The following is a 113,475-nucleotide window of genomic DNA, read 5'->3' as shown; positions in this document are numbered from 1 at the left end:
GTTCGCGGCCGCCGCCGGTCGGCCCGCGCCCGCGATCGCGGTGTGGGTGACCGCCGGGGTGGATCCGACCCCGGAGATGCTCGCCACGCTGCGGCGCGGAGTGGTCGGGTATCTGCGGGCGCCGGGATATGCGGCCATGTTCACCGAGGCAGGCTTCGGAGACGTCGTGCGCCTGGCCCAGGGCGGAGCGCATCCGCGCGAAGTGCTGGCGGCGGTGCCGGACGAGCTGCCGGCGGCGATCGGGATGCTCGGGGACGCGGGCGCCGTGCGGGTTCGGCTGGCCGAGTATCGGGCGGCCGGGGCGGACGAAGTGGTGGTCGTCCCGGTGACCTCGGCCGAGGATCCGGCGGGTCGTCACACGCTGCGGACGGTCAGGGGGTTCGACCGTGACTGACGCGGATTGCCGACGGGAGTGGCGGTTGCGACCCAGCTCGTCGACCGGCGACGGAATAACCCGCGCACCACTGACTTCGGCAGCGATCGGCGGGTACGTCCATGGGTGAGGCCTACATCTTCGACGCCGTGCGAACACCGCGCGGCCGGGTGCGCAAGACCGGCGGCACGCTGGCCGGGGTGCCGTCGCACGCGCTGTTCGGGCAGCTGCTCTCGGCGCTGGAAGAGCGCTCCTGTCCCGCGAACGCGGTGCAGGACATCATCGCCGGGGTCAACACGGCGACGGGGGAGCAGGGCGGGAACGTCGCGCGTGCGGCGGCGCTGTGGGCCGGATGGCCGGATCATGTTCCGGGCGGGGTGGTGTCGCGGCTGTGCTGTTCGGGACTCGACGCCGTGCAGAGCGCTGCGGCGCGGATCGCGGCGGGGTACGCCGAGATCGTGATCGCGGGCGGCGTGGAATCCATGTCGCGGACGCCGATGCTCGCGGATCGGCCCGCGATCGCGGCGGACGAGGAGCTGGGGGAGCGGACCGGATTCGTCACCATCGGCGTCTCGGCGGATCTGACCGCCGCGCTGCACGGCATCTCCCGCGCGGAACTGGACGCGTTCGCCGTGCGATCGCATCGGAAAGCCGCTGCCGCACCAGTTTCCGACTCGGTGATCCCCGTACGCGTGGACGGCGTACCCGTACTCGCCGCCGACGAGGGTGCGCGGGCGGACGCAACGCTCGACGCTTTCGCCGCCCTGCCCACGCTGTTCGGTTCGGACGAGTCCTGGGCGCGAGTCGTTCGCCGACTGCCCGGCGCACCCCATCCCGTCGCGGGCCTGCACACCCTGGCCACCGCACCGCAGTTGGCCGACAGCGCGTCCGCGATCCTGCTCGGCGGCTCATCCGCCGCCGCCACCCTCGGCCGCGCCCCCGTGGCGCGAATAGCCGGGACCGCCCAGACCGCCGAACGCTCACCGCTGCTGAGCGCGACCGTGACCGCCGCCCGGCAGGCGCTGGACCGCGCCGGAATCACCGCCGCCGACCTCGACGTGATCGAGGTGAACGAATCCTTCGCCGTCACACCGCTGTTGCTCACCCGCGAACTGGACCTGGACCCCGACCGGGTCAACGTCGACGGCGGCGCGCTCGCCGTGGGCCATCCGCTCGGCGCGACCGGCGGCATCCTGATCGCCCAGGCGCTGGACGCCCTGCGCCGGTGCGAAGGTGAATTCGCGCTGGTGACCATCCCGGCCGCGCTCGGCCTGGGCTCGGCGATCGTGGTGCAGCGCACGGGGTGAACCGCGCCGCTCGACCGGCGCTCATCGATCGGCCCGAGCACGCGGCACCGCACCCGAGCCCGCCCACCGGCATCCGCGGCACGACAGCACCCGACCCGCCCACCTCCGACTCCAACCGCTCGACCCATCAGGGGATCTCATGGCTGAATCAACCGATTCCACACCACCTTCCGTCACCCGTCGCGCGGGCCGCACCCGCCACCCGGTGCACACCTGTCACCCCGAGGACACCGTGCGCGAGTACCTGGATCGCGGCTGGTGGGAGCCCGAGACCATCACCGACGTCTTCCGCCGCCGCGTCACCGCCGCGCCCTCCGCGCCCGCGATCACCGACCCCGCGAACCTGACCGCCCTGACCGGCGCCGCCCCGCGCACCCTCACCTGGGCCGAACTCGACGATCACGTGATCGACCTCGCCGCGGTGCTTTTCGCGCACGGCATCCGCCAGGGCGACACGGTGGCGGTCCTGCTGCCGAACACGATCGCGCTGACCGCCACCTACCTGGCGCTGTGGCGGCTGGGCGCGGTCGCGACACCCATGCCGGCCTCCTACCGCCGCCACGAGATCTCCGGAATCCTCACCGCCACCGCCACCGACGCCGACGCGCTCATCACCGTCGGGACACTCACCGACCGCGAACCGGCACACGAAGCACTGGCGATCGCGGGCCCGGATCGCACGGTCTTCGCTTTCGGGCCGGGAGTGCCGGACACCGCGATCGCACTCGGCGATCGGGTCGCCCCGGACGCGCGTGATCGCGTGCGCGACTACGAATCCGGCCTGAAGCCCACGGTCAACGACCGCATCACCATCTGCTGGACCAGCGGCACCGAGGCCGCCCCCAAGGGCATCCCGCGCTGCCACGGCGATTGGCTGGCGGTAGCGCGAGGGGTGCAGGACGGACTCGGCATCACCCCGGACTCGGTGGTGCTCAACCCCTTTCCCATGGTGAACATGGCGGGATTCGCCGCGGCCTTCCTGCCCTGGCTGCTCGCGGGCGGGCACCTGGTGCAGCATCATCCGCTGGACCTGCCGGTGTTCTTCGGGCAGATCGCCGCGCACCGCGTGACCCACACCAGCATGCCGCCCGCCCTGCTCACCATGCTGCTGCAGAACGAGGCCCTGCGCGCCCGGGCCGACCTGTCCTCGCTGCGGACCGTCGGATCCGGGGGCGCGCCCCTGCCGCCTCCGGTCGTGCGCGGCTGGCAGGAGCAGTTGAACATCAACGTGCTCAACTTCTTCGGCTCCAACGAGGGTGTCAGCCTGCTGGGCGCACCGGCCGACATCCCCGATCCGACGGTGCGCGCCCAGCATCTGCCGCACTACGCCGCGCCCGGCGTGCGCTGGTCCACCCGGCTGGCCGCCAGCACCGCCGTCAAACTCGTCGACGTCACCACCGGTGAACGAGTCACCGAGATCGGCGGGCGCGGCGAACTGCGCATGCGCGGACCGGCCGTTTTCGCCGGGTATCTACCGGGTACCGCGGACTCGGAGCCGTTCGACGACGAGGGCTACCTCCGCAGCGGGGACGTCTTCGAACTCTGCGGCGAGGACGGGCGCTACCTGCGTTTCGTGGATCGGGTGAAGGAGATCATCATTCGCGGCGGCATGAACATCGCGCCGGCCGAAATCGAGGGCCTGCTGGCCGATCACCCGGCCGTCGCCGACATCGCCATCGTCGGCTACCCGGACGCGGTGCTCGGCGAGAAGTGCTGCGCCTTCGTGGTTCCCAGACCGGACACCACCCCGACCCTGGAGAGCTTGGTCGAACACCTGCGCGCGCTCGAAGTCGCCTCGTTCAAATTGCCCGAGCGACTCGAAGTGGTCGAGACCCTGCCGCGCAATCCGGTCGGCAAACTGCTGCGCCGCGATCTGCGCGCGCAACTCTGAACCCGCACAACTTTTTTCGAGGAGCAATCGTGTCCGTGCACATTCTCGGCGGCGCCCAGACCGACTTCGCCGTCAACTGGCAGCGTGCCGGCCTGGGTTTCGACGCGCTCGTCAGCACCGTCATCGAACACACGCTGGACGACGCTCGCATCGGCCCCGCCGATATCGGAGTCATTCACGTGGGCAACGCTTTCGGTCAGCTGTTCACCGGCCAGGGCCAGCTGGGCGGCATGCCGGCCACCGTGTGGCCCGAATTCTGGGGCACGCCCGCCACCCGGCACGAAGCGGCCTGCGCTTCCGGGAGCATGGCCGTGCTGGCCGCCATGTCCGATCTGGAATCGGGTCGCTACGACTGCGCGCTGGTCTTGGGCGCGGAGCTGGAGAAGACCGTCCCCGGCGGGCAGGCCGCCCGATACATGGGCGCGGCGGCCTGGGCCGGGCACGAAGCGCAGGACACGGATCTGGTGTGGCCCAGCATGTTCGCCGCCATCGCCGACGAATACGACCGTCGCTACGGCCTGGATCCCGCCTACCTGCACGCGATCAGCGAGCTGAACATCGCCAACGCCCGATCGAACCCCGCCGCCCAGACTCGCGAGTGGTCGTACACCCCCGAGAGCTTCACCGCCGACGACACCGCCAATCCGCCGGTAGCGGGGATGCTCCGCCGCCAGGACTGCAGCCAGATGACCGACGGCGCGGCCGCGCTGATCCTGGTCTCGGATCGATTCCTGAACGAGCACAGCGATAGTCGAGCAATCGCGCACTCGGTCATCACCGGCTGGGGGCACCGCACCGTGGGCCTGCCCCTGGATCAGAAGCTGGCGGCCTCCGCCACCGAGCCCTACGTGTTCCCGCATGTCCGCCGAACCGTCCTGGACGCCCTCGCGCGGGCCGGTCTTCCCGACATCACCGCCGTCGACGCCTTCGAAGTCCACGACTGCTTCACCATGTCCGAATACGTCGCGATCGATCACCTCGGTATCACCGCTCCGGGCGAAAGCTGGAAGGCGATCGACTCCGCCGCCATCTCCCGCACCGGTGCGACGCCGGTCAACCCCGGCGGCGGTCTCATCGGCATCGGCCATCCCGTGGGAGCCACCGGCATTCGCATGCTGCTCGATGCGCACAAGCAGCTCATCGGGCAGGCCGGCGCCTGCCAGCTTCCCGGACCCGGCGCCATCGCGACCCTCAACATCGGTGGGAGTACCACCACGACGGCGAGTTTCATCGTCGCTACCGCAGCGGGGTAGCCGAGCGGTTTGCTGCTCGTCCGGGACGCCGCGAGCTGCCGCGAATTCAAACAGTCTCCGCTGCTTGGGATTCGAGCTCTCGGGCGAGCGCAAAAGCCTCCTACTAGGGGAAAGATCAACTCGCCCAACGCTTGTGTCATGTGTTGTGTACCGTCGGCTGAGCTAATTCTCTACCGTACGGAAGCATGGTTGCCGCATGATTCGCCAACGCCCCCTGTCTCCCTTCGAGATCAGGCATTTCGACCGTAACGCCAAGTGGGGCGCAGTGCCGAAAGCCGATGTGCCGCTATTCGCCAGCAGCACCGTGCGCGGCGATCTCGACCTCGCCGTCCTGGGCCGTGTACTCACCGAACTGGCATCGGGTCATGCTCTACTGCGTGCGGTCGTCGTCGGTGAGCTCGACGGCAATCCACGCTTCGAATTGCAGGAGAACTACGAACCCGGACTCGAAGTCGTCGCGGGCGGAGACGACGCCTACCGCGCGCTGATCAATTCTCCGCAGGACTGGGACGCGGGACTCTTCAAGGCGCGCGTGCTGCAGGACGGTGACCGCAGTCAAGTCGTGCTCATCACGCACCACGGCGTCTGCGACGGCCGGTCGATGTTCGCGCTGCTCGACGAGATGTGGCAGCGCTACACCGGGCACGTCACGGGTTCGCCACTGCCGCAACCGGAGCCGGATGTCGACCTGCTCGACGCCGTCGACGCGCAGCTCACCGGTGTCATCAGTGACGAGGAAGTCGATGGATTCCTCGCCCAATTGCGCACGATCGCGCAGATGACCGACGCGGGATCCGCACCCCGGCAACTGCCGGGCGACGGCGACGGCACCGGTGACCCGATCGGCCGGCTGGCGCTGCACCGCATCGAATTCGATCTCGAACAGACCGCAAGTCTCGTCGCAGCGGCACGCGCGCAAGGAATTTCGGTCAACAGCCTGCTCACCGGCGCGGCGCTGGCAGCCGTGCGCGCGTACATTCCCGAGGAGGCCGCAGTTCCGATGATCTGCGGGCACGCGGTCGACATGCGCTCGAGTCTGGAGCCGCCCGTCGCCGAAACCGCGGTTCTCAACTGCGTCGGCGGCGTCGCGACACCGGTCTTCGCCGGAATCGACACGCATCCGCTGGAACTGGCGAAAATGGTCGACGTCGGAATCCGCGGCGCGGTCGAAGCCCGCTTCCCGGCACTGTTCATGCGCGCGTCCAATCGCGTACTGGACCCCGAGGTCGCCGAGGTATTCGCGGCACTGCCGACGCTCGGCATGTCCAACATCGGGCGCGTGCCCGCCCGCTCCACGCCCGCGGGCCTCGACGTCGTTCGTGACGAAGTCTTCGCGATGGCACTGGGCATGCCGCCGAAGATGACCATGTTCACCATCGGCGACCGGCTCACGATCCAGGTCGAATACGACACCGCCGGGCACAGCCACGACCGCATGCTGCTGGTGACCGAGGCCATGCGCGAGCAGGTAGCTCGGGTGAGCGAGATCGAAGCGGCCGAGGACGATTCGGACCTGACCTTCTACCCGGGGCGGCGCGACGCGAAGTGTCCGTTCCAGCCCGCGTCATCCATCGCCGAACTCGCTGCGGCGGGGAGTGTTTCGACAGTCCGGACCTGGGAGCGCGGCAAGCACCCGCGACTCGTCACCGGACACGAGGACACGCGCCGGCTGCTGGTGCACCCGCAGGTCAAATCCGACAACCATCTGCCCAGCTATCCGCATATCAGCGAGGGCATGAAGACGGTAGCGGGCATGTCGCCCAAGACCATGTTCAACACCGATGGTCCCGAGCACGCCCGCTTCCGGCGCATGCTCGCCAAGCCGTTCACGCCCAAGCGGCTGGAGAGCCTGCACTCGGCGATCCAGAAGCACATCGACGAGTGCCTCGACGCGATGATCGAGAGCGGTTCGAGCGCGGATCTCGTTGCCGCGCTTGCACTGCCGGTACCGTCGCGAGTCATCTGCGAACTGCTCGGCGTCCCCTATGAAAACCACGCCTTCTTCGAGCGCGCCACCGAAGTGGGCTTCGACAGCCGAACTTCAGCGGCCGAGCAGCAGCAGATCACCATCGACATGCTGGCATTCCTGAACGAACTGCTGGAAACCAAGGCCGCGAATCCGGGTGAGGACATGTTGAGCGACATGGCCGAACTCATCCGGGACGGCAAGCTCGAATCGTGGGAAGCCGCACTCCAGGCCGTCGGCATGCTGGCCGCCGGGCACGAAACCACCGCCAACATGATCAGTCTGTCGGTAGTGGCACTGCTCGAGCGACCCGACCAGCTCGCGATCATACGCGACACCGACGATCCGAAGGTGCTGAACAGCGCCGTCGACGAGCTGATGCGCTTCATGAGCATCGTCGACACCGGGCTGCGCCGCGTCGCGGTCGAGGACATCGAAGTCGGCGACGACATCATCCGCGCGGGCGAGGGCATCGTCTTCGACCTGGCAGCCGCGAACTGGGATCCAGCCGCCTTCGAGAATCCCGAAGTCCTGGACGTGCAGCGTGAGAACCCGAATCCGCACGTCGCCTTCGGATACGGCCACCACCACTGCATCGGAATGCAGCTCGCCCGAACCGAACTCGGAATGGTGCTGCAGTCGGTATTCCGCCGTCTGCCGGAGTTGCGAGTGGTGACCCCGGTCGAGGAGATCGACTTCAAATTCGAGGACATGGTGTACGGGATCCGCTCACTGCCCGTCGAATGGTGACCTAGCCGGAGACCTCCCTCCGCGCATTCTCGGCAACCGTCAAGTATCCACTGTCGCAGTGGAACTGACGGTTGCCGACGTGTTTCCGGCCACTGCCCGAGGGGGCTTCCGCGCGCCGTGAATCGGTGATAACTTGGCGACAGATACGGAAGTTACTGACGGGTAACATAAGCTGTTGCCGGTTGGTTCTGCTCGGAACCGGGGGTTGGCATCGTGAGTTCGGCGACGATCACATTGGGGATCATCGGAGCGATCATCACCGCGCTGAGTTGGGCATCGCTCGCGATCGGGCTCACGCGCATGGTCCGAGTGCTGCGAGCGGGGCAGCCGGATCACTCGCGATGGCGGCCCATCGTGCCGCGACTGCGCACACTCGCCATCGAAGTCGTAGCGCATACGCGGATGAACAAATTCCGTTCGGTGGGGTGGGCGCACTGGCTGGTGATGGTCGGCTTCCTGCTCGGCATGGTTTTCTACTTCGAGTCGTACGGGCAGACTTTCGATCCGCGATTCCATTGGCCGCTGATCGGGGACAGTCGCTGGTATCACCTGCTCGCGGAGATTCTCGCGGTCACGACCATCGCCGGCATCTTCGCGCTGATCGTGATCCGGCAACGGAATCATCCGCGCCGGCCCGCGCGACTCTCGCGCTTCAGCGGCTCGAATTTCCTTGCGGCGTATGCGATCGAATCGATCGTCATCGTGCACGGAGTCAGTGATCTGCTGGTCAAGGGTGGCAAGATCGCAACCTACGGTGGCGGGCATGCCGCGAGTGATCTGTTCACCATGCAGATCGCGCGATTGCTGCCCGCGAGTCCGTTGCTGATATCGACAGCGGCATTCGTGAAAATGCTTGCCGGAGCGGCTTTCCTGTACCTGATCGGCCGCAAGCTCACCTGGGGTGTGGCGTGGCATCGACTGTCGGCATTCGTGAACATCTACTTCAAACGAGAAGCCGACGGCAGTGTCGCACTCGGAGCCGTCAAACCGATGATCTCGGGCGGCACAGTGCTGGAGATGGAGACGGCTGATCCCGATGTCGACGTCTTCGGCGTAGGCAGGGTGGAGGATTTCACCTGGAAGGGCCTGCTGGACTTCACCACCTGCACCGAGTGTGGTCGGTGCCAGAGCCAGTGCCCAGCGTGGAATACCGGAAAGCCGTTGTCGCCCAAGCTGCTGATCATGTCGCTCCGCGATCACACCTATGCGAAAGCGCCGTATCTGCTTGCCGGTGGGGATGCGAGCAAGCTTTCTGACGCGGATCGTGCGGAGGCGGAGCGTCCGCTGGTGGGGCATGAGGATGTGAACGGGATCATCGATCCCGAGGTGTTGTGGTCGTGCACGACGTGTGGTGCGTGTGTGGAGCAGTGCCCGGTCGATATCGAGCATGTCGATCACATCATCGATATGCGCCGGTATCAGGTGTTGATCGAGTCGGAGTTCCCGTCCGAGCTCGCCGGGTTGTTCAAGAACCTGGAGAACAAGGGCAATCCGTGGGGTCAGAACGCCAAGGACCGGTTGAACTGGATCAACGAGGTCGATTTCGAGATCCCGGTCTACGGCAAGGACGCCGACAGCTTCGACGGGTACGAGTACCTGTTCTGGGTGGGTTGCGCCGGTGCGTACGAGGACCGGGCGAAGAAGACCACCAAGGCCGTCGCCGAACTCCTGGCGACCGCGGGTGTGAAGTTCATGGTGCTGGGTCAGGAGGAGACCTGCACCGGTGATTCGGCGCGTCGTGCGGGTAACGAGTTCTTGTTCCAGCAGTTGGCGATGCAGAACATCGAGGTGTTGAACTCGTTGTTCGAGGGTGTGGAGCAGGCGAAGAAGAAGATCGTCGTCACGTGTGCGCATTGCTTCAACGCGTTGAACAACGAGTACCCGCAGGTGGGTGGCACCTACGAGGTGGTGCACCACACGCAGTTGCTGAACCGTCTGGTGCGGGCCAAGAAACTGATCCCGGTGTCCCCGGTGGCGCAGAACGTCACCTACCACGACCCGTGCTACCTGGGCCGGCACAACAAGATCTACGACGCACCCCGTGAACTCATGGAGGCTTCGGGCTCCAAGCTGCTGGAAATGCCGCGCCATGGTGAGCGGTCGATGTGCTGTGGCGCGGGTGGTGCTCGTATGTGGATGGAGGAGCAGCTCGGTAAGCGCATCAACGTCGACCGTGTCGATGAGGCATTGGATGCGTTGAACGGCGGTAACGAGCCGTCGATGATCGCGACCGGTTGCCCGTTCTGCCGCGTCATGCTCACCGACGGTGTCACCGCCCGTAAGGATGGTGGCGAGGTCGGTCAGGGTGTCGAGGTCGTCGACGTCGCGCAGTTGATGCTGCAGTCGATCGACCGGATCGACGCGGCCGCGATGACCGAGAACCTGAAGGTCATCCAGGTCCCCAAGGTCGAAGAGCCCGAACCGGTCGCCGAACCCGAGCCCGAGCCCGAGGTTGTGGTCGAGGCGGCTCCGGCCGAGGCCAAGGCCGCACCCGCCGGTGGCGGGCTGGGGATGAAGGGTGGCTTGAAGGCTCCCGGTGGCAAGGGTCTGGGCATGAAGGGTGGCCTGAAGGCTCCGGGTGCGAAGGCTCCCGCCGCCGAGACCGCGCCCGCGGCAACCGATTCGGCGGAGGCTCCGGCCGCGCCGACTCCGGCCAAGGGTGGCCTGGGCATGAAGGGCGGGCTCAAGGCTCCCGGTGGCAAGGGTCTTGCCATGAAGGGCCCGGCCAAGGCACCCGGTGCGAAGGCCGCGGCCCCCGCCGCCGAAACCGAGTCCGCGGCAACGGCTCCCGAGGCGGCGGCTCCGGCTGCCCCGGTCAAGGGTCTGGCCATGAAGGGTCCGGCGAAGGCCCCCGGTAAGGGTCTCGCGATGAAGGGCGCCGCCAAAGCTCCTGGCGCGAAGTCTGCGGCTTCCGCTGCCGATACCGAGCAGGCGGCAACGGTTCCCACGGCGTCGCCGGTTGCGGCCGCTCCGGCTAAGGGGCTGGCAATGAAGGGGATCGCGAAGAAGCCTGGATTGAAGCCTGCTGCTCCGGCCGACGCCTAGCTTGTGAGTCGAAATGTTGGAGGGGCTGACTGTTCGATGGCGGTCTCGGGGGCCAGGCCGCTTGGCGGAGTTTGGTTCTGGTGGATGTGTGGCCGGCCTGAGGGCTATCGGAGCGTTGGGCTGTCGGCAGTGTTGACGGGCGACTGGACTTCGAGGACCAGTGTCGGGACGTTGGGTGCGGCGGCGGATGCGTACCAGAACTACCGGGCTGATTGGGGGATCCAGCAGTGTGGATGCGTAGCCGACTCTGGGGGTGCCGGAGCGGCGGAGGATCGGTCGAGTCGGCGGACGACTGGATAACGAGACCCAGCGGGGTGCGATCGGTGGGAAGGGCTGCGGTTCCAGCCCTTCCGGGGGCGAGCAGCCTGGATAGCGAGTACCAGCGGGGTGCGGTTGGGGAGGTCGGGCTGCGGTTCCAGCCCTCCCGGGGGAGAACAGCCTGGATAGCGAGTACCAGCGGGGTGCAGTTGGGGAGGTCAGGCTGCGGTTCCAGCCACCCGGGGGAGAACGGCCTGGATAACGAGAACCAGCCAGGACCGGTTGGGAGATCGAGTGCGGTTCCAGCCCTCCCGGGGCAGAGCAGCCTGGATAACGGAGGCCCAGCGGGGTCCGGTTGGGAGCCTCGACGGCGGTACCGGCCCTACCGGGCCGATAAACGTGATCCACCACCGGCGGGGGTACAAGGAACCCTCGAATCGGCTACCGCACAACACGATCACCCTCTGAGGCAGTACCGGCATTCAGCGATGACGGATCTTGTGTCTGTAGGTCTCGAGAAGGTGCCCACGGCCATCCAGCCAGGCTGGAAGGGCGAACAGGCTCCCAGCTGGGGAGCCGAGGTCGGGTACGGCAGGCGAAGTAACCAGCACTGCCTCGTTGTTCTTGCTTGTTCTCCCGAACCCCGCCGGAAGGTTCACGGCGCGTGCGGGTTGGGGCTACGTCGGCCACTGGAGTGAACACCGATGGTCGTTTGTCATTGTTCTTGGCTGTGCGGGTTCGGCTGTAGGGCAGCGCTCTAGCAGCGTCGCCGCGCCGGGATACCCGGGATCCCTGAAGGACTCGGCACGCGCGGGTGATGACGGAAGTTCACCCGGGGTCTACGAGCGGGATCGATGTGCGGTGGTGGTATCCACCCTGTCTTGCCCGGATGCTCCGAATCCTGCGGCATCACTATCGTTTTCCAGCCGTTCGGACCGGTGTTGACCAAAGCGTGGCAGGCGTCGCACGCGAAAGTCAGGTTCTCGATGTCGGTTTCGCCGCCATCGGCCCATTCCTTGATGTGGTGCACGGCCGAGCGGGTGGCTGGGGCGTCGCATCCGGGGCGGGTGCACCCGCGTTCGACGGCGGTGAGCGCCAGGCGCTGTTCGGGGGTGGCGAGGCGTTCTCCGCGTGCGAAGTGCAGTGGTCGGCCGTCGGCGTCGATGATGACCAGGTACGGGGTGGCGTTGGCGGCGAGTTCGACCGCGTCCCGGATGGAGAGCGTGCCGCCGGTGGCGGTGGTCGCTTTGCCGGTGCGCTGTTCGAGGTCGGTCAGGCTCATGGTGATCACGGTGGAGACAGGCAGTCCACGGTGGTTGCCGAGCTTCATGGGTCCCATGTCCGGGCGCAGGAGCGCGATCACCGCGTCGTGGTTCCGTTGGGCGGCGGTGCGGTGATCGCGCGTGGCCGCTGCTTGCAGCTTCGCCCGCGCACCGGCCTTGGTGCTGTCCTGGTCGTCGGTGGCGGTATCGATCGCGAGTTCGGCAGCACTCCACGGGCTCTCGGGATCGTCCGGGTTGCACATGCCCGGGCGGGCGAGCTTCTCCAGGACGGGGGAGACTACCGCTTGGAACTGCGGGGTCACCCACCCCGATACCGGGGCCATTCCGTCCGCGCGCGGATGCCCGATCGTGAACCCGCGCCGCATCTGCTGATCCCGATGCTCGGTCAACGACCCATCCGGATCGATGTGCAACAACACCCGAACACCGAGCGTGGTGATACCCGCCGGATCCCCCTGGCGCGCGTACACGGTCAAGTTCCGCTCGACAAAGTCCTTCGCTTCCGCGCCCGCGCGGGCGGGGATCTGTTTGATCACCTCGTGAATAGCCCGAATGTGGTCGAGGGAGATCTCTCCGGCCCGCTGGGCTTGGGCGACCAACGGCAACACCGGCGGCCGCTCGAACGTGCCCTCGGACACCGTTGAGAGCAGTTCGGTATTCCGCACCCGTGCCGCGGCGTCACCGTGGGAAAGGCGCAGTGTCTCTTGCAGAAACCGGACCGGGCTCTTCACTCCCGCCCGCGCGGGCAGGTTGCGTGTGCCGCATTCGAGCACGAGTCGTTGTTTCGCGGCGTCGAGTTGGCGTGTGATGGTTTCGATGTCCTGCATGAGTTCGATGACTTCGTCATCGCTCATCGAATACAGGGGTGCTTCGAGCAGGGTTTCCGCCGCGGCACCGAGTGCGAGTGCACCCTGCGCGGCTGTGGATTCCCCTCCCGAATTCATACCCCCATTCTACGCCTTGATAGCAATCCGCAATACCCCAATTCGATTGTGATACATAGATATTCAGACAAGCGCGCAATTCAGAATCGAATGAAACTCGGCTGAAATCGAAAGCCATTTCCGGAGTTGTCGCGATGATCCCGCAAGCGCGGTTCCGCGCCGATACACCCGATCGCCGCCCCGCCGGCCGCGGTCATCGCGCCCCCGCCCGATCAGGGCGTGTCGCGGAACCTCGCGTACAGCTCGGGCAGGAACCGGGCCAGATGATTCATCTCCTGGCCGCAGTGCAACATCAGGTCACGGGCCATGACGAGGTCCGGGAGCAGGTCCGCGGGGTCGAGGGCGGCACCGCGTTCGACCGCCCTGGCGGCGGGTAGCGGTGCGGGAGCGTGGGTTCCGTACACCTTCAGGTAGAAGCGGCTGCGCATCTCGGCGCCGCCGGGTACCGGGCGGACCTGGTGGGCGAGCCAGCCCAGGTCGACGGGTAGCACGCCGCTGCCGACGCGGGCGCAGATTACCGTGTGATCGTCGGGCACGGTGAACCCGCGCGTCACCGGATCGTGGAACGCGATGGCCAATTGCTGGAGCTTGGGGCCGATGTACTCGTCCACATAGGAGATGTTGCCGACATACCGGTCCCGGTCCGGTAGTGCGCGGGCTCGAGTGTCGGTGGCCAATTCGGAATACATGTGCGCATCGGGATGCCACAGCTTGTAGCGTGCCGAATCGGTGGAATGCCAGCCGAACCACCAATCCCACATCGCCGCCGTCACTCTGGGCATTTCGGTGCGCACCGCGACCCACACTTCACCGGAAGCGGTGTAGCCGTAGCCGGTTTCGGTCAGCGAGTATCCGGTGGGAGCGAGATCCGCCGTCCAGGCCGCGAAATCGGGGATCTGCTCCGATGCGACAGGTCCGGAGTCGTAGGCGGTCAGCACCGGGGACTGGGCCGGGACCGTGCGCTCGGCCATGAACTCCGCGAAGGGTTTTGCCCAGTCCTCGGCCTGATAGCCGGGGTAGCGGCGTCCACCCGCGGCAGGCTCGGCGCGCGCCGTCCCCGCGGCGACGGTCGCGGTCGCCGCCGTGCCCACCCCGGCCGCGCCCAGCAGCAAAGCCCGGCGCCGACTCGTCCTGGTTGATCTCGACATCCGCTGAGACTAACGACGGTTCGTTCGTGGATCGAGACCCATGATGGCGGACGGGTGGAACAGGTCCGCTGGCTGCGATCGTGCGAGGTCGCCCGATTGCGCTCTGGCACCGCACGATTCGATCGCGAGCAGCGGCGTTGCGAACATGAACTACCCGATGCGGTGCCGTTCCCGCAGCCTCGCCAACAGCGCGCGGATCGCTCCCCGGTTCGGCTGCGCCCTGTCAATCCGGCAGCTTTGTAGCGTCCCGAACCGCTCCCTTGTCCGCCGAGGTCGTGAGCAACGCGTAGGTGCGCAGGGCCAGTGACACCTGGCGTTCGCGGTTGCGCGGCCGGTAACCGGTGCCCGACTCCAATGCCGCACGGCGGTCGGCCAATTCGGCGGGATCCACGTGCACCGTCAGCGAACGCGTCGGGATGTCGACGGTGATCGAGTCGCCGTCGTGAACCAGAGCCAACGGACCGCCCGCGGCGGCCTCGGGAGAGATATGGCCGACCGACAGCCCGGAGGAGCCGCCGGAGAAGCGGCCGTCGGTCACCAGCGCGCAGGTGTGCGCGAGCCCGCGCGCCTTGAGATACGTGGTGGGGTACAGCATTTCCTGCATGCCGGGCCCGCCACGGGGTCCCTCGTAGCGGATGACCAGGACGTCGCCGGGCCGCACTCGCCCTGTCAGGATGACCTCGACGGCCTCCTCCTGCGATTCCACGACCAGTGCCGGACCGGTGAACGTGTGCATGTGGTCCGCGACGCCCGCGGATTTCACGATCGCGCCGTCGGGAGCGAGGTTGCCCCGCAGCACCGCCAGGCCGCCGTCGCGCGAATACGCGTGGGCGCGATCACGAATGCAGCCCCCGGCCGCGTCGGTGTCGAGTTCGTGCCAGCGTTCGGACTGGGAGAACGCGGTGGCCGAACGCTTTCCGCCGGGTGCGGCGTGGAACATCTCGGTCGCCTGGGCGCTGGGACTGCCGCCGCGCACATCCCAGTCCGCCAGCCATGCCGAGAGCGAATCCGCGTGCACCGCATGGACATCGCGGTGCAGCAACCCGCCGCGATCCAGTTCGCCGAGCAGGGCGGGGATGCCGCCCGCCCGGTGGACGTCCTCCATCAGGTACGACCCGTTGGGTGCGACCTTGCACAGGCACGGCACCTGCGGCGACATCTTCTCGATGTCGGTGAGCGTGTAGTCGAGCCCGGCCTCACGCGCGGCGGCCAGCAGATGCAGCACCGTATTGGTTGATCCGCCCATGGCCAGGTCCAGCGTCATCGCGTTGTCGAAAGCCCGGTGCGAGGCGATGTTCCGGGGCAGCACCCGATCGTCGTCCTGCTCGTAGTACCGCCTGGTCAGCTCCACGATGGTGTGCCCCGCCGCCTCGTACAGCGCGCGGCGGGCGGTGTGGGTGGCCAGCACCGTCCCGTTGCCGGGCAGGGCCAGGCCCAGCGCCTCGGTCAGGCAGTTCATGGAGTTCGCGGTGAACATGCCCGCGCAGGAACCGCAGGTGGGACAGGCGTTCTCCTCGATGAGCGCCATGTCGGCGTCGGAGACGTCGGGGGACACCGCGGCGGCCATGGTGTCCACCAGGTCCAGCCGGCTGCGCACGGTGCCGTCGACCAGCACCGCGGTGCCGCCCTCCATCGGCCCGCCGGAGACGAAGACCACGGGGATGTTCAGGCGCAGGGCCGCCATGAGCATGCCGGGAGTGATCTTGTCGCAGTTGGAGATACACACCAGAGCATCCGCGCAGTGCGCGTTCACCATGTACTCGATGGAGTCGGCGATCAGATCGCGCGAGGGCAGCGAGTACAGCATTCCGCTGTGCCCCATGGCGATTCCGTCGTCGACGGCGATGGTGTTGAACTCGCGTGCGATGCCGCCCGCGGCCTGCACGGCCGCGGCGACGATCCGCCCCACCGGCTGCAGGTGCGTATGACCCGGCACGAACTCGGTGAAGCTGTTGGCGACCGCGATGATCGGCTTGCGGCCGATGTCGGCCGACGGCACCCCGCTGGCTCGCATGAGGGCGCGCGCCCCCGCCATGTTCCGACCGTGCGTGACCGTCCGTGAACGCAATTCGGGCACGATGCCACCTCCTCGACTGAAACTGCAACCGTGCGGTTGGAGTTTGCCACACCGGCGGGCCGAATTACAACCGCACGGTTGGAGATGGTTGGATGGGGACATGGCGTGGGACACCGACAGGACCAAGAGGCTGCTGCTGGAAGCGGCGGTGCACGAGTTCGCCGAACGCGGTCCCGACGGAGCCCGGGTCGCTGCGATCGCCACCCGCGCGGGTGTCAACAAAGAACGCATCTACCAGTACTTCGGCGACAAACAGGGCCTGTTCGAGGCGGTGCTCACCGATCAGCTCGCGCAGCTGGCCGCGGCCAGCCCGCTGCATCCGGACGCGGCCGGTGACCTGGCCGAGTACGCCGGGCACGTCTTCGACTTCCATCACACCCACCCGCAGTTCCTGCGCCTGCTGCACTGGGAGGGCCTGCAGTCGCACGCCGGCGCGCTCCCGGCCGAGTCCGCGCGCGCGGCGCACTACGCGGAGAAGGTGCGCGCGCTGGCCGCCGCCCAGCGCGCGGGTGCGCTGCCGGACGATGTGCCCGCGGGCTATCTGCTCTACGCCGTGGCCGCGCTGGCCGCGTGGTGGTTCGCCGCACCGCAGGTTGTTCGCATGATTCTGGGGGCGGACGTGGATCGGCCCGACAGTCAGCGCGCCGCGCTGGTGGCGCTGGTGCGCAGGCTCGAACCGCGCCCCTGAGTTTCCCGGGTCAGCGCGGCCCGTTGGTATTGAGGTACACCACCGGCCCCCGGCCGAAGTGCCCGTGCGCGTTCATGTCGAGCACCGCCGCCATGGCCTTGGCCGTGTACACGGGCTCCAGTGTGAGCTGTTCCAGCTTCGACGAAAGCGTTTGCGCCGTAGCGGCTTCCGGGGTGACGCGGCCGTACCCGGGCCCGAGCCAGTCGGTGACGATCTCCATGTTGCCGGTGGGAGAGAGGTCCTCGGGCAGGTGCGCTCCCCGCTCGCGCAGCAGCCGGGCGGACCGGTCGGCCAATCGGCCCAGCGTGGTCGCGTCCAGCGGCAGCGAGTCGTTGACGACCACGCCGACCACCCGTGTGCGCAGGCCCGCCAGCCGCAGGCCGAGCGCGAGGCCGGCCACCGTGCCGCCCGACCCGACCGCGGTCACGATATGCGTGGGCTCGGGCAGCTCCCCGTCCCGGACCTGGGCGGCGAGTTCGAGCGCGGCTTCCACGTAGCCCAGCGCGCCGACGGGGGAGGAACCCCCGGCGGGCAGGAAGTACGGCGGCCGCCACCCGGAGAAATTGCGGGCGAGCAGAAACGGCGCGCTGGCGATCGTGCGCGCCTTGCTCCTGGTGAAATGCAATTCGGCCCCGGAGGCGCGCAACCGGTCCAGCTGCGCTCGCACGTGCTCGTCGACCGGCTGATCGATCAGTGCCAGAACGGTTTTCAGCCCGTACTCGCGGCCGTACAGCGCGGTCGCCAGACCCCAGTTGGTACCCAGCGCGCCGACCGTCACGATGGTCTCGCGCCCGCGCCTGCGCGCCTCGGGCAGCAGCCATTCCAGTTTGCGGACCTTGTTTCCGCCCCACCCGCCGTCGCCGAACGCCCCGTCGTCCTTCACCCAGAGATCCGCGCCGCAGGAATCGATCGCGGACAACTGCCGCACGGGCGTGGGCCCGGACCCCAGACGGACGTGTGGCAGCGTGTGCGCGAGTTCTGGATAGAGCTGATGCAGGTGCGGCGTCACACCCCCAACGTATCGACTGCCCAGTTCTATTACGAGCGTGGCGGGGCACACACCGGACATCCGGGACTATGAGTCCTGGACCCCGCCCGATCGGCGGCCACCCCCGGGCGGTGACGGTCCATCGGCGGTCCGGGTAGAGCGCTTCGCCATGACCGATGCACCGCGGGCGAGCGGTGGGACCGGACGGTCGAGGGCGATTCGCGGCTGCGAACCCCGCGAAGGAACCGGTACACACCGTAGCGCTGCCGAGTAACGCTGAGGTGCGGGAGAATTGGAGTCGCAGCACCGATACGGCCGCCGCCCGGCCCGGGGCGAACCCCGTGGGCCGGGCATGTTGTCAGGAGCCTCGCCATGAGCGGGAATGATTGGGACGCACTGGTTGTCGGAGCCGGAGCGGGCGGCCTGTGCGCCGCCGCCCGGCTCTCGCACCTGGGCTACAGAACCTTGGTCGCCGAACGCCTGGATCGGGTCGGGGGCCGCGCCTCGACCGACGACATAGATGGATTCAAGGTCAATACCGGCGCCATCGCGGTCGAGCTGGGCGGTGTCACCGAAGAAACCTTCGCCGAGGTTGGCGCGAAATTCGAAGTGCGCCCGGCGGATCCGTCCCTGCTGTATCGCATCGGCGAGCGCACCGTGGACGTCACCACCGGCGGCTGGGCCCTGCTGTTCGCCCAGCTCATCCGGCAGGGCGCCGCCCTGCTGCGCGATACGGCGCCCCCGCCGCCCGCCGGCGAGCTTCCCGGGCGGGAGCTCTCCACCGCGGAATGGGTGCGCAGGCACACCAGAAACGAAGTGGTGCAGGGGATTTTCCGCACCCTGTGCGGATCGGCCTTCGCGGTCGGGGCCGAGGAACTGCCCGCGCGTGTCTTCCTGACCTACTTCGCCACCGAATCGGTGTTCCGGCCCTTCGGTTTCTGCCCCGAGGGCACCCTCGGGCTCTGGAAGGCGCTGGCCGAGGTGGTCGAGCGCAACGGTGGGCAGGTCTGGCTGGACAGCGAGGTGCGGCACGTCGCGGTCACCGACGGCCGGGTCACCGGCGCGACGATCGTGCGCGGCGGGGAGAGCGTGGAGGTGACCTGCGGGGTGGCCATCAGCGATATCGGGCCCGCCGCGACGCTCGATCTGGTTGGCCCCGAACGCTTTCCGGCCAGCTATATCGGCACGGTGCTGCAGGGCGACCTGCCCGCGGCGATGATCACGGTGAACTTCGCGAGCCGCGATGCCCTGGTCGACGCGCCCGGGCTGCTGAGTTTCGCGGGCGCCCGCAGGCTCTGCTACGTCGCCGATCTCACCGTCACCTGCCCCGAGATGGCGCCCGACGGCTGGCACCTGTACGTCGGGACGGGCGTGCCCAAACCGTCCATCGGGGATTTCGACGCCGACGCCGAGACCGCGCTGGTCCTGGGGGACCTGCGCAGGCACCTGCCCGGATTCGACGCGGCCCGCATCCTGTCCATCGCGGTCAGCCGCGACGACTGGCCGCCCCAGCGCACGGTGCCGGGCTACGACCTGCCGCACACCACCCCGATCCCCAATCTCTGGAACGTCGGCGACGCGGTGAAGGAATACGCGCACGGCGGCACCAGCGCCTGCGCGGAGACCGCCAAGATCGTCGTCGAGGAGATCGTGGCCGCCGGTCCTCAGTGCAATTTGTCCATCATGGCGGGCAGCTGATCGACCACCGTCACCACGTAGTCCGCGACGATCTGGATCAGCACCGGCCGCTCGACCTTCAACCCGCCGTCCAGCCACACCAGGATCAGTTCCGCCGCCCCGCCCGTGATGAGCTGGGTGAGCGCGATCAGCGCGGTGTCCTCGCCCTCGGGGATGTCGAGGATGACCCGGGCCTGTCCCATGATCGCGGTCGCCACCCGCCGCATGCCCTCGAAACGCAGCCGGGTCAGCCGCTCGCTGCCGTGGGCCTGCGCGAAGGCGATATTGGCGCGGCGCGGGTCATCGGTGACGGCGATGATGAGCGTGGCCACCCCGGCGCGAATCTTGTCCTCGGGCGAGCCGGGGGTGGCGTGCATGGTGTCAATGGCCCTGTCGAGGGCTTCCTGCTGCACCTCGAACAGCAGGGCGCCGGCCAGGGTGTCCAGGTCCGGGAAGGATTCGTAGAAGAAGCGCGGCCCGACCTTGGCCTGTTCGCACAGCCCGCGCACGGTCAGCGCCGAAAGCCCTTGCGTCCCGACGATTTCCAGCGCGGCATCGAGGAGCCGCCGCCTGCGTTGTTCGCGGCGCTCGTCGGTGCTGGTTCCGCGGTAGGTCCCCTGGAAAGCGCGCGTCACTCCGCAAGCTTCGCACACAAGTCGGGAAACGACCGTTTACGGAAACGATCGTTTCCGATAACGTGCAGCCATGGCGCCTCGAAAAGCCGTGCTGAATCACAGAATTCAGTGTCATGTCGCCGGGGTATTGCAGCGGTACCCGGCCCGCACCCGCGCCCTGGCGGACCCGCCGCCGGGCAGTGGACTCGCACCGATCATGGGTGATTTCGGCCCGCCCGGCGTGGGTCATGTCCTGAGCCAGCTCGCCGATCCGCTCGGCTACGCCCGCAAGACCATGCGCCGCTACGGCCCGGTGCATTGGATGGGCGCGTTCGGCCGCCCGATCGTCGGGCTGCACAGTCCGGCCGGCGTGGAGGAGTTCCTGCTCGATCGCAAGCACGCCTTCTCCGCCCAGCGCGGCTGGGAATTTCTCATCGGCCCGTTCTTCAAGGGCGGGCTGCTGCTGCGCGACTTCGACGACCACCGCTATCACCGGCGGATCCTGCAGCAGGCCTTCACCCGGCCCCGCCTCATCGGCTATCTCGACCTGAGCACGCCGCGCATCACCCGCGGGGTCGAGAGCTGGCGTCCGGCACCGGATTTCCCGCTGTACGACCGGGTCAAGCAATTGCTGCTGGAACAGGCGACCGTGGTCTTCGCCGGGGCGGAGCTCGGCGCCGAGGGCACCCGGCTCATCCGCGCCTTCGAGGACGCGGTGGTCGGCGGGACCGCCGTCATCCGCACCAATGTGCCCGGCGGGGTCTGGCACCGCGGCCTGCGCGGCAGGCGCGTGCTCGAGGAGTACTTCCGCCGCGAGCTGCCGAACAAGCGCGCCGGGGACGGCGAGGACCTGTTCAGCGTGCTGTGCCACGCGGTCACCGAGGACGGCGAATCCTTCACCGACGCGGACATCGTCGACCACATGATCTTCACCATGATGGCCGCGCACGACACCAGCACCATCGCCATCGCCATGCTGGTGTACGAGCTGGCCCGCAATCTCGAATGGCAGGAGCGCCTGCGCGCGGAAGCCCGCGCGCTGGGCAAGCCCGCCCTCGAGTACGCGGACCTGGACCGCCTGCCCGACCTGGAACTGGCCTTCCGCGAGGCGCTGCGGATGTACGCGCCGGTGGGGCAGCAGGTGCGAGAAGCCATCGCCGACACCGAGATCCAGGGGTATTTCATCCCGCGGGGCACCCTGGTCATGATCGGGCCCTACGTCATGATGCGGTCCGAGGAGTACTGGAAGGATCCGGACGTCTTCGATCCCGAGCGCTTCGATCCCGCCCGGGCCGAGGACAAATCCCACCGCTTCGCCTGGCCGCCGTTCGGCGGCGGCGCGCACAAGTGCATCGGCCGGTACTTCGGCGGAATGACGGTCAAAGCGGTGCTGTACCAGATGCTGCTGAACTACCGCTGGAGCGTCCCCGACGACTACCGGGTACCCCTGGTGGCCGGAACCGGTCCCAAACCCGCTGACGGGCTACCCATCCGCCTGCAACGGCTGTGAGAATTCGGCCGGCTCAGCGCACGTCGCGCGGCACCCCCAATTCCACGTCCAGATAACGGAGTTCGGGGTCCCGCCGGCGTCCGTTGCGAAAGGCGCGGAACACCAGGTCCTGCGGATGCCGTACCGAGAACACCTCCTGGAAGGTGGTGACCGTGCGCAACGGCGCGCCCCGCAGGCTCGGGTTGTAACCGGTGCGAGCCGCCGGGCCCTCCCAGATGAGAGCGGCGCCGCCGGGCACGCTGTGCGGGGCGAAGCTCCAGCCCAGATCCCGCATGCGCCGGTCGAATTCGTCCCCGCCCAGTCCCGCCACGTCCCAGCCGCTGGCCTCGTTGAACAGCTGGCGACCGTGCAGGAACTGCACGAAGCACGGATCCGGCCCCGGATGCGGGGTACTGACGTTGATCACCCCGTCCCACGGCAGCGTGGTCAGCGCCCAGGCCAGCCTGGCCTCGAAATCGTCCCAGTCCGTGCACAATACGGGCGCGCCGCGTTCGCTGGGCCGATCGGCGATCAGGCCGTAATCGCCGACGGTGTCGGGCGCGTCCAGGCTCCAGGCGGTGAAACGCAGGCCGCCGGACTCCATGTCGAGGCCGTCGCGCAGCACCGTGACCACCGAATCGGCGATCCTGCGGCGCTGATCCAGGCTCGCCCCGCGCCGCCAGCCCGTGCTCCACTCGCGGGCCAGTCGCGGTTCGCGGCGTACGCGCTGTGCCGCGCGCAGGTGTGGATCCGGCGCTGTCGCATCCGATTCCAGGGCCAGCGGGCACGGATCCCACAGGCCCTCCGGCTGCGCGCGCAGCGTGGTCAGCAGGTGGTCGGCGTCGGCGGCGTCCACCGGCACGGCGATGACCACCTCGATATCGGACCCCTGTTGCGCGAAGTGGACGTGGCGTCCGCCGCTCTCGTCACGGACCTGAATGAAGCGCGGATTCCACTCCAGCCCGCCGCCCTCGGTCTCCTCGTCCTCCTCCTCCAGGAAGAACGGCATCCATTTCAGAAGTACATCCCATCCCTCTGCACCCATCTACGCCTCCCTGCGGGTCCCCGCCAACCTACCGGGCGGCCCCGGGCCATCCGCCGGCTACGGGTATCGGAACAGCGGCCGCCATGATAGAACGTGTTCTAGTTTTACGACGAAGGACCACGAATGAATTGGTACACCGGCAACACCGTTTATGACACCGTCCTCACCATCGCGATCGCTTTCACCGTGTTCGTGCTGGTGGGCGGACTGTTCGCGCAGAGCCCGTACGGCCGCTTCGCCACCGACAGCCTCGGTTTGAACCTGAACCCGAAGCTGGGGTGGTGGTTGATGGAGATTCCAGCCACCGTGGTCTTCGCGGTGGCGTACCTCAGCGGTCCGAACCGTTTCGAGCCGACTTCCCTGGCGCTGGCGGCCATCTGGATTCTGCACTACGGCAATCGCGGGTGGTTCTTCCCCCTCTCGATTCGCCAGGTGCCCGGCAAGACCAGCAGTTTCAACGTCTCGGTGCTCGGCATGGGCATGCTGGTCACCTCGCTGCACGGCTACCTCAACGGCGCGCTGTTCAGCCACGACTACCTGGGGCAGTACGGCAGCGAGTGGCTGACCGACCCGCGCTTCATCATCGGATTGATCATCTATCTCGGCGGATTCGCGCTGCTGGTGAGCTCCGAGCGCATCGTGCGCAACCTGCGCGACAAGAACAACCCCGGCGCGACCGAGTACAAGGTGCCCTACGGTCTGGGCTTCAAGTTCGTCACCAGCCCCACCTACCTCGGCGAGCTGGTGGCGTGGGCGGGCTTCGCCATTCTCACCTGGGCGCTGCCGGGCGTGATCATCTTCCTGATCACCTTCGGCAATCTCGTCCCGCGCGCGTTCGCCACCCACACCTGGTACCGGGAGAAGTTCGCGGACTACCCGGCCGAGCGCAAGGCCCTCGTGCCGTACGTGATCTAGCCCGCTACCGCCCCTGCCGGGTCGCCTTGTCCCGGTACATGGCGGTGTCCACGGCGTGCATGAGTTCGTCGATGGCGGTGGAGTGGGTGTCGACCAGGGCGGTGCCGATGCTCGCGCCCACCGTCACCGACAGCCCCGCCACATCGAACGGATCCCGCAGCGCCGCCAGGATGCTCGCGGACACCTCCGCCAATTCTGCTCGGCCCGTGCACTCTTCGACCAGCACGATGAACTCGTCTCCGCCCAGGCGTGCCGCGACCGCGTTGGCGGGCAGCGCGCCGCGCAGCCGCTCGGCCACGTCGCACAGCACGCGATCCCCGGCGGTGTGCCCGCGCCGGTCGTTGATCTCCTTGAAACCGTCCAGATCCAGGTAGCAGACCCCGACCTGCCCGTCGGCGGCGGTGAGCCGGTCGAAGAACAGCAGCCGATTGGGCAGCCCGGTCAGCGAGTCGTGGTGCGCGTCGTACCAGAGCTGATCGGCGAGCTGCTTGCGCTCGGTGACATCGACGGTGACCCCGACCAGGAAGCGCGGCGCGCCCGCGCTGTCGCGCACCACGGACATCGACAGGTCCACCACGCACACCGCGCCGTCCGCGCGGTTGTGTGTGGTCTCCATCCGGAAGCTGTCGACCTCGCCGGCCAGCAGCCGCTGGAAGCGTTCGAAGGCCGCGCCGATGTTGGCCGGGCCGAGGATGTCCGCGACCGAGCGCCCGGGCATGGATTCTGCGGGCACGCCCAGGGTTTCGGCCATCGCGTTGTTGACGTCCAGCACGCGGCCGGTGTCGATGTCGATGGTGCCGATACCCACCGACGCGCCCGCGAAGATGGCCTGGAAGCGCGCCTCGGACAGCTGCCTGCGCGCCTCGGCCTCCCGGGCGGCGGTGAAGGCCGCGGTGATGGTGGCCTCCTGTTCGGCCAGCGCGGCGGCGCGCAGGCCCGCGCTGAACTCGGCGGCGAAGCCCGCCGCGGCCTCGATGGCCCGCGCGCGCACCGAATCGATGTCCGGGCAGCGCGGATTCGCGCACGCGTGATCGACCAGATCCGCGCACAGCACCAGTACCGAGCGCTGCACCGCGAGCGGGTCCCGGTAGTTCGCCGCCACCAGGGCGGCGGCCGCGCGCTGGGCCGCCTTCGGATCGCCGGTGCCCCGCACGACCTCGATCAGTTCGGCGGCGAAGGGGTCGAGCAGGTCCTCGACCTGCGCCCGGGTGAGCACCGGCGCGACCGCGCCGTCCAGCATGCCGGCCCAGCGCACCGCCAGCTCGTGTGCTCCCACCGGAAACCCCCCTTGCCCGAAGTCGTACTCCCGCTCAGTCTTTCCGGCCAACCCCCGCCAAACCGAGTGAGCGGCCGGGGGTTTCGTGCACGTCGCGCTCGGATTCTGGCCGCCACAGCGGCAGCTCCACCACGCCCGGCTCGACCGGCGTCCACGGGCCGAACAGCCCGGTGATCTCCGCGCGGGACCGGAAGTGAATACCGATCTTGTTCTGCGCGGCGGCGTTGGCGCCCAGTTTGGCGGCGTCCTCCGGGCGGGTGGCCGAGGACAGGTGGGAGAGGGCGAGATAGCTGCCGGACGGCACCGCGGCGTGCAGGGCCGCCACCGCGTCGGCCGGGTGGTCGTCGTCGGCGAGCAGGTGCAGCACCGCGATCAGCAGCACGCCCACCGGCTGGTCGAAATCGAGGAGGCCGGTGGCGCGGGCCGCGGCCAGCACGTCGGCGGGCTTGCGCAGATCGGCCTCGATCGCCACGGCCCGGTCGTTGCCGCCGAGGATGGCCCGCGAATGCGCGACGGCCACCGGATCGATATCGGCGTACAGCACCCGGCAGGCGGGATCGAGCTGCTGGGCGACCTCGTGCACGTTGCCCGCGGTCGGGATGCCGGAGCCGATGTCGAGGAACTGGCGCACGCCCTGGTCCACCAGGAACCGCACGGCGCGGCGCAGGAACGCGCGATTGCTCAGGGCGACCCGGGGCAGATCCGGGACGAGCTGCTTACCCATTTCCGCGGCGCGGCGGTCGATCTCGAAATTGTGCGACCCGCCCAGCAGCGCGTCGTACATGCGAGCCGGGCTCGCCTGCGCCATGTCCACGCCCTCCGGGGCCCACGCCGGTCTGTCCATCCCAACCCTCCTGCGATCACGATCGAACGCCCGGCGATCCGTGTTCATGATCACCCGGACGGTGCATCGCGAATGTTAGCCGTCGTTCTCGAGAATTCTTGCACTCGTACGGTTCCCGATCGCGGGTGGGAGAATGCTCACCGAGCGGTTGACGCCTCGCACGTGCTGTGCGTGAGCGGCGGCACGCACACCCCGCGGGCGTCGGCGAGCAGCAACCGGGCTCCCAGGATCAGCGAACACACCGCGATCGCGCCGAACACCAGGACCCATAGGATGCCGGGTACCCGGGTCAGGCGCGCCAGCTGATCGGCGTCGGAATTGGGTTCGTGCTTGCGATTGCGCTGCAACTCGATCACCGGGCGGACGGCCGCCAGCAACAGGAACCACGCCGCGAGATACGCGAGCGCGGCCTGCGCCAGGTCGGTGCCGAACCAGGAGACGGCGAACAGGATGCCGCCCACCACCAGCACGGTCAGCACGCCGAACACGTTGCGCACCTTGATCAGCAGCACCACCAGCAGTGCGATCGTCAGCCACAGCATCAGGGTGATCCGGTGTGCGCCGAGCAGGCCCGCGTAGGCCAGGCCCAGCAGCGCGGGGGCGGGATAGCCCGCGGCCGAGGTCAGAATCATGCCGAACCCGTACGGCTTCCCGCTCGAGACGGTGAGTCCGGAAGTGTCCGAATGCAATCGGATGCTGTCGAGCCGTCGTCCGGTGAGCAGCGCGGTGAACGCGTGCCCGGCCTCGTGCGCCAGGGTCACCACATTGCGCAGCAGCCGCCAGCTCGGGCGAAAGGCCACCAGTGCCAGAGCGAGTACGCCGGTGCCGATCACGAGTTGCCAGGGCGGCGGGGTCTGCGTGGTGGTCAGCCGATCCATGATCGAGGTGCCGCGCTCGACGAACTCTGCGGTGTTCACCGCCGCAGATTAGCGACTCGGCGCGCTCGCGGCCAGATATCCGGCGGACGTGCGGTGATAGCCTGTCGGGCAGGTCATGGAAACCACCGTGGCGCCGAAAATTGTTTCAAAAGCGGAAAAACGGGCACTGCTCTGTTGCCCATACCGCCCGCCCAGCGAGTCCGGCGGGCATAAACGCAGGAGTTGTCTCAGCGTGAGCGGGAAAACGAAAATTCCTCGTCCGACGAACAATCAAGGCCAGATCCCCAGTGGGCGTGAAGACGTGTGCTGGCCCGAACCGAGTCCGCTGGCATCGTGGTGGGATGAAGTGATGCATCCCGACGGGCCCGATTCACCCGCGGGGCGCGGGATGGATTGACCGGCCGGAGTTTTCGGCCACCGCCTATCCCGAGGGGCTCGCGCGGGCAATGCTCGCGTTCACCGGACGTGACCGGGGCCCGTCGGGATAATCGGTGCTGGACCGATCCGGGTTGATCGGCCGGGAGGAGACCACCGTGCCGGACTCACGCAACTCCACGTCGTTCTCGGTGGGCACCATGGTGGGGGTCAATCCGCCACTGGCCGCCGCTCGCTTCGTCACCCGCATGGCCCGGCTGGGCCGCCTGGATTCCATTCTCGCGCCGGATCATCTGATCGGCGTGTTCCCGCGGGCGATCTGGGACGCCGACTTCACCGCGCAGGCCAAGGGCGCGGCGAGCCCGGACGAGCAATTCGACTTCGCGCCGCTGCTGGCGCATCTGGCCCCGGGCGCGGGCAAGGTACAGCTGGGCGTCGGGGTCACCGACCCGCACCGCAGGCATCCCGTACTGCTCGCCCAGACCTTCCTGACCCTGGCGCACATGACCAAGGCCCCGCCGATCCTCGGTATCGGCTCCGGAGAGCACGAGAACCTCGATCCGTACGGATTCACCTGGAACCGGCCCGTCGATCGCCTGGAGGAGGCGCTGGGGCTGCTGCGCACGGCGCTGAGCGCGACCGAGCCCATCGACTTCGCCGGCAAGTACTACCGGCTCGACAGCGCGCCGATGGATCTGACGGCGCCGCCGGGCAACATGCCGCAGATCTGGATCGGCGCGCACGGCCCCCGCATGCTGGAGTTGACCGGCCGGTTCGCCGACGGCTGGTACCCCTGGGAGACCGCGCCCCCGGACGAGTACGAGCGGCGCTGGAACGCGGTGCGAGCCGCGGCCCGCGCCGCCGGGCGCGATCCCGGCGCGATCGTGCCGTCCCAACTGATCAGCATCGTCACCGCCCGCACGCAGGAGGGAGTGCGTCGCGTGCTGGCCTCGCCCGCCGTGCGCTACCTCGGGTTGTTCGCGCCGCCCGCGGTCTGGGACAGGTACGGCGCGAAACATCCCTTCGGGCAGGACTATCGGGGCCTGATCGATCTGATGCCGCACCGGCTCACCCGCGCCGAGATCCAGGACGCCATCGCCGAGGTTCCGGACGAGGTGCTGCGGGACTGGCTCACGGTCGGCACCCCGGCCGAAGTGCTGGCCCGCATTCGGGAACTGGCCGACGCGGGCCTGCGTCATCCGATCATCTTCCCGTCGTCCGCGCTGGTCTCCAACGCGGACGCGGCCTTCGGCTACGGGGTGCTGCTGTGGCTGGCGGATCGGCTGCGCCGGCAGCCCACCAGCGCCGGCTGAACTACACCGACACCGACACCTTCACCCGGGCGGCCGGGCGCTCGGGCAGCGGCGTGCCGGCCCGGCTGTAGACGTATTCGCCGCTGTGCGTGCGGCGTACCGGGCTGTTGGGCTGCTCGGCCAGGCGCGCGCACGCCGCCTCGATCAGTTCCAGCCGGTCCGGCAATCCGGCGGGCGGCTCCCAGCCGTTGATCTCCAGTGCCGCACCGATCGCCGGGGGATCGATACTCGCACCGCACTCGGACAGCAGTTCGCGCACCAAACTCATGACCGGTCCGACCGGATCGGCCTGCGCGGCCAGTCTCCGGTAGGTGCGGGCGTCGTCGAGCTTCCGGGCGACCGAGAGGAATCGTGCACATTCGTACCGCAATTCCGAGTTCGGTTCCACGTCCGCTTCCAGATCGACCAGGGCTTCGTAGTAGCCGCTCAAATTCGCCAACACCGCTCGCGTCTCGTGTACACGCTCGGCGACAACATCAGCGATATTCATCTTCAACGCTCCCCACGGTGACAACGCACGAACAGGTCGCGGCACATCCGATCACACCGAGCGCCCCATTCCGGGCGCGGCGCGCCGAGTTTCGCCACGCAGAACTCGAGACACATACGCGGAGTGTTGAACAGGACACGCTGGGCTTTCCCGTGCCTGTGCCACACCGGGGTCCCGAGGATGCAGTTGATCTTTTCTGTATCGCCTGCGACACATCGGCTGTGTCGCTGGGTATTTGCCGACCGTAACTCCGGTTCTTCTTGGTCATTCCGGGCAAATCTCAGGCGTGATCGTGCGATATTGGTTCCCGGGAGGGGGGATGTGAAGCGGATTGCCGGGCCGATCCGGTGGTCACCGGCACAACCCATGGAGGCACCGGTTCAATGTCGATCAACACCGTGGCCGCGCAGCCTGAGCTCGTCGCCGCGGCCGATCTCGTTTGTCCGCACCGCAACTCATCGGCGCACCCGATGCTGGCACACCGCTCGGTCTCGATTCCGGACCGCGCGGTCGAATGCGAGGAGTTCTTCGCACAGCCCGAATTGGCGCATCTGCCGCCCGGTCGCGGCGCTACCGTGGTCCGGCGACTGCGGAAAACCGGCACCTATCGCCATACGCTCGAAGAATTGAGCGTCGGCACGAAATTGGCGTGGCGCAATCACGATCGGTGTGTCGGCCGCAAACACTGGCGCGCGCTGGAATTGCGCGATGCCCGCGCCGCCACCACCGCGGCCGAGATCGCCGATGCCTGCTGGGAACACCTGCGCCTGGCGACCAATAGGGGAGCGGTCCGCTCGATCATTACCGTCGCGCCGCCGGCCGATGCGGACGGGCGCGGGTTCCGCATCGTGAATTCCCAGCTCATTCGATATGCCGGATACCGAACGGGCGGAGATATTCTCGGCGATCCGGCCAATGTCGAACTGACGGATCTCGCGCGCGAGCACGGCTGGCGCGGGGCGGGTGGGCGCTTCGACGTGCTGCCGCTGCTGATCCAGGAACCGGACGGCACGGTGCGGTGTTTCGAGGTGCCGCCGGAGTTGGTGCTGGAAGTGCCGCTGCGGCATCCGGACTTCGGCTGGTTCGCCGACCTGGACCTGAAATGGCATGCGGTACCGGCCGTCTCGAACATGGATCTGGAGATCGGCGGACTCAGCTACACCTGTGCGCCGTTCAACGGCTGGTACGTCTCGTCCGAGATCGGGCGCAATCTCGGCGACACCGATCGTTACGACATGCTGCCGACCATCGCCGACCGGATGGGCCTGGACCTGAGCAACGATCGCACGCTGTGGCGGGATCAGGCGCTGATCGAGCTCAGCCGCGCGATTCTGCACAGTTACAAGCGATCTCGGGTGCATCTGGTCGACCACCACACCGTGGCGCGGCAGTTCCTCGACCACGTCAATCGCGAGGAGGCGGCGGGGCGGACCTGCCCGACCGACTGGAGCTGGATCAATCCGCCGCTCTCGGCCAGTCTCACCCCGACCTTTCATCGGTACTACGACGCTCCGGATCCGCATATGCGGCCGGCGTTCGTGCGGCGGGACGCGGAGGTTCCCGAGCCGGTGCACGCGGTGCCGGATCCGGAGCCCGCGCCGCGAAGCTCGTTGTGGCGCAGCATGGGTCGCGCCTTCCGGCGGTCGGGCGCGGAGCGGGGGGAGTAGTGCGGCGGGGCGAATAAGGATCAGCGTGAGTTGATCCCGTTCGCGTTTAACGCAACTGCGTTAAATTGCCGTGCATGGCGGCGAAGGAACAGATCCTGGCCGCGGCGGAGCGGTTGTTCGCCGAGTTCGGCATCGAGTCGGTGTCGTTGCGGCAGATCGCCGTCGCGGCCGGGCAGCGCAACACCTCGGCGGTCGCGTACCACTACGGCAGCAAGCAGGCCCTGGTCGAGGCCGTCTACGAGTGGCGGATGACCACGGTCAACGCGCGGCGGCTGGCCCGGCTGGCCGAGCTCGGGGATTCGGGCTCGGTCGCGGACCTGGTGCGCGCGCTGATCGATCCGCTGGCCGCGACCCTGCACGCGCCCGAACTCGACGGCGAGCCCGGCTGGTATCTGCGCTTCATCGCCGAAACCCTGTGGCGGCCACCGTTCGAAGCCGTCGGCAACACCATGCGTGGCGCCGAGGCCGAGAGCGTCCGGCTGGTCGTGGACGGGCTCGCGCAGCGCCTGGACGGCCTGCCCGCGGCGGTGTTCGGCGAACGCGTTCGCCTGGTCGCCATGCTCGTGGTGACCGCGCTGGCCGACCGCGAACGCCGGCTGCAGGAACCGGAACCGCCCGATCACCTGGCCGGGCTCGGCCTCGAGGTGCTCGCCGACGCCGCCACCGCGATTCTCACCGCCCCGTGGGTCCCGCCGCGAAGCCCCAGTGTCCCAACGAAACAAGGATCGACATGACCGCTGCCTACGCCACCCTGGGCGAGATGCTGATCGGCCGCTCGCTGGCCGCCGGACCCCGCACCCTGCACCGCCTGCCCGGGGGCGCGCCCGGCGCGCCGTACGAGCTGTTCACCCTCACCCCGCAGACCGCGCTGATCGGGGCGGAGATCTCCGGCATCGATCTGCGCGAGCCCGTGGGCCCGGAGCTGTTCGCCGAACTCGATCGCGCGCTGCTGGAGTGGAAGGTGCTGTTCTTCCGCGACCAGAACCTCACCGGCACACAGCATCGCGACTTCGCGCGGCTGTGGGGCGAACTCGAGGTGCATCCGTTCCTGCCGCAGGGCGAGGTGCCCGAGATCGTGCGCTTCGCCAAGGACGCGGAGAACCCGGGCGTGGAGAACGCCTGGCACACCGACGTGACCTGGCGGGAGCGCCCGGCGCTCGGGTCGGTGCTGCGCGCGCTCGAGGTGCCTCCGGCCGGCGGTGACACGCTCTTCGCGGATATGGCCGCCGCCTACGACAATCTGCCCGCCGAACTGCGGCAGCGTATCGACGGCCTCGAGGCCGTACACGATTTCACGCTCCCGTTCGGCCAGTTCCTGTCGCCGGAGGAACTGGCCCGCCGCCAGGCCGAGTTCCCGCCCGTGGCCCACCCGGTGGTCCGCACCCACCCGCGGACCGGGCGCAAGACGCTGTTCGTCAACGCGGTCTTCACCACCCACATCGTTGGCCTGGAGCCCGCCGAGGGGGAGGAACTCCTGCGCCAGCTGTTCCAGCAGGCGCGCGTTCCGGAGTACCAGGTCCGGTTCCATTGGGCCGCGGGCTCGATCGCCTTCTGGGACAACCGCGCCACCCAGCACTACGCGGTGAACGACTACTTCCCGAGCCGCCGCGTCATGGAACGCGCCGCGATCCTGGGCGATCGGCCGATCTGAGGCTGCCCGTCGTCCGGGCGGGGTCGTCCACGCCTCGCCCGAGCGGCCCGCGGCACACCTGCGCGACCGATCGACGGGGTGTGCTCCGCCCCTGGCTCGGTCGCTTCGGTGCGCCGGCGTGAGAGTGAAGTAGCGGCACACCTGCTCGACTGATCCGCGGGTCCGCTGCGCCGAGCGGGGTTGCCGCTCAGCTGATTGTGCGCGGCGCAGGGGAATCGGCTGCGGCCTGGCGGAGTGCGGTTGTGGCTCTGGCGAGTGGGTGTGGATCAGTCGAATGCGGGTGTGGCGCTGCCTGTTCGGTGCGCCGGGGTGAGGTTGAAGCGGCGGCAGCCCGAGCAGCGCTGTTCGGTTGCGCCCGAGCTGTAGACGTGGTGCAGGACGGCCCGGCTCGGGAGCACCTCGAGCGCACCGTCTTCCAGTGCGGCGTGCCCATCGATGATCAGGGCGTGGGTGTCGGGGCGGGGCGGGGGCCAGAGCAGGGTCACCGCCGGATTGGCGGCGATATTGCGGCAGGTCACCGGGCCCGGTGCGGGGATGCGGAACCTGGCTCCGGTCAGCGCGGGTTCCAGCGGGGTGGTGTGCGGTCCGGATTCGCCGATGCTCACCAGGAAGGCGAGGTCGTACCGGGCGATCAGCTCGACCAGTTCGGCGGGCAGCTCGGGCGCGTCCATGCTCCCAGGGTAGGCGAGTTCGCGACGAATGCGCGTCAATTTTGCCGTGGATGAGGTTCGAAGTGCCACGGGGTTCCGCATTTGCGGTTAGCCGAGTTGTCGCTGTGTGGCCTCTTCGGTTCGGCCGTCGATGGCGGGCCGATGTCCGGACGCGGCGGGCGCGCGCCGCGCGGGCTCGTGCCTGGGTACGGTGGGGGACCGCTGTCGGTGGAGGAGAGGCGAGAATCGATGGACCCGATCGATCGGCTGGGCGAGGAGATCGCGCGCCGGGAATTACTGGCCGATCCGCAGTCGGGGGCCGGGATCATCTTCGGCACCGCGCGGGTGCCCGCCCTCGGTGTCGTGGTCACCGTCAACGTCGACCCCGAACTCGACGATCGCGACGACCTGGACGTCGCGACCCTGACCGCGGGTATCGAACGGCTCCTCGGGCTGTCCGCCGAGCAATGGGCCCGCGTCCGCGACGAGATCGCGCTGGAGATCGAGGAAGCCGTCGGCGATCAGCCCGTCCGGGAGGAGACCGACCTGCGCGCGGATTTGACGCTGCGCTCCACGGTCGTCTTCCACGACGCCTTCCTGCTGTCCTTCGCGGCCCCGAATCAGTTCCCCGACAGCTGGATTCGCGTGCAGCTCGATACCGAACTCGAGCTCGACGGCGTCGTGGTCGATCCCAAGGACGACGACCCCGAGGCCGTCGAGTTCGGCAGTCTCGACGATCTTCTCGATCACCTGAGCGCGGCCGGGGACGGCAACGCACAGCGGGCCGCCGGTTCAGGTGAGTAGGCGGCAATCAACTTGCAACTGCGTAGAAAATGACCCGAAATCTCCGCAGATGAGGATTTAGCCCCGGAGCCGGTTTCGTCGTGGAAACGGTCGCTGCGGAAGGGCGGGTGCGGGGGTGCGGAGTCGATCCGTCGAGGCGATGAACGGCGCCGGGGTGGCCGTCGAGGACCTCGACCCGCTGTTGCGCGCCGTGCTCACGCCGGTCCCCGCGCGGACGGCGCCCGTGGTCGACGCACTGGGCGCGACCCTGGCCGAGCCGTTGGTCACCGCCGCGCACCTGCCCGCGGTCGACACCGCCGCCATGGACGGATTCGCGGTCAACGGCGCCGGGCCGCGGTGGTCGCTGCGGCTGGGCAATCAGGTCGCCGGGCGGTCCGCGGGCAGCACCCTGTCCGACGGCGAGGCGATCCGGATTTCCACCGGCGCGCCGGTGCCGGGCGGGACGACCGCCGTGCTCCGCCGGGAATACGTGCACATCGAGCGAGCGGGACGGTGCTGGTCGCTGCGCGCGCTGCCGGATGCCCCGCGCCGCAACGACTTACGAGCTCGCGGCGAATCCTGGTCCGCCGGGGTCGAACTCGCGCCCGCGGGCGCCCGGGTGGACGCCGCGCTGATGTCCGTGGCGCTGAGCGCGGAAGCGCCCGTCGTCGCGGTCCGTGGCCCGCTGCGCGCCGACGTACTGCTGACCGGTGACGAGATTCGCGCCGCCGGCGCGCTGGGGCCCGGGCAGGTGCGGGACGCGCTGGGCGCGGTGCTGCCGCACTATCTGCGCGGCTGTGACATCGAATGCCGCCGGATCTGGCCCATGCCGGACGATCGGGACCTGCTGCGGTCCTGGTTCGCGCTGGACACCGACGCCGACCTCGTCGTCTCGGTCGGTGGCACCGGGCGGGGCTCGGCCGACCGGCTGCGCGCGGTGCTCGGTGAACTAGGCGCGCGCATCCTGATCGACGGGGTGCGCGTGCGACCGGGCGGCTCCCAGATCGTGGCCGAGCTCCCCGACGGCCGCACCCTGCTCGCCCTGCCGGGCAACCCGCTCGCCGCGGTCGTCACGCTGCTGGTGACCGGCCGGGCGCTGGCCGGCGTGCGCACCGGCCGCCGCCCGGATCCGCCGCTGTGGGGCCGGATCGCGGACGCGGCGGCCCCCGCCCACGGGCCGACCCGCATCGTCCCCGCCCGCCAGCTCGACGGCGGGGTGTGGCGCACCCACGGTGCGACCCGCACCCCGCACCTGGCCGACCTGCTCGGGGCCCAGGCGCTGGCCGTGCTCCCGGCCGGGACCGGGCGTGGAGCGCTCGTGGAAATCGTGCCGATTCCGCGATGAGTCCCGGTTTGCGAGCCGCACAAGCGGCAATATCATTCCTCCTGTGACGAATTTGCGGATCAGTGAGGCGGCGGCGCTGCTCGGAGTCAGCGATGACACCGTGCGGCGCTGGATCGACCAGGGCCGGCTGCCCGAGGTGAAGCTGGAGAACGGCCGCAAGGGCGTGCGGGGCTCGGACCTGGCCGAGGTGCTGCGCGCCACCAACGCCGAGGCGACCGCGCTCGGCGCGACCGTGGCCGCCTCGGCGCGAAACCGCATGCGCGGCATCGTGACCCGCATCGTCAAGGACACCGTCATGGCGCAGGTGGAGATGCAGGCCGGGCCCTTCCGGCTGGTGTCGCTGGTGAGCCGGGAATCGGTCGATGAACTAGGTCTCGAGGTCGGCAGCATCGCTGTCGCCTCGATCAAATCGACCCACGTCGTGGTCGAGATACCAGAAAGTTGATGAGGATGAAGACATTCCGTACGTTCGGCGCCGCCCTGGCCCTGCTCGCCGTCACCGCGGCGGCCGGATGCGGTTCGGACACGTCCGAGAACAGCTCGGACAAGGTGTCCGGTACGGTCACGGTCTTCGCGGCCGCGTCGCTGACCGGCACGTTCACCGAACTGGGTAAGCAGTTCGAGGCCGCGCACCCGGGCGTGAAGGTCGTGTACAGCTTCGCCGCCAGTTCCGCGCTCGCCGAACAGATCAAACAGGGCGCCCCGGCCGATGTCTTCGCCTCCGCCGCGCCCGCGAACATGCAGCAGGTGGTCGACGCCGGTGAGGTCACCGGGCAGCCCGCCACGTTCGTGAGCAACCGGCTCGAGATCGCGGTGCCGGACGGCAATCCGGGCAAGATCACCGGTCTGGCCGACTTCGGCAAATCCGAACCGCGCATCGCGCTGTGCGCCGAGCAGGTTCCGTGCGGGGCCGCCGCCAAGAAGGTCTTCGAGATCGCCGGCATCACCCCGCAGCCCGACACCCGCGAACAGGACGTGAAGGCGGTGCTCACCAAGGTCACCCTCGACGAGGTCGACGCCGCGCTGGTCTACCGCACCGACGTCCAGGCCGCCGGCGACAAGGTGGACGGCATCGAGTTCCCGGAGTCGGCCAAGGCGGTCAACACCTACCCGATCGCCGCGCTCGCCAAGGCGCCCAACGCCGCGGCCGCCGCCGCCTTCGTCGACTTCGTCAAGTCCGACCAGGCCAAGAAGGTCTTCGCGACAGCCGGATTCGACACCCCGTGAGTCGAACGCGCCGCGCCACAGCGGGATCGCGGTGAGCGGGGCCGCCGCACGCAGGCTCGGCCCCGCCGCACGCAGGCGGGCGGCACGGGGGCGGCGACCGGCCGTCCTGGTGCTGCCCGCCCTGCTGGCGCTGGCGTTCCTCGCCGTTCCGCTGCTCGGCCTGCTGGTGCGTGCACCGTGGGCCACGCTGCCCGAGCGGCTGTTCAGCCCGGAAGTCGGTCAGGCCCTGCGGCTTTCGCTGATCTGCGCCAGTGCCGCGACGCTGATCTGCCTCGTGCTGGGCATCCCGCTGGCCTGGCTGCTGGCCCGGGCGCAGGTGCCGGGCCGGGGGCTGATCCGCGCGCTGGTCACGGTGCCGCTGGTGCTGCCGCCGGTGGTGGGCGGCGTCGCGCTGCTGCTGGTGTTCGGCCGGCGCGGTCTGCTCGGGCAGTACCTGTACGACTGGTTCGGGGTGTCGCTGCCGTTCACGACACCGGGCGTGATCGTGGCCGAGGCCTTCGTGGCCATGCCGTTCCTGGTCATCTCGGTGGAAGGCGCACTGCGGGCCGCGGATTCGCGATACGAGGAGGCGGCCGCGACCCTGGGGGCCTCACCCTGGTACACCTTCCGGCGCGTCACCCTGCCCGCGGTGCTGCCGGGCGTGATCGCCGGGGCGGTGCTGTGCTGGGCGCGGGCGCTGGGCGAGTTCGGCGCCACCATCACCTTCGCCGGAAACTTTCCCGGCACCACCACGACCATGCCGCTGGCGGTCTACCTCGCGCTGGAAACCGATCCGGACGCCGCGATCGTCCTGAGCCTGGTGCTGCTGTTCGTGTCGGTCGGCGTCCTGGTCTCACTGCGCGAGCGCTGGATTCGAGGACCGGTATGACCCTGCGTGCCCGATTGCGGATCGAGCGTGCCGCTTTCGACCTGGACATCGACCTGACAGCCGAACCCGGGGAGGTGGTGGCGCTGCTGGGGCCCAACGGCGCGGGCAAGACCACCGCGCTGCGCGCCCTGGCCGGATTGCTGCCGCTGACCGCGGGAACGATCACCGTCGCCGACGATGTCTGGGACGCGCCGCCCGCGCTCTTCGTGCCGGCCGAGCACCGCCGCGTGGGCGTGGTCTTCCAGGATTACCTGTTGTTCCAGCACCTTTCGGCCCTGGAGAACGTGGCTTTCGGACTGCGCGCCCGCGGTGTCCGCCGCGCGGAGGCCCGCCGCCGGGCCGCGGACTGGCTGGACCGGGTCGGACTGGGCGAGCACGCCGCCGCCGGTCCCCGCGCGCTGTCCGGCGGTCAGGCCCAGCGCGTTGCCCTGGCCCGCGCCCTGGCCACCGATCCCCGGCTGCTGCTGCTCGACGAGCCGCTCGCGGCCCTGGACGCGGGCACCCGGCTGCAGGTCCGCTCGGACCTGTCCCGGCACCTGCGGGACTACGGCGGCCACACCGTCCTGGTCACCCACGACCCCCTCGACGCCATGGTGCTGGCCGATCGTCTCGTCATCCTCGAGCACGGGCGCGTGGTCCAGCAGGGCGCGCCCGCCGAGATCGCGCGCCGCCCCCGCACCGACTACGTGGCGAACCTGGTGGGCCTCAACCTGTTCCGGGGCGAGGCCGCGGGCACCACCGTCACCCTGCCCGCCGGCGGGCACTTCACCACCACCGACCCCATGTCCGGCCCCGTCTTTCTCGCCTTCGCGCCCACCGCCGTCAGCCTGCACCCCGCCCCGCCTACCGGCAGCCCGCGCAATTGCTGGCCCGTCACCGTCACCGGTCTCGAACAGCACGCCAACATCACCCGGGTCCAGTTGGACGGCGCCCCGCCCGTACTGGCCGACATCACCCCCGCGGCCGTGGCCGAGCTCGGCTTGCATCCCGGGCGTCCGCTCTGGGCGGCGGTCAAGGCCACCGAGATTCACACCTATCCCGCGTGAGGCTGTCCGCCACGGGACATCGCACATTCACGGAGCCGGGGGAGCGGCGTGTGGGGGGAGCTCGATTCGGGCACCGCGCCGGTCGGGTCGGAGGACTGCACGGCCCGGTCCCGGGAATTGTCTCCGGGGGCGCTGCCACGCCACATCCGGAGTCTGGGTGCCGCACTACATTTCGCACAATCGAAGTCGAGCAAATGGTTGGGGTCAGGGCCGGGTTCGGATCGGCCCTGACGCCAGATTATGTGTGTTAGGTCGATTTACAGGGACGGACCGGAAAGGAATGCCGGGCACCAGCCGCCGCCGGGCGGCGCGGCCGGGAGTATCTTCTCGGGGGCGGGGATCGGGCGCTCGGGGCCTATGGCGCCTTTGCCGGGACCGGCGGGGGGCGGAACGTCGCCGGAGGCGAGCGCGTTGGCGGGCGGGAGGAGGAGAACGGCAACCGATACCACCACGCCAAACAGAAGGCCGATTGGTTTCTTTGCTGTCATGGTTTTCGACGATACAACCGGGTGTGAGTCAGGTGGTTTTAACACGCCCGCACAGGATGGATGATTTTGGTGAATTTGAATGTCGGGCTCGCGGTTCGGGTGCCGATGCTGTTTGTGGCCCGTTGTGGGGCGGGGTTGCTCGTTTGTTCCGGGGCGGGCCGGGTATTCGCACCTCGAGCGGGAGGTTCGGTATGTCGGAGTCGGTAGTGGTGGCCGAAGATCATCCAGCGACGCCCGCGGACATGCGCCGGGAATCGTGGCTGTGGGTGTTGCGCCGGACCGCCGGGCAACTGCTGAAGGACAAACTCACCGATTGGGCTGCGACACTTACCTATTACAGTGTGCTCTCGATCTTCCCGGGCATTCTGGTGCTGTCCGCGATGCTCAGCATGCTCGGCCCGAACGCCACCGGATCGCTGATCGACACCGTCCGTGAGATCGGCCCGGGCAGCGGTACCGCGCTGCTGGTGGACGCGCTGCGCGAACTCGACGGGTCGAGCGCCCTGGCCGGGCCGCTGGCCATCGCGGGCCTGGTCACCGCCATGTGGACCGCCTCGGGCTATATCGGGGCGTTCATTCGCGCGGTGAATTCCATCTACGGCACCGAGGAGGGCAGGCCGATCTGGAAGACCGTGCCGCTGCAACTCGGGCTCACCGCGATCATGATGGTGCTGGTCGCCCTGTGCGGGCTCGGCGTGGTGGCGAGCGGAACCATCGCCGACAAACTCGGGCACTGGCTCGGAATGGGTTCGGCGGGTATCACCATCTGGAATATCGCCAAATGGCCGGTGCTCGCACTACTGGTGAGTTTGGCGCTGGCGACGCTGTATTGGATCGCGCCGAACGCGCGCCAGCTCGGATTCCGCTGGCTCACACCGGGAAGCGTTCTCGCGGTGTTTCTCTGGATCGTGGCTTCGGCCGGATTCGCTTTCTACGCCGCCAATTTCGGCACCTACAACAAGGTGTACGGTTCGCTGGCGGGTGCGGTGGTATTCCTGATCTGGTTGTGGCTCACCAATCTCGCGGTATTGCTCGGTGCGCAATTCGACGCCGATCTCGCGCGTGGGCGGCGGCTCGAACAGGGTGGTTCGCCCGAGGACGATCCGGTGTTGCCGCCCCGGGACGCTCCGCCGCCGGCGGAGGACGAAGCGGCCGGACCCGACGAGGGGAAGGTCGAGCCCGGCGCGGCAACGGCTGATACGAGCAGGCCCAAGGCAGAGCCGAGCACACCCGAGACGGACCCGAGCACGCCGAAGATCGAACCCAGCGCGGCCGAGCGGGTGCCCGAGCCCCGGCTGCTGGAGCACGGGGCCGAGCCGGACGCGCCGGCGCGCGACAAGGATTCGCACCTGAGTAGCGCCGGCTGAGCGGTTCGCTAGCGACGCAGATGTTTGGTGAGCGCCGGGAGCGTCTCGAGCGGGTGTGAGGCGTTGACGGGGTGCCCGATCGGCCGCAATCGCCAGCCCGCCGCCGTGCGCTGGACGGCCGCGACCACCATGCCGGTGGTCGCGGTGGACGTCAGGTCCAGGAAGCTGAGCTCGGCGCGCGTGATGCTGTCCATGATCCGGCAGTAGGCGTTCGGGACTGCGTCGAAGGTGTGCCGGTGGTAGGAGGTGACCACGAAGACGATCGCGGTCGCCCGCGGGTGCACCCGCGAGAGATCGGCCGTGATGACCTCGCACTCGCCCGCGCCCGTGCTCAGCAGGCTGCCGCCGTGATGGCGAATCGCGTTGTCGTCCGAGGTCAGCCGATCGAAATAGACGGCGTCGAGCAGCGTGTGCCCGTCGAACACCAGGGCTGCCGCGTCGAGATCGGCTGCGCCGGAGGGAATCGCGCCGTCACCGCCGGCTCGCCCCCAGCCCAGTCCCATCCGTACGTGACGAACGGTGTCGTTGTGCCCGGCGCCGGGTGGTTCGAACCCCGCGAGCGGAGCCGTGACGGGTCCCTGCCCCACGGGATGCGCGATCCGCGAAATCGATTGCCGCCGTGTACTGGATCGACCGATTCGGACTCGATGTCCGGTCCGGGGCCGGTTGGCCGACTCGTTCCGCACCGCGCGCTCGATATCTCGCTGGATCGTTCCCTGCATGGGCAGCTCCTGTTCTCCCATGTGCCGAACCGGATCCCGCCGCACAGAGCAATCCAACCCGGGGAAGGGCCGCCTCGCGGGCGCGATTGCACCCCGCTCGCAGCAGATTTCGCCGATACCTTCGGCGTAGGGTTCACTGCGGCTGGGCTCCGACCGAAAACCACCCGTGACGCATTGTGGTTGCGCCGCAACGGGGTTCGTCTCGCACAATCATCCGCGTGCCCACAGTATACCGCGCGCTATCGGCGATTACGGGGAAGCGAGCGGTCCAGTGTGTCGGCCCGTGCACGCGGTGGCACGGCGCGATTCGCGCCCGGCGGACGGCGATTCGCGCGGGATTCGCGGCAATTCATCGAAGGGCCGTGTGCTGCGGTGCATCCCGGCGTAGCTCCGCGAGGGATCCGCCCCGGCGTATTAGCCTGCTGCCATGGCTGGTCTGCGACGGTGGCTGCTGGTCTTCACGGTGCTGGGGCTGAGCGTGGGCTGCGGATCCGGGGAGCCGGAGCGTGGAGTGCCGCCCACATCCGCGCCGGGGGTGCGGGAAACCACTGCCGTGCCGCCGGTTTCGGTGGTGCCGCCGGTGTCCGAGCAGGCCCGCGCGGCCGGCTTCGTCGACGTCCGCACGGTGGTGCCGGACGCGGTGCTCGACCTGCGCTACGCGACGCCGGACAATTTCGTCGGCCTGGCGCTCTACCCGCCGTCCGCACGGTGCCTGGTGCACGAGTCCATGGCGCCCGGCCTGGTGACCGCGGCGGAGCGGTTGCGGGCCCAGGACGCGGTACTGGTGTTCTGGGACTGCTACCGGCCGCACGAGATTCAGGTGCGGATGTTCGAAGCGGTGCCGGACCCGGCCTGGGTGGCGCGCCCCGGCGCGTTCGCGCGCAGCCACGAGGCGGGGCGGTCGGTCGACGTGACGTTCGCGCGGAACACCGCGCCGTGCCCGTCCGAACGGCGGCTGGGCGATCGGTGCCGAGCGGACATGGGCACCGACTTCGACGAGTTCTCCCCCGCGGCACAGGCGTTCGCGACCACCGGGGTCGAACCGGCGGCCCAGGCCGAACGCGCCCGGCTGCGGGAGGCGATGCTCGCGGGCGGGCTGGCGGTGTACCCGGGGGAGTGGTGGCATTTCGACGGGCCCGGCGCGTATGTCGAACGGCCGATTCTCGATGTGCCGGTGGGGTGACCGTCAGCGGCGCAGTGTCGCGTGAATGGTGAGGTTGCGGTTCTTCGACGCCGCGTAATAGGTGGAGGTGAACTCCAGCGTGCCATCGTCTTTCGGGGTGAGGGTGATCGAGGACTGCACGCAGGTGCCCTGATCGATCGACTCGGTCAGCTTGCGTACCGTGCCGTCGGCGTACCCGGTCTCGGTCCACACGCCCCGGCAGTTCAGCTGCGGATAGTTCACCAGCGCGCGCAGGGGCGGGCCGTCGGAGATGTCCGCGACGACGTCGAACCCCGACTGATCACCCGATACCGTGCCGGACCAGCGGCCGGTCAGCGACGAAGCGGGCGTTGACGGTCGGGTGCCCGCTCCCGGACCGGTCGGGGACGTCGCGGACGGCGTCGCGGCCGCGCCCGGGTCGCCGCTGTCGTCCGGCCGCAGGGCGATCACGCCCGCCACCACGAGCAGCGCGAGCACCGCCGAAACCACCGCGCCCACAACGAGTCCGCGCCGGGAGCGCCCGGGCGCCGGCGAGGGCCGGGTCGGCGTCGGCGGCGCCGGCGCCTGCACCGGAGAGGTCACGGTGACGGCCAGATGCGGGGCGGCCAGTGCGCTCGCCGCGGCCTCGGCCAGCGCGCGGCAGGTCGGATACCGATCCGCGGGGTCCTTGGCCATCGCCGTCGCGATCACCGTATCGATCGCGGGCGGCAGGTGCGGATGCGTCTCGCTCGGCCGCGGCGGCGTCGCGGCCATGTGCGCGTGCATGATCGCCATCGGATTGGAGCGGGGGAACGCGACCGAACCGGTGAGCATGGCGTGCAGGGTGCAGCCGAGCGAATAGATGTCGGCGCGATGGTCGACCTCGACGCCCTCGATCAGTTCCGGCGCCGCGTAGGCCAGCGTCCCGAGGAAGCTCCCGGTCTGGGTGAGCACGGTCGCGCTGTCCAGGGTGCGTGCGATTCCGAAGTCGCTCACCAGAACTCGCTCGGAATCGGCTGAGCCGTCCCACCCCGGCGTCACCATGAGGTTCGCGGGTTTGATGTCGCGATGCAGGATGCCGCGCTGATGCGCCGCGTCCAGCCCGCGGGCGGCCTGGGCCAGGATGTCCAGCGCCTGTGCGGGATCGAGCCCGTTGGCCCGTTCGCTCATCAGCATCGCGGCGTTGGAGCCCTCGACGAACTGCATGGCCAGCCACATGAGCCCGTCCGCGCTCCCGCAGTCGTGCACCGAGACCACGTTGGGGTGATCGAGTTGCGCGGCCAGATGCGCCTCCCGCTCGAACCGCACCCGGAACGAGGGATCGATCCCCAGCGCCGGGGCGAGCACCTTGAGTGCGACGTGCTTGGGCAGTCGCGGATGCTTGGCCAGATACACCGTGCCCATGCCGCCGGTGCCCAGCGCACGCACGATCGTGTAGCCCGCCAGCACCGACCCCGGTGTGAGACTCGCCAACGATCCGCCCACCCTGTATGCCGTCCAACAGTGCTCCGGCTACAAACATATCTCCGGCCCGCCGCCCGCGGCAGCACGACGTGCGTTCGGGCGTTATCGCACGACCAGGAAATCCGAGACCGGCAGGCGCGGGGTCGCGATGCGCGGCCCGTCGCCGGGAGCCGTGCCGGCCCGGATGACCAACTGCGGCACGGTGTGATCGGGCAGCAGGCCCGCGATGAGATTGCGGGCCTGGGCCAGTTCGGTGATGTGGCTGAGGGTGCAGGTGGCCGTTCCGGCGACCGTGCACTCGAGCAGGACGATGGACAGGGCGCCGCCGGTGCGGATCCAGTCGGCGGGGGTGTCCGCGGGGGAGCTCAGGACCAGCAGGGTGGCGGCGTCGGGGGTGCGGTCGACCGGTGCGGCGGCGCCCTCCGGTTGCGGGAAGTCGCGGCCGACCGCCACCAGCGCGGCGGTCGCGGGCGCTATCAGCGCGCGCTCCGGAATGCCCGTCGACTGTTCGGAATGGCCTGCCCACCAGCGCAATTCGGCCTGGTACGGCATGTCGTAGCGTTGCAGCGCGGCGGTGCGCCCGGACACTTTTGTCAATTCCGCGCGCGCGTTCTCGTCCAGGACATCGAGCAGGATCTCGAACCGCGCGGCGAGGTGCGCGAGTTCGTCGGGGGTTTCGGACCAGTCCCGGGGCGCGCGCATGGGACGGCGCTCGGAGTAGCGCTCGGGGATGGCCTCGGCGCGGATCCGCACCGCGTCGGGCAGTTCCGGGCCGGCTCGAAACCGCAGCGCCGCGAGATGATCGGGGCGCTCGCGTTCGGGCAGCAGGGTGATCTCGGTGCCCCAGCCCAGGGTGAGGAAGGCGGTGCGGGCGTGCTGCAGCATCGCGCCGCAGCTGATGACCAGCTGTCGTCCACGCGGATCCGCGAGGGGGAGTTGACGTTTGCGATCGCTGTACAGGTCCAGGACGCCGTTCTGCCACTCCCACCGCCACGGCTGCGAATTGTGGACCGACGGGGCGCGCGAGGCCAGGTGCAGGGCCGCTTCGACCGTCTGGAGATCGGGGGTAGCGGCGCCCCCGGCCGGCGCCGGACTCACGCGCGGTTCCGTGCTTCGTGCACGACCATGACCGGGCAGTGCGAGCGCTGCACGAGGGTGTTGCTGGTCGAGCCGAGCAGCCCGCCCACGATCGCGCCGCGCCCGCGGCTGCCCACGACCAATAGCTGCGCGCGTTCGGACCAGTCCGCGAGCAGCTCGCGGGCATCGCCGAGCGTCACCTCCCGGCGCACGTTCACCTCGGGGAATCGCTCCTGCCAGCCCGCCAGTCGCTCGCCCAGGACCTCTTCCTCCGCGCGCAGGATGTCCTGGGGGTCGGCGGGTGGTTGCAGCAGCCGGGCATAGCTTTCGAAGAGGGGTTCCTGCCAGGCATGCACGGCTACGAGCGGGACACCGCGCAGGGCGGCCTCCTCGAACGCCGCGGCCGTGGCCGCCGCACTGGTGGAGCTGCCGTCGACGCCCACGACCACCGGACCGTCGCTCCAGCGGCGCTCGGCCCCGCGGACCACGACCACCGCGCCCTCGCTCTTGCTCGCCACCGACAGCAGAATCGACCCGAGCCGGCCCGCACCGGTGCGATCGACCGGCCCGCCGATCACGAGAAGATGCGCGGTCGCGGACAGGTCGATGAGCAGCGACGCCGGGTGGGCGCTGCTCACCTCGGTGCGCACGACCACCGCCGGATACAGTTCGCGAGCGAGTTCGCTTGCCGCGGCGACTTTTTCGTCACCGTACTGGTGAATGGACTCGGTCACGTCGGGTTGCAGCTGCGAGTACGAGCCCAGCAGCGCCCGCGTCACGTCGAGGTTGGTGCCGGTGGCGACGAGGAGTTCACGACCGCGCTCGGCCGCGACCCCGGCAGCCCAGCGCACCGCGTCGGCGGCCGCCGGTGACCCGTCGACGCCCACCACGATCGGGGCCGAAGCCAGTTGATGCGGATTGTCGGCGGCGAGATCCATCCGAAGCCTCCCTCGTCGATGAACGGCTGATCCGGGTCGAACGTGCGGGACCCGGGTCGAACGGGCGGGATCCGGGTCGAACGTGTGCTCAGCCTCGACCTTACCTGGCTAACTTTCAGCATCCATTGCGGTGTCGTGAACGGCTCGCTCCCGGGCGGCGTCCGCTTCCGGGCTCGGCCGGTGAGCCCGCATCGGGCGCGGCGCGTCCACCGCCGGACGCGGGCGCGGTGCTCGCCGAATCCGGAGCCGGCGGTGCGGATTCGAGTTCGCGCCGGTGCCGAAGTGCTCGGGCCGGGAACGGAATCGGCACGTTTCGGTCGCTTCGGCGTGTCACTTAAGCGTGTCGTTGCGTTTTCCCTGCACAAACCACTTTTCGGGGCGTATCGAAGTGGGTATTGCTAACGGGTAGTCGGTGGTGTGGCACCGGGAGGAGGTGGGCCGGGTGTCGGAGACTCCGTCCTGGTCGGTTCGGTGGTGGCGGGTGCTGCCCTGGAATCCCAGTCCGCTCATGCGAGGTTCGGACCGATTCGAGGTCCTGCTGCGGTTCCTGGCGGCGATCGCGGTGGTGGTGTCGGTACCGGTGGCGGGGGCCGTGGGGACGGCAAGTTACACGGGGGCAGCCGCGCGCATCGCGGCACAGGACGCGGGCAAGACCCGGGTGGAGGCGCAGGTGACCGAACAGGCCGTGCGGCTCGGGACCTCGGATCGCTATGGGGCGTACCACGATCGCTACGAGGCACGGGTGCGCTGGACCTTCGCGGGCGCGGAGGAGACCGCGAAGGTGGAGGTCGACACCCTGGCCCAGGTGGGGGAGCAGGTGCCGCTGTGGATCGGGCGCGACGGCAAACCCGCCGCCGCGCCGACCCGGCCGGGCGCCGCGGCGGCCGAGGGGATCGGTACCGGGCTGGCGCTGCTGGTTGAGACCTGGTGCGCGGCAGCGGCTTCGGTGTGGATCGCGAGCGCCGTGCTGGAGTCCCGGCGCAATGCGCGGTGGGAGCGGGAATGGCGGGAGCTGAACCGGCCGATCGGCAAGGACACGCTCTGATCGGTTACCCGGTCGCCGCCGCGGGCTCGCGCACCGGCTCGAGCGGGGCGGGCCGCAGATCCAGGCGGCGCAGCAACTGCGCGTTGACCGCGACCACGACCGTGGACGCCGACATGAGCAGTGCGCCGACCTCCATGGGCAGGGTGACGCCCCACGGCGCCAGCACGCCCGCGGCCAGCGGTACGGCGATGATGTTGTAGCCCGCCGCCCAGACCAGATTCTGAATCATCTTGCGGTAGGTCGCCTTCGAGAGCGTGATCACCGAGACCACCGAGCGCGGATCGTCACTGGCCAGCACCACGCCCGCCGAGGCGATGGCCACGTCGGTGCCCGCTCCGATGGCTATGCCGACGTCGGCCCGGGCCAGGGCGGGCGCGTCGTTGACGCCGTCGCCGACCATGGCCACCCGGTGACCCGAGTCCTGCAGTGCCTGCACCTTCGCGCCCTTGTCCTGCGGCAGGACCCCGGCGAACACCTCGTCGATCCCGAGCTGCTCGGCGACCGTGCGGGCCACGGGTTCGGCGTCACCGGTAATCATGGCGACGTGGATGCCCCGCGCGTGCAGGTCGGCGACCGCGCGGGCGGATTCGGGCCGGATCTCGTCCGCCAGGGCGAGTGCGCCGACCACCGCGCCGTCGCGCAGCACGTGCAGCACGGTCGAACCCTGCTCGGCCCAGTGCGCCGCCTCGGGGGCGGGATCGAGCTGGTGCTCGGCGAGCATGCCGGGACCGCCCACGCTCACGGTCGCGCCGCCGATGGTCGCCGTGACCCCGATTCCGTTGCGGGCGGCGAAGTCTCCGGCAGTGGGCACGGTCAGGCCGCGATCGGCCGCGGCCTGCACGATGGCTCGGCCCAGCGGGTGCTCGCTGTCGGATTCCGCGGCCGCGGCCAGGGCGACCACCTCGTCCTCGTTGATCGCCGCCGTGGTCGCCGCGGCCCCGACCACGGCCGGTTCGCCGCGGGTCAGGGTGCCGGTCTTGTCGAACAGCACCGCGTCCACGGTCCGCATGGCTTCCAGCGCCCGGCGATCGGTGATGAGAATGCCCGCCTTGGCCGCGCGCTCGGTGGCGATGGACACGACCAGCGGGATGGCCAGGCCGAGCGCGTGCGGGCAGGCGATGACCAGCACGGTGATGGTGCGCGTCACCGCCGAATCCGGCTCGCCGAGCAGGGTCCACACGATCGCGGTCAGTACCGCCGAACCCGAGGCGAACCAGAACAGCCAGCCCGCCGCCCGGTCGGCGAGCACCTGCGCGCGCGAGGTCGAGTTCTGGGCCTCGGCGACCAGGCGCTGAATCCCGGCCAGCGTGGTGTCGGTGCCGACCGCCGAAATGCGCACGCGCAGTGCGGAATCGGTGGTGACTGTGCCCGCGACCACCGGGTCGCCGGGGCCGCGCTGCACCGGGCGGGATTCACCGGTCACCATGGATTCGTCCACGTCCGCGGCGCCGGATTCCACGACGCCGTCCGCGGGCACGCGCCCGCCCGGCCGCACCACGACCAGCTCGCCGGTCCGCAGCTGGTCCAGCGCGATCGTGGTGACCGTCCCGTCGTCCTCGACCCGCTCGGCCTCGTCGGGCAGCAGCGCGGCCAGCGATTCCAGCGCGCTGGACGCCTGCCCGAGCGAGCGCATCTCGATCCAGTGCCCGAGCAGCATGATCACGATGAGCAGCGCCAGCTCCCACCAGAAGTCCAGCTCGTGCGAGAGCAGCCCGAGCGTCGAGCCACAGGACGCGACGAACGCCACCGTGATCGCCAGCGCGATGAGCAGCATCATCCCCGGCTGCCGCGCCCGGATCTCGGACACCGCCCCGGTCAAGAACGGCCGCCCGCCCCAGATGTACATGAGCGTGCCCAGCACGGGCGAGACCCACTTCAGCGCCCCGGGCACGCTGTACCCGACGAGGTCCGCGAACATCATGTCCGCCGCGACGGTCGGGATAGCGATCACCAGCATGATCCAGAACATCCGCCGGAACATGGCGACGTGGTCCCCGTGCCCGGCGTGACCGCTGTGGCCATCGTGCCCATCGTGGCCGGTGTGCTGTCCGTGCCCGGGGTGCGCGTCCTGACCGTTGTGGGTGCCGTGCCCGGCATGACCGTCGTGAGTGTCCTGCCCGGCGTGCGCGCCCGGACCGTTGTTGGGGTCGTGCCCGGCGTGCGCTTCCTGCCCGGCGTGACTGTCGTGCCCGGCGTGAGTGCCGTGCCCGGCGTCGCCGCCGTGTCCGGGGCGGCTTTCGTCGCCGACGTTGCTGTCGTGTCCGGCGTGCGAATCGGGTCCCGCATGGTGATCATTCGCGGAGTGCCCGGCGTGGGCCGGCCGTGTGCCGTGCCCGGCGTGGTCCGAATGGCTGGTCATGCCGGCCGGGCCGGAACCCGTGGATTCGGTGCCGTTGCCCGAATCGGCCACCGCGGGCGGGTGAGTGGTCGGTGGGGTGTGGCCCGCGTGTCCGTCGTGCTCATGGCCCGAATGGGTCGGGTCCGTGCCGGAACCGGACGAAGCATGATCAGTGGACATGATCTCGACTATATACCCTAGGTGGGTATCTGTCGGGAGGTGCTTTCGGCGTGCGGGCGGGGTTTCGGCTGGTGGCCGGGCGGCTGAGCTGGGGGTTCTCGGGTCAGTATTCGCCGTGCACCAGGTTGCGGGGTTCCTCGCCGGCGACGTAGCGGGCGATCTCCTCGGTGGCGACGGCCCAGCCGCGTTCCATGCTGCCGCGACTGCTGCCGCCCACGTGCGGGGTGAGCAGCAGGCCGGGCGCGTCCCAGAGCGGGTGGCCGGCGGGCAGGGGTTCGGGGTCGGTGACGTCGAGGATCGCGCGCAGGCGGCCGGTGTGGAGTTCGGCGAGCAGATCATCTGTGCGGACCACCGGGCCGCGTGCGGCGTTGACCAGAATCGCGCCGTCGGCCATGCGGGCCAGGAAGGCCGCGTCCACCATGCCGGCGGTCCGGCTCGTCACCGGGACCATGAGCACGACGGCGTCGAAATCGCCGAGCAGCGAGGGCAATTCGTCGATCCCGTGGACGCCGTCGCGAGCGGTGGTGCCGACCAGCGCCACCGTGGTGCCGAACGGGGCGAGCATGCGCCGCAGTTCCTCGGCGAGATTTCCCGCGCCCACGATCAGGATTCGCTTGCCGTGCAGGGTATCGGTCTGATGCTGGGTCCAGCGGTGCTCGCGCTGTGCCACCGCGAACCCGGTGAATTCGCGATACACGCTCAGCAGTCCGGTCATGACCCATTCGGCCGTGCTGGCCCCGTGCGCGGCCCGTGCGATCGAGATGCGCACGCCCTCGGGCACTTTCCCGACCCAGGACTCCGCACCGGCGGTGAGCAACTGCACCAGGCGCAGGCCGGGCAGCGCGTGCACGATGCGCGCGGCCTCGGGACCGACCAGGAATCCGGGGACCAGGATCTCGGCCTTCTCGGCGCCGTCCGGCAACGGCTTGCCGGGGGAGAAGCGCAGCGCGCGAACCCCGTCCACGCGCGAAAGCGCCGCGAGGCCGTAATCATCCGGAACAAGCACCGTCACCGTCATGGGTGCGACGCTAGCGGATGGGCCCCGCGGCGCTCTGTACCTAGCAGTGGGTCAGTAATACCAGCGTCTCCCGCCGACCGGGCGGCCGGCCGAGCCGAGCGCCCACAGGACCACGCCCGCCACCAGCAGAATGATGCCGAGGGTGGTCAGCAGGGAGAAGCCGAGGAGCCAACCGGCGATGAGCAGGACAAGACCTAAAATAACCATGATCGATTCCTATTTCGAGAGCGATTCGGCCGCGCCGGAGCCCACCGGCTTGGAGCTCTGGGTGCGGTTCAGGAACTTGTTGAACGACCAGGTCGGTTCCTGAGCCGGTGCGGCCGCCGCGGGCTTGGCAGCCGCGGGCGCCGAGGGCTTCGGCGCAGTCGGGGCGGGTGCGGGCTTGCTGAGTTCGGTTCGCGCCGCGGCCATTTCGCGCCGTGACTGTCTCAGCTCCCGGCGGGCGATGGCGCCGCGCCGCGATGTGGTCCACAACCCCGCGAGCATCATGATGAGCCCGCAGGTACCCACGGCGCCGATGAGGATGCCATAGGCGAACAACAGCCCCGAGGAGCCGCCGTAGGCGTGGTCGAATACGGTGAAACCATTGGCGAGCACGTGGTCTTCGCCGCTGTTGGCCTGTATGCCGGCGACACCGATGGCCACCGCGCCGAGGAGGGCGATAAGCCCGATGATGGTGAACATGGTGCTGCAATTCCCGCTGCTCGAGGCATCAAACCTGGCGATCGGAGCGTTGTTCGCGGCGCGCCGCTCCCGGTTTTCGCGCCTGCGGGCGTAGGAATTCTGCGGTCGCCGTGCGCGGGTCCCGCGTCGGCCACACGGCCGCGCCTGATCTGATGTCGGACATCATGCCGAATTCACCTGACAGTCCCGAGCTGCCGGTTTCGCCCGCCTCCGGGATCGCCGCGGTCGTCTTCGATTGGCGCGGCACCCTTGTCAGCGAACTCGACGCGCGCGGATGGGTGCGCGAGGCGCTGCGACGACGCCACGCCGCGGCCTCGGGCGCGGTCGTCGACGACGCGGCGATCGACGCGGTACTGAGCAGGATCCACACCCCCGAACTCCGCCGCCGGCTCCAGGCCCCGGACGGCAACATCGGCGAAAAACGCCATCGCGAAACCTATTTCGGGGTGTTCGCCGACGCGGGGCTGGATGACCCTCTCGCCCGGGCACTCTGGGACGTGGATTCGGATCCGTCGTACAACATCTTCGCCGCCGACGCGGCCGAAACCGTTGCCGCCCTGTTCGACAGCGGTCGCGCGGTCGGCGTACTGAGCAACATCCACTTCGACATCAGGCCGTTCTTCCGCGACCCGCCGTTCGATCGAATCCCGGAGCGGGCCTTCGTCCTGTCGTGCGAGGCCGGCGTGCAGAAACCGGACCCGGCGATCTTCGAGGAGATGCTCACGCGGCTCGGAACCCGGGCCGCGGCGACGCTGATGGTCGGGGATCGGGAGAACCGGGACGGCGCGGCGCGGCGGGTCGGCATGCCGGCCCTGATCGTCGAGCCGCTGACCGACCCGGCCAGCCGGCAACTCGGCCGGGTCACGGCCTTCGTCGCCGGTCACGGCGATCCCCGCTGACGCGGGTGCCCGGCCCGGCCCGCCGCCCGGCAGTACCGGTCGGTTCATGCGGCTGTCAGTGGGTATGGGTAGCGTCCCGTGTCGTGGAAATTGGGGAGAACATCCGAGAGCTCGCGACACGCATCGTGGAGCTGCGCGAGGCCTACTATCAGGGCTCGCCGTTGGTCGCGGACGCCGATTACGACGCCGTCGAGGACGAGCTGCGCGCTCTGATCGAGGCCAATCCCGAACTCGCGCCCGACCCGAACCCGTTGGACGAGGTCGGCGCGCCGGGCGTGCTGCACGCCCCGATCCGGCATTCGCGGCCCATGCTCTCGCTGGAGAAGGCGACCAAGCCCGAGCAGGTCGCGGCCTTCCTGGACCGGTTCCCGGGGCAGTCGGTCGTGGTGATGCCCAAGCTCGACGGGCTGTCACTGTCCCTGGTCTACGAGGACGGGCGGCTACAGGTCGCGGCCACCCGCGGCGACGGCACCACCGGTGACGACGTGACCCCGCTGGTGCGCGCGCTGGTCGACGGCGTGCCCGACCGCATCGACACCCCGGGACGGGTGGAGGTGCGCGGCGAGGCGGTCATGCTGCGCTCGACCTTCCTGGCCTACAACACCGCGCATCCGGACAAGCCGCTGATCAATCCGCGCAACGCCGCGGCGGGCACACTGCGCGCCAAGGACCCGGCCACGGTCGCCGAACGGCGGCTGCAGTTCTTCGGCTTCGACCTGGACACCGACGAGGACACCGCGGTCGACCTGGAAGAGGGGCTGCGCACGCTCGGCATCGCCGGTGCGCGGATGCGGCACTGCGCCGATGCCGAGCAGGCGCAGGCCGCGATCGGCGTCATCGAGGCCGATCGCAACGATTTGGACTACGACCTGGACGGCGCGGTGCTGCGCCTGGCCGATCGAGATGCCTACGCGGCGGCCGGAACCCGCTCCAACTCCCCGCGCGGCGCACTGGCGTTCAAATTCGCGGCCGAGGAGAAGACCACCCTGCTGCGCGAGGTCATCTGGGATGTGGGCAAGACCGGCAAGATCGTCCCCGTGGCCTGGCTCGAGCCGGTCTTCGTGGGCGGCACCACGGTCACCAAGGCCACCCTGGCCAACCAGGAGGTGATCCGCGCCCGCGACATCAAGGTCGGCGACACCGTGCTGGTGCGCCGCGCGGGCGACGTGATCCCGTTCGTGGCGGGCGTTCTCGACGCCGCCAAGCGCACCGGCGAGGAGATCGACATCGTCGCGCCGACCGTCTGCCCGTCCTGCGCCCAGCCGGTCACCGAACAGGGCAACAGCCGGGAACTGTTCTGCACCAACGCCTCCTGTCCCGCCCAGTCGGTGCGCAGGCTCATCCACTGGGCCTCGCGCGCGGCCGCGGACATCGACGCCATCGGCCAGGTGTGGATCGAGCGCCTGGCCGAGGCCGGCATCCTGGAGAACCCCTCGGACTTCTACACCCTCACCAAGGATCAGCTCCTCGAATTCGACCGCGTCGGTGAGGTTTCCGCGCAGCGCATGATCGATTCGATCGACGCCAGCCGCCAGGTCGGCCTGCGCCGCGCACTCATCGGCCTGTCGATTCCCATGGCCTCGGAGGGCACCGCGGCGCGGCTGGCCCGCGCGGGCTTCGGTTCCCTGGAGGAGGTCGCCGACGCGGGTGAGGAGCGCCTGGTCGAGGTCGAGGACATCGGCGCCAAGGTGGCCGCGTCGCTGACCTCGCACCTGGCGCGGCTGCGGCCCGAGCTCGAGCGCCTGCGCGAATACGGTGTCTCCCTGGACGTTCGCGCGGAGGATCTGCCCCCGGTGGTGGCCGCGGGCGCGCCGCTGGCGGGCAAGACGGTCGTCATCACCGGCGCGCTGGCGGATCCCCGCTCGGGTGAGAAGGTGGCCCGGCCGACCTTCCAGCGGCTGTGCGAGAAGGCCGGCGCCACCGCCGCGTCCTCGGTCTCGGCCAACACCGACATGCTGATCACCGGCGCGGGCGTGGGCGAAAGCAAGCTCGCCAAGGCCGAGAAGCTCGGCGTGCAGGTGGTGGATCAGGCCGAGATCTGGACCCTGCTCATCGACGCGAAGGTCGTCTAGCCGGTCGAGAACGCGGAATCCGTTCGCGGCCGGGCACGTCGGCCGCGAACGGATCCCCACGCGGTGAGTTTCCCGGGTTACCGTCCTCCGTAGGTCGAGCGCATCGAGCGTCCCATGATGCCGATGGCGGTCCGGCGGGGGAGCAGTCTCGTCAGCAGCGTGCCGCTGATTCTGTTGAGCCGACCCGGAATCACCGACGGCCGGCGGCCGAGCGCGTTCAGGCCCGCGGCCACCACCGGGCCCACCGCCATGACGTCGGGGGTGGAACGGTTTTCGCGGGGGTTGTCCTTGCGATACCCCGGGGTCTCGGTCGCGCCGGGGATGACGGCGGTGATGTCCACGCCCTTGGATCGCCATTCCTCCCACAGGGTTTCGGCCAGGTGCAGGGTGAGCGCCTTGGTGCTCGCGTAGGACGCGTACATCGGGGTGCCGAGCAATCCGGACATGGAGCTGAGCAGGATGACGCCACCGCGCCCGCGCTCGAGCATCGGCCCGGCGTACCGGTGCACGACGCGGTACATGCCGGTGACGTTGACGTCCAGCACCTTCAGATGGCTTTCCAGCGGCGTATCGACCCACTCCCCGCAGATCGACAGTCCCGCGTTGTAGACGACGAGGCCGATCTCGGTGCCCGCCGCGCACAGCTCGATCTGCGCCAGGGTCTCCGGCGCCGTGATGTCGCCCACGACGGTCTGCGCCCGAATCCCGTGCGCTGCTTCGAGTTCCTTGGCCAGCGCGGCGAGTTCGTCGGTCTCGAGCGACACCAGGATCAGATCCAGACCCCGCGCGGCGAGCTGCCGGCTGAACTCGGCCCCCAATCCGATGGCCGCGCCCACCACCAGCGCGCAGGGGCCGTACTTGTCCGCGAAGCTCATTGTTCGTTCCTCACCGGGACGCGCGTCGGCGCATCCATCGTCCTGTTGTCGCCCAATACAATGACAGCCCGCGGCGTCGCTCGCGCCGCGAGCCGATGGGTGAACCCGCCGTCGCGGCGATCGATGTTCGCGACAGCGTGCCCGCCACGTCGCGGTCGCCGCCGCCGGTCTCGGCACGAACCATCAGGTCAGAACCGCTGCCAGGTCGTCGGTGGCCGCCACCAGCCAGTCGGGGTCGCCGTGCGCTCTGCCCCACAGGGATTCGCGCACCGCACCGGCCTGCGTCCAGCGGCGGGCGCGGTCGAAGTCGATGTCCGCCGCGTCGCAGTACACGTGCAGCAGGCGATGGACCCGAGCCCGCAGATCGGGGCCGCGCAGCACTTCCAGGTACCGGGGACTGCGAATCACGTTGAGCGCGTCGGTGGCCGGGTCGCCCGAGTGCCCCTTGGGATCCACGACGAGCCACGGTTCCCGCTCGGCGGCCAGGATGTTGGCGTCGTGCAGATCGCCGTGCACCAGCGTCGCGGGCCGCTCCGGCCCGAGTTCGCGCAGCGTGGCCAGCGCGGCGCCGTACACGGCGGGCGGCAGCGGATGATCGAAAGCAGCCGCGGCCGAGGTCATGTCGCGTTCCCAGCGCGTCACCGCGTCGGCCAGCGCGGGGACCCCGGGCGGCGCGGGCACCGCCAGCCGCCGCGCGAGGTCACCCTGAATCCGCAGCGCCCGTTCATGATCGGTGACCGTGGCCAGGGTGTCCGAACCCGCCCGCTCCAGCAGCATGGCGAAGCGGTCGTCGGCCCGCCGGAACAGCCGTACCGCCCCGCGCCCGTTCCACGCGGCGAAGGCATGGGGTTCGTGGACGTTGCCGGGATGGGGGAACGAGACCTTCAGCACCGCCGGCGGCAGCTCCGCGTGCCGGACCGGGACGATGACCCCGACATGACCGTGCATCGCCGCACCCGCCGGGGTGCAGGACCAGCTGTCCAGCAGCTCGTCGACCAGGCCCGGCAGCGCCGTGATCCAGGTTCGCCCGGCCGCTCCCTCGCGGGCGATCGTGAGCTGCGCGAAGGCGTCCGGAATCGCGATCATGAAACGACTCTAGGCCGGTGCGGTGAGAAGGGCTGTGGCGCAAAGGAGACGGGGCGCGACCGGGTCCGGCAGGTTTGACCCGCGCCGATCCGGCTACTGCGTCCGTGTCAGTGGAACCCCGTAGAAAGGGTGGCCGTCATGGGCTACAGGTTCGAATTGCCGCATTTCTCCAGCGAGGCCAACCTCGCCGAGCAGACCTTGCGCGGCATGGATTCGGTCAGCGCGGTCAGCACCGACGCCGCGTCGGAGACCCTGGACGTCACCTCCTCGCTCAGCTACGGCGAGGTCCTGGACGTACTGCGTCAGCAGGGCATCTCCGCCAAGTAGCGCGGACAGCCGCCCCGCGGCGTAACAACCGGGTCGACCACGGCGAGCCGCCGCGACCCGCGCGCGATCTGGAGGCAAACTCCCGGGCATGTTCCCCATGTCTGATTGCCGGCGCGGGTAGCGGCCGCCGTGGTCTGGCCGCTCGCACACGTTCCCGCCCCCATGCTGGCGACCGCGGGCCGCCCGCCGAACGGCCCCGAGTGGGCAGTCGAGATGAAATGGGACGGCGTCCGCATCATCGCGGTGCGCCGGGACGGAGAGTGTTCGCTCTACAGCCGTGCCGGCAACGCCGTGGGCTCCTCGTACCCCGAGATCGTGGCGGCCCTGAAAGCGGTGCCGGGCAACGGAACCCTCGTGCTCGACGGTGAGATCGTGGCCCCCGAACGCGATGGGGCGCCGTCCTTCGGGCTGCTGCAGCGCCGCATGCACGTGGAGCGCCCGGGCGAGCAACTGCTCGCCGAGGTGCCCGTGCGCTTCTTCGTCTTCGACGTCCTGACCGTCGGCGACCTGGACGTCACGGGCGAGACCTACCTGGACCGCCGGGCCCGGCTCGCCGACCTGGACCTGCCCGCGCCGTTGTCCGCCCCGCCGCACTGGGTCGGCATGGACGCCCGGAAGTTGCTCTACGCCGCGGAGGAGCACCGGCTGGAGGGAATCGTCTCCAAACGCATCGATTCGGTCTACCTTCCGGGCCGCCGTTCACCCGCCTGGATCAAGACCGCGCTGCGGAACAACACCGAAGTGGTGGTTGCCGGTTGGACGCCGGGGACCGGCGCGATGGAATCGACCTTCGGCTCGCTGGTGTTGGGTGCGCACGACGAGAACGGGCGATTGGTCTTCCTGGGGAATGTCGGTACCGGATTCACGCAGGCGGCGCGCCGCGCCATTCGCGACACGCTCGATCAAATCGCCGTCCCGGCAAGTCCTTTCGAACAGACGCCGCCCGAGGCGGCCGCCGCCGGCTGGCGCTGGGTCGAGACCATCCTGGTGGGAGACGTGCAGTACCGCGAATTCCGGGGTGGTCGGCTCCGCATGCCGAGCTGGAAGGGCCTGCGCACGGACAAGGTTCCGGCCCAGGTCGACGTGCCCCCGGTGCGCTGAGAATCTCATCCCGAACCGCGCGTTGCGGCAACACAATTGGCATAAATCGGATGTTTCGGCCACAATCGGAGAGATGGTCGGCGATGGTGTTCGAAAGCTCCGCGAGCTCTCGGCTGCCGATTCACTGAAACGCTTGGCCGGGGCGCAATACGGCCGAATCTGTTTCTCCCGCCGCGGTGTTCCGATCATTCGGCCCGTCAATCACATTGTGGAGCTGGACGCCGTCGTCGTGCGTGCGCATTTGGGCGCAAGTCTGCTGCGGGGTGACGGGCAGGTCGTCGCCTACGAGGCCGACGATTTCGACGAGCAGACCCGCAGCGGCTGGAGCGTCATCGTCACCGGCGTCGCCCGGGTGGTCACCGACCGAGAACAGGTGCGGCGCTACGTGACCCTGCTGGACCCGTGGGTCAACATGCCGAGCGATCACGTCATTCGAATCGAGACCGAGGTGGTCACCGGCCTGGAGCTGGTGGACGAAGATACCGACCGGTAACTCCGGTCTGGACGCGCGGTTCGCCTCCGGTAATCTGACACGCCTCGGACCGAGCTCGGCAACCCGTCGGCAAGCTCGGCGCGGTCCCCGGCGTCCCGCGCGCACGACGGCGAGGCTCGGTGCGGCCGCACGCACGTGTGGAAGGAACGTTTGTGACAGCCTCGGAAAGACAGGCCACCGAGCCGGGCTCGGCCACCACCGACGAGGGGTATGCGCGCGGCCTCTCGCCCCGCACCATCCAGATGATCGCGATCGGCGGCGCCATCGGCACCGGCCTGTTCTACGGCGCGGGCGGCGCGATCGAGCAGGCGGGCCCGGCGCTCATCCTGGCCTATCTGGCGGCCGGTCTGGCCATCTTCGTCATCATGCGTGCGCTGGGCGAACTGCTGACCTATCGGCCCGTCGCGGGCAGCTTCGCCGAGTACGCCAACGAATTCCTGGGCCGTTTCGCGGGCTATGCCACCGGCTGGACCTACTGGGCGGTCTGGGTCGCCACCTGTATGGCCGAGATCACCGTGGCGGGCAAGTACGTGCAGTACTGGTTCGACATCCCGCAGTGGGTGACCGCGCTCGTGGTGCTCGGCATCATGTTCCTGGCGAACATGGTCTCGGTGCGCCTGTTCGGCGAGGGCGAGTTCTGGTTCTCGGCCATCAAGGTCACCGCCATCATCGCCATGATCCTCATCGGCCTTGGTGTGCTCATCTTCCACTTCGGACAGGCCACGAACCCGACGGTCGCCAATCTGTGGAACGACGGCGGCGTATTCCCGAACGGCTTCGGCCAGACCCTGCTGGTCCTGCAGATCGTGCTGTTCGCCTACGTCGGCGTGGAACTGGTCGGCGTCACCGCAGGCGAGGCCCGCGACCCGAAGAACACCCTGCGCAAGGCCATCAACACGCTGCCGTTCCGCATCGGGCTGTTCTACATCGGCGCGCTCGTCATCATCATGTCGGTCTCGAGCTGGCGGACCTTCCACGCCGGGCGCAGTCCCTTCGTGGAGGTTTTCGAGCAGATCGGCATCCCCGGCGCGGCCGCCATCATCAACTTCGTGCTGCTCACCGCGGCGCTCTCGTCCTGCAACTCCGGCATCTACTCCACCGGGCGCATGCTGCGCAGCCTCGCCCAGCGGGAGGAGGCCCCGGCCCGGCTCGGCGCGCTCAGCTCTCGGTCGGTGCCCGCGGCCGGCATCGCGCTGTCGGCGGCGGTCATGGTGATCGGGGTCGGCGTGAACTACTTCTCCCCGGACAAGGCGTTCGCGTACATCACCTCGGTCTCGACGATCGGCATCATCTTCGTCTGGGGCATGATCCTGGTCTGCCACTTCCTGTACCGGGCCCGGGTACGGCGGGGGCTGCTGCCCGCGAGCGACTACCGGCTGCCGGGCGCGCCGGTCACTACGGCGCTGGCGCTGGGCTTCCTGCTGCTGGTGGTGGTGCTGCTGTTCTTCACCGAGGCCGGTCGAACCGCGATCATCGTCGGCGTGGTGTGGGGTGCGCTGGTGTGCGCGGCCTACCCGCTGCTCTCGCGCGGCCGACGCGCCGCCTGACTTTCTCGCGTGCCGGTGGCGGCCGCCCGGCCCGGGCGGCCGCCACCGTCGTATCCGTAGGTCCGGCACCATGTTTCGCCGGATTCTCGGACGACCGCACCGTCGCGGCGCTACCTTGCACTGGTAGGTTCTGCCTCCGGGAGCGCGCATGAACGATCAGCGACGGTACGTGGTGATCGGGGGCGGGCTGGCGGGCCTGGCCTCCGCGGTATGGCTGGCCGAGGCCGGCAGGCAGGTGACGCTGCTGGAACGGCGCGGTCGGCTCGGCGGGCGCACCCACGCGCTGGAAGTGGCTCAGCTGCACGATGTTCCGGACAACGGGCAGCACGTCATCGCCAGCGGCTACGACCACCTGTTCCGCTACCTGACCAGCATCGGCACCCGCGAGCACGTGACGTTCCCGCATTCGGGCGTGCTGCGCTGGCCGGGCGGGCGCGCCACCACGATGGGCACCAAGGGATTTCAGGCGCTCCGATCGCTGCTGGGCGCGCACCCCGACGCCTCGGCGGCCGACCGCGCCCGCGCGGCGCTGGCCACCGTGCGGATGGGCTGGCAGTGCCTGAACCAGCCCGCCGATCTCGCCGACCTCACCACCGACCAATGGTTCCGGCGGCTCGGCATGCCGCCGACCGCGCGCGAGGCGCTCTGGGACTGGCTGGCCCTGGGCATCGCGGCCGAACCGGTGCGCCAGGAATCGGCCAAGGTCTTCGCCGATGTGCTGGCCACCGGAATTCGCCTGGGCGTCAAGCATCGCCGCGCGGTGAGCATCGGCTACCCCACCACCGATCTGGACACCCTCTTCGTCACCGGTGCGCAGCGGCTCTTCGAGCGCACCGGGGTGCAGGTGCGCCACCGGGCGGTGGCTCGGCGGATCCTGGTGCGCGACGGCGCGGTGACGGGTGTGCTGCTCGCGGACGGCGAGACCGTGCCCGCCGACGCGGTGGTGTGCGCGGTGCCCAACTCGACGCTCGGCGGACTGCTCGACGAGCTTCCCGAACACGACGAGATCTACTCCGCCGCCGACAAACTGGGCTTCACCCCGATCGTCAGCACCAACCTGTACCTGGATCGCCCGCTCGGCACCGAGGGTGCGATGGAGGCGCTGATCGGCGGCGCGGGGGTGATCGATCAGGTCTTCGACCGTCAGCGCATGCACGGCCGCGACACCGAGCACGGCTGGCTGTACTGCCTGACCACCAGCGGGGCGTACGCGCAGATCCACAAGCCGAGCCACGAGGTGGTGGACGAGCAGATGGCGCTGCTGCGCCGCTACTATCCGGCCGCCGCGGGCGCGAAAGTCCTGCACGCACAGGTGGTTCCCATGCCGCGGGCCACCTTCTCCCAGGTGGTCGGCACCGACGGTCTGCGCCCCGCGCAGCGCACGTCGGTGCCCACCCTGGTCCTGGCCGGCGACTGGACCCGCACCGACTGGTCCGCGACCATGGAGAGCGCCGCCCAGAGCGCGGCCCGCGCTGTCGAACTGCTGCTGGCGCTGCCCGCGCCGCGAACGGCCGCCGCGCGCTGAGCTGCGCATGCGGTGGCGGCTCGCGGCACGGGCTAGGGGTGCTCGCGTCCGGCTCGCGGCCGGCCGGCCGGATCCTGCGGTTCCTGGAAGAAATTGAGTATCAGGCGGGTGATGTCGGCGAGGAAGCGGTCGCGGGGGATGGGCGGGGCGTCGAGCAGATAGCGAATGGTGAGGTGCTCGACGGTGCGCACCAGCATCCAGGCGGTGGCGTCGAAGTCGACCGAGGCCGGAACCGAGCGGGAGCGCATGCTCAGTGCGAGCCGGGCCAGTTCGCCGATCTGCTGCTCGAACGCGAGCACCGTCGCGCCGGTGGACAGCCGCGGGGTCTGCTCGACCACCGCGCGCAGCAGTTCGCGGTCGTCGCCGAGCGCGTCCAGCAGCTCGGAAATCGTTTCCGGAACCGCGATCTCGGGCCTGCGGGTCAGATTCGCGAGCACGCGGGGCCGCACCCGGTCGGCGACCTCGGCGGTGTATCGCTCGATGACGGCCGCGACCACGGCATCCTTGTTCGGGAAGTACTGGTACAGCGAACCCGGGCTGATGCCCGCCGCGTCGGCGATGCGATTGGTCGAGGCGCCGTCGTAGCCGTGCGTGATCAGGACACGCTGGCCGGCGTCGACGATGCGCGCGACCATGGCGCGCGAGCGCTCCTGTTGCGGTGATCGGCGCTGTCCGGCAGGGGTTTTCGGCAGCTGTCGTTTCGGTGGCATCTCTATCCCGGAGCGGTTCGGAACGCGAATTGAACGCGAGTATTCATTCGTGTCAGCCTGTGGTCATGGTGTCATATGCCGCCGCGGGCAGCGACCGATCCGAACCCGTCGCCCTGGGCCCGGAATCGCTGACGTGGAAGATCTTCGGATCGCTCTACTACGCGCCGACCGGCTTTTTCATGGGCATGGTGCAGAACATGCACCCCGGGCTGGGCGCGGGCGTGGAGTTCCATTCCGAGATAGCGGGCGAGCCGTATCAACGGGTGCTGCGCTCGGCCTACCCGATCGTCGGGGTGGTGTTCGACGGGCCGCGAGCGCGCGAGACCGCGCGGGAGATCGTCGGATACCACCGGACCATCAAAGGCGTTGACGCCCAAGGGCGCAGATACCACGCGCTCGATCCCGCGACCTTCTACTGGGCGCACGCGGTGTTCTTCGTGCAGACCCTGCGCACGGCCGAACTCTTCATGGGCGGGCTGAGTGGCGCACAGCGCGAACAGCTCTGGCGCGAGCACCACCGCTGGTACGAGCACTACGGCATGAGCATGCGGGTGGTGCCGCCGAGCTGGCCCGAGTTCCAGCGCTATTGGCGCGACATGTGCCGGGACACCCTGGAGCCGACCCGGGCCGCGTGGGACGTGTTCAACCTCATCGACACCGCGCCGGTGCCACCGTTCCCGGTGCTGCGACGCCTACCGGAACCGCTGTGGGAAGGCGTGATCCGGCCCTCCGGAGCACGCCTGGTGAAGTTCGTGACCGTCGGCCTGTGCGATCCGGCGATACGGCGGACCATGGGATTCACCTGGACCGCCCGCGATCAATGGGTGTTCGACCGGCTGTGCCGGTCCCTCTCGGCGCTGCACCGGGTGACCCCGGACGCGGTGAACTACTCCTTCCCGCGCATCCGGGCCGCCCGCCGCCGCGCCGCCGGGAAACGGCCGGCCGCGCTCGGGCCGCCGCAGGCGCCGGAGATGTTCTGGCCCGCACCCGAACACCGGGGCGATCCCAAGCACTACTGCCCCGTCCACGCCGGCTCCGGCGGGGACGCGATCACCACCTTCCGTCAGCTGACAGGGTTCTGAACGATGCTGCCGCACACCGAACCCCCGCCCGTGAGCGGTGGTCATCCCTACGACTACTACTACCGGCCCGGCGTGGCCCTGCGTCCCGCGCCGCCGCGGGCCGTGCCCTCCGACCTGTGGTTCGAACCGCGCCGGGCGATGCTGTCGCCGTGGCTCGACGTCCGGCTCGAACCCGCCGAGACCCCGCGCACCCGGCTGATGGCCGATCACCTGTGGCAGGGCGACGAGCCGATGGACGCCCTGGTCGCCGCGTTCCGGCGCAGTGGAACCGCCACCGGGCGAAGACAATTGGATCGGGCACTCGCGTTCGGGATCGACAGCGTCGAAGACCCGTTGCCGGAACTGGTCCGGTTGATCGCGCGGTTGGACACACCGCCCGCGTGGTTCGACCCCGACCGCTGGGAGCGCGGGCGGCGGCGCTGGATCAACGTCTCCACCGCCGGGAAGATGGCCATGGGCGTGCAGGATTTCATGGGCACGTTCGTGGGCGCGGAGGTCGCCTCGGCCGTGGGCGCGACCGGTCGCTTCGTGCACGACCCCTACCGCCGCAATCTCGAATCCGCTGTCTGGTTCGGCAGTGTCACCGCGCCCGGGGCGCTCGAGCGCCGCAATCCGATCCTGCACGACACCGTGCGCGTGCGCCTCATGCACGCCCAGGTCCGCGCCATGCTCCGGCGGCGCTGGGGCGACGCGCATTTCGCCCGGCACGGCAGCCCCATATCCAACGCCACCACCATGGGCGCGGCCGTCACCTTCGGGCTGACCCCGATCTGCTTCGACCACGTGCACGGACGCCGCTGCACGACAGGCGAACTCGACGACGTCATGCACTACTGGGCGTACATCGCCCACGTGTTCGGCGTCGCGGAGGAACTCATCCCGCGTTCGGCGGCCGAGGGCATGGAAATGGTGGACTACATGGTCGCCACCGCCGGCGTCGCACCGGACTGGACCGCGAAGATGGCCGGCGCCGCGACCAGGCTGCTGGCCGGCGACACCCCGGCCGTACGGCTGCGGCGGCTCGGCACCGCGCCGCTGCTCGGGGCCCTCGCCTACTACAGCGGCGAACCGCTGGTGCGAACCCTGCTGGCGGACACGCCCTTACATTCGACGCCGGTCCGCCCCTGGACGGCGCTGACGGGCGCGGCGGCGTCCACAACCGTTCGCCTGCGGAGTCTCGACGATCGTCTGCCGGGCGCTCGCACCCGCGCCCGCCGCCGGACCGGCGGCTACGACCCGTTCTGGCAGCGCAACATCCGGCTCGCTCGCTTCCTGGCCGCTCGCGCCGGAATTCGGGGCACCCCGTTCGACCACCATGACAACTCGGCCGATAGTGCGCCTCGGTGCCCCGTGTGAGCACGGGATGTACAGGCTGGTGATCCGCGGCCGTGACCTTACTTGCGGGTCCCCGCCGCAACCCGGCGCGTACACCCCGGGTGCGCCGACGTCGGGGGTCAGCCCGCCGAGCCCGCGATGGACAGGTAGGCGACCATCAGCGTGAGCAGGAACCACCCGGCCCCCTGCCAGATGGGCCACGTGCGCCCCGCCGCCCACTCCCGGATGGTGATCACGAACGCCCCCACACCCCCGGCCAGCAGCACCCCGCCCGGCACCAGTCCCACGATCACCCGCGCGGTCGAGTCGCACAGCATGGTGTCGGCCTCGAGACACTGATTCCGCGCGGCCGCCCACACGAACACGATCACCGCCGCCACCGCGGCCACGATCAACACCCCGATCACGTACCGAGCGGCCCGGCGCAGCGCTCCCGGGTCGTTCCACCGTTTCTCCACATCGTTGACCACGCCCCACACCTCCTCGCCAGGTAGTTGCCAGCGCGCCCCACCCCAAACATAACCCCGGCCCGTGCACTCGGGCACCGGGCAACGGCATGCGCATGCGCTCACGAGATCGGACCGACGGATCCTGCCCCGGTCATGAGTGAACAGGGGGTGAGCGCGCTCGAACCGAGTCGCCGATCGCGGGCACACCGACAGCGGCGGCGGGATGCGCGTCCGAGGCATGCTTCGCGCGGTCGCAGGTTGGAACCGACAGCGCCGATTCGAGTCGTCGGCGGGTGCGGGGTCGACGGGCGGCAGCGGTGTCGCGGATCGACCGTGTCGGTTGCCGGCCCCGAACCCGGTCAGAGACACGCCGCGAGCATCGGCACGCTCATCCTGGAGGCGTACGCATCGGGAGAGTTCGTTCCGATTACCGGGATGCGGTCAGCGGGCCTCGGCGGCGAGCCCGATGCCCAGGCCGACCAGCACCGCGGCGAGAGCGCGCTCCACGCGCTGGCGAATGCCCGTGCGGCGCAGCCAGTTTCCGGCCCGGTCGGCGGCCAGGACCACGCCCACGCACCAGGTGGTGTCGATGGCCAACTGGATGAACGCCAGGATGATCACCGTCGGCAGCACCGGGCCGGATTCCGGCAGGAACTGCGGCAGGATCGTCAGGCCGAACACCGCGGCCTTGGGGTTGGCGGCGATCGAGACCAGCGACGCCCGGAACGCCGCGGCCGGGGTGCGCCCGCCCGGCAGCGCCGCGGTCAGCGCGGCCCCGAACGCGTCGTCTCCACCCGTGCCCCGGGCTCCGCGCCACGCCTGCACGCCGAGCCAGATGAGCACCACCGCGCCCAGAACGTGCACCGCCTGGTTCATGACCCGATTCGCCACCAGCAACGCCGACAACCCGAGCCCACCCGCCAGGGTCCACCCGACCATCCCGATCTCGTTGCCCACCACCGCGGCCAGCCCCGCCTTGCGCCCGTCGCGCACCGACCGCTGCAGAAACAGCGCGGTCGCGGGCCCCGGCAGCGCGGCCAGCATCAGACAGGCGAGCATGAAAGCAGGCAGAACCTCGACCCAGTGCGGCATCCGGAGATGCTCGCACGCCGGCCCCCACCCCGCCAACCGCTTTCCCCGCCCACCAGCACGAACGGCCGCTCAATGGCGCTTTCTGCACCGGATCCGGCGGTCGATGCCCCGCCCCTCCGCACCGCCCGGCACCGGTCATATACGTGTCCGCCCACCGGAAGACGCCGCCCCACGCCGCTGTTCCAGCTGAGCCCGCCGATGGCGAACAGGCGGCGGTTGACCCGGCGGCGGCCGAACCCGGGGTTACACCGTGGCGGGGTGGAAGTCCGCGCCGCCGACGTAGTGGGTGTGGCCCGGCGGGGTGGTGGCGACCGTCGCGTCGGCGACGGCGGTCGCGAACTCCTCGACGGTGGGCAGGGCGCCGTGGTCGCGGCGGGCGGTCACGGCGTCGGGGTCGCGGCGTTCCAGGAGGCGGACGATGATGGTGCCGTCGATCATGTCGCCGGAGACGACGGTGAAACCTGTTCCACGCCGGTCGAATTCGGGGATCATCGCGCGCAGCGCGTCCTCACCGGCGCGTTTGCTCGCCGCGATGGGCTCGTAGCCCGCCGGGACCGGGCGGCCGGGGGAGAAGTGGGCCTGGTGGCTGGTGACGAAGACCAGGTGACCGCCCGCGGGCAGGTGCTCCAGCGCGAGCGTCGCCAGCCGGGCCTGCGCGTCCCGGTTCAGCAGCATGGCGTACTCGGGCGCGGCGTCGCGCTCGAGCCCGCCGGACGCGTTGAGCACCAGCACGTCCAGCCGGCCGAACTCGGCCACCACGCCGTCGACGAGCGCGCGAGCACTGTCCGGGTCGGCGATGTCCGCGCCCGCCACCGACGCGCTGCCCCCGGCCGCTCGAAGGTCCGCGGCCAGGGTCTCCGCGCGCTTGCGCTTCTCGCGATAGTTGACGACGACGTGATCGCCGCGAGCGGCGAGCACCCGCGCGGTCTCCGCGCCGATGCCCCGGGACGCACCGGTGACCAGCACGATCCGCCGCCCGGCCGTCGCATCCGATTCATTCCCCGTCGATTCCACGCGCTGACCTCCGGCCCCGTTGACTGCTTCTGATTTAGAACCAATATGGTGGTTCGAAATGAGAAGCGCAAGTCAGCCACTGTCGTCCAACAGCCGCGCCGAGCCCTCGGACGCCCCGGTGCTCGCCGCCATGGACCTGCTCGGTCAGCGGTGGATGCTGCGCGTGATCTGGGAACTCGAACCCGGACCGCTCGGCTTCCTGGAACTGCGCCGGCGCATGGGGAATTGCTCGTCGAGCATGCTGTCGGTGCGCATGCAGCGCCTGCAGGACGCCGGTGTGGTGGCGAAGCAGCCGGACAAGTCGTATGAATTGACCACGGCCGGAGCCGAACTCGGGCTGGCGCTGGAGGCGCTGTGGAAGTGGTCGGACCGCTGGGGCGCGAATCTGGCCGCCGCGGACGGGGAGTTGGACGGGTAGGAATGACGAAACGCAGGCTGCTCATCGGCGCGCCCCTGGCACTGGTCGTGGCGCTGGTGATCGCCGCCGGTCTGTACGTGCTGATGAATTCGCGCACCTACCAGGTCGCCGGGCGCATCGTCCCGCGCGTGGACACCGACCGCAAAATCGTCGCGCTGACACTCGACGACGGTCCCACCGCCTACACCCCCGAGGTCTTGAAAGCCCTTGCCGACGCCGGAATTCCGGCGACCTTCTATCTCGTCGGCCGGGAGTTGGCGGCCGATCCGGACCTGGGCGCGGCCATCGCACGCGCGGGCCACGAGATCGGCAACCACAGCTTCACCCACCGGCGCATGATCCTGGTCGGCGCGGACACCGTGCGCGAGGAGATCGAGCACACCGACGCCGAGATCGCGAAAACCGGATACCGGGGCGTGATCACGTTCCGCCCGCCCAACGGCAAGAAACTCTTCGCACTGCCGCGGTACCTCGCGGACCACGATCGGACCACGGTCATGTGGGACGTGGAACCCGATTCGGGCAAGCGGCCCACCACGGCGGAGATCGTGTCCGAAACCGTCGAGCGGGTGCGCCCGGGATCGATCGTGCTGCTGCACACCATGTACGAATCCGGTGCGGCATCGCGCGCGGCCATCGGCCCGATCGTCGCGGAACTGCGGGCTCGGGGCTACGAATTTGTGACGGTCGCACAGCTGCTCGCCGAATAGATGACGTGAATTCCCAGACTTGTGCAGTTGTCCGAGTAAACACCTACACTGTCTGGGACGTGTACTAGGTTCTGGAGAGGTGACACGATGGGAGACCGGACGGTCGTCGCTGACGTCGCCGACGAACTGGCGCGGCGGGTCGCAGCGGGAGAGTACGCCCCCGGTGGTCTGATGCCGTCCGTTCGGCAGGTCGCCGACGAGTTCGATCTGAATCGTGCGACGGCGCAATTGATTCTGGGGCGACTGGAATCCTACGGATTCGTGGACGCCCATCGCGGTAAGGGATTCGTCATCCGCGACGTGCGCGCCGAGGGCGGCGTGGACGTGTACCGGCGATTGTTCCGCCTCTCGATGCCCGCGCCCGAGATCGCCGCCGAGATGTTCGGCAATATCGTCGAGGAGGAGCGCGGTATCGCCCTGGAGGCGCTGCTCGCCTACACCGGGAGTGAGCGGGCCATCGATCCGTCGGTCTTCAAGGCCGAGATCGACGAATTGGAAACCCTTGCGCGCGGCGCCGATCCGGACCCGTACCGGATGCTGCGCATCGAACTCGGGCTACTGCGGCGACTGCTGACCGCGCTCGGGCACAACATGCAGCGCGCGGTGCTCAATTCCATCGGCGAGATGATTCTCGAGGTGCCCGAGGCGGTCCAGGCCTACTTCGCGGTGTCGCCGGATCTGCACGTGCTGGTGTGGCGCGCGCTCATCGCCGTCTGGGAATCCGAGGGCGGTCCGAGCGAGGCGCAGCTGGCGCTGTTCGAGGATCTCTTCGGGCTCTACCACCAGAAGGTGGTGGCCCGGTTCGAGGAAATGGTCGGCGCCCCGGGCGAATCCGCCGACGCCGCGGATTCCCCCGCTGCGGACATCGTCGGGCGCACCGTCGAGACCGCACACGCCGCTTCGGCGTAGGGACGACGGGCGGCCCGGTTCCGCCGGGCTTGTCTGAGACGACAGTGGCGGTAGCCCCGTATATTCGGTGCCCGGCCGCGTGAACAGCCGGGCCGCCCACCGCTATTGCCCGATAACGGCATTCATGATGGTGCCCGCGCTGGTGGCGATCACGCCGCCCACCAGTGCGCCCGCGATCTGCTTGGGCGACTGCAGCGCCCCGCCGCTCCACTTCTCCCAGGCGAACCGGCCACCGGCGTAGATGATGGCGATCGTGCCGGAGAGTAGAACGAACCAGGTGAAGTAGCGGACCAGGCGCAGTAGCTTATCGGCGGCCGGCGGGGTTTCCGGGGTCGGATCGAAGACTTGGGCCAGTGACGCTCCAGTGGCCAGCAAATCGTGGGCGGCAGTCAGAATCATCTCGGCGCTCTTCCACGTGACGGCAGTTCCCTATCCGGAGTACCCGCCTAATGCTGTGTCTTGCAAGGCGAGAACGCAAGAGTCGATCGGGAGCCGGTGCGCGGCAAGGGCGCCGGAAACCTGGCCCGCGGGGGTGTGTACGCTCACCGGGGCAAGCGTGCCGAACCCCCGCGAGGGGACCGGGTTTCAGTCGACGTCGTTGTCCGCGGAGAGATACGCGATGGCGGCTAGATACTGCCGACAGGCGAAGTGCTGATCGTGTGCGTGCAGTATGGTGCGGGCCCGGCGATAACTGAGGCCGCGCGGTTCTACGTCGCAATCGTCACCGGAAAGTTCGGTGCTGGGGGCGAGCATCTGTGTCATGGGATGCCTCTGGCCGAGGGTGGAATTGGTTAACCGAGTGTAGGGGCGTGAATCGTGCAGATGCAAGTGCATCTGCACGTTCGACACAACGTGTCGAGGGTCTGACGTCCCGATCGGTGTTGTTGTGGCGTCAGGGTTTACGCGCCACGCCCCCGTAGGCCGAAATGTCCGGAGCGAACTCCATCGCCGCCGGGTCGATGCCCCACTTGGAGATGGGAACGAACCCGGGCGCGAGCAGTCGCAGCCCGTCGAACGCCGCCAGCAACTGTTCCTTGGGTCTCGGGATGTACGGCACGCCACCGGACTTGCCGTACTCCTGCCACAGCTTCACGTAGGCGTCACTGTCGGTGGTGCCGTCCCACAGCACGAGGTAGCTGCCGGCCGGCAGCTCGGCCATGAGGGCCCCGACGATGCGCTCGAGGTCGCCCGCCACGCGAGCGTGCCCGAGCACCCCCATGAACATCACCGCGATCGGTTCGCCGAAATCCAGGTCACTCCGGACATCTGCGACAATTCGGTCGGGTTGGTGGAAGTCGTGCTCCGAGAAGGTGATTGTCCCTTCGGCGCCGCTGCTGAGCAGCGCGCGGCCGTGCGCGAGCACCAGCGGATCGTTGTCCACGTAGACCACCCTTGACCGCGGATTCAGCTCCTGGGCGATCTCGTGGGTGTTCCGGGTAACCGGCAATCCGCTGCCGATGTCCAGGAACTGCCGCACCCCCAGTTCGCCCGCGAGCGTACGCACGGTGCGAATGAGGAACTGCCGCGACTCCATCGCCATGGTGCGGATGTCGGGGTCGATGGCCAGGCTCGCGTCCCCGACCGTGCGATCGATCTCGTAGTTGTCCTTACCGCCCAGCCAGTAGTTCCAGATCCGCGCGGAATGCGGGACATCGGTGCGGATAGCCGGATGTTGTACGTCGGACATGGCGGCTCCTCGACAGGTGTGCTCAGCACGTTCGCTGGGGGATATGCCCAGTGACAGTACAAGATTCGCCAAGTGTTGACCTGAGGGTTCGCGCTATCGGCCTGGACAGCGAGTTACGGAACCGACCGGTATGTAACGCCGGAAAATCTTCGCAACTTCGCAGTGATGAATCCGACACCAAGATCAATGCTGTTGTGTTGCAAAGGATCAGGCTGCGCAGAGCCATCGATGCGGGGCTACCTGCGTGCTATCGTTCGTCTTGCGGTTGCAACTGTAAGAACATTTGCTCGAACATTTGCAAGTACTGGATCACCGCCGACCGGGCGGTACCGGCATAGGAGTCTGAAATGACGGATATTTCCGCAACCCAGTTCGATCCATCCGAACTGTCTTGGCGCAAGAGCACTTTCAGTAATCCCAGTGGTAACTGCGTGGAGCTCGCACAGCTCGCCGACGGCGGGGTGGCCATGCGCAACTCCCGCGACCCGCTGGGTTCGGTCCTGGTCTACACCCGCCCCGAGATCGAATGCTTCATCCTGGGCGCCAAGAGCGGAGAGTTCGACGATCTGGCGTTCTGAGCGGTAGCATTGGCAATCGGCGCGGTGGTTCGCGACGCTGCTGTTGTGTCCACTGCCGGCAATCCGAGCATCGGAGTGGACCTCATGATCGCTGAACCCGTTCCCCACGGTCGGGTGAATTCCGCTGTCGCCGAACGCGGCCCGACCGCACTGCGTATTGCGGTGGGCGGGCAGCTACGGAAGCTGAGGGAAGAGAACAAGATCACCCGGGAGGCCGCCGGTGAACACATCCGCGGCTCCCACGCCAAGATAAGTCGCCTGGAACTCGGGCGAACCGGATTCAAGGAACGAGACATCCGGGATCTGCTGAGCCTCTACGGCGTCAGCGATCCCGGTGAGCTCGAACAGTTCCTGGATTTGGTACGCAAGGCGAACCAGCCGGGCTGGTGGCATCGCTACAGCGATTTGCTGCCATCCTGGTTCGAGACCTACCTGGGTCTGGAACATGCCGCCAAGTCCATCCGGACGTACGAGGGCCAACTGATTCCGGGCCTGCTGCAGACCGCCGATTACGCCCGCTCCGTCGTCGCTCTCGGGCACGACGAGGACGGCGAGCGACGCGTATCGCTGCGCAGGCACCGCCAGGAGCTGCTGACGCGCGAAGGCGCGCCGACGTTCTGGGCGGTATTGGACGAGTCGGTGCTGCGGCGTCCGGTGGGTGGCCCCGCTGTCATGCGTGGGCAGCTCGAGTATCTGATCAAGATCTCGCAGCTGCCCAACGTGACGATTCAGGTGCTGCCGTACGCGGCGGGCGGCCATGCGGCCGCGGGCAGTTCGTTCACCATGCTGCGCTTCGCCGAATCCGAGCTGCCCGACATCGTGTACCTGGAGCAGCTGACGAGTGCGCTGTACCTGGATCGCCGGGAGGATCTCGAACTCTACCGGCAGGTCATGGATCAGCTGAGCGTGCAGGCCGAGCCGCCGGAGCGGTCGCGGGAGTTCCTGACGGAGATCGCCGACGCGCTCTGAGACAAATAGGCCCGTTCACCGAACGGGCCTGTTGTTGTGCCCGAAAACGGTTGCCCGGCAACGCTGTCGACCAGGTCGGGCGCTGGTGACTATGCCGGCGACGCTGGACCACCGAACCCGGTGGATGAATAGGGTGTGAGCGTGCGGCGCGGAACGGTGCCGGCGCTGCTTCGGGGTGCGCACATGCTGGCGGGGCCCCTTGCGGGGCCCCGGTCAGGCCGTGCAGTGCAGTTCAGTTCACTGCCTGATGAAACTGGACGCGATACGCCAGAACGCATCACGCTGCAGCGAGTGCAGATCCCAGTCGTTCACCATCGCGTGTGCGGTGGTGACTATTCGGTCGATATCGAAATCGTACCGAGTGGCCGCTCCGGTGGATTCGACCTGTCCGATAACGAATTCGGTCGCCGTCTCGCGTGAATAGGTGTGCGCCGGCTGATTCCTTTCGGCGAACCCGAGTCGGCTGAGGTTGATTGGCTGGTTCATTAGAACGCCCCTGATGCCAAGCCGTCGGCAAACCTGTGGCGCGGAATCGCCGGTGGTTTACCGTTCGGCTCCCTGGTTATCCCCTACGGTGCCTTACACCCCGAGTCTAGGACCGTGCTCCGCGCAGATGCAAGTACATCTGCAACCTCGAATTCGCAGGTCCGGCAACGATTCCGGGATGCCGAATGTTTGCGCGGAGACCCTTCCTGGGGTGCCCGGAAGGTGCGGCCAGGAGTATTTCTGAACGAAAATACTGGTCAGATCAGACTTTTTCGCCGACGATTCGAGATCGACATGCGGCGTGCCGATGAACTGGAGGGATTCTGTAGCCCGCCAACGGGATTGCACACCGCTGCGAAGATGTTTACCGGCTCGAAAATTGTTTTGTCCGAGCCCGGTTCCGGAGGTAATTGCACGGCGCCGCGGCGCCCGCTTTCACTCGTCCCGGGGCCCGGGCCGGACCGCGCGGCCGTGTTCGGTCACCAGCAGGGTGATGCCCGCCCCCAGGAACGCCACCGCCGCCACCGTGGCGAAGAGCGCCCCGTCCGCCCAGCCGTGGCCCGCGGCCGTCGCGGCCAGTGCCGCCGCGATGAGCGCCAGGGCCGTCAGCGCGAGCCCGGGCAGGGTGCGGACTTCGGTGCGGGGAACGGCGGTATCGGCGCTGTCGTTGCGATTCAGCCTGCGGGCGGTGCCGAGGGGTGCGGGCTGCATCATCACTGTCCTCTTCTCCGCCCCGGACCTCAGGGCCGATGGGACCTGGTTACCCGACCCGCCCGAGCCCTAATCACCGGACCTGCCGGACGGTATGCCGGGCGCTGTGGGAAATGCCACCGGCCGGCGGCGGGTCTTTGTATTGAAACGAGTTCTACCTGTGTGTTAGGTCTGGGAGCAGTGATTCGATCAGTGGTACCGGACAGGACAGGTGGACCCGTGGTGGACGTCCCGGCGTATTTCGATGTGGTGGGCGACGGCGTCGAGCCGACGCGGTTCGCGGCCAGTCAGTGGAGCGCCGCCCAGGTCGTCGGTCCCGCGCTGTGCGGGCTCATGGCCCGGCAGCTGGAACTCGAGCACGCCACCGACGGCTTCACCCCCGTGCGCCTGACCGTGGACCTGTTCAGCGCCGCCCGCTTCGAGCACACCACCCTGCCCACCGTGCGGGTGCGCGACGGCAATCGCATCCGCGTCGCCGATGTGAACGTCGTGCAGAACGGCAAGATCGCGGCCCGGGCGTCGGCGGTGCTGCTGCGGCCCTCCGAACAGCCCGCGGGCGAGCTGTGGCACCGCGAGCGGGAACCGGTGCCGCCGTCCCTGGAACTCGCGCCCACCGGCCCCGAGCCCAAGATCCCGTTGTTCAGCAGCACGGCGGCCCAGGACGACTGGTCCTCGGTGCCGACCGAGCACGAGAACAACGCCCGCAAGCGCACCTGGCAGAACCCGATTCGAGTGATGACCGGTGAGGAGCTCTCGCCCTTCCAGCGGGTCGCCATGGTCGCCGAGGCGACCAGCATGATGACCAACTGGGGCGACGGCGGCATCGGCTTCATCAATACCGATATGACGCTGGCGATCTCGCGCATGCCGCAGGGCTACGAGATCGGCGTCGAGGCCGACAGCCACTTCAGCGAGCGCGGTATGGCCGTCGGTGTGGCCACCCTGTTCGACCGTCTGGGCTCCTTCGGGAACTGCATGGTCACCTCGGTGTCCAACGCGGCCCGCCAGATCAGCAGCGCCCAGTTGGACGCGGTGATGGCCTCGCGTATCTGATCCGGTCCCGGGCGGGGGCCCGGCAGCCCATACTCGGGTGGTGATGCTCGGCGGTGAGGTTTCGGGGGAGGGCCAGGGGCTCGATCAGGTGATCGGTTCGGGCCGGCCGCAGGCGGTCGGCAGCTTCCGGTTCTGGACCGCCGAGCAGCGCTGGGAGTGGTCGGACGAGGTGGCGGCCATGCACGGGTACGCTCCCGGCACGGTGCAGCCGACGACCCAGTTGCTGCTCACCCACAAGCACTCCGACGACCGCGCGCTGTTCGCCAGTTCGCTGGCCCGGTCGGTGGAGAGCGGCGAGCCGTTCTGCAGCAGGCATCGCATCGTGGACACCGGCGGGACGGTGCATCACGTCATCGTGGTCGGTGATCACCTCTTCGACGACCACAACCGGGTCGTGGGCACCTCCGGTTACTACATCGACGTCACCGACACCCTCGCCGCGCATCGGCAGGAGACCCTCGACGACGCCCTGCCCGAGCTGTACCAGGCCCGCGCGGTCATCGAGCAGGCCAAAGGCGCGCTCATGCTGGTGTACGGCATCAACGCCGAACAGGCGTTCCGGGTGCTGACCTGGCGCTCGCAGGAGACCAACACCAAACTCCGCACGCTGTCCGGGCTCCTGGTCGCGGAGTTCGCCGCATTGGGCGGGGTGACGGTGGAACTGCGCACCAGATTCGACCATCTGCTGCTGACGGTCCATCAGCGCTCCGATGCGGAATGAGCCGGGGTGCGGAGGTTTCGTCGCTCGTGCCCCGGGTATGGCCGTCAATGACACGTGCCGGGTGTTCGTCTCCGCCGGCAGACCGCGCGATCGACATCCGTCAGGCGAGTGAGTGTTCGAGAATATGCATCAGGCGAACGGATCGAACAACGGCCGCGCGCGGCGCATCCCGCCGGCGCGGCGTGGTGGCGGACGGGCGGAGCGGCGTATGCGGGACGGGATCTCTGGATCGGCGACCGAGGCGGATGTGATCGGCATTCGCGTTCCGGCCGAATTGGCGCAGCTGACCATGCTGCGCGCGCTGGCCGAAACAGTGGCTCTGATAGGGGATTTCGCCCTCGACGAGGTGACGGACATCCGGGTCGCGCTGGACGAGGTGGCCACGGCGCTGATCCTGGGGTCGGTGCCGGGCGGTGTGATCGAGTGCGACTTCGGCTACAACGACAATCGGATGAGCATTCGGGTGGGGACCGTGGTGTCCGAGCCGGACGCCCTGGACGAGGGCGGCTTCGGCTGGCACGTGCTGCAGACGCTCACCGACAGCATCGGTGTGCGTACCGAATCCTTCGACCCGGTGGCCGGCGGGTTCCCGACGGTGGTGCGATTCAGCCGCCGCAGGGGCGAATACGACGAGCGGGGCTGACCGGCCGGTCCCGATCCTGCGGGATCATCTCGGATCGGCATGGATCGGCACGGACCGGTCTCGATGCCGCGTCGAACAGACTACGTCGAATACCCCACGGAGAGCGCCGGTTTAAGGTTGCGGTTACCGCCGAGTTCTCTCATTGCGTGGGGGTTGCCGTGCCGCGTTGTTCTCGAATCCTCGCCGCCGCACTGTTGTTCGGCAGCCTCGCGACCACCGCGAACGCCGAGCCGCCCGCGCCGGATCCGCCTGTCGGCGCGAGTGTGCCGGCGACGGTGAACTCCTCCGGCTTCGACCTGCTGCCCGCGATACAGCAGTGGATCGACACGGTCCTGCCGGCGCCCGCGCTGCCCCCCGCCCCGGACACCCCGCTGGTCGACGGCGACTCTCTCACACCCGAATTGGCGGCGCTGCGGGCCGCGACCATGCCCGCGCCGGTCGGGGACGCCTTCGTGGACGAGTGGCCCGCCGATCTGGACGGGATGGCTCCGGGACAGCTGATCGCCTGGCGCGACGTCACCGCGGTCGGCGGCCCCATCCTGCTGGCGCCGGTGCACCAGGTGGTGCAGTTCAAGTACCGCACCACCGACGCGCACGGCGCGCCCTCCTACGCGGTCTCCTCGCTGGCCGTGCCGCCGGGGGAGTGGGCCGGGCCCGGGCAGCGGCCGGTGCTGGTGAACAATCTGCCCATCAACGCGCTGGGCCGCGAATGCAACCCGAGTTACACCCTGGCGCATGGTATTTCACTGAACACCAACCTGACCGAATACCTGCCGCCCACCACCCAGCTCGCGCTGCTGCGCGGGTACGCGGTGCTGGTGCCGGACCACGAGGGTCCGCGCATGGCCTACGCGGAGCCGTACGTGGCCGGGCACGCGATCCTGGACGGGGTGCGCGCGGTGCGCGGCGCGCTGCCGGAGGAGTTCGGCGACAGCCGTTTCGGCATGGTCGGCTACTCCGGGGGCGCGATCGCCACCAAGGGCGCGGTCAAGCTGCTCGAGGAGTACGCGCCCGAACTCACCGAGGTGGTGGTCGGCGCGGCGCTGGGCGGGGTGCCCGCGGACTACGAGTTGCTGGCGCGCAGCATGAACGCGAATCTCGCCTCGGGAATCTTCATGGCGGCCACCTTCGCGGTCGGCCGGGAGCGCCCGGAGATCCTGGCGCGCATGAACAATCTGGCGCGCTGGGTGACGACCTCGGTGGTGAAGGACTGGTGCGTGGACACCTTCGCGCTGCCGGGGGTGCTGCTGCTGCCCATCGACGTCGCGGCGAACTTCCCCGACCCGCTGAACAGTCCCTTCGCGCAGGAGATCTACCGCATCACCCGCATGCAGGGCCGCAAATCGGCTGTGCCGCTGTACATCTACCACGGTGCGCAGGAGTTCTGGGTGCCCGAGCAGGGTGCGCGGGACCTCTACGACGAACAGTGCGCGCTCGGGGCGCGCGCGGTCTACCGCAGCGTGTTCGGCGAGCACATCATCGCGGCGGCGGTGGGGTACCCGGAGTCGCTGCTGTGGCTGGACGAGCGGCTGCGGGGCGTACCCGCGCCCAGTGAATGCTGAAGCGCGCGTGGATGGTTGCTCGCCGGTCCGCAGGGCCCGCCGATCGGCCCGGCGCCCGGCGAACGACCGGCCCGGCAGTCGGCGAACGACCGGCCCGGCAGTCGGCGAACGACCTGCCCGCTGGGCGGCCCATCCCTGTTGAACGAGCCTATTCCGCCGAACGATCCGCCCCTCGAACGACTCGGTCCCCGGCCGCGGAGACCGGGGACCGAGTGAGGTATCGGCTATCGCGCCGTGCTCACATGGGGAACAGGTTGTGCTTGCGCGGGTTCTGCTTGCGCACCGCGCCCTTGTCGCGCAACAGCTTGAGCGCCTTGCGGATCTCGAGGCGCGTGGTCGAGGGCTCGATGACGGCGTCGATGTAGCCGCGTTCGGCCGCGGTCCACGGGGTGGCGACGGTGGCGTTGTAGAAGTCGATCATGTTCTGCCGCACCGACTCCCGCTGCTCCTCGGGGGTGGCCTCGAGGGTGCGCTTGCCGACGATCGGGATCATCGACTCCGCGCCCATGACGGCCAGGCGGGCGGTCGGCCAGGCCAGGGCCACATCGGCGCCGAGCTGCTTGCAGCCCATGACCGCGAAGCCGCCGCCGTACGCCTTGCGCGTGACGATGGTGACGATCGGGACGGTGGCCTCGATCAGCGCGCGGAACATGCGACCGCCGCGCTTGATGACGTGATTGCGTTCCTCGTCCACACCGGGCAACACGCCCGGGGTGTCGACCACGTAGATCAGCGGCACGTTGTACGCGTCGCAGAGCCGGATGAAGTGCGCGGCCTTGTCCGAGCAGGCGGCGTCGAGCGCGCCGCCCAGCACCAGCGGCTGGTTGGCCAGCACGCCGACCGGGCGGCCGTCGACACGGGCGAACCCGGTGATCAGGTTCTCCGAGGTCTTGGCGCCCACCTCGTGGAAGTGGCCGTCGTCGAAGATGCGCAGCAGGATCTCGTGCATGTCGTAGCCGACCTTGTCGGCGTCGGGCATGAAGGTGTCCAGCTCGCGGTCGGTCGCGGTGATCTCCGGCTCGAGGCCGGGGTTGACCACCGGCGCCGGCTCGACGCAGCTGGTCGGCAGGTAGCTCAGGTATTCGCGAACCCAGGCGAACGCACCGGCCTCGTCCTTGGCGACGTGGTGAACGGTGCCGTTCTTCTCCAGCGCGCGGGCGCCGCCGAGCTCCTCGGCGGTCACCGAGGAACCGGTGACGGCCTTGATGACCTCCGGGCCGGTGACGAACATGTACGAGTCCTCGGTCGCGACCAGGACGTCCATGTTGATCGGGCCGTACACCGAGCCCGCGGCGCACTTGCCGAACATGACCGCGACGGTGGGCACGAAGCCGGACAGATCATCCAGCGGGCGGCACATGTTCGCGTACCAGGCCAGCGAGGCGACGCCGTCCTGGATGCGCGCGCCGCCGGAGTCGTTGATGCAGACCACGGGGCAGGCGTTGTTGTAGGCGAAGTCCATCGCGGCACGCACGCGGCGGCCGAAGGTCTCGCTGACCGAACCGCCGTACACGGAGGGGTCGTGCGAGATGACCACGACCGGGCGGCCGTCGATGTAGCCGCGGCCGGTGACCACGCCGTCGCCGTAGTAGGCGTCGGGCTTGCCGGGCTGGCGCATGAGCGCGCCCATTTCGACGAAGGTTCCCGGGTCCAGCAGCATGTGCACGCGTTCTCGGGCGCTGGGGATGCCCTTGGCGAGCCGCTTCTGAATGCCCTTCTCACCCGAGGGTTCTTCGGCAATCTCGAGCAGTTTGCGCAGTTCCGCCAGCTTTTCCGCTGTACCCGTCATTACTTCGGTCTTGCCTTTCCGCCTCTATCAGTGGGCCGGATCGCGGCCCGACCATGCACGGTACCCCGCCTTACCCCTCCCTAACCACTGAACGCCTCGGTAACGTGTGCCGGGCACCACAGCGGGGTTTGCGAAACAATCAGCGATACACTGCCGCCCGTGAGCTCACCCATGACTGTGCGGGCCGGTACGCCCGAGGTGGTTCGGCCCGATCTGAATACGTTCGGGTTCTCCGAATTGCGGCGCACCGCGATCGTGGGCGCGGTGCTCGGGGGTTCGGTCACCCGCAGCGTGCTGCGCGGCGGGCTGCGCAAGGCCAAGCGTAAGCGCGCGGTCGCCGACGGTGTGGTGAACGGCTTCGAATCGCTCGGCCCGATGTTCGTCAAACTGGGTCAGCTCATCGCCTCGTCGCCGGGCGCTTTCCCGCGCGAACTCGCCGACGCCTGCCTGCGCTGCCTGGACGATATGGCGCCGTTCCCCTCCGCGGACGCGCGCGCGATCATCGAATCCGAGCTCGGCAAGCCCATTTCCGAGCTGTTCCAGTCCTTCGAGGACGAGCCGCTCTCGGCCGCCTCCATCGCGCAGGTGCACGCCTGTGTGCTGGCCGACGGCCGCCCGGCCGTGGTCAAGGTGCAGCGCCCGGAGATCGCCCGGCGCATGATCGTGGATCTGCGCGCGGCCATGAAGCTGGCGCGCACGCTGGAGAAGCGTTCGGAGAACGCGCGGGTGGCCAATACCCAGGCCGTGGTGCGCGATCTGTACGAGGCCACGGTGGCCGAACTCAACTTCCTCATCGAGGCCGACAACCAGACGCGGGCGCGGCACAACCTGACCGTCTTCGGCGACAACACCAATGTCGTTGTCCCCGAGGTGTATTGGGAGTACACCGCACCGCGCGTGCTGTGCATGGAGCGCATGCGCGGCATGCCGCTGGACCGCTTCGACGACATCCGCGCGGTGCACCCGGACTCCGAACTGCTGATCCGCCGCCTGGTCAAGGCGTGGATGGAGAGCGTCGCGGTGCACGGGCTCTTCCACGGTGACGTGCACGCGGGCAACCTCTGGCTGCTCGAGGACGGCCGGGTGGCCATGCTCGATTTCGGCATCGTCGGCCGCATGGAGACCGAATGGCGCGACTTCGTGCGCGCCCTGTTCTACGCCAGCGCCATCGACAACGACTTCCGGCCCGTGGCCCGCGCGCTGCGCAAGCTCGACATGGTCTCGGACGACAGCGGCGACGACGCCACCATCGGCCGCCAATTGGCCGTCGCACTGGGCCCGGTGCTGAGTGGCAGCCTGGACAAGCTCGACCTCGGCGTAGTGGCCGCCCGCCTGCTCGAGTTCGGCAAGCGCCGCGGCGCGGCGGGCCCCGAACAGCTCATCCTGATGGGCAAACAGCTCGGCTACTTCGAGCGCTACGCCGTGGCCCTGGCCCCCGGCTGGAAGCTCGGCCGGGACCTGTTCCTGTTCCGCAACGTCTTTCCCGACGAGGTCGCCGCCAAGCTCGCCGAGTCCGGCGCCGAACTCCCGGCGGACTGATCCCCGCGATTCCTCGTCCCTGTCGGTGGTCGATGCGATGATCGTTGCTCGAGCATGGCATCCGAGGGGGGAGTCTGTGTGGGGCAAGCGACATCGGCACCGACCATCGAGCAGCAGGCGGCCATCGATGCGTTCGCGAGTGGTGCGGACATGGCGATCCAGGCCGGGGCCGGGACGGGGAAGACGACGACCCTCCGGCTGCTGTCGAACGGCAGCTCGCGGGCAGGCCTGTACCTCGCCTACAACCGCGCGGTGGCGGCCGAGGCGCAGCAGAGATTCGTGCGTACCGTGCAATGCCGGACCGCTCATTCGATGGCCTATCGCGCCGTGGGGCACCACTATCGGGAGCGCTTGAATGCCGCTCGCGTCTCGTCGGCGAAGGTTGGTGCAGCGCTGGGGATTCGGTATCCCCTGCGAATCGGCAACCGGCCGGTGAGCGCTGCGGCTCTGTCATACACAACGGTGCGGACGGTGCAGCGGTTCTGCTATTCCGCTGATCGGGAGATCATGTCCCGGCACGTGCCCCGACTGCGTGGTCTGGACGACGTCTCGGATCATCAGCGGCTCATCGATGCGGTGCTGCCGTACGCGGTGAAGGCGTGGGGCGATCTGCAACATCGAGACCGTGGATCGGTGCGGTTCGACCACGACCACTACCTGAAGATGTGGGCTCTCGGTGAGCCGGAACTGGACTACGACTTCATTCTGCTGGATGAGGCGCAGGACACGAATCCCGTTGTGGAACAGGTATTCAACGCGCAGCGGAGTCACTCCCAGTTGGTCATGGTGGGTGATTCCGCGCAGGCCATCTACGGATGGCGAGGTGCGCAGGACGTGATGTACGACTTCGACGGTACACACCTGGGGCTGACTCGATCGTTTCGGTTCGGCGCGGCTGTTGCGGCCGAAGCAAATCGGTGGCTCGCCATCGTCGACGCGCCGATCCGGCTGACAGGAAATGACGGCTTGGCCACCGAGATCTGCGATGTCGAGCAGGCCGACGTGGTGCTCTGCCGGACCAATGTGGGCGCGATGCTCGAGGTGATGTCGCACCTGAGTCGAAAGCGCAGGGTGGCTCTGGTCGGCGGCGGCAAGTCGCTGGAGCTGCTTGCTCTGGCCGCGCGCGATCTGCAGGGCGGCCGGCGCAGTACTCACCCGGAGCTTTGCCTGTTCACCTCGTGGGGCGAGTTGCAGGACTACGCGGAGAACGACCCGGCCGGCGCGGATCTGGGGCCGTTGGTGAGCTTGATCGATGACCACGGCGTGGACGTGGTGCTCGAGGCTGTCGCGAACCTGTGCGGCGAGGCCGACGCGGAGGTGACGATATCGACCGCGCACAAGGCGAAGGGCCGCGAATGGGACACGGTGCGGATCGGAGATGATTTCGCCCATCCGGAGAACCCCGAATGTCCCGGTCCGGTCCCGATCGGGCAGACCGAGGCCAAACTCGCCTATGTTGCGGTCACACGCGCGCGGTTGCGGCTCGATCTGGGCGGCCTGAAATGGATCGAGGCCCACCCCGAGGGGCGACCGGGTTCGGTGCGCCCGAGTGTGCCGGAGGTTCTGCCCGGCGAGGACCGTACCTGCGGCAGCGGCCTATTCGTGGATCTGGTGCCCGAAACCTGCTGGTTCACCAATGTGCGCTCGTGCGTCGACGGTAAGGATTGGCTACGACTGCGGCGGATGGTGAACGCCAGGGCCGGGCATCGGTGCGAGGTGTGCGGCCGCGATCGTGACGGGGCCGCCCGGCGCTGGCTGGAAGCGCATGAGCGGTGGGTTTTCGACGATGCCACCGGCATACAGCACCTACGTCGCATCATCCTGCTCTGTACCGACTGTCATCAGACGACCCACTTCGGGTTTGCTCAGGTCAGCGGGCGAGCATCCCACGCTTTCGACCATCTCAGATCTGTGACGGGCATGTCGGAGGTGCAGGCACGGCAGCATGTAGCCGAAGCCTTTGCGCTCTGGCAGGTGCGGTCTGTCCGTGAATGGACCCTAGACCTGACGATTCTCACCGATGCCGGGATCGGGCTCGCCGAGCCTCCGTCCCCGGCCCATCGGGCTGCGATTGCCGAGCAACGACTTACCACCCGCGACTGATGTGGTCCACCCGCGACTGATGCGGTCTTGAAATGTGGGATCGGCAGCCGGTCTACTGGACGATTGTCCGGCGGAAACGGGCGTCGCTGAATACACTGCGCCAGCAGTTGTATTCGAGGAAAGATCGACAATGACGACGTCTCGTACCGAGGAGTCGCGGGAGGTCGCGCCGCCGCGGTGGCGTGATCGCAACCGCTACTTCTGGTTGTTCGGACTGGTGCCGCCGACCGCCGTGTTCGTGGCCACCGGGTTGGTGTGGGTGTTCGGGCTGCTGGGCTGGCAGGCCGTGTCCCCGGTGTGGTGGTGGCTCGGGCCGCTGCTGGTGTACACGTTGTTGCCGGCGATGGACCGGCTCTTCCTGCCCGATCTGGAGAATCCGCCCGAGGCCGCGATGGCGTGGCTCGAGCAGGACAGGTACTACCGCTACTGCGTGTACGCCTACATTCCGTGCCAGCTGCTGAGCCTGGTCTACGGCTGCTACCTGTGGACCGCGACGGAGCTGTCCTGGCTCGGGCTCGACGGCGGGCTCGACACGGTGTCGCGGGTCGGGCTGGCGCTGACCGTCGGGGTCATGGGCGGGGTCGGCATCAACACCGCGCACGAGCTCGGGCACAAGAAGACCGACCTCGAGCGCTGGCTCTCCAAGATCACGCTGGCGCAGACGTTCTACGGGCACTTCTACATCGAGCACAATCGCGGCCATCACGTGCGCGTCGCGACGCCCGAGGATCCGGCCAGCGCGCGTTTCGGCGAATCGCTGTGGATGTTCCTGCCGCGCAGCGTGTGGGGGAGTCTGCGTTCTGCCTGGGCGCTGGAGGCCGCGCGCTTCAAGCGAATGGATAAGGGCCCGTGGACGATCCGCAACGACGTCCTCAATGCCTGGCTGATGTCGGCGGTGCTGTGGGGCGCGCTGGTCGCGGTGTTCGGCCCGTGGGTGCTGCCGTTCCTGCTGATCCAGGGCGTCTACGGCTTCGCACTGCTGGAGACGGTGAACTACATCGAGCACTACGGCCTGCTGCGCCAGCGCACGGCCCGCGGGCGCTACGAGCGCTGCACGGCCGCGCACAGCTGGAACTCCAACCACATCGCCACCAATATCGTGCTCTACCACCTGCAACGGCACAGTGATCATCACGCCAACCCCACCCGCCGCTATCAGACCCTGCGCACGGTGGACGGCGCGCCCAACCTGCCCGCCGGATACCCCAGCATGATCGGGCTGGCCTACTTCCCGCCGCTGTGGCGCAGGGTCATGGACCATCGCGTGCTCACCCACTACGACGGTGACATCACCCGCGCGAACATCCAGCCCGCTAAACGCGACCGCGTCCTGGCGAAGTACGGGGTGCGGTGATGGCCGCCTATCGCTGCCCGGTCTGCGAGTACGTCTACGACGAGGCGCGCGGCGCGCCCCGCGAGGGCTTCCCGGCGGGCACGCCCTGGTCGGAGGTGCCGCCGGACTGGTGCTGTCCGGACTGCGGCGTCCGCGAGCAGATCGACTTCGAACCTGTCACGGGCACTTAGCCTTTCAAGCCCGGCGGCCCGTCGCGCCGGCTACCGCGCCGGCAGGTTCGCGAACGCGCCCGCGACCACCGTGTGAATCTGCCCGACGGCCCGGTCGATCGGGCCGGTGGGCTGGAACAGATGGCTCAGCGCAAGTCGCACAAGGGTTTCGGTGATGGCGGCCAGTTCGTCGTCACCGACCTCGGTGAGGGTGTACTGCCCGCGGATCATCAGCGTGACCGCCGTGATCGCCCGCCCGAGCACCGGTTCGGTCTCGGTCATCAGCACCGGCAGCAGTGCGGTGTCCGGCGCGGTGCGGCCCGCGAGCGCCGCCTTGAGCAGGGTGTTGTCCGCGCCCGTGCGCAGCGTGAACTCGACCGCCGCGCGAATGCCGAGCACGACGTCGCCGGGCTGCGCGGCCAGACATTCGGCGATGCCGGCCAGGAAGGTGTCGACCTCCTGGCTGATGACCACTTCGGCCAGCTCGTGCTTGTTGGCGAACTCCTTGTACAGCACCGGGCGGCTGACCCCGACCTCCTTGGCCAGCCGGGACATGTTCACCGCGCCCCAGCCTTCGGCGACCACGATGCGCCGGCCGGTGTCGATGATCCGTTCGCGCAGGAGCTTGCGCATATCGCTCTGAAAGTTCGGGGCTGCGGCCACGCGCTGATCGTACATGGGCCCTCGATCCGTCTCGTTCATTGACATTTTCAAGACGAGTGTATCTACTGGATACACTTCGAGCAGAAGTGTAAATGTCTAGGAGATCGACAATGACGACGTCTCGTACCGGGGAGGCCCGCGATGTCGTGCCGCCGCAGTGGCATGACCGCAAGCGCTACCTCTGGCTCTTCGGCCTGGTCGCACCGACCGCCGTATTCCTCACCACCGGTTTCGTGTGGGTGTTCAATCAGCTCGGCTGGCAGGCCGTTGCCCCGGTGTGGTGGTGGATCGGCCCGCTGCTGGTCTACGTGCTGCTGCCGATCCTGGACCGCTTCTTCGGTCCCGACGGGCAGAACCCGCCGGACGAGGTCATGGAGTGGCTCGAGAACGATCGGTACTACCGCTACTGCGTGTACGCCTACATCCCGTTCCAGCTGCTGAGCCTGATCTACGCCTGCTACCTGTGGACCGCGACGGACCTGTCCTGGCTGGGCGTGGACGGCGGGCTGAGCCTGATCTCCAAGTTCGGCCTGGCGCTGAGCATCGGCGTGGTCGGCGGCGTCGGCATCAACACCGCACACGAACTCGGCCACAAGAAGGAGGAGCTCGAGCGCTGGCTGTCGAAGGTCACCCTGGCGCAGACCTTCTACGGGCACTTCTACATCGAGCACAATCGCGGCCATCACGTGCGCGTCGCGACCCCTGAGGACCCGGCCAGTTCGCGCTTCGGCGAATCGTTCTGGACCTTCCTGCCGCGCAGCGTCTGGGGCAGCCTGCGCTCGTCCTGGGAACTCGAGGCCACCCGGTTGCAGCGTCTGGGCAAGCGCCCGTGGACGATTCACAACGACGTGCTCAACGCCTGGCTGATGTCGGTCGTGCTGTGGGGCGCGCTCGCGGTGGCCTTCGGCCCGATGGTGCTGCCGTTCCTGGTGATTCAGGGCGTCTACGGCTTCGCGTTGCTCGAGACGGTCAACTACCTCGAGCACTACGGCCTGCTGCGCCAGCGCACCGCGAGCGGGCGTTACGAGCGCTGCACCCCCGCGCACAGCTGGAACTCCGATCACATCGTGACCAACATCTTCCTGTACCACCTGCAGCGGCACAGCGATCATCACGCCAATCCCACCCGGCGCTACCAGATCCTGCGCAGCATGGACGGCGCTCCCAATCTGCCCAGCGGTTACGCCAGCATGATCGGCCTGGCCTACTTCCCGCCGCTGTGGCGCAAGGTGATGGACCACCGGGTGCTGAACCACTACGCCGGTGACATCTCCCGGGTGAACATCCAGCCCGCCAAGCGCGAGCGCGTCCTGGCCAAGTACGGGGTGCGCTGATGGCCGCCTATGCCTGCCCGGTCTGCGATTACGTGTACGACGAGACCGCCGGAGCGCCCCGCGAGGGCTTCCCGGCGGGCACCCCGTGGTCGGCGGTACCGGACGACTGGTGCTGCCCCGACTGCGGCGTCCGCGAGAAGTTCGACTTCGAATCCACCTCCGCGAGTACAGGACCCGATCATGAGCACTGACTACAAACTCTTCCGCTGCCTGGTGTGCGGCTTCGAGTACGACGAGACCCTGGGCTGGCCGGAGGACGGTATCGAGCCCGGCACCCGCTGGGCCGACATCCCCGAGGACTGGTCCTGCCCGGATTGCGGTGCGGCCAAGGCCGATTTCGAGATGGTGGAGGTCAGCCGCTCGTGACGAACGGCCGCATTGTCATCGTGGGCGCCGGGATCGCGGGCGCCACCGCGGCACGGACCCTGCGCACCGCCGGGTACACCGGTGCGATCGTGCTGATCGGCGCGGAGGACGAGCTGCCCTACCGGCGGCCCATGGTGTCCAAGGAGATGCTCGCCGGCACCGCGGTGGAGCGGCGAACCCTGCTGGAGCCCGCCGAGTTCTGGCAGTCGCGCGGCATCGAGGTGCGCACCGGGGTCACCGTCGCGAGCATCGAGCCCGATCGCGCGCGGGTGCTGCTGACCGATGGGGAGGAGCTCGGCTACGACAGTCTGCTGCTGGCCACCGGTGCGCGCCCGCGCGGGCTGCCCGGCGCGGGGGCGGGGGTGCACACCCTGCGCGGGCGCTCCGATGTCGCGGCCGTACGCTCGGCCATCGACGCGGGCTCGCTGCTGATCGTGGGCGCGGGCCTGATCGGCTGCGAGGTCGCGTCGACCGCGACGAAACTCGGTGCGCGGGTGACGATGCTCGACGCCGGAGCCGCTCCGCTGGACCGGATCGCGCCGCCGGTGATCGGTGAGTTCATTCGAAAACTGCACGCCGACAATGGCGTCGATGTGGTCGGCGGGGTGTTGCTGACCGATATCGAGCAGACCGCCCCCGGGACGGTGACCGCCACCGCCGAGGACGGCCGGGCCTGGAACGCGCACGCGGCCCTGGTTGCTATCGGTGCGATACCGAACATCTCGCTCGCCTCGGCGGCCGGTATCGCCGTCGCGGACGGCATCCTGGTCGACGAGCGCTATCGCACCAGCGCGCCCGGGGTCTACGCGGCGGGCGACGTCGCGGCCCGGCTCGATCTCGACACCGGCGTGCACCGTCGCGACGAGCACTGGAACAGCGCGCAGGCCCAGGGCGCCGCGGCCGCCGCGGCCATGCTCGGCACCGCGCCCGAGACGGCCGAGGTCTGCTGGGGCTGGTCGACCCAGTACGGCTTGAACATCCAGTTCGCGGGCCGGATCGAGCCGACGGACGAACTGGTCGTCCGCGGGGCGCCGGGCACCCCCGACTTCACCGTGCTCGGGTTGCGCGAAGGCAGGCTCGCCGGTGCGGTCGGCATCGGCCGTCCCGCCGACATTCGCGCCGCCCGCGAGCTCATCGCCCGGCGCGCGGTGCTGGATCCCGCGGTGTGCGCCGACGAAACGGTGCTCTTGGCGGCTCTCGTCGACCTCGCCCGAGCCATTAATTGAATCGCAAGCGAGCTAATAACTCGCAATAAGTGAAATACCGCCGAATCAATTTTTTGATCGGCGGTATTTTCGATTGCCGATCCATTGCTGAAAATCTCCGGCAGCCACCGGCATTGAAAATAGGTTGGGCATTTTTCCCCCGAACCAGCCGGTCAGTCAAGCATTCTCACGAACCCCGTGAAGACTGACACGTCAGTCCGAAATCTGTATTACTGTTCGGCCGGTCGGCAACGACCAACAGGGGCAGTGGGGTGGTAAGCATTGGTCGACAAGGTCATTCGGGGGTCTGATCCGCTGGCGCGGCAGGCGATCGAGTTCGTACTCTCCGGGCTGCGCACATTCGGGCGCACCCTGCAATTGGCCGTAGCGGCGTTCCGCTACCTGATCACCGACACCGTCGCTCTCAAACACCCGTGGCGCGACACCCTGCAGCAGGGCTGGTTCATCGTCAGCGTGACCGCCATTCCCGCTGTGCTGGTCGCCATTCCGTTCGGCGTCATCGTCGCGGTGCAGGTCGGCAGCCTGACCCAGCAGGTCGGCGCGAGCTCGGTCTCGGGCGCGGCGGGCGGACTCGGGGTGATCCGCCAGGGCGCGCCCATGGTGACCGCGCTGCTGCTCGGCGGCGCGGCCGGTTCGGCCATCGCCGCCGACCTCGGCGCGCGCACCATTCGCGACGAGGTGGACGCGCTGCGCACCATGGGCATCGACCCGGTGCGGCGGCTGGTGGCCCCGCGCCTGGCGGCCATGCTCGCACTCACGCCGCTGCTGTGCATGCTGATCATCTTCATGGGCGTGTTCACCGGCTACGTGATCGCGGTCGGCTTCCAGGGCGTCACCCCCGGCAGCTACCTCTCGGCCTTCTCCGCTTTCGCCAAGATGAGCGATCTGGCCGTGGCGATCGTGAAATCGATGCTCTTCGGGGTCATCGTGCTCATCGTGTCCTGTCAGCGGGGGCTCGAGGCCACGCACGGACCCAAGGGCGTCGCCAACGCCGTGAACGCGGCGGTGGTGATCGGCGTCATCGCCGCGTTCGGGGTGAATCTCGTTATCACCCAGCTGGTTTCGATGTTCCTACCGCAGCAGGTGGGCTGATGACGCAGGTTCCCGCCCGCTATCACGCCCTCGGTACGGCGGGCCGGGTAGCCGAGCGCGGCGCCCGCGCCCCGTTGAACGTCTTCGAATCCCTCGGGCACCAGGCGACTTTCGTCTACGAGGTGCTGGCCGCGATTCCGCACACGCTGCGGGTGTACCGCCGCCAGACCATGCTGATCCTGTCCGACATCACCTGGGGTTCCGGAGCGATCATCGTGGGCGGCGGCACCGTGGCGGTGCTGGCCTTCCTGGGCATCGCGGTCGGCGGCTCCATCGGCGTGGAGGGTTTCACCGCACTGAACATGGTCGGCATGGGCCCGCTGACCGGATTCGTCTCGGCCTACGCCAACACCCGGGAGATGGCGCCCATGGTGGCCGCCATCGGCTTCGCCGCCCAGGCCGGGTGCCGCATGACGGCGGAGATCGGCGCCATGCGCATCTCCGAGGAGATCGACGCGCTCGAGGCCATCGGCATCCGGCCGATGCCCTTCGTGGTGACCACCCGCGTCATCGCCGGGGTCGTCACCATCGTGCCGCTGCACCTGCTCACCCTCATCCTGTCGTACCTGTCCTGCGCGACGGTCGTGAACGTGCTGCACGGGCAGTCCTCGGGCACCTACTACCACTACTTCAATGCCTTCCTGCAACCCGGAGACGTCGTAGCGTCGCTGGTCAAGGCGACAATTTTCGTCATCGCCATCATTCTCATCCACGGCTACCAGGGCTTCTACGCCACCGGCGGACCCGAGGGCGTGGGCCGGGCCTCGGGCCGGGCCATCCGCGCCAGTCTGGTGCTGGTGGTCATCCTGGACATGATCCTCACCATTGTGATCTGGGGCCTGGATGTCGGCATTCGGATCTCGGGGTGAGTCATGGGTGTGTTTCAGGATCATTCCGGCCGGGCCGCGGGCCCGTGGCTGCTGCGTCTGCGCGGAGTGGTGTTCGCGATCGTCATCGTCGTCGTGGCGATTGTCGTGAGTTCTTATGCGCGTGGATCTTTCGCCGATAGGTTCGCCCTCACCATCGACGCCGCGACCCTCGGCGAGGGCTTGGCGCCCGGCGCGGAGGTGAAGTTCCGCGGCTACGCCATCGGCACCGTGCGCGAGGTGACCACGGTCGGCTACGGGCAGCAGCGCATCGAGATCGAGATCGAACGGGATCAGGCCGGCGCGCTGACCGACGACGTGACCGCGCGGTTCACCTCCTCGAATGTCTTCGGCTCCAGCGCGATCGAACTCGTCGCCGGCGCCGGCGGCGGACCGCTGGCGGAGAACTCGGTGCTGAGCATCGGGGAGAACGCCACCAACGCGACGGTGTCCGGGGTCTTCCGGCGCGCGGCCCGGCTCACCACGGTGCTCGACTCCGACACGGTCCGAAGGCTTTTCGATCTGCTGCTGGACAACGCCGACAGCCTGGGACCGGCGCTGAAGTCCTTCTTCGAGACCGCCCGCATGCTCGCGGACGGCCAGCGCGCACCCCTGGGTCACTACCTGGCGATCGGCGGCGACATGACCGGCGCCTTCGCCGACCTGACCCCGTCGGTGGGGCACGCCATCCTGGCGGTGCTCGAACAGAGCGCCTACTTCGGCGACCCGGGCAACCGGGCGCGCACCAACACCGCCACCGACGGCATCGATCAGGCCGTGCTGATCGGCATCTCGGATCTGCTGGCGCGCAACAATCCCGAACTGGCGAAGGTGCTGGGCGGCGTCCTGGATCTGGCGGTGCCGATCGCGGCGTCGGTGGGTTCGGCCGTCCCCGCCTACCACCGCGTCCCGGCGCTGCTGAACGCCATGGACGGCGCTTTCTCCGCGCAGGACGGCCGTATTCGATTGCAGGTCGAGCTGATCGCGAAAACCATGCCCTACCTCGCCGATTCACTTCCGGAGGGCGCTCGATGAACGAGATCGCCAAATCCTCGCTCAAACTCGTGGTCTTCCTGCTCGTCGTGGCGGGCTGCTCGGTGTTCGTGGTCACCGCGCTGCGCACGCCCATCCCGGGCCAGAAGGTCACCTACGACGCGATTTTCACCGATGTCTCGGGTCTGTTCGCCGGTGATTCGGTGCGCATGTCCGGGGTCGCGGTGGGCAAGGTCGAAACGGTCGAGCTCGACGGCCCGCGCGCCCGGGTGCGCTTCACCGTCGATCGGCAGCGCGCGGTACACGACAACACCGACGCCGCCGTGCGCTATCAGAACCTCATCGGCCAGCGCTACGTCGAACTGCTGACCGAGGGCCCGCCCGGGGCGGAACTCGCCGCGGGCGCGACGATCCCGGTGCAGCGCACCATTCCCAGCTTCGATGTGTCCAAGCTGTTCAACGGCTTCAAGCCGATGTTCGAGACCCTGGATCCCGCGCAGCTCAACCAATTCGGCGACAACCTGCTGCGGGTCATCCAGGGCGACGGATCCGGCATCGGACCGGTGCTGGCCGATGTGGACAAGCTGACAGCGCACGCCCGCAACAGCGAACAGGTCATCGTGCTGCTGATCCGCAACCTGGGCCTGGTGTCGCGGGAACTCGGCGGCAAATCGCAGGCGGTCGGTGATCTGGTGGATCAGCTGAGCGGGATCCTGCGGCAGTTCACCGATCGGACGCAGGCCGTGCTCAGCGCCATCGACTCCGCGAAAGCCACTCTCACCCCGTTGATTCCGCTGCTGGAAGGCACGCGGGACGCCTACGACGTGGCCTACGGGCCGATCGACGGGCTGTTGCGCCGGCTGGTCCCGCAGACCGAGCAACTCACCCAGCTGCTGGCGCTGACCCCGGCCCTGGTCACCGGTTTGAACGCCGCCGTGCCCGGGACGGGATATCAGCCGCGCATCACCTGCTCCAACGGCGCGGCCGCGTTACCCGCGACCGCGGACATCATCCTCTCGACGCAGAACCTGGTGGTGTGCAAATGACGGGCCCGGTGCGGTACATAGGTGCGCTCGTTCGCGAGGTCCTGGCCGGGCGCGGCGATCAGCCGACCCAATTGCGCTGGGGCATAGCCGGTGTGGCGGTGTGCTCGGTGCTGCTGCTGGCCGCGGCCGCGCTCTACGTGGTGCCGATCGGGCAGCGCACCTACGTCGCGGACTTCGCGATCTCCGGCGGCGCGCGGGCCGGGGACGAGGTGCGCGTGGCGGGCATCAACGTCGGCAAGATCCGGGAGGTCGAACTGGCCGGCGATCACGTCGAGATCAGCTTCACGGTGAAATCCGATGTGCGCGTGGGTCACGAGTCCACCGCGGAGGTCAAGATGCTGACCCCGATCGGCGGGCACTACCTCGCCGTCGGCCTCGCGGGCGACAAAGAGCTGGGGGACCGGCACATTCCCCGCGAGCGCACCGCCACCCCGTTCGAACTCAGCGACATCCTCGACAAGGGCACGCCGCTGTTCGGCAAGGTGGACGCCACGACCACCCGCGGGACCGTCGAGGAACTCGAGAGGGCGCTGAACGACCAGCCCGACGCGCTGCGCGGGGTGATCACCAACGCCAACGAGCTGACCGGGCTGCTCGCCGAGCGTACCGGGCAGCTCGACACCGCCCTGGAGGTCTCGGACGAATACGTCGCCGCGATAGCGGACGACCGGGCGATCCTGGCCGACTTCGTCCGTCAGCTCGGCACGGTCGCCGATTCGCTCGGCAATCGCAAGGCCGACATCGTCGGGGTGTTCAACCTGGTCAAGCGGCTGCTGTTGATCATCAACCGGCCGGTCATGGCGTACGGGGACACCCTCGAGCCGCCCATCACCGAGATCGAGCAGCTCTTCTCCAAGGTCTTCGACGACCCGAACCGGATCGACGTCGTCATCGCTTCCCTGCGCGACGTGATCGGCAGACTGAACGGCCTGCTCGGGACCCGGGTGCGGGTGGACACACCCGGCGCGGGCGTACAGATCTGCATTCCCTACGAAGGCAAGGCGTGCTGATGAGATGGGGCAGAACAGCACTCGCCGCCGGAGTCGCCGCGGTGGTGGTGGCGACCGGCGTGGTCGCGGTGACGTGGGCCGGGACCGTGCGGGAGACCTCGCACAGCGTCTGCGCCGAATTCGCGGACACCGTGGGCCTGTACGAGGGCAACAGCGTGACCATGCTCGGCGTGGAGATCGGCACGGTGTCCGGGATCGAATCCCTGGGCAACCGCATGCGGGTCACCATGGACGTGCGGGAGGGCGTGCGGTTGCCCGCCGACATCGAGGCCGTCACGATGTCCAGCTCCATCGTGACCGACCGGCACGTGGAGCTGACCAAACCCTTCACCGGCGGTGCGCGTTTCGACACCGCGCAGTGCATTCCGCTGGCCCGGACCAAGACCCCCATCGGCATCAGCGAGGCCCTGGACGCCATGGGCAGGCTGTCGGAGGATCTGACCGGCGGCACGGCGACCGACACCCTGCTCGACGACACCCTCGTCGCCGCCGATCGCGCCATCGACGGCACCGGGCAGCAGTGGAATCAACTGCTGCAGCGGCTGTCCGCGGTGGTCGGCGACCCGAACTCGCGCGACGTGGTGTTCCGGCGGCTCATCGACAATCTGGACCAGCTGACCGCCATGTTCGTCACCAACTGGCCGGACATGGTCGCGGTGCTGGACAACCTGCGGGCCGGGCTGCAACTGATCGGCGAGTTCTCCCAGGAATTCGCCGGGGCGGTGGACATCGCGGTGCAGTTCCTGCCGGTGCTCGCCCGCAATATCGGCAAGTACGACAAACAGGTCTTCGATCTGCTCGACCAGGTGGTGCCGCAGCTGCACGACCTGATCGAGCAGCGCCGCGGCGATATCACCGACCTGCTGTCCCAGCTGCCGCCGCTGGCCGCTCGCCTGCCGCAGGCGGGTGTGCGATGAGGCGCGCGGCGGCCCGGCTGGTCCCGGCGCTCACGGTCGCGGCCCTGGTGCTCACCGGCTGCGGGGTCAAGGCCACCGACATTCCCATCCCCGGCACCTACATCAGCGGTGAAACCTATTCGGTGCGCATCGAATTCGGTTCGGTGCTGAATCTGCCCGATCGCGCCAAGGTGATCAACGAGGGCGTGGAGATCGGCATGCTCGATCACATCGACCTCGTCGGCACCACCGCCGTCGCCACGGTCGACATCGAAGCCGGCGCCAAGCTGCCCCGGTCCACCACGGCCGAACTGCGGCAGAGCACGATCCTGGGCGATATCCACATCGCCCTGGAGGCGCCGAAGAACGCCCCGGCCACCTTCCTGTCCGACGGTGACCTGATCCCGGTATCGCAGACCGTGCCGGCCACGAACGTGGAGGACATCCTGCGGGCGCTGTCCAATATCGTGACCGGCGGCCGCTGGTCCGACATCCAGCAACTGGTGACCGACGTGAACGCCGCCTTCCCCGCCGATCCCGCGGAACTGGATCGCATCAACCGGGCCGGGCGCGCGGCGCTGAGCGACATGGCCGCGCACACGGCCGAACTGGATCGCATTCTCGTTTCGGCACAACAGATCACGGGCAAGCTGGAGTCCGGTCGCGGGTCGATCGACAACATCCTCACCAACGGTCCCGCCCGGGCCGCCGGGTTGTCCGACGTGCTGTTCAACGTGGTCAAACTGATCATCAGCGGCGGCGCGCTCGCGGGCAACCTCGGCACGCTGATCAACCCCTACCTCGGTGATTTCCGCTCGATCGTGTCGGTCCTCGCGCCCACGGCGGTCACCATCGGCTACTCCGACATCACCCTGTCGGAGAATCTGGAGACGTTCCGGATACTGCTGCGGGACAAGCTGATTCCTTTCCTCAATGCCCCCGATGTGCAGATCCGCCGGGTCGACACCCGGGTGCGTGCCGACGAACTCGTGACAACCCTGCGCGCGCTCGGGATGGTGCCATGAAACTCTCGTTCTCGGGTCCGGTCTCGCTCGTCCTGCTGGCGGTGCTGACCCTGGTCTGCGGCAGCTACATGGCCGTGGGCGTGCTGGACATGGACCCGCGCCGGAACACCACCACCGTGACGGTGCTGCTGGACAGCTCGGGTGGCCTGATGCGGACCTCGGAGGTCACCCTTCGCGGCCTGCCCATCGGCCGGGTGCGCGACATCGACGCGACCACACAGGGTTTGGCGGTCGAGGTCGAGTACGACGCCGACTACCGGATCCCGGCGGGCAGCCCCGTCCGCATCGCCAACCTGTCCGCGGCGGGCGAGCAGTTCCTGGACTTCCGCCCCGAGGGGACGGCGGGCCCGTTCCTGCGCGACGGTGACACCGTGCCCCGGAGCCAGGTGCGCGCGGCCAGTACCGTCGGTGAGGCGCTGGCCAAGATGGACGCGCTCACCGCGCAGTTGGATCCGGCCCGGCTCGAGCACCTGGCCACCACCGTCGCCGAGGGCTTCGAGGGCCGCGACGCCGACGTCGCCAACCTCACCCGGGCGCTGGTGAGCACCGCGAATCTGCTGCGGGACAAGCGCGATGCCATCGCGCGCCTGTACGGCAACGTCCAGACCCTGGGCGATCGATTCGACGGCCGCGCACCCGGTCTGAGCGCCGCGGCCGGGGACGTCGACCGTGCGCTGCCCGAGCTCCTGCACATCATCGCCGCGTTCGAGAACTACTCCCACGTCGGCGAACACATCTTCGCCGATCCGATCGGCCCGCTGGTCACCCGGATCGACGAATACCTGCAAGTGATCGGCCCCGACCTCGGGTTCATCGCTACCGCCCTGAAACCGTCCACCAGCGCGCTGAAGCCGCTGCGGGTGGATGCCGGATCGATCGTGGATCTACTGGCCACGGTGTTCCCGGGCGATGGCGCGGCCCACGTCGGCGTCGAGTTTCCGCGATAGGGAGGAACCGATCCATGAGTGAGAACGAGCAGCCGGGCAGGACCGAGGCGGTCGCCGAAAGCGTTGCGGCGGTAGATGGCACGGTCACCGAGGCGGCGGCTGCGGCCGGGACCGCCGGGGCCGCGGAACCGATGCCGGCCGGTGCGGTCCCGGGGACCGCGACCGCCGAACCCGCGCTGGAATCCGAAAGTGCTGTACCACCGGAGAATCCGTCGGACTCCCCGGCGGCCGTCCCGGCGCCGTCCGTGCCCGCCCGCCCGGTCCTGACGAAGGAGCCCGCCGATCCGGTCACGCCCGCCGAGCCGGCGGCACCCGCGTCGTCCGAAGGCGTTGCCAAACTGGCGTTCTCGATCATGACCGCGGCCGCCGTGCTGCTGGCGGTCGGTGCGGTGGTGCTCGGGGTGCTGTGGCGCAACAGTGCCACGGACCTGGATGCGCTGCGCACCAATCAGTCCGATCGTGAGATGGCCGCCCAGGTGGCCCAGGACTACACCCTCCGGTCGCTGACCTACGACTACAAGAACCTGCCCGCGTTCTTCTCCGGCGTGCAAACGGGCACCTCCGACGCCCTGCGGGCACGCTACGACGAGGTGCACGACACCCTCGCCAAGATCATGACCGACGCCCAGGTCGTGGCCACGGGTCAGGTCGCGGGAACGTCGGTGCGGGCCAAGGACAATGACCAATACGAGGTACTGGTCTACGCTACCCAGCGCACCAGCAATATTCAGCAGGCGGAACCGGTGACGAAGCCGAATCTGCTCGTGGTGACCGTCGCCCGCAGCGGCGGCGAATGGCTGGTCGTGGATTACGGGCCGAAGGACGCGGGGGACAAGGCCGGAGCAGGCAAGGAAGGAGCCGCGAAATAGCTTCCCGAATGGGCAGGCCGCCACAGCGGGAGTTACCGCTGCGGCGGCGCCGCGAGATCGTCGAAGCCGCCTACGAGGTGTTCACGGCGCAGGGCTACGAGGCCACCGCCATCTCCGAGGTGGCCGCCCGCGCCGGCATCGGCCAGGGCACGGTGTACCGCTACTTCGGCAGCAAACGCGAGATCCTGGACCACGTCATCGATTTCGGCGTCGAGAAGGTGATGCAATCGGTGCGTCCGGAGACGCTGTTCGGCGTGGCCGAGAGCGTCGGTGAGTTGGTGACCGTGGTGCGTGGCGCGGTGGAGCGGGTGTACGAGCTCTACGAGCTCGAGCCGCAGCTGGTGCGCCTGCTGCTGGTGGAGGCCGGAGCCATCGACGAGGAACTGGCCCAGCGCATCTACGGCTTCGAGGGTTTCGTGGCCGCCCTGGTCACCGGCGAGCTGCAGCGCGGCATGAGCGCGGGCTGGATCCGCGCCGACATCGACGCCGAGGTCCTCTCGCACACCATCCTGACCCTGGTCGGCCCCGGCCTGATTCGCGAATTGCACGGCAGCAGTACCCCGTTCACCCGCGAACGCAGCACCGCCGGTCTGCTGTACATGCTGGAGAAGGTGCTCCGGGTCCGCAAGGCGGCCTCGTGAGGGAGGACCCGCGCACGACCCGCCGCGCAGCCCGTCTGGAACAGCGCCGCACCGACCTGGTCACCGCCGCCTACGGCCTGGTCCTGGCCCGCGGCTTCCGCACCATCAGCGTCGACGACATCGCCGTGGCGGCCGGGGTCAGCCACGGCACGTTCTACAACTATTTCGACAACAAGCGCGAGATCCTGGATGCGGTGATCGATCACTGTTTCCGGCACATCCGCACCCTGCTGCTCGGCCCCGAGGGCGACGACTTCCCCGACACGATGGCGGATTTCCGCACGCGCTACGAGCGCGTCATAGATCGCTGCTACGACCTGGTGGCCACCGAGCCCGGCCTGGTGAACTTCCTGCTCCTGGAGGCGTCGTCGATCGACGACCGCGTGATCGAGCGCTGCATCCACAATGCCGGGCGGTACGGCGAACAGGCGATTCAACTGGTGAGCCACGGTATGAAACTGGGCTACCTGGATGCGCGAGTGGACGTGGAGGTGGCCGGTGAGGTGCTGCTCTCGGTCCTGGTGTCGGCGCTGCTGTCCGCGCTGCGCGCCGGCGCGGACGGCCTGACCCAGGAACGAGTTCGCCTGGAACTCACCGACTTCCTGTCTCTCGCGCTCGGCGTCGAGCCCTAGTGCACGGAGAACCCGCCGTCCACGCAAATGGATTGCCCCGTCACGTATCCCGACCCGTTGCCCGCGAGAAAGACGACCGCGCCCGCGAAATCCGCCGCCACCCCGTTGCGCCCCACGAACGTGCGCGCGGCCAGCGCGGCCACCCGCTCCGGATCGGCGGACAGGTGTGCGTTCATAGCCGTCTCGACGAATCCCGGCACCAAGGTGTTGCAGGTGACCCCGAACGGCGACCACGCTTCGGCCTGTGACCGGGTGAGCGACTCGAGCCCCCCTTTGGATACCCCGTACGCGCCGCTGTTCACGAACGCCCGCTGCGCCTGCTGGGAAGAGATATGAATGATGCGCCCGAACCCACGTTCCGCCATCCCCGGCCCGAAGCGCTGACCGAGTAGGAACGGCGCTTCCAGGTTCACCGCCATGGTCCGGTCCCAGACCTCGGGCCCCAATTCCCCGAGCGGCGGCCGTAAATTCACCCCCGCGCAGTTCACCAGGATGTCGGGTTCGCCGAATGTCGCCGCGATCTCTTCGGCCGCCTGCGCGACGCCCTCCCGCGTCCCCAGGTCCGCACTCACCCAGCCGCTCTCCGCGCCTGCGGCCGCGAGCTCTTGCGCCGTCGCTGCAAGCCGCTCGGGATCCCGGGCCACGATCACGATCTCGGCTCCGGCGCGGGCCAGGGCCTCGGTGATTCCGCGGCCGATTCCGGAACTGCCGCCGGTTACCACGGCGACTCGGCCTTCGAGTGAGAAGAGCCCGGCAAGATACTCGGATGTGGTCACGGGGTAACTCTAGTTTCGGACTTCGCACTGACCAATTCCGAAAGGGTGGAGGGTCTGAATATTGTTGTATCACAATGGGATTGGGCTATTGCGGGGTGCTATCGAGGAGTAGAATAGGGGTATGAATTCGGGAGGGGAAACCACCATCGCGCAGAGTGTCACCGCACACGCTGCCATTGTGGAGAACCTGCTCGAATCGCCTCTGTTCTCGTTGGCCGATGCCGAGTTCATCGAGAAGATGCAGGAACTCGAGACCAGTTTCCGCATGCTCGAAGCGGTGAAGCAACGCTTCGTCCTCGAATGCGGTGTGCGGGGGTTGAACACGCAGGCCGGAGTGAAGAGTCTGATCGTGTTCCTGCAACAAACGCTGCGGATATCCCATTTCGACGCGGCTGCCCGGGTGCGGAACGCCGACCGGCTCTCCACCGTGTCCGAAGGATCGGTTCAGCGCCCACCAGTGTTCCCGCACATCGCCGCCGCTCAGCGCGCGGGAGAGATCTCCGCCGAGCACGTGCAGGCGATCGTGAAAGTTCTGGACCGGATCCCCGCGAGCGTGGAACCGAAATTGAAGGAACTCGCCGAACAGTCCCTGACCGACTTCGCATGCCTCGGTGACCCCAAAGGGGTGACTCAACTCGGTGTCCGGGTCCTGGCCTACGCCGACCCGGACGGGGTGTTGACCGCGGACACAGACCGGCAGCGGATGCGCGGGATCTGCATCGGGCGACAGCGCGCGGATGGGATGTTCCCGATCTCGGGTTTGCTGACTCCGGAGTTGGGTGCGGTGTTCCTGCCCATGTTCGCCAAGTTCGCGCGACCCGGCATGTGCAACCCCGACGACCCCGAAAGCCCGCACACCACAGCAGAACTCGGGATCGACACCGAAACCGAAACCGACGACAGTGACGCCGACACAGCCACCCTCGCTGCTCGTGCGGTGCTGCGAGCCGCTGCCAAGCGTGATCACCGCAGCGAAGCGCAACGCAATCACGATGCGCTGCTGCGGTTCCTGCACCCCGACATGGGACCCACCAAACTCGGCTTCCACCGTGGGCTGCCGGTCTCGACCGTGGTCACCATGCGCCTGACGGACCTGGAGCAGCGCACGGGGCTCGCTACCACGAACACCGGGGGCACGCTCTCGATCACCGAAGCGGTCAAGCTGGCCGCGCGGTCCACCCCGTACCTGGTGATCGTGGATGCCAACGGCCGCCCCCTGCACCTCTCACGCGGGCAACGCCTGGCAACGGTAGAGCAGCGCCTGGCGCTCACCGCCGTCGAGCGGGGCTGCACCCGCCCGGGATGCGACGCCCCCGCCACCCGCTCGGCCGTGCATCACATCAAGGAGTGGGCTGATGGCGGCGAAACGGACATCGAGAATCTGACGTTTGCGTGCGATGCCTGCCACGCCCAGGTCAACACTGGTCCGAACGGTTGGAAAACGATAGTGATGCCCGAGGATTCGGAGCATCCGGGCAAAACCGGGTGGATTCCGCCACCGCATATCGACCCGGCTCGTAGACCCCGGGTGAATTTCCGTCATCACCCGCGTGTGCCGAGTCCTCCGGGGATTCCGGGTATCCCGGCGCGGCGACTCTGCTAGAGCACTGCCCTCCAGCCGAAACCCAAACCCCCAAGCCCAACCCCAAAGAGCGGCATTGGTGTTCACTCCAGTGGCCGACGTAGCCGAGACCCGCACGCGCCGTGCGCCTTCCGGCGGGGTTCGGGAGGACAAGCAAGTACAACGCGGCAGTGCTGGTTACTTCGCCTGCCGTACCCGACTTCGGCTCCCCAGTTGGGAGCCTGTTCGCCCTTCCAGCCTGGCTGGATGGCCGTGGGAACCTTCTCGAGACCTACAGACAAAGATCCGTCATCGCTGAATGCTGGTACTGCCTTAGCGGGTGATTGTGGTGAGCGGTAGTCGATTCGAGGCGTGCTCGTACCCCCGCCGGTGGTGGATCACGTTTATCGGCCCGGGAGGGCTGGTACCGCCGTCGAGGCTCCCAACTGGTCCCCGCTGGGCCTCCGTTATCCAGGCTGCTCTTCCTGCGGTAGGGCACCCCACCGCAGCTTCACTCCCGAACGTGACAACGCTGGTTCTCGTTATCCAGTCGTCTGTCAACGCAACCATGCTCCCACCGCTCCGATAATCACCGAGCCGGTCAACCTCAAAGGTGCCCCCGAAAGTCTTCCCCTCGGGACGCGCGAATGACTACGCACCCCGCGGCAGCGAAAGCCGGGTACGCCGCCCAACTCAACCCCGGAGCCTGCTTTACCCTGCTCTCCCGAACCCCGCTGGAACGCAACGACACCACCTCGCTCGGCTACGTAGGCCACGGACGCGACCACCCCCACCCCCACTCAAGACAACCAGCTCAACGCAGTCGGCTCATGAACATGAACAACCACATCGAACCCACTCCGCAACGACGACACTCGAACATAAGCCTCATCATCCCGATCAGCGTCATAAACACCGCTGATGACACGAAGCTTCGTCGCCCCCGTCAACGCGGGATAAGGCCGCAGATCGATCCAGTGCGCAGCAAGCGGAACACTCCCCAACACGGCATCGAGGAAATCCGAAGGCGGTGCGGGAACACGGGTGATCCCCAGATCACCGTGATGAAATCCGAAGGCGATAGCCGAGTATCCGGCCCCGTAGTGCTCGCGCAGAACGCTGCCGACGGTGTCATGGCCCTCGTCCGTGTCTCCGAAAGACGTTGGCGCAGCGGAAACATGCGCGATGCCATCCCAGAATATCAATCGCAGTCCCGTCGCGGTCTGCTGCGCGATGAGGTGTGCGGCCAGTGCACCCTCGTCCGAAGCGAACGAGCCGCGCCCCGCGACGCTGTTCTCGTGGAAGTCGACGATCAATTGCATGTGGCCGCTGATATCGGCCGGCAGTTCGGGAATGGCGCGCAGCAGAGTGGCTGCGTCTCGAGCGTGCTCGGCGAAGGGCCGTCCCGGATGGAAACCCTTGGCGCGCTGCACATGTTCGTCCACCGTGTGCGCGGTGCGGATGGGGGTCAGGTGGGCGTTCAGCGCGGGTAGTTCGCTCGGCGCGTACTCCTGCACCGCGGTCAGGACGGCGTCGTAGTCGGCCGATTGCGCTTGTGGTGGCCGGATGCTCAGGATGCGAATGGGATTGTCCGCGTGGCTGCGGTTGAAGTCGCGGATCCACTCCAGTGCCGCTGCCATTTCCATTGATCGCCAGGGGCCCCAGGCATTGGTCAGGGCATCCGCTCCGTTGCCCGTGCCGGTGCGCACGAAGGCGTCGAGTTCGTCGGCGACATCGCCGCTGTCCTGGATTACCAATCCGCGGAAACCGTGATCCGCGAACAATATTCGAGAGATGAGATCGCGGGCGATGAAGGATTCGTGTGCGAAACGAGTGGCATCGCCGACGCCGACCACGGTGGCCGTGGCGAGTGTATCCGCGATGGTGTGCAGGGCTGCCGCGTCGAGAGGCTGCGCACCGGATAGCAGATCGGTCAGGTTCAGGCCGGTGGCCGGCGTTGCCGGTGGGGTGGTCGCGCTCATGATTGCCACTGTGCACCCTCAACAAATGTTGAGGTAAACCCCCTGTGATCCGCCGCACGCGAATTCCTGGCATTCGCGGTGCGGGGGTGCGCTACTTCACCAGCGTGAACTGCATGACGTCGAGGTGCCCGGCTCGGAAGTAATGCGCGCACCCGTCGAGATACTTCAGGTATCGTGCGTAGACCTCTTCCGAGGTCAGCGCTATCGCGCGATCGCGATTGTTGCGCAGTGCCTGTGCCCAGCGATCCAGGGTTTCGGCGTAGTGCGGTTGCAGTGAATGGATGCGCTGGACATGGAATCCGGTGCTCTCGGCCAGTGCCGGGATGGTGTCCGGCTGCGGCACCTGTCCGCCGGGGAAGATCTCGCGCTTGACGAAGATGTGGAAGAGGGCGTCCGCGCGCGTGACGGGGATGTCGCGGGTGCGCAGTTCGGCCAGTGTGCGGCCGATGATGCTGTGCAGCAGTACTCGCCCGTCGGCCGGTGTCATGTCCCGGCAGCGCTGGAAGAATTCCGGGTAGCGCTCCTTGCGGAAGTGCTCGAACGCGCCGATGCTCACGATGCGATCGGCTTCGCCCCGGTACTCCTCCCACCCCTGCAGCCGGACTTCGGCCACGCGTGCGAGTCCCAGTGCGTCGATGCGCTGCTGCACGTGCCGGTGCTGATTGCGGCTCAGCGTGAGTCCCACTACGCGCACGCCGTAGTGCTGGGCCGCGCGGATCATCGTCGCGCCCCATCCGCAGCCGATGTCGAGCAGTGTCATGCCCGGCTGCAATCGCAGTTTGCCCAGTGCCAGATCGATTTTGGCGGTTTGCGCCTGCTCGAGCGTCATGTGCTCGTCGGTGAAGTACGCGCAGCTGTAGGTCATCGAGGGATCGAGGAACAGCGCGTAGAAGTCGTCGGAGAGATCGTAGTGCGATTGCACCTGCTGGTAGAACGGCGCGAGCTCGGGCATGAGGGGTGCTCCTGGGTAGGTGGTCACCAGGGGATACGCAGCTCTGCTCGCTCTCGTTCTAGATCCATGACACACCGGCGACACACCGGGATTTTCAGACCGAGTTTCTGATTCGACCACCCGCTCTCGGCGTGGCTGCTTTCCTGAAGTGGATTCAGCTTCGTTGCAGCAAACAATGTTTGGCATCATTCGGAGGTTGGGGAACGGCCATGCACCGCACAGGGCTCGAAGAGGTCCGGAACGGGAGGCCGTGGCTGTGGACGGCGCTCGCGGCAATCGTGGTGGTGGGAACGGCGACCTGGGTCATGCGCCCGCAGCCGGTCAGCTGCCGTACGGCCGCGCCGACCACTACCGTGGTCACTCTGCCCGCGCCGAGTACATCCGAAGCTGCTACCACGCAGTCACTTTCACCGCCCACACTCCCGGCGCAGCCGGATCCGACGTTCGGGGAGGCGCGTTTCTACGCGTTCGATACCGGCGTGGCCTGCTCGCTGCCGGATCTGCCGCTGGATGGCTACTACGTGGGCGTCTCGACCGATGAGTACGACGGTTCGGCGCCGTGCGGTTCCTACGTCGACATAGACGGTCCGCTCGGCAGTGTTCGCGCGCAGGTGGTGGATCGCTGTCCGGGTTGTGCGCCGCACCAATACGATTTGAGCCGTGCGGCTTTCGAGGAGATCGCTGATCCGCACGATGGCGTGGCGAAGGTACGCATCAATCGCGTGCGCGATCCGAATCCGGCTCCCGAGCTCTACTACCGCGTTCAGCAGGGCTCGTCGCGGGATTGGCTGGGGCTGCTGTTCTCCGGGGGCGGCAATCCGATCGGTCAGGTCGCGCTGCTGCGCAATACCGGCGGGGAGTGGATTCCGCTGCGCCGCGGCTATGACAATTACTGGTCCGTCTCGGGTGCGGGTGCGGGTCCGTTCACCGCCGCGATCACCGATGCCTACGGCAATCAGGTACTGGTACCGGATGTCACGATCGCGTCCGGGCAGTTGCGCTACACCGGAATTCGGCTCTACGACATTCCCGATCCGGAGCCCGCGGCTCCCGTCACCACGCGGCCGCAACCGGTCGTGGTCACCACTGTGATCGCGGGCACCGAGCACTGCGATTCGTGACGAGGCACGCTCCGACATACCCGGATTCGTGTGGCATCATCGAGTGGAACGTGTTTCATTTCCGCCTGATGGTGCCGCACGCCGGGAGGCTTTCGATGACGAATTCCAGCTCCACGCAAACGCCACGGGAAGGACGTCGCCGGGGTCGTCGACTGTCCGCTCGTATCTCGACATTGACCGAGGTCCCCGCTGGTTCCATGGTCGAGCTGCCGGGCCGCGGCAGTACCTACGTGGTGGATCTGCCCGGCCCCGCCGCGGATTCGCCGAGCGTGCTGCTGCTGCACGGCATGGCCACCACCGCCATGCTGAACTGGTTCCCGTCGCTGCGTGAGTTGAACGAGCACTTCCGGGTGGTGCTGTTCGATCAGCGGTGGCACGGACACGGAATTCGCTCGGAGCGTTTCGATCTGGACGATCTCGCCGATGACGCGATCGCGGTGGGGGAGGTGCTGGGCCTGGATCGCCCGATTCTGGCCGGCTATTCGATGGGCGGGATCATCGCTCAGCTCGCCGCGCACCGGCATCCGGACAAGGTGGGCGGACTGGTACTGGCGGCGACCACGTACCGCTTCCAGGAGACGCGCCGCGAGCGCGCTTTCCATCGCGGCTGGGGTGTGGTGGCCGCGTCGCTGGCCGAGATGTCCATGCGCAGAGCCGAATTGCATCGCGACAAGATGCCGGTGCTGCCGGAATCGTCGTGGCCGGTCGGCCGAATGGATCGCTGGGCCATGTCCGAGATGCGCAGTACGAGTGGCTGGGCGCTGGCCCAGGCGCTGGCGGTGCTGGGACGTTTCGATGCCTCGGAGTGGCTGGGAAGTCTGAAGGTGCCCACGGCGGTGGTGATCACCACGCGCGATCGGGCGCTGCCGGTCCATCGGCAACTGGAGATGGCGAAATTGATTCCGGGAGCGGAGATCTTCCTCGCCAAGGCCGGTCATGCGGCCTGCGCACTCGAGGCGGACGTCTTTGTCCCGATTTTCCTCGAGGCCTGTCTAGCGGTTGCGGAGCGGCGTTGACCCTTTAGGGTCAGTGCTTTTCGCGGGCTGCCTTGAGCAGCGCGGTGATCACCTCGGGGACGGCGTCGGCGATCTGCTCCACGTCGGGGACCAGTTCCTCGCACGCGATGAAGCCGAAGTCGAGGTTGCCGTTGTTGGAGATCACGGTCGAGGTGAGCCCCGCGCCGTGGAATACCGGCCCGAATGGATACATCGAGGCGACGCGCACGCCGAGGAAGTACATGGGGAAGTTCGGCCCTGGCACGTTCGAGATCACCAGGTTGTGCACGACCGGGTGATGCTCGGCGAGTTTGAACGAGGAGTACGCTCGCGCGGCGAGTTGAAAAGTGTTGGGCGGAGCGTACTTCGCCCAATCCTGCAGGAAGTCCGCACCGATCATGCTGTGCTCCTCCTTGGCGCCCCGATTGTCCTCGGCGATGGCCAGCAGGCGGGCGACCGGATCCGCGAGGTCGGAGTGCAGTCGCGCGAAAATGGTGGATACCTTGTTCGTGCCCTCCTCGTGCCGTGAGGTGTCGTGCGTGGAAACCGGAACCGAGGCGATGAGCGAGGTTTCGGGCAGTTCCCCGTGCGATTCGAGGTACTCGCGCAGTGCGCCGCCGACCACAGCCAGCACCACGTCGTTGACCTTGACCTCGAAGGCCGTCTTTATCTCCTTGATATCCGCGAGGTCCGACTGCACGAAGGACACCGAGCGATGCGGTGTGATAGCTCGATTGAAGGGCGTGCGCGGTGCGGTGAAGGGCAGGGGCATGCCGCGGCCGCTGCCCGAGCGCCGGCGCTGCACCAGATCGCCGAGGATGCCGACCGTCTTGGGCACCAGCCCGACCAGTCCGAGTTTGCCGGGCAGGTGGACCAGGGCGTCGACGGCGAGCCGTACATCACCGGGTTCGGCTTCGGCGGCCGGGGTTTCGGCGGGCGGGGTGTGCGAGACGCCCGGCTCGATATCGCACAGGTGCATCATCATGTTGGTGCCGGTGATGCCGTCGACGATGGCGTGGTGGTATTTGGACACGATGGCGGCCCTGCCGTTCGGCAGGCCCTGCACCACCCACATCTCCCACAGTGGTCGCCGCCGGTCCAGCGGCTGCCCCGCGATCTCCGCGGTGATGTCCGCCAATTCCCGCCGCCCGCCGCCCTCGGGCAGTTCGACGCGGCGGACGTGGTATCCGAGATCGAAGTCCGGATCCGCGGCCCACACCGGGTGATCGAGGTTGAACGGCACCGTGTGCAGGCGGCGCGTCATGGCGGGGATGAGGTGCAGTCGGTTGCCCAGTTCGGCCTTGAAGGTCTCGAAGTCGAAGTCCACGCCGTCGGCGGCGGGGTCGACTATGAGCAGTGCGCACACGTGCAGGAGTTGGGTGTCTGTTTCGAGATAGAGGAAGCTCGCATCGAGCCCGGTAAGTCGTTCCATACCAACACACTATGAGAACTGGTTCCTGCTTGCGTGCCGATTGCGGTACCGCGCCGCGCCGGTTCGATGCGCTTTCGTTGCCTCAAAGTAGCTTGTAGATAACAAGTTTCATGATGATACAAATCGGCCCCAATTGGGTATCTCTCCAGTAGAACTCGTTGCCGCCGCTATCGGCGTCCGTACCTTGGGTCACATGGCCGGGTGAAGTGTCACTTGTCACTGACAAGAGTCACTCGGCCTCTCACAACGGCGTGAGAGGGTGAGAACAATGGGCGACCGAAAGGTTCTGCTGGCTGTAAATTGGCGAATGGCTTGGGTTTTCGCCGCCATGCTGATGGTGGTGAGTCTCTTCTACTACCCGGCTCCGCAGGCGCACGCGAACTGGTGCGCGGATGTGGACGTCGTGGTGGCGCGGGGCACGGGCGAACCCGGCTGGCTCGGAGACGTGGTGGGCAATCAGCTCTACGGCATGCTGCAGGATCGGCTGCCGGTGTCGATGAGTGCGTACCCCGTCGCGTATCCGGCGGACTACAGCTTCAACATCGGCGCGGGGAGCGCGAATCTGGTGGGGCACTTGGCCGCTCAGGCGGCGGCGTGCCCGGATCAGCGTTTCGTGCTCGTCGGCTACTCGCAGGGTGCGGCCGTGGTGCACGCGGCGCTGGGCACCGGTGCGGTGAGCTGGTACCCCGGCCGGGTGCAGTTGCCCGGCGAGCTGGGTGATCGCGTTGCGGCCATTCTGCTCTTCGGTGACGCGATGCAGGCCGCTGGTCAGGGTGTGCCCGGCTGGTATGCCGGTCGTACCGGAAGCTGGTGCACCGGTGGGGATCCCATTTGCGGTGCGGGCGTCAACGCGGCCGCGCACGTGAGCTACGGCGGCAGCTTCGTCGCCGCGGCGAACTTCGCCGCTGACCGGATATAGGCATCGGGGCGGGCCCGAATCTCGGGAGATTCCAGGTGCTCGCACCTGAAGCCCCGCCTGCCATTTCCGGTCCGGCCTCCGATGATTCGGCCCGGTGGGAACAGTCCCGCCGGGCCGAATCGCTGTGTGCGGGTGTGTGGTTCGGCCGGTTCGGGCCTACCAGTGCAGGCCGGGGACAGCGTTGGTGAAGCGCGCGGCCCCGCCGGACAGGCCCATGAGCGGCTGCACGATCGGCGCGAGCGCCAGCAGCGGACTGCGGCCGGCGGGTTCGGTCTCGGCGTTCGAGTCGCCGGTCGTGAGTCCCGCGACGGGGGCGGCGGCGGCCTTGGACTCGCCGAACATCCGGAAGCCCTGGTGCAGGATGGCGCGCTTCACCGACGGCATGACGGTGTCGACGAGTTGCGCGAAAGTCCCGATGGGGGTGTCGATTCGGCTGGGACGGTGTTCGAGCGCCCGCACCACCAGGTCCGCCGCCTGCTCGGGCGAGTGCACCGGAATCGAGCGGTACAGATCGGTCGGGGCGATCATCGCGGTGCGGACCAGCGGCATGCGGACCGAGGTGAAAGTGATTCCGGCGTCGGCGTTCTCGACCGCGGCGATCTCGCTGAAGTTGTCCAGCGCCGATTTGCTCGCGACGTAGGCCGCGAAACGCGGCACCTTGGTCTGCACGGCGATGGAGGAGATGTTGACGAAGTGCCCGAAGCGGCGTTCGCGCATGGACGGCAGCAGCGCCAGGATGAGCCGGACCGCGCCGAAGTAGTTGACCGCCATGGTCCGCTCGAAATCGTGCATGCGATCGGTGGAGTTGAGCACCGAACGCCGGATGGAGCGGCCCGCGTTGTTCACCGCGTAGTCGACGTGCCCGTGATCGGCGAGCACCTGCTTGACCAGCAGCTCCACCGACTTCTCATCGGTGATGTCGCAGACGTACGCCTGGGCCGCACCGCTGCGGTCGCGCACCTGCGCGGCCGCGGCCTCGATGTCCTCGGGGGTGCGCGCCACCATGAGCACGGTCGCGCCGCGCGCGGCGACGGCGTGCGCGGTGGCCAGGCCGATGCCCGAGGACGCGCCCGTGACCAGGACGATGCGGCCCGTCAGCGGATCGCCGTCGTGGCGGCGCGCGCGGTCGGGATCGAGGTTGGCGCGCCAGTACGACCAGAGCTTGTCGGCGTAGTCGGCGAAGGCGGGCACCTCGATGCCGGTGCCGCGCAACTGCGCCCGGGTGAAGTCGGAGGAGAACACCGATTCGAAGGCGGTGTGCGGGGCCACCTCCGCGGGAATTCCCAAGCGCTCCAGCACCAGATCCCGCAGGGCGGGCACGCCGGGGATGGCGCCGAGTGCGTGCAGGGCGCCGTGGCTGCCGGGCACGGTGCCGATGCCGGTGGGCGCGCCCGCGGCGCGGGCCAGGGCGGCGTAGATGTCGCCGAACGGCTGCGGTTCGGGGTTGGTCAGGTGGAAGGTGCGGCCGATGAGTCCGGGCTTGGTGATGAGTTCGACCATCGCCGCGCAGACGTAGTCCACCGGAACGATATTGGTCGAGCCCAGGTCCGGGATGGGCACCGGGAGCTCGGACGGCAGCGCCGCGAGCCCGTCGATGGCGGCGAAGAAGTAGTACGGACCGTCGATCTTGTCCATCTCGCCCGTGCGGGAATCGCCGACCACGATGGCCGGGCGGTACACGCGCCAGCGCAGGTCGCGGCTCTCGCGGACCAGCTTCTCGGCCTCGAACTTGGTGCGGTGGTACGGGGAGTTCAGGTTCTGCCCGAGGTCGAAGTCGTCCTCGAAGAATTTGCCCTTGTGATCGCCGGCGACCGCGACCGAGGAGACGTGGTGCAGGACCGCGCCGAGTTCGGTGGTCAGTTCGATGACCGCGCGGGTGCCCGCAACGTTGGCCGCGTAGGTGGCGTCCTCGTCGGCGGTCATGTCGTAGATCGCGCCCAGATGCACCACGTGGTCGGCGCGCGGGAGCTCGCGGTTGCCGTCGGCGTCGACCGGCAGGCCCAGGCCCGGCGCGGTGAGGTCGCCGACCAGCGGGAAGACGCGATCCGGCGCGCCCCAGCTCTCGGCCATCTCCCGCAGCTTGGCGACCGACGCCTCGCGGACCAGGGCGTGCACCACGGCCTGCGGGTCCCGCTCGAGCAGGCTCGCGACCACCCGGCGGCCCAGGAAACCGGTACCGCCCGTGACGATGTAGGAAACCATCGTCCCTCCTAACGAACTTGTTGGTGCGCAACGTTGTTCGTCCGACATGCGTCGGTGGATGTGGACGAGAAGAAAAGGGTTGGCCCCTTAGCAGAAAGCCGGGCCGAGGTAGGAACACCATCGTGCCTAACTGGTGGGTAACTTTACCGACCCGCAAATGCCCCCTCAACCAAATCGGGCTTTCCGGCCCTGTGGGAATGGTCACCACGGTGTAATTCGAGTTGTTGTGTGTGACAACGAGTTTGATGTAACTGCCGGAATCAGTTGATAATTCGGAACCCGGCGCCGGATCGATCTGTGTGCCCCGTCACGCGAATGCCTGGTATTCGCTGTATGTCCGAATCGCCACGCCGAGCGTGCGAATTCGCTGGTGAGCGTCCCGAGCGTCGATCTGCGGATATGTTTTCCCCGTCTGTGTCGATGTCGGATTCGCAGGAGGAAGTCGGTGATTCACCAGCTCGACCTACCGCCGTCCGGGGTGCGCACCCGCGCCGAATTCGACTCGCTGCCGGGCCTGCCGCGCGGGTGGGCCTGGGAACTGAGATCCGGCAGATTGGAGCTGACCCGTATGCCCGTCACGTTCTGGTACTCCCGGTCCGTGATCGATGTCCTCGAGTTCTGGCGCCGGTTCGGGTACGAGAGCGCCAGTGATCAATACGTGGCCGACAGCGGCTTCGCCCGTGGCGATACCGGGCAGCACAACTTCGTGGCCGACGGCGTGGTGTTCCGCCCCGGCCACAGACCGGACAAGCACAGCACCACGCACGATCCGGCCCAGATCTTCGCCGTCATCGAGGCCGTCTCGCAGGACGCCCAGGTGCGCGAGGCGATCGACAAGCTGCGCGTCTACGCCGCCCTCGGCATTCCCAACTACTGGATCGTGCGGGGCGACACGGCGGCCGAGGACATGGACGGATACATCAGCATGTACGAACTGGTCGGCGCAGAATACAAACTGACCGGCAGCCGCCGGGTATCGGAACTGCCCGCCTCCTGACCCGGCGACGATCGGCGAATCCATGCAGTCAGCGCGTGCCCGCTGGGGCAGCCTGTTGTTCACGGTGGTGGTGCCCGGCACCGTCGCGGGCCTCGTCCCGTTTCTGATCAGCCGCTGGCGCATCGAACACGATCTGCATCCCGAGGGCGTGTTGCAGTTGATCGGGGTGCTGCTCATCTTCGCCGGTCTGCCGGTGCTGCTCGCCGCTGTCTACCGGTTCGCCACCGACGGGCGGGGCACGCCCGCGCCGATCGCCCCGACCGAGCAACTGGTACTCGGCGGCCCGAACCGGTTCGTGCGCAATCCCATGTACCTGTCGGTGGTGCTCTTGATCATCGGGCAGGCGTTCCTGTTCGGGAACAGCCACGTGCTCTGGTACGGGGTCCTGGTGGCGGCGGTCCAGGCGTTGTTCGTCCGGTTCTACGAGGAGCCGGCCCTGCATCGGCGCTTCGGCGCGGACTACGACCGCTATCGCGCGGGCGTTCCCGCCTGGATTCCGCGCCGCACGCCCTGGCAGCCCTAGCCCAGGCGATAGGCGTCGGCGGCGTTGCCCGCGTAGAAGTAGCCCGCCTCCTGATCGGTGGCGTCACCGGCGACCAGGCCATCGACGATGGCGAGCAGTTCCGGGTGGGCGCCGCCGGGCGCGGGCAGCTCGGAGGCGAACATGAGCCGCCGCCAGCCCCAGAGCTGTACGCCGCTCTCGAGCCAGTACTCGAGTCCCGACCGGTTCGGGTGCGGGCAGATCGCGCCGAGCCCGGAGAGCTTGCAGAGCCACGGGGTCTCCTTGGCGGCCAGCGACAGCGCGTTGTGCCAGACCGCCTTGGCTTCGGCGTCCACGCCGTGCGGCGAGCCGAGGTGTTCGAGCACCACCCGCAGTGCGGGATAGCCGGCCAGGAAGTCGATCCAGTCCAGCATCTCTTCGGGCCGGGCCGCCAGATCCAGGACGGCGTCGCGGTCCTGGAGCCAGGCGGCGACGGTCTCGGCGGCCGCGGTGTTCGGGGCCAGCCCGCGCGGAACGCGGATGCCGCGGAACGCCACGCTGCGTGCCTGCTGCTCCAGGTGATCCACGAGTTCGGGCGCGGACAGCGCGGGATCGATGCCGCCGAGCAGCGCCACCGGCCGCGCGTCGGCGGCGGCGAGCGTCTCGATCCAGCGGGTCTCGGCGAGGTAGGCGTGCGGGGCGGTGGCGGCCGAGACGTGCACCAGCCCGGCGATCTCGAGCTCGCCGGCCGCCCGCTCGTAGTCGGCGAGCAGGAAGCTCTCGATCGCCCCGGATGTGCCGGTGGCGGTGGCGGATTCGGCTGCGCCGGGATACCACGGCCGGGTGGCGTCCCGCAGGTGCAGGTGGGCGTCTACGACGGGGTGGGTGGGCATCGTGGCTTCTCCTCATCGGTACGCAATCCATGAATAGTCGGTCAGCGCTGGAATTGCGACACATCTGCGCCAATCGCCGGGAATTGGCTCGAATGAGGCGGATTCGGTTCGTGGCGGGTGTTCAGTCCGCGACGCGGTCGGCCAGCCGGCGCGGCTCGGCTCGCGCGCGCAGCGCCGGGGCGACCGGCCGGCCGCGCAGCAGGCCGTGCACGCTGCCCCGTTCGAGCGCTGTGCGGTAGACGGCGGCCGCGTCGCGGGCGGCCTCGACGGTCAGGTCGATGTCGGCGGCGGTGTGGGCGGCCGAGGTGACGAACGACTGCCCCAGCACGCCGCGTTCGAGCAGTTCCTGTAGGAACAATGTCCGATATGACTGGGCGGGAACGCCGTTCGCGTCCGCGGTGCGAAACACCGCGCACGAGGGGCGGCCGGTCACCGACAGGTGCTCGCCGATGCCGAGTCCGGCCGCGACGGCGTTGACCCCGGCGCTCAGTTCGCGGCCCGCGGCTTCCATCCGGCCTACCGGATCCTCGGTCCGGTAGGCGTGCACGACCGCCCGGAACGCCGCCAGCGCACCGGTTTCCGGGCCGTGCGTGGTGGAGAGCAGGAACACGCGGTCGGCGTCGGTGCGCAGCCCGCCCAGCTCCATGAATTCGCGCTTACCGGCCAGGGCGGCGAGCGGGAAGCCGTTGCCCATGGCCTTGCCCCAGCAGGACAGATCCGGCCGCACCCCGTACACCGCCTGTGCGCCACCGGCGGCCCAGCGGAAGCCGGTGATCATCTCGTCGAAGATCAGCAGCGCGCCGTGCCGATCGCACAGCGCCCGAACGCCTTCGAGGAAGCCGGGCGCCGGTTCGGCGAGCGCGGTGGCCTGTTCCATGACCACGCACGCGACCCGGTGGCCTTCGAGCGCGTCGGCCAGCGACACCAGATCGTTGAATCGGAAACGCACCGTGCGGGTCCGCGGAATGCCCGCGTTCATGGGCGTGGAGCCGATGAACCAGTCGTCCACCGAGAAGAACGGCTGATCGCATACGGCCACGGTGTGGCGGCCGGTGGCCGCCCGCGCGAGCCGCACCGCGGCGGTGGTGGCGTCCGAGCCGTTCTTGGCGAACTTCACCATGTCCGCGCCCGGCACCAGTTCCAGGAAGTCCTGTGCGGCGAGCAGTTCGAGTTCGGTGGGGCGGGAGAAGCTCACCCCGTCGGCGACCGCGCGCGCGACCGCCTCGACCACCGGCGCGTATCCGTGCCCCAGGGTGACCGAGCGCAGGCCCATGCCGTACTCGACGTACTCGTTGCCGTCGCAATCCCACACCCGTGCCCCGGCGCCGCGCACCAGGATCGGCGCCATCTGCTCGGGGTACTGATCCGAACCCCGGGCGTAGGTGTGCGCCCCGCCCGGCACCACATCGTGCAGCGCGGCCTGAATCGCATTGCTGCGGGTGAAATCACGCATGCCGAACGTCCCTCCTGCGGGCACGGTTGTCCGAAGAAGGATCGACGGCGGATGTGATCGCCGCGATCGAGCGCCGTGCCATCCCACCGGCCCGGCGCCCCCCAATGCCCCTGCGGCGCAAGTGTAAGTCACTTCACCCAGGTGGGCGCGCTACCGCGGAGCACATCCGCCTGCGCTCCCGGTGGCTCAGAGCGCGTTCGCGATGAGTGCGTACTGGGCGCTCACCTTCTGCCGGGCATCCTCGTGCGAGTCCGAATTGACGATGGCGACATAGCGTTTGTAGGCGACGTAGCACCGGTACAGATCGTCGGTGGTGCGGTGGAAGCAGCTCGCGCCCGGCAGTTCCTCGGGGGCGGCGGCGGGGACGAACGCCGCGCCGATGACCCCGGTGAGTCCGGTGAGCAGGTTGATCGCCGCGCCGCCGTCGCGGGCGCGCACCAGGGAGCCGTCGTCCACGATGGCCAGGCGGTCCGCGCCGGTGTCGGTGAACAGGCGCTCGGTGCGGGATTGGTCGGCCGAATTGTGCAGGAA

The 113,475-nt window shown here is 68.6% G+C and carries 105 protein-coding genes (2 of these 105 running past the window's edge); 66 read left to right on the top strand and 39 right to left on the bottom strand.

The window, feature by feature from the left end:
• The 6 genes from ACFVBH_RS22275 to ACFVBH_RS22250 form a co-directional block, all read left to right on the top strand.
• Window positions 1-394 carry the 3' end of an LLM class flavin-dependent oxidoreductase gene (locus ACFVBH_RS22275; RefSeq protein WP_379003985.1) on the top strand. The gene continues 845 nt to the left of window position 1, outside the view, so only the last 394 of its 1,239 coding nucleotides appear in the window; its start codon lies off the left edge, out of view; it ends in the stop codon at window positions 392-394.
• A gap of 101 nt (window positions 395-495) precedes the next feature.
• A complete protein-coding gene (locus tag ACFVBH_RS22270; RefSeq protein WP_379003983.1) occupies window positions 496-1,680 on the top strand; it encodes a thiolase family protein in 1,185 nt (394 codons plus the stop codon).
• 139 nt (window positions 1,681-1,819) lie between these two features.
• Window positions 1,820-3,571, top strand: coding sequence for a class I adenylate-forming enzyme family protein (locus ACFVBH_RS22265; RefSeq protein WP_379003981.1), 1,752 nt, complete (start codon window positions 1,820-1,822; stop codon window positions 3,569-3,571).
• 35 nt (window positions 3,572-3,606) lie between these two features.
• Window positions 3,607-4,824, top strand: a complete 1,218-nt coding sequence (locus tag ACFVBH_RS22260) for an acetyl-CoA acetyltransferase (protein ID WP_379004580.1) — start codon at window positions 3,607-3,609, stop codon at window positions 4,822-4,824.
• A gap of 196 nt (window positions 4,825-5,020) precedes the next feature.
• Complete coding sequence (locus ACFVBH_RS22255) at window positions 5,021-7,540, top strand: cytochrome P450 (protein ID WP_379003979.1); 2,520 nt, start codon at window positions 5,021-5,023, stop codon at window positions 7,538-7,540.
• A 213-nt stretch (window positions 7,541-7,753) separates the two neighbouring features.
• Complete coding sequence (locus ACFVBH_RS22250) at window positions 7,754-10,585, top strand: heterodisulfide reductase-related iron-sulfur binding cluster (protein WP_379003977.1); 2,832 nt, start codon at window positions 7,754-7,756, stop codon at window positions 10,583-10,585.
• A gap of 1,015 nt (window positions 10,586-11,600) precedes the next feature.
• On the opposite strand, the gene ACFVBH_RS22245 is transcribed toward ACFVBH_RS22250, so the two are convergent.
• From ACFVBH_RS22245 to ilvD, 3 genes are all read right to left on the bottom strand, one after another.
• Window positions 11,601-13,070: a DUF222 domain-containing protein gene (locus ACFVBH_RS22245; protein ID WP_379003975.1), complete on the bottom strand. Its 1,470-nt coding sequence runs from the start codon at window positions 13,068-13,070 to the stop codon at window positions 11,601-11,603.
• Window positions 13,071-13,282: 212 nt separating this feature from the next.
• Complete coding sequence (locus ACFVBH_RS22240) at window positions 13,283-14,218, bottom strand: DAPG hydrolase family protein (RefSeq protein ID WP_379003973.1); 936 nt, start codon at window positions 14,216-14,218, stop codon at window positions 13,283-13,285.
• Between the two features lie 223 nt (window positions 14,219-14,441).
• On the bottom strand, window positions 14,442-16,295 hold the full coding sequence (gene ilvD / locus ACFVBH_RS22235; RefSeq protein ID WP_379003971.1) for a dihydroxy-acid dehydratase: 1,854 nt from the start codon (window positions 16,293-16,295) through the stop codon (window positions 14,442-14,444).
• Between the two features lie 100 nt (window positions 16,296-16,395).
• Here ilvD and ACFVBH_RS22230 point away from each other — a divergent pair, with 100 nt between their 5' ends.
• Window positions 16,396-16,983, top strand: a complete 588-nt coding sequence (locus ACFVBH_RS22230) for a TetR/AcrR family transcriptional regulator (RefSeq protein ID WP_379003969.1) — start codon at window positions 16,396-16,398, stop codon at window positions 16,981-16,983.
• Between the two features lie 10 nt (window positions 16,984-16,993).
• Here ACFVBH_RS22230 and ACFVBH_RS22225 read toward each other — a convergent pair whose 3' ends face one another.
• Window positions 16,994-17,992, bottom strand: coding sequence for a 1-aminocyclopropane-1-carboxylate deaminase/D-cysteine desulfhydrase (locus tag ACFVBH_RS22225; protein WP_379003967.1), 999 nt, complete (start codon window positions 17,990-17,992; stop codon window positions 16,994-16,996).
• 351 nt (window positions 17,993-18,343) lie between these two features.
• Between ACFVBH_RS22225 and ACFVBH_RS22220 the strand changes: the two genes are divergently transcribed.
• Window positions 18,344-19,669, top strand: a complete 1,326-nt coding sequence (locus ACFVBH_RS22220; protein WP_379003965.1) for a phytoene desaturase family protein — start codon at window positions 18,344-18,346, stop codon at window positions 19,667-19,669.
• On the opposite strand, the gene ACFVBH_RS22215 is transcribed toward ACFVBH_RS22220, so the two are convergent.
• Window positions 19,636-20,283 (bottom strand): TetR/AcrR family transcriptional regulator, encoded by a 648-nt coding sequence (locus tag ACFVBH_RS22215; RefSeq protein ID WP_354988991.1) that lies wholly within the window; start codon window positions 20,281-20,283, stop codon window positions 19,636-19,638. The two genes, ACFVBH_RS22220 and ACFVBH_RS22215, sit on opposite strands and share 34 nt — an antisense overlap.
• Before the next feature lie 70 nt (window positions 20,284-20,353).
• Here ACFVBH_RS22215 and ACFVBH_RS22210 point away from each other — a divergent pair, with 70 nt between their 5' ends.
• Complete coding sequence (locus ACFVBH_RS22210) at window positions 20,354-21,772, top strand: cytochrome P450 (protein WP_379003962.1); 1,419 nt, start codon at window positions 20,354-20,356, stop codon at window positions 21,770-21,772.
• Between the two features lie 13 nt (window positions 21,773-21,785).
• Here the strand turns inward: ACFVBH_RS22210 and ACFVBH_RS22205 are convergent, their stop codons facing one another.
• Window positions 21,786-22,796 carry a hypothetical protein gene (locus ACFVBH_RS22205; RefSeq protein WP_379003960.1) on the bottom strand — a complete coding sequence of 337 codons (1,011 nt, stop codon included), beginning with the start codon at window positions 22,794-22,796 and terminating at the stop codon, window positions 21,786-21,788.
• A 123-nt stretch (window positions 22,797-22,919) separates the two neighbouring features.
• On the opposite strand from ACFVBH_RS22205, the gene ACFVBH_RS22200 reads away from it, so the two are divergent.
• Window positions 22,920-23,711 (top strand): 3-oxo-5-alpha-steroid 4-dehydrogenase, encoded by a 792-nt coding sequence (locus tag ACFVBH_RS22200; protein ID WP_354988994.1) that lies wholly within the window; start codon window positions 22,920-22,922, stop codon window positions 23,709-23,711.
• A 4-nt stretch (window positions 23,712-23,715) separates the two neighbouring features.
• Here ACFVBH_RS22200 and ACFVBH_RS22195 read toward each other — a convergent pair whose 3' ends face one another.
• From ACFVBH_RS22195 to ACFVBH_RS22185, 3 genes are all read right to left on the bottom strand, one after another.
• Window positions 23,716-24,987, bottom strand: coding sequence for a sensor domain-containing diguanylate cyclase (locus ACFVBH_RS22195; RefSeq protein ID WP_354988995.1), 1,272 nt, complete (start codon window positions 24,985-24,987; stop codon window positions 23,716-23,718).
• Between the two features lie 34 nt (window positions 24,988-25,021).
• Window positions 25,022-25,831, bottom strand: a complete 810-nt coding sequence (locus ACFVBH_RS22190) for an SAM-dependent methyltransferase (RefSeq protein WP_379003957.1) — start codon at window positions 25,829-25,831, stop codon at window positions 25,022-25,024.
• Between the two features lie 137 nt (window positions 25,832-25,968).
• Window positions 25,969-26,748 carry a M50 family metallopeptidase gene (locus tag ACFVBH_RS22185; RefSeq protein WP_354988997.1) on the bottom strand — a complete coding sequence of 260 codons (780 nt, stop codon included), beginning with the start codon at window positions 26,746-26,748 and terminating at the stop codon, window positions 25,969-25,971.
• A 452-nt stretch (window positions 26,749-27,200) separates the two neighbouring features.
• On the opposite strand from ACFVBH_RS22185, the gene ACFVBH_RS22180 reads away from it, so the two are divergent.
• Window positions 27,201-28,397 carry an LLM class flavin-dependent oxidoreductase gene (locus ACFVBH_RS22180; RefSeq protein WP_379003954.1) on the top strand — a complete coding sequence of 399 codons (1,197 nt, stop codon included), beginning with the start codon at window positions 27,201-27,203 and terminating at the stop codon, window positions 28,395-28,397.
• Between the two features lies 1 nt (window position 28,398).
• Here ACFVBH_RS22180 and ACFVBH_RS22175 read toward each other — a convergent pair whose 3' ends face one another.
• Window positions 28,399-28,887 carry a hypothetical protein gene (locus tag ACFVBH_RS22175; RefSeq protein WP_354988999.1) on the bottom strand — a complete coding sequence of 163 codons (489 nt, stop codon included), beginning with the start codon at window positions 28,885-28,887 and terminating at the stop codon, window positions 28,399-28,401.
• A gap of 470 nt (window positions 28,888-29,357) precedes the next feature.
• Between ACFVBH_RS22175 and ACFVBH_RS22170 the strand changes: the two genes are divergently transcribed.
• From ACFVBH_RS22170 to ACFVBH_RS22160, 3 genes are all read left to right on the top strand, one after another.
• A complete protein-coding gene (locus ACFVBH_RS22170) occupies window positions 29,358-30,554 on the top strand; it encodes a nitric oxide synthase oxygenase (protein ID WP_379004578.1) in 1,197 nt (398 codons plus the stop codon).
• A 74-nt stretch (window positions 30,555-30,628) separates the two neighbouring features.
• Window positions 30,629-31,288, top strand: coding sequence for a TetR/AcrR family transcriptional regulator (locus ACFVBH_RS22165; RefSeq protein ID WP_379003952.1), 660 nt, complete (start codon window positions 30,629-30,631; stop codon window positions 31,286-31,288).
• The gene (locus tag ACFVBH_RS22160) at window positions 31,285-32,205 is read left to right on the top strand and encodes a TauD/TfdA family dioxygenase (RefSeq protein WP_354989001.1); all 921 of its coding nucleotides are present in this window, start codon (window positions 31,285-31,287) and stop codon (window positions 32,203-32,205) included. The genes ACFVBH_RS22165 and ACFVBH_RS22160 overlap by 4 nt, the downstream gene beginning before the upstream one ends.
• Before the next feature lie 266 nt (window positions 32,206-32,471).
• Here the strand turns inward: ACFVBH_RS22160 and ACFVBH_RS22155 are convergent, their stop codons facing one another.
• Window positions 32,472-32,876, bottom strand: coding sequence for a pyridoxamine 5'-phosphate oxidase family protein (locus ACFVBH_RS22155; protein ID WP_354989002.1), 405 nt, complete (start codon window positions 32,874-32,876; stop codon window positions 32,472-32,474).
• A 228-nt stretch (window positions 32,877-33,104) separates the two neighbouring features.
• Here ACFVBH_RS22155 and ACFVBH_RS22150 point away from each other — a divergent pair, with 228 nt between their 5' ends.
• From ACFVBH_RS22150 to ACFVBH_RS22120, 7 genes are all read left to right on the top strand, one after another.
• Complete coding sequence (locus tag ACFVBH_RS22150) at window positions 33,105-33,659, top strand: cytochrome C5 (RefSeq protein WP_379003949.1); 555 nt, start codon at window positions 33,105-33,107, stop codon at window positions 33,657-33,659.
• Window positions 33,660-33,774: 115 nt separating this feature from the next.
• Complete coding sequence (locus tag ACFVBH_RS22145) at window positions 33,775-34,983, top strand: molybdopterin molybdotransferase MoeA (protein ID WP_379003947.1); 1,209 nt, start codon at window positions 33,775-33,777, stop codon at window positions 34,981-34,983.
• A gap of 43 nt (window positions 34,984-35,026) precedes the next feature.
• Window positions 35,027-35,428, top strand: a complete 402-nt coding sequence (locus ACFVBH_RS22140) for a helix-turn-helix transcriptional regulator (protein ID WP_354989005.1) — start codon at window positions 35,027-35,029, stop codon at window positions 35,426-35,428.
• A gap of 5 nt (window positions 35,429-35,433) precedes the next feature.
• The gene (modA, locus tag ACFVBH_RS22135) at window positions 35,434-36,210 is read left to right on the top strand and encodes a molybdate ABC transporter substrate-binding protein (protein ID WP_354989006.1); all 777 of its coding nucleotides are present in this window, start codon (window positions 35,434-35,436) and stop codon (window positions 36,208-36,210) included.
• Between the two features lie 31 nt (window positions 36,211-36,241).
• Entirely contained in the window at window positions 36,242-37,078 is an 837-nt protein-coding gene (modB, locus tag ACFVBH_RS22130) for a molybdate ABC transporter permease subunit (protein WP_379003943.1), read from the top strand.
• Complete coding sequence (locus tag ACFVBH_RS22125; RefSeq protein ID WP_379003941.1) at window positions 37,075-38,124, top strand: ABC transporter ATP-binding protein; 1,050 nt, start codon at window positions 37,075-37,077, stop codon at window positions 38,122-38,124. The genes modB and ACFVBH_RS22125 overlap by 4 nt, the downstream gene beginning before the upstream one ends.
• Window positions 38,125-38,803: 679 nt before the next feature.
• Window positions 38,804-39,979, top strand: coding sequence for a YhjD/YihY/BrkB family envelope integrity protein (locus ACFVBH_RS22120; protein WP_379003939.1), 1,176 nt, complete (start codon window positions 38,804-38,806; stop codon window positions 39,977-39,979).
• An 8-nt stretch (window positions 39,980-39,987) separates the two neighbouring features.
• Here the strand turns inward: ACFVBH_RS22120 and ACFVBH_RS22115 are convergent, their stop codons facing one another.
• On the bottom strand, window positions 39,988-40,566 hold the full coding sequence (locus ACFVBH_RS22115) for a TerD family protein (RefSeq protein ID WP_379003937.1): 579 nt from the start codon (window positions 40,564-40,566) through the stop codon (window positions 39,988-39,990).
• Between the two features lie 562 nt (window positions 40,567-41,128).
• Here ACFVBH_RS22115 and ACFVBH_RS22110 point away from each other — a divergent pair.
• Window positions 41,129-41,884 (top strand): M15 family metallopeptidase, encoded by a 756-nt coding sequence (locus ACFVBH_RS22110; RefSeq protein ID WP_379003935.1) that lies wholly within the window; start codon window positions 41,129-41,131, stop codon window positions 41,882-41,884.
• A gap of 3 nt (window positions 41,885-41,887) precedes the next feature.
• Here ACFVBH_RS22110 and ACFVBH_RS22105 read toward each other — a convergent pair whose 3' ends face one another.
• From ACFVBH_RS22105 to ACFVBH_RS22095, 3 genes are all read right to left on the bottom strand, one after another.
• Window positions 41,888-43,315: a serine/threonine-protein kinase gene (locus ACFVBH_RS22105; protein ID WP_379003933.1), complete on the bottom strand. Its 1,428-nt coding sequence runs from the start codon at window positions 43,313-43,315 to the stop codon at window positions 41,888-41,890.
• A gap of 93 nt (window positions 43,316-43,408) precedes the next feature.
• A complete protein-coding gene (locus ACFVBH_RS22100) occupies window positions 43,409-44,404 on the bottom strand; it encodes an Acg family FMN-binding oxidoreductase (RefSeq protein WP_379003930.1) in 996 nt (331 codons plus the stop codon).
• A complete protein-coding gene (locus ACFVBH_RS22095) occupies window positions 44,401-45,321 on the bottom strand; it encodes a universal stress protein (RefSeq protein WP_379003927.1) in 921 nt (306 codons plus the stop codon). Before ACFVBH_RS22095 ends, ACFVBH_RS22100 begins: the two co-directional genes overlap by 4 nt.
• A 442-nt stretch (window positions 45,322-45,763) precedes the next feature.
• Here ACFVBH_RS22095 and ACFVBH_RS22090 point away from each other — a divergent pair, with 442 nt between their 5' ends.
• Complete coding sequence (locus tag ACFVBH_RS22090) at window positions 45,764-46,366, top strand: hypothetical protein (protein WP_354989014.1); 603 nt, start codon at window positions 45,764-45,766, stop codon at window positions 46,364-46,366.
• A gap of 4 nt (window positions 46,367-46,370) precedes the next feature.
• Here the strand turns inward: ACFVBH_RS22090 and ACFVBH_RS22085 are convergent, their stop codons facing one another.
• The 4 genes from ACFVBH_RS22085 to ACFVBH_RS22070 form a co-directional block, all read right to left on the bottom strand.
• Complete coding sequence (locus ACFVBH_RS22085; protein WP_379004576.1) at window positions 46,371-48,347, bottom strand: heavy metal translocating P-type ATPase; 1,977 nt, start codon at window positions 48,345-48,347, stop codon at window positions 46,371-46,373.
• 640 nt (window positions 48,348-48,987) lie between these two features.
• Complete coding sequence (locus tag ACFVBH_RS22080; protein ID WP_379003924.1) at window positions 48,988-49,902, bottom strand: 2-hydroxyacid dehydrogenase; 915 nt, start codon at window positions 49,900-49,902, stop codon at window positions 48,988-48,990.
• Between the two features lie 51 nt (window positions 49,903-49,953).
• Complete coding sequence (locus ACFVBH_RS22075) at window positions 49,954-50,109, bottom strand: hypothetical protein (protein WP_354989016.1); 156 nt, start codon at window positions 50,107-50,109, stop codon at window positions 49,954-49,956.
• 9 nt (window positions 50,110-50,118) lie between these two features.
• Window positions 50,119-50,586 carry a hypothetical protein gene (locus ACFVBH_RS22070; protein ID WP_379003922.1) on the bottom strand — a complete coding sequence of 156 codons (468 nt, stop codon included), beginning with the start codon at window positions 50,584-50,586 and terminating at the stop codon, window positions 50,119-50,121.
• Window positions 50,587-50,750: 164 nt separating this feature from the next.
• Here ACFVBH_RS22070 and ACFVBH_RS22065 point away from each other — a divergent pair, with 164 nt between their 5' ends.
• Window positions 50,751-51,485 carry an HAD family hydrolase gene (locus tag ACFVBH_RS22065; RefSeq protein ID WP_379003920.1) on the top strand — a complete coding sequence of 245 codons (735 nt, stop codon included), beginning with the start codon at window positions 50,751-50,753 and terminating at the stop codon, window positions 51,483-51,485.
• Between the two features lie 83 nt (window positions 51,486-51,568).
• The gene (ligA, locus tag ACFVBH_RS22060) at window positions 51,569-53,557 is read left to right on the top strand and encodes an NAD-dependent DNA ligase LigA (RefSeq protein ID WP_379003918.1); all 1,989 of its coding nucleotides are present in this window, start codon (window positions 51,569-51,571) and stop codon (window positions 53,555-53,557) included.
• Between the two features lie 77 nt (window positions 53,558-53,634).
• Here the strand turns inward: ligA and ACFVBH_RS22055 are convergent, their stop codons facing one another.
• Both ACFVBH_RS22055 and ACFVBH_RS22050 read right to left on the bottom strand, forming a co-directional pair.
• Window positions 53,635-54,432: an SDR family NAD(P)-dependent oxidoreductase gene (locus tag ACFVBH_RS22055; RefSeq protein ID WP_379003914.1), complete on the bottom strand. Its 798-nt coding sequence runs from the start codon at window positions 54,430-54,432 to the stop codon at window positions 53,635-53,637.
• A gap of 183 nt (window positions 54,433-54,615) precedes the next feature.
• Window positions 54,616-55,518 (bottom strand): aminoglycoside phosphotransferase family protein, encoded by a 903-nt coding sequence (locus tag ACFVBH_RS22050; protein WP_379003912.1) that lies wholly within the window; start codon window positions 55,516-55,518, stop codon window positions 54,616-54,618.
• Window positions 55,519-55,656: 138 nt separating this feature from the next.
• On the opposite strand from ACFVBH_RS22050, the gene ACFVBH_RS22045 reads away from it, so the two are divergent.
• The 5 genes from ACFVBH_RS22045 to hpnE all read left to right on the top strand — a co-directional run bounded on the left by ACFVBH_RS22045 (window position 55,657) and on the right by hpnE (window position 60,511).
• A complete protein-coding gene (locus ACFVBH_RS22045; protein ID WP_354989022.1) occupies window positions 55,657-55,845 on the top strand; it encodes a hypothetical protein in 189 nt (62 codons plus the stop codon).
• Window positions 55,846-55,950: 105 nt separating this feature from the next.
• Complete coding sequence (ligD, locus tag ACFVBH_RS22040; RefSeq protein WP_379003910.1) at window positions 55,951-56,946, top strand: non-homologous end-joining DNA ligase; 996 nt, start codon at window positions 55,951-55,953, stop codon at window positions 56,944-56,946.
• 73 nt (window positions 56,947-57,019) lie between these two features.
• A complete protein-coding gene (locus tag ACFVBH_RS22035) occupies window positions 57,020-57,439 on the top strand; it encodes a pyridoxamine 5'-phosphate oxidase family protein (protein WP_379003908.1) in 420 nt (139 codons plus the stop codon).
• A 152-nt stretch (window positions 57,440-57,591) separates the two neighbouring features.
• Window positions 57,592-58,986 carry an amino acid permease gene (locus ACFVBH_RS22030; protein WP_379003906.1) on the top strand — a complete coding sequence of 465 codons (1,395 nt, stop codon included), beginning with the start codon at window positions 57,592-57,594 and terminating at the stop codon, window positions 58,984-58,986.
• A 148-nt stretch (window positions 58,987-59,134) separates the two neighbouring features.
• A complete protein-coding gene (gene hpnE, locus ACFVBH_RS22025; RefSeq protein ID WP_379003904.1) occupies window positions 59,135-60,511 on the top strand; it encodes a hydroxysqualene dehydroxylase HpnE in 1,377 nt (458 codons plus the stop codon).
• A 32-nt stretch (window positions 60,512-60,543) separates the two neighbouring features.
• Here the strand turns inward: hpnE and ACFVBH_RS22020 are convergent, their stop codons facing one another.
• Entirely contained in the window at window positions 60,544-61,221 is a 678-nt protein-coding gene (locus tag ACFVBH_RS22020; RefSeq protein WP_354989611.1) for a TetR/AcrR family transcriptional regulator, read from the bottom strand.
• Window positions 61,222-61,286: 65 nt separating this feature from the next.
• Here ACFVBH_RS22020 and ACFVBH_RS22015 point away from each other — a divergent pair, with 65 nt between their 5' ends.
• Window positions 61,287-62,303, top strand: coding sequence for an oxygenase MpaB family protein (locus tag ACFVBH_RS22015; RefSeq protein WP_379003902.1), 1,017 nt, complete (start codon window positions 61,287-61,289; stop codon window positions 62,301-62,303).
• A gap of 3 nt (window positions 62,304-62,306) precedes the next feature.
• A complete protein-coding gene (locus tag ACFVBH_RS22010) occupies window positions 62,307-63,659 on the top strand; it encodes an oxygenase MpaB family protein (protein WP_379003900.1) in 1,353 nt (450 codons plus the stop codon).
• 98 nt (window positions 63,660-63,757) lie between these two features.
• Here the strand turns inward: ACFVBH_RS22010 and ACFVBH_RS22005 are convergent, their stop codons facing one another.
• From ACFVBH_RS22005 to ACFVBH_RS21995, 3 genes are all read right to left on the bottom strand, one after another.
• Window positions 63,758-64,108 carry a hypothetical protein gene (locus ACFVBH_RS22005; protein ID WP_354989614.1) on the bottom strand — a complete coding sequence of 117 codons (351 nt, stop codon included), beginning with the start codon at window positions 64,106-64,108 and terminating at the stop codon, window positions 63,758-63,760.
• A 420-nt stretch (window positions 64,109-64,528) separates the two neighbouring features.
• Window positions 64,529-65,179 (bottom strand): LysE family translocator, encoded by a 651-nt coding sequence (locus tag ACFVBH_RS22000; RefSeq protein WP_354989615.1) that lies wholly within the window; start codon window positions 65,177-65,179, stop codon window positions 64,529-64,531.
• A gap of 243 nt (window positions 65,180-65,422) precedes the next feature.
• Window positions 65,423-66,193, bottom strand: a complete 771-nt coding sequence (locus ACFVBH_RS21995; RefSeq protein ID WP_379003897.1) for an SDR family oxidoreductase — start codon at window positions 66,191-66,193, stop codon at window positions 65,423-65,425.
• Window positions 66,194-66,251: 58 nt separating this feature from the next.
• On the opposite strand from ACFVBH_RS21995, the gene ACFVBH_RS21990 reads away from it, so the two are divergent.
• The 3 genes from ACFVBH_RS21990 to ACFVBH_RS21980 all read left to right on the top strand — a co-directional run bounded on the left by ACFVBH_RS21990 (window position 66,252) and on the right by ACFVBH_RS21980 (window position 68,230).
• On the top strand, window positions 66,252-66,611 hold the full coding sequence (locus ACFVBH_RS21990) for a helix-turn-helix domain-containing protein (protein WP_354989617.1): 360 nt from the start codon (window positions 66,252-66,254) through the stop codon (window positions 66,609-66,611).
• Between the two features lie 2 nt (window positions 66,612-66,613).
• Window positions 66,614-67,321 (top strand): polysaccharide deacetylase family protein, encoded by a 708-nt coding sequence (locus ACFVBH_RS21985; RefSeq protein ID WP_379003895.1) that lies wholly within the window; start codon window positions 66,614-66,616, stop codon window positions 67,319-67,321.
• Between the two features lie 87 nt (window positions 67,322-67,408).
• Window positions 67,409-68,230: a GntR family transcriptional regulator gene (locus ACFVBH_RS21980; RefSeq protein WP_379003893.1), complete on the top strand. Its 822-nt coding sequence runs from the start codon at window positions 67,409-67,411 to the stop codon at window positions 68,228-68,230.
• 102 nt (window positions 68,231-68,332) lie between these two features.
• On the opposite strand, the gene ACFVBH_RS21975 is transcribed toward ACFVBH_RS21980, so the two are convergent.
• Together ACFVBH_RS21975 and ACFVBH_RS21970 are read right to left on the bottom strand one after the other, a co-directional pair.
• Complete coding sequence (locus ACFVBH_RS21975; RefSeq protein WP_354989620.1) at window positions 68,333-68,629, bottom strand: hypothetical protein; 297 nt, start codon at window positions 68,627-68,629, stop codon at window positions 68,333-68,335.
• Window positions 68,630-69,122: 493 nt separating this feature from the next.
• Window positions 69,123-69,917, bottom strand: a complete 795-nt coding sequence (locus tag ACFVBH_RS21970) for an SAM-dependent methyltransferase (protein WP_354989621.1) — start codon at window positions 69,915-69,917, stop codon at window positions 69,123-69,125.
• Window positions 69,918-70,264: 347 nt separating this feature from the next.
• Here ACFVBH_RS21970 and ACFVBH_RS21965 point away from each other — a divergent pair, with 347 nt between their 5' ends.
• Window positions 70,265-70,495 carry a DUF397 domain-containing protein gene (locus tag ACFVBH_RS21965; protein WP_354989622.1) on the top strand — a complete coding sequence of 77 codons (231 nt, stop codon included), beginning with the start codon at window positions 70,265-70,267 and terminating at the stop codon, window positions 70,493-70,495.
• A gap of 84 nt (window positions 70,496-70,579) precedes the next feature.
• Window positions 70,580-71,464: a helix-turn-helix transcriptional regulator gene (locus ACFVBH_RS21960; RefSeq protein ID WP_354989623.1), complete on the top strand. Its 885-nt coding sequence runs from the start codon at window positions 70,580-70,582 to the stop codon at window positions 71,462-71,464.
• 237 nt (window positions 71,465-71,701) lie between these two features.
• On the opposite strand, the gene ACFVBH_RS21955 is transcribed toward ACFVBH_RS21960, so the two are convergent.
• Both ACFVBH_RS21955 and ACFVBH_RS21950 read right to left on the bottom strand, forming a co-directional pair.
• A complete protein-coding gene (locus tag ACFVBH_RS21955) occupies window positions 71,702-71,950 on the bottom strand; it encodes a hypothetical protein (protein WP_354989624.1) in 249 nt (82 codons plus the stop codon).
• A 435-nt stretch (window positions 71,951-72,385) separates the two neighbouring features.
• Window positions 72,386-72,661: a hypothetical protein gene (locus ACFVBH_RS21950; protein ID WP_379003887.1), complete on the bottom strand. Its 276-nt coding sequence runs from the start codon at window positions 72,659-72,661 to the stop codon at window positions 72,386-72,388.
• A gap of 219 nt (window positions 72,662-72,880) precedes the next feature.
• On the opposite strand from ACFVBH_RS21950, the gene ACFVBH_RS21945 reads away from it, so the two are divergent.
• The 4 genes from ACFVBH_RS21945 (at window position 72,881) to ACFVBH_RS21930 (ending at window position 76,640) form a co-directional block, all read left to right on the top strand.
• Window positions 72,881-73,714 carry an acyl-CoA thioesterase domain-containing protein gene (locus ACFVBH_RS21945; protein WP_379003884.1) on the top strand — a complete coding sequence of 278 codons (834 nt, stop codon included), beginning with the start codon at window positions 72,881-72,883 and terminating at the stop codon, window positions 73,712-73,714.
• A gap of 43 nt (window positions 73,715-73,757) precedes the next feature.
• Entirely contained in the window at window positions 73,758-74,435 is a 678-nt protein-coding gene (locus ACFVBH_RS21940) for a PAS and ANTAR domain-containing protein (protein WP_354989650.1), read from the top strand.
• A gap of 208 nt (window positions 74,436-74,643) precedes the next feature.
• Entirely contained in the window at window positions 74,644-75,078 is a 435-nt protein-coding gene (locus ACFVBH_RS21935; protein WP_379003882.1) for an ATP-binding protein, read from the top strand.
• 146 nt (window positions 75,079-75,224) lie between these two features.
• On the top strand, window positions 75,225-76,640 hold the full coding sequence (locus ACFVBH_RS21930; RefSeq protein ID WP_379003880.1) for a lipase family protein: 1,416 nt from the start codon (window positions 75,225-75,227) through the stop codon (window positions 76,638-76,640).
• A gap of 238 nt (window positions 76,641-76,878) precedes the next feature.
• On the opposite strand, the gene ACFVBH_RS21925 is transcribed toward ACFVBH_RS21930, so the two are convergent.
• Window positions 76,879-78,429 (bottom strand): acyl-CoA carboxylase subunit beta, encoded by a 1,551-nt coding sequence (locus ACFVBH_RS21925; RefSeq protein WP_379003878.1) that lies wholly within the window; start codon window positions 78,427-78,429, stop codon window positions 76,879-76,881.
• A 171-nt stretch (window positions 78,430-78,600) separates the two neighbouring features.
• Between ACFVBH_RS21925 and ACFVBH_RS21920 the strand changes: the two genes are divergently transcribed.
• The 4 genes from ACFVBH_RS21920 to ACFVBH_RS21905 all read left to right on the top strand — a co-directional run bounded on the left by ACFVBH_RS21920 (window position 78,601) and on the right by ACFVBH_RS21905 (window position 83,595).
• A complete protein-coding gene (locus ACFVBH_RS21920) occupies window positions 78,601-79,968 on the top strand; it encodes an ABC1 kinase family protein (RefSeq protein ID WP_379004573.1) in 1,368 nt (455 codons plus the stop codon).
• Between the two features lie 78 nt (window positions 79,969-80,046).
• Complete coding sequence (locus ACFVBH_RS21915) at window positions 80,047-82,071, top strand: UvrD-helicase domain-containing protein (protein ID WP_379003875.1); 2,025 nt, start codon at window positions 80,047-80,049, stop codon at window positions 82,069-82,071.
• A 130-nt stretch (window positions 82,072-82,201) separates the two neighbouring features.
• Window positions 82,202-83,425, top strand: a complete 1,224-nt coding sequence (locus tag ACFVBH_RS21910) for an alkane 1-monooxygenase (RefSeq protein WP_379003873.1) — start codon at window positions 82,202-82,204, stop codon at window positions 83,423-83,425.
• Window positions 83,425-83,595, top strand: a complete 171-nt coding sequence (locus ACFVBH_RS21905; RefSeq protein ID WP_354989633.1) for a rubredoxin — start codon at window positions 83,425-83,427, stop codon at window positions 83,593-83,595. Before ACFVBH_RS21910 ends, ACFVBH_RS21905 begins: the two co-directional genes overlap by 1 nt.
• 30 nt (window positions 83,596-83,625) lie before the next feature.
• Here the strand turns inward: ACFVBH_RS21905 and ACFVBH_RS21900 are convergent, their stop codons facing one another.
• A complete protein-coding gene (locus ACFVBH_RS21900; protein WP_379003871.1) occupies window positions 83,626-84,237 on the bottom strand; it encodes a TetR family transcriptional regulator in 612 nt (203 codons plus the stop codon).
• Between the two features lie 110 nt (window positions 84,238-84,347).
• On the opposite strand from ACFVBH_RS21900, the gene ACFVBH_RS21895 reads away from it, so the two are divergent.
• From ACFVBH_RS21895 to ACFVBH_RS21825, 15 genes are all read left to right on the top strand, one after another.
• Entirely contained in the window at window positions 84,348-85,571 is a 1,224-nt protein-coding gene (locus ACFVBH_RS21895; protein ID WP_379003869.1) for an alkane 1-monooxygenase, read from the top strand.
• Window positions 85,571-85,762: a rubredoxin gene (locus tag ACFVBH_RS21890; RefSeq protein ID WP_354989636.1), complete on the top strand. Its 192-nt coding sequence runs from the start codon at window positions 85,571-85,573 to the stop codon at window positions 85,760-85,762. The genes ACFVBH_RS21895 and ACFVBH_RS21890 overlap by 1 nt, the downstream gene beginning before the upstream one ends.
• Window positions 85,752-85,937: a rubredoxin gene (locus ACFVBH_RS21885; RefSeq protein ID WP_354989637.1), complete on the top strand. Its 186-nt coding sequence runs from the start codon at window positions 85,752-85,754 to the stop codon at window positions 85,935-85,937. The genes ACFVBH_RS21890 and ACFVBH_RS21885 overlap by 11 nt, the downstream gene beginning before the upstream one ends.
• Complete coding sequence (locus ACFVBH_RS21880) at window positions 85,934-87,163, top strand: NAD(P)/FAD-dependent oxidoreductase (protein WP_379003866.1); 1,230 nt, start codon at window positions 85,934-85,936, stop codon at window positions 87,161-87,163. Before ACFVBH_RS21885 ends, ACFVBH_RS21880 begins: the two co-directional genes overlap by 4 nt.
• Window positions 87,164-87,424: 261 nt before the next feature.
• Window positions 87,425-88,255, top strand: coding sequence for an MlaE family ABC transporter permease (locus ACFVBH_RS21875; RefSeq protein WP_379003864.1), 831 nt, complete (start codon window positions 87,425-87,427; stop codon window positions 88,253-88,255).
• Entirely contained in the window at window positions 88,255-89,124 is an 870-nt protein-coding gene (locus tag ACFVBH_RS21870) for an ABC transporter permease (RefSeq protein ID WP_354989639.1), read from the top strand. The genes ACFVBH_RS21875 and ACFVBH_RS21870 overlap by 1 nt, the downstream gene beginning before the upstream one ends.
• Before the next feature lie 3 nt (window positions 89,125-89,127).
• On the top strand, window positions 89,128-90,156 hold the full coding sequence (locus tag ACFVBH_RS21865) for an MlaD family protein (protein ID WP_379003862.1): 1,029 nt from the start codon (window positions 89,128-89,130) through the stop codon (window positions 90,154-90,156).
• The gene (locus ACFVBH_RS21860; RefSeq protein WP_379003859.1) at window positions 90,153-91,160 is read left to right on the top strand and encodes an MCE family protein; all 1,008 of its coding nucleotides are present in this window, start codon (window positions 90,153-90,155) and stop codon (window positions 91,158-91,160) included. The genes ACFVBH_RS21865 and ACFVBH_RS21860 overlap by 4 nt, the downstream gene beginning before the upstream one ends.
• Complete coding sequence (locus tag ACFVBH_RS21855) at window positions 91,157-92,170, top strand: MlaD family protein (protein ID WP_379003857.1); 1,014 nt, start codon at window positions 91,157-91,159, stop codon at window positions 92,168-92,170. Before ACFVBH_RS21860 ends, ACFVBH_RS21855 begins: the two co-directional genes overlap by 4 nt.
• Window positions 92,170-93,087 carry an MCE family protein gene (locus ACFVBH_RS21850; protein WP_354989643.1) on the top strand — a complete coding sequence of 306 codons (918 nt, stop codon included), beginning with the start codon at window positions 92,170-92,172 and terminating at the stop codon, window positions 93,085-93,087. Before ACFVBH_RS21855 ends, ACFVBH_RS21850 begins: the two co-directional genes overlap by 1 nt.
• The gene (locus ACFVBH_RS21845; protein ID WP_379003855.1) at window positions 93,084-94,091 is read left to right on the top strand and encodes an MlaD family protein; all 1,008 of its coding nucleotides are present in this window, start codon (window positions 93,084-93,086) and stop codon (window positions 94,089-94,091) included. Before ACFVBH_RS21850 ends, ACFVBH_RS21845 begins: the two co-directional genes overlap by 4 nt.
• The gene (locus ACFVBH_RS21840; protein WP_379003853.1) at window positions 94,088-95,038 is read left to right on the top strand and encodes an MlaD family protein; all 951 of its coding nucleotides are present in this window, start codon (window positions 94,088-94,090) and stop codon (window positions 95,036-95,038) included. Before ACFVBH_RS21845 ends, ACFVBH_RS21840 begins: the two co-directional genes overlap by 4 nt.
• A gap of 14 nt (window positions 95,039-95,052) precedes the next feature.
• Complete coding sequence (locus ACFVBH_RS21835) at window positions 95,053-95,907, top strand: hypothetical protein (protein WP_379003851.1); 855 nt, start codon at window positions 95,053-95,055, stop codon at window positions 95,905-95,907.
• A gap of 8 nt (window positions 95,908-95,915) precedes the next feature.
• Window positions 95,916-96,548: a TetR/AcrR family transcriptional regulator gene (locus tag ACFVBH_RS21830; RefSeq protein WP_354989647.1), complete on the top strand. Its 633-nt coding sequence runs from the start codon at window positions 95,916-95,918 to the stop codon at window positions 96,546-96,548.
• The gene (locus ACFVBH_RS21825; RefSeq protein WP_379003849.1) at window positions 96,545-97,180 is read left to right on the top strand and encodes a TetR/AcrR family transcriptional regulator; all 636 of its coding nucleotides are present in this window, start codon (window positions 96,545-96,547) and stop codon (window positions 97,178-97,180) included. The genes ACFVBH_RS21830 and ACFVBH_RS21825 overlap by 4 nt, the downstream gene beginning before the upstream one ends.
• Here ACFVBH_RS21825 and ACFVBH_RS21820 read toward each other — a convergent pair.
• Window positions 97,177-97,956, bottom strand: a complete 780-nt coding sequence (locus tag ACFVBH_RS21820; RefSeq protein WP_379003847.1) for an SDR family NAD(P)-dependent oxidoreductase — start codon at window positions 97,954-97,956, stop codon at window positions 97,177-97,179. The two genes, ACFVBH_RS21825 and ACFVBH_RS21820, sit on opposite strands and share 4 nt — an antisense overlap.
• A gap of 121 nt (window positions 97,957-98,077) precedes the next feature.
• On the opposite strand from ACFVBH_RS21820, the gene ACFVBH_RS21815 reads away from it, so the two are divergent.
• Entirely contained in the window at window positions 98,078-99,559 is a 1,482-nt protein-coding gene (locus ACFVBH_RS21815; protein WP_379003845.1) for a DUF222 domain-containing protein, read from the top strand.
• A gap of 758 nt (window positions 99,560-100,317) precedes the next feature.
• Here the strand turns inward: ACFVBH_RS21815 and ACFVBH_RS21810 are convergent.
• Both ACFVBH_RS21810 and ACFVBH_RS21805 read right to left on the bottom strand, forming a co-directional pair.
• A complete protein-coding gene (locus ACFVBH_RS21810) occupies window positions 100,318-101,499 on the bottom strand; it encodes an erythromycin esterase family protein (RefSeq protein ID WP_379003843.1) in 1,182 nt (393 codons plus the stop codon).
• Between the two features lie 91 nt (window positions 101,500-101,590).
• The gene (locus ACFVBH_RS21805) at window positions 101,591-102,451 is read right to left on the bottom strand and encodes a cyclopropane mycolic acid synthase family methyltransferase (RefSeq protein WP_379003841.1); all 861 of its coding nucleotides are present in this window, start codon (window positions 102,449-102,451) and stop codon (window positions 101,591-101,593) included.
• A 209-nt stretch (window positions 102,452-102,660) separates the two neighbouring features.
• On the opposite strand from ACFVBH_RS21805, the gene ACFVBH_RS21800 reads away from it, so the two are divergent.
• Both ACFVBH_RS21800 and ACFVBH_RS21795 read left to right on the top strand, forming a co-directional pair.
• Entirely contained in the window at window positions 102,661-103,572 is a 912-nt protein-coding gene (locus tag ACFVBH_RS21800) for an expansin EXLX1 family cellulose-binding protein (RefSeq protein ID WP_354990815.1), read from the top strand.
• 173 nt (window positions 103,573-103,745) lie between these two features.
• Window positions 103,746-104,588, top strand: a complete 843-nt coding sequence (locus tag ACFVBH_RS21795) for an alpha/beta fold hydrolase (protein ID WP_379003839.1) — start codon at window positions 103,746-103,748, stop codon at window positions 104,586-104,588.
• Window positions 104,589-104,598: 10 nt separating this feature from the next.
• On the opposite strand, the gene ACFVBH_RS21790 is transcribed toward ACFVBH_RS21795, so the two are convergent.
• Entirely contained in the window at window positions 104,599-105,999 is a 1,401-nt protein-coding gene (locus ACFVBH_RS21790) for a wax ester/triacylglycerol synthase family O-acyltransferase (protein ID WP_354990813.1), read from the bottom strand.
• A gap of 307 nt (window positions 106,000-106,306) precedes the next feature.
• Here ACFVBH_RS21790 and ACFVBH_RS21785 point away from each other — a divergent pair, with 307 nt between their 5' ends.
• Window positions 106,307-106,918 (top strand): cutinase family protein, encoded by a 612-nt coding sequence (locus ACFVBH_RS21785; RefSeq protein WP_379003835.1) that lies wholly within the window; start codon window positions 106,307-106,309, stop codon window positions 106,916-106,918.
• A gap of 156 nt (window positions 106,919-107,074) precedes the next feature.
• Here the strand turns inward: ACFVBH_RS21785 and ACFVBH_RS21780 are convergent, their stop codons facing one another.
• Window positions 107,075-109,120 (bottom strand): SDR family oxidoreductase, encoded by a 2,046-nt coding sequence (locus ACFVBH_RS21780; RefSeq protein WP_379003833.1) that lies wholly within the window; start codon window positions 109,118-109,120, stop codon window positions 107,075-107,077.
• A gap of 445 nt (window positions 109,121-109,565) precedes the next feature.
• On the opposite strand from ACFVBH_RS21780, the gene ACFVBH_RS21775 reads away from it, so the two are divergent.
• Window positions 109,566-110,117, top strand: a complete 552-nt coding sequence (locus ACFVBH_RS21775; RefSeq protein WP_354990810.1) for a Uma2 family endonuclease — start codon at window positions 109,566-109,568, stop codon at window positions 110,115-110,117.
• Between the two features lie 22 nt (window positions 110,118-110,139).
• Complete coding sequence (locus ACFVBH_RS21770; protein WP_354990809.1) at window positions 110,140-110,640, top strand: isoprenylcysteine carboxylmethyltransferase family protein; 501 nt, start codon at window positions 110,140-110,142, stop codon at window positions 110,638-110,640.
• Here ACFVBH_RS21770 and ACFVBH_RS21765 read toward each other — a convergent pair.
• The 3 genes from ACFVBH_RS21765 to ACFVBH_RS21755 all read right to left on the bottom strand — a co-directional run.
• A complete protein-coding gene (locus tag ACFVBH_RS21765) occupies window positions 110,637-111,491 on the bottom strand; it encodes an amidohydrolase family protein (RefSeq protein ID WP_379003829.1) in 855 nt (284 codons plus the stop codon). The two genes, ACFVBH_RS21770 and ACFVBH_RS21765, sit on opposite strands and share 4 nt — an antisense overlap.
• 121 nt (window positions 111,492-111,612) lie before the next feature.
• Window positions 111,613-112,944: a glutamate-1-semialdehyde 2,1-aminomutase gene (locus ACFVBH_RS21760; protein WP_379003827.1), complete on the bottom strand. Its 1,332-nt coding sequence runs from the start codon at window positions 112,942-112,944 to the stop codon at window positions 111,613-111,615.
• Between the two features lie 186 nt (window positions 112,945-113,130).
• Window positions 113,131-113,475, bottom strand: partial view of a hypothetical protein gene (locus ACFVBH_RS21755; RefSeq protein ID WP_379003824.1) — the final stretch only. It continues 885 nt past the right edge of the window; the window shows 345 of its 1,230 coding nt (coding positions 886-1,230); its start codon lies beyond the right edge, outside the window; the stop codon is at window positions 113,131-113,133.

Origin of the sequence: Nocardia sp. NPDC057668 (genome assembly GCF_042799795.1) — a bacterium.
Lineage (GTDB): Bacteria > Actinomycetota > Actinomycetes > Mycobacteriales > Mycobacteriaceae > Nocardia.
The sequence above is the reverse complement of the archived record's forward strand: the minus strand, read 5'-3'. Positions and strand labels throughout refer to the sequence as shown.

What these genes read in the sequence shown, in the direction of transcription:
- ACFVBH_RS21800 (WP_354990815.1), top strand. Translation starts at nt 102,661, where the DNA reads ATGCACCGCACAGGGCTCGAAGAGGTCCGGAACGGGAGGCCGTGGCTG.
- ACFVBH_RS22175 (WP_354988999.1), bottom strand. Translation starts at nt 28,887, where the DNA reads ATGAATATCGCTGATGTTGTCGCCGAGCGTGTACACGAGACGCGAGCG.
- ACFVBH_RS21830 (WP_354989647.1), top strand. Translation starts at nt 95,916, where the DNA reads ATGGGCAGGCCGCCACAGCGGGAGTTACCGCTGCGGCGGCGCCGCGAG.
- ACFVBH_RS21920 (WP_379004573.1), top strand. Translation starts at nt 78,601, where the DNA reads ATGACTGTGCGGGCCGGTACGCCCGAGGTGGTTCGGCCCGATCTGAAT.
- ACFVBH_RS21870 (WP_354989639.1), top strand. Translation starts at nt 88,255, where the DNA reads ATGACGCAGGTTCCCGCCCGCTATCACGCCCTCGGTACGGCGGGCCGG.
- ACFVBH_RS22075 (WP_354989016.1), bottom strand. Translation starts at nt 50,109, where the DNA reads ATGGTTATTTTAGGTCTTGTCCTGCTCATCGCCGGTTGGCTCCTCGGC.
- ACFVBH_RS21965 (WP_354989622.1), top strand. Translation starts at nt 70,265, where the DNA reads ATGACGGATATTTCCGCAACCCAGTTCGATCCATCCGAACTGTCTTGG.
- ACFVBH_RS22270 (WP_379003983.1), top strand. Translation starts at nt 496, where the DNA reads ATGGGTGAGGCCTACATCTTCGACGCCGTGCGAACACCGCGCGGCCGG.
- ACFVBH_RS21780 (WP_379003833.1), bottom strand. Translation starts at nt 109,120, where the DNA reads ATGGTTTCCTACATCGTCACGGGCGGTACCGGTTTCCTGGGCCGCCGG.
- ACFVBH_RS21770 (WP_354990809.1), top strand. Translation starts at nt 110,140, where the DNA reads ATGCAGTCAGCGCGTGCCCGCTGGGGCAGCCTGTTGTTCACGGTGGTG.
- ACFVBH_RS21975 (WP_354989620.1), bottom strand. Translation starts at nt 68,629, where the DNA reads ATGATTCTGACTGCCGCCCACGATTTGCTGGCCACTGGAGCGTCACTG.
- ACFVBH_RS21855 (WP_379003857.1), top strand. Translation starts at nt 91,157, where the DNA reads ATGACGGGCCCGGTGCGGTACATAGGTGCGCTCGTTCGCGAGGTCCTG.
- ACFVBH_RS22170 (WP_379004578.1), top strand. Translation starts at nt 29,358, where the DNA reads ATGCTGGCACACCGCTCGGTCTCGATTCCGGACCGCGCGGTCGAATGC.
- ACFVBH_RS21935 (WP_379003882.1), top strand. Translation starts at nt 74,644, where the DNA reads ATGCGGGACGGGATCTCTGGATCGGCGACCGAGGCGGATGTGATCGGC.
- ACFVBH_RS21910 (WP_379003873.1), top strand. Translation starts at nt 82,202, where the DNA reads ATGACGACGTCTCGTACCGAGGAGTCGCGGGAGGTCGCGCCGCCGCGG.
- ACFVBH_RS22190 (WP_379003957.1), bottom strand. Translation starts at nt 25,831, where the DNA reads ATGGACAGACCGGCGTGGGCCCCGGAGGGCGTGGACATGGCGCAGGCG.
- ACFVBH_RS21785 (WP_379003835.1), top strand. Translation starts at nt 106,307, where the DNA reads ATGGCTTGGGTTTTCGCCGCCATGCTGATGGTGGTGAGTCTCTTCTAC.
- ACFVBH_RS22050 (WP_379003912.1), bottom strand. Translation starts at nt 55,518, where the DNA reads ATGATCGCGATTCCGGACGCCTTCGCGCAGCTCACGATCGCCCGCGAG.
- ACFVBH_RS22255 (WP_379003979.1), top strand. Translation starts at nt 5,021, where the DNA reads ATGATTCGCCAACGCCCCCTGTCTCCCTTCGAGATCAGGCATTTCGAC.
- ACFVBH_RS21840 (WP_379003853.1), top strand. Translation starts at nt 94,088, where the DNA reads ATGAAACTCTCGTTCTCGGGTCCGGTCTCGCTCGTCCTGCTGGCGGTG.
- ACFVBH_RS21940 (WP_354989650.1), top strand. Translation starts at nt 73,758, where the DNA reads ATGCTCGGCGGTGAGGTTTCGGGGGAGGGCCAGGGGCTCGATCAGGTG.
- ACFVBH_RS22165 (WP_379003952.1), top strand. Translation starts at nt 30,629, where the DNA reads ATGGCGGCGAAGGAACAGATCCTGGCCGCGGCGGAGCGGTTGTTCGCC.
- ACFVBH_RS21805 (WP_379003841.1), bottom strand. Translation starts at nt 102,451, where the DNA reads ATGCCCGAGCTCGCGCCGTTCTACCAGCAGGTGCAATCGCACTACGAT.
- ACFVBH_RS22045 (WP_354989022.1), top strand. Translation starts at nt 55,657, where the DNA reads ATGGGCTACAGGTTCGAATTGCCGCATTTCTCCAGCGAGGCCAACCTC.
- ACFVBH_RS21890 (WP_354989636.1), top strand. Translation starts at nt 85,571, where the DNA reads ATGGCCGCCTATGCCTGCCCGGTCTGCGATTACGTGTACGACGAGACC.
- ACFVBH_RS21990 (WP_354989617.1), top strand. Translation starts at nt 66,252, where the DNA reads ATGAGAAGCGCAAGTCAGCCACTGTCGTCCAACAGCCGCGCCGAGCCC.
- ACFVBH_RS22205 (WP_379003960.1), bottom strand. Translation starts at nt 22,796, where the DNA reads ATGGGTGCAGAGGGATGGGATGTACTTCTGAAATGGATGCCGTTCTTC.
- ACFVBH_RS22085 (WP_379004576.1), bottom strand. Translation starts at nt 48,347, where the DNA reads ATGTTCCGGCGGATGTTCTGGATCATGCTGGTGATCGCTATCCCGACC.
- ACFVBH_RS22245 (WP_379003975.1), bottom strand. Translation starts at nt 13,070, where the DNA reads ATGAATTCGGGAGGGGAATCCACAGCCGCGCAGGGTGCACTCGCACTC.
- ACFVBH_RS22200 (WP_354988994.1), top strand. Translation starts at nt 22,920, where the DNA reads ATGAATTGGTACACCGGCAACACCGTTTATGACACCGTCCTCACCATC.
- modA (WP_354989006.1), top strand. Translation starts at nt 35,434, where the DNA reads ATGAAGACATTCCGTACGTTCGGCGCCGCCCTGGCCCTGCTCGCCGTC.
- ACFVBH_RS21960 (WP_354989623.1), top strand. Translation starts at nt 70,580, where the DNA reads ATGATCGCTGAACCCGTTCCCCACGGTCGGGTGAATTCCGCTGTCGCC.
- hpnE (WP_379003904.1), top strand. Translation starts at nt 59,135, where the DNA reads ATGAACGATCAGCGACGGTACGTGGTGATCGGGGGCGGGCTGGCGGGC.
- ACFVBH_RS22000 (WP_354989615.1), bottom strand. Translation starts at nt 65,179, where the DNA reads ATGCCGCACTGGGTCGAGGTTCTGCCTGCTTTCATGCTCGCCTGTCTG.
- ACFVBH_RS22080 (WP_379003924.1), bottom strand. Translation starts at nt 49,902, where the DNA reads ATGACGGTGACGGTGCTTGTTCCGGATGATTACGGCCTCGCGGCGCTT.
- ACFVBH_RS21845 (WP_379003855.1), top strand. Translation starts at nt 93,084, where the DNA reads ATGAGGCGCGCGGCGGCCCGGCTGGTCCCGGCGCTCACGGTCGCGGCC.
- ACFVBH_RS21980 (WP_379003893.1), top strand. Translation starts at nt 67,409, where the DNA reads ATGGGAGACCGGACGGTCGTCGCTGACGTCGCCGACGAACTGGCGCGG.
- ACFVBH_RS21815 (WP_379003845.1), top strand. Translation starts at nt 98,078, where the DNA reads ATGAATTCGGGAGGGGAAACCACCATCGCGCAGAGTGTCACCGCACAC.
- ACFVBH_RS21970 (WP_354989621.1), bottom strand. Translation starts at nt 69,917, where the DNA reads ATGTCCGACGTACAACATCCGGCTATCCGCACCGATGTCCCGCATTCC.
- ACFVBH_RS21895 (WP_379003869.1), top strand. Translation starts at nt 84,348, where the DNA reads ATGACGACGTCTCGTACCGGGGAGGCCCGCGATGTCGTGCCGCCGCAG.
- ACFVBH_RS21860 (WP_379003859.1), top strand. Translation starts at nt 90,153, where the DNA reads ATGAACGAGATCGCCAAATCCTCGCTCAAACTCGTGGTCTTCCTGCTC.
- ACFVBH_RS21905 (WP_354989633.1), top strand. Translation starts at nt 83,425, where the DNA reads ATGGCCGCCTATCGCTGCCCGGTCTGCGAGTACGTCTACGACGAGGCG.
- ACFVBH_RS21850 (WP_354989643.1), top strand. Translation starts at nt 92,170, where the DNA reads ATGAGATGGGGCAGAACAGCACTCGCCGCCGGAGTCGCCGCGGTGGTG.
- ACFVBH_RS22065 (WP_379003920.1), top strand. Translation starts at nt 50,751, where the DNA reads ATGCCGAATTCACCTGACAGTCCCGAGCTGCCGGTTTCGCCCGCCTCC.
- ACFVBH_RS21810 (WP_379003843.1), bottom strand. Translation starts at nt 101,499, where the DNA reads ATGAGCGCGACCACCCCACCGGCAACGCCGGCCACCGGCCTGAACCTG.
- ACFVBH_RS21865 (WP_379003862.1), top strand. Translation starts at nt 89,128, where the DNA reads ATGGGTGTGTTTCAGGATCATTCCGGCCGGGCCGCGGGCCCGTGGCTG.
- ACFVBH_RS22055 (WP_379003914.1), bottom strand. Translation starts at nt 54,432, where the DNA reads ATGAGCTTCGCGGACAAGTACGGCCCCTGCGCGCTGGTGGTGGGCGCG.
- ACFVBH_RS22155 (WP_354989002.1), bottom strand. Translation starts at nt 32,876, where the DNA reads ATGGACGCGCCCGAGCTGCCCGCCGAACTGGTCGAGCTGATCGCCCGG.
- ACFVBH_RS22160 (WP_354989001.1), top strand. Translation starts at nt 31,285, where the DNA reads ATGACCGCTGCCTACGCCACCCTGGGCGAGATGCTGATCGGCCGCTCG.
- ACFVBH_RS21835 (WP_379003851.1), top strand. Translation starts at nt 95,053, where the DNA reads ATGAGTGAGAACGAGCAGCCGGGCAGGACCGAGGCGGTCGCCGAAAGC.
- ACFVBH_RS21765 (WP_379003829.1), bottom strand. Translation starts at nt 111,491, where the DNA reads ATGCCCACCCACCCCGTCGTAGACGCCCACCTGCACCTGCGGGACGCC.
- ACFVBH_RS22150 (WP_379003949.1), top strand. Translation starts at nt 33,105, where the DNA reads ATGGACCCGATCGATCGGCTGGGCGAGGAGATCGCGCGCCGGGAATTA.
- ACFVBH_RS22125 (WP_379003941.1), top strand. Translation starts at nt 37,075, where the DNA reads ATGACCCTGCGTGCCCGATTGCGGATCGAGCGTGCCGCTTTCGACCTG.
- ACFVBH_RS22015 (WP_379003902.1), top strand. Translation starts at nt 61,287, where the DNA reads ATGGTGTCATATGCCGCCGCGGGCAGCGACCGATCCGAACCCGTCGCC.
- ACFVBH_RS21760 (WP_379003827.1), bottom strand. Translation starts at nt 112,944, where the DNA reads ATGCGTGATTTCACCCGCAGCAATGCGATTCAGGCCGCGCTGCACGAT.
- ACFVBH_RS22210 (WP_379003962.1), top strand. Translation starts at nt 20,354, where the DNA reads ATGGCGCCTCGAAAAGCCGTGCTGAATCACAGAATTCAGTGTCATGTC.
- ACFVBH_RS22070 (WP_379003922.1), bottom strand. Translation starts at nt 50,586, where the DNA reads ATGTTCACCATCATCGGGCTTATCGCCCTCCTCGGCGCGGTGGCCATC.
- ACFVBH_RS22020 (WP_354989611.1), bottom strand. Translation starts at nt 61,221, where the DNA reads ATGCCACCGAAACGACAGCTGCCGAAAACCCCTGCCGGACAGCGCCGA.
- ACFVBH_RS22240 (WP_379003973.1), bottom strand. Translation starts at nt 14,218, where the DNA reads ATGTCGAGATCAACCAGGACGAGTCGGCGCCGGGCTTTGCTGCTGGGC.
- ACFVBH_RS21925 (WP_379003878.1), bottom strand. Translation starts at nt 78,429, where the DNA reads ATGACGGGTACAGCGGAAAAGCTGGCGGAACTGCGCAAACTGCTCGAG.
- ACFVBH_RS22265 (WP_379003981.1), top strand. Translation starts at nt 1,820, where the DNA reads ATGGCTGAATCAACCGATTCCACACCACCTTCCGTCACCCGTCGCGCG.
- ACFVBH_RS21985 (WP_379003895.1), top strand. Translation starts at nt 66,614, where the DNA reads ATGACGAAACGCAGGCTGCTCATCGGCGCGCCCCTGGCACTGGTCGTG.
- ACFVBH_RS21790 (WP_354990813.1), bottom strand. Translation starts at nt 105,999, where the DNA reads ATGGAACGACTTACCGGGCTCGATGCGAGCTTCCTCTATCTCGAAACA.
- ACFVBH_RS22120 (WP_379003939.1), top strand. Translation starts at nt 38,804, where the DNA reads ATGTCGGAGTCGGTAGTGGTGGCCGAAGATCATCCAGCGACGCCCGCG.
- ACFVBH_RS21885 (WP_354989637.1), top strand. Translation starts at nt 85,752, where the DNA reads ATGAGCACTGACTACAAACTCTTCCGCTGCCTGGTGTGCGGCTTCGAG.
- ACFVBH_RS22230 (WP_379003969.1), top strand. Translation starts at nt 16,396, where the DNA reads ATGGCGTGGGACACCGACAGGACCAAGAGGCTGCTGCTGGAAGCGGCG.
- ACFVBH_RS22110 (WP_379003935.1), top strand. Translation starts at nt 41,129, where the DNA reads ATGGCTGGTCTGCGACGGTGGCTGCTGGTCTTCACGGTGCTGGGGCTG.
- ACFVBH_RS22010 (WP_379003900.1), top strand. Translation starts at nt 62,307, where the DNA reads ATGCTGCCGCACACCGAACCCCCGCCCGTGAGCGGTGGTCATCCCTAC.
- ACFVBH_RS22035 (WP_379003908.1), top strand. Translation starts at nt 57,020, where the DNA reads ATGGTCGGCGATGGTGTTCGAAAGCTCCGCGAGCTCTCGGCTGCCGAT.
- ACFVBH_RS21955 (WP_354989624.1), bottom strand. Translation starts at nt 71,950, where the DNA reads ATGAACCAGCCAATCAACCTCAGCCGACTCGGGTTCGCCGAAAGGAAT.
- ACFVBH_RS22220 (WP_379003965.1), top strand. Translation starts at nt 18,344, where the DNA reads ATGAGCGGGAATGATTGGGACGCACTGGTTGTCGGAGCCGGAGCGGGC.
- ACFVBH_RS21950 (WP_379003887.1), bottom strand. Translation starts at nt 72,661, where the DNA reads ATGCAGCCCGCACCCCTCGGCACCGCCCGCAGGCTGAATCGCAACGAC.
- ACFVBH_RS22095 (WP_379003927.1), bottom strand. Translation starts at nt 45,321, where the DNA reads ATGGATCTCGCCGCCGACAATCCGCATCAACTGGCTTCGGCCCCGATC.